This window comes from Streptomyces sp. NPDC088785, assembly GCF_044750685.1.
GTDB lineage: Bacteria > Actinomycetota > Actinomycetes > Streptomycetales > Streptomycetaceae > Streptomyces.
In genome coordinates, this window is record NZ_JBIVKH010000002.1 from 1 (window position 1) to 115,343 (window position 115,343).

General features: G+C 72.3%; 90 protein-coding genes and 4 tRNA genes (1 of these 94 running past the window's edge). 65 read left to right on the forward strand and 29 right to left on the reverse strand.

The genetic code is table 11. The features are described from left to right. Positions 1–144 precede the first annotated feature (144 nt). A complete protein-coding gene (locus ACIP5K_RS05695) occupies positions 145–3,474 on the reverse strand; it encodes a S8 family serine peptidase (RefSeq protein WP_401405316.1) in 3,330 nt (1,109 codons plus the stop codon). 281 nt (positions 3,475–3,755) lie between these two features. On the opposite strand from ACIP5K_RS05695, the gene ACIP5K_RS05700 reads away from it, so the two are divergent. Both ACIP5K_RS05700 and ACIP5K_RS05705 read left to right on the forward strand, forming a co-directional pair. Continuing rightward, entirely contained in the window at positions 3,756–4,250 is a 495-nt protein-coding gene (locus ACIP5K_RS05700; protein ID WP_401405318.1) for an NUDIX hydrolase, read from the forward strand. A gap of 221 nt (positions 4,251–4,471) precedes the next feature. Beyond that, the gene (locus ACIP5K_RS05705) at positions 4,472–6,241 is read left to right on the forward strand and encodes a TIGR03767 family metallophosphoesterase (RefSeq protein ID WP_401405320.1); all 1,770 of its coding nucleotides are present in this window, start codon (positions 4,472–4,474) and stop codon (positions 6,239–6,241) included. 87 nt (positions 6,242–6,328) lie between these two features. Here the strand turns inward: ACIP5K_RS05705 and ACIP5K_RS05710 are convergent, their stop codons facing one another. Continuing rightward, positions 6,329–7,414 carry a hypothetical protein gene (locus ACIP5K_RS05710; RefSeq protein WP_401405322.1) on the reverse strand — a complete coding sequence of 362 codons (1,086 nt, stop codon included), beginning with the start codon at positions 7,412–7,414 and terminating at the stop codon, positions 6,329–6,331. A gap of 239 nt (positions 7,415–7,653) precedes the next feature. Then, positions 7,654–10,233, reverse strand: a complete 2,580-nt coding sequence (pepN, locus tag ACIP5K_RS05715) for an aminopeptidase N (RefSeq protein WP_401405324.1) — start codon at positions 10,231–10,233, stop codon at positions 7,654–7,656. A 141-nt stretch (positions 10,234–10,374) separates the two neighbouring features. On the opposite strand from pepN, the gene ACIP5K_RS05720 reads away from it, so the two are divergent. Beyond that, positions 10,375–11,016: a DsbA family protein gene (locus ACIP5K_RS05720; RefSeq protein ID WP_401405326.1), complete on the forward strand. Its 642-nt coding sequence runs from the start codon at positions 10,375–10,377 to the stop codon at positions 11,014–11,016. A 2-nt stretch (positions 11,017–11,018) separates the two neighbouring features. Here the strand turns inward: ACIP5K_RS05720 and ACIP5K_RS05725 are convergent, their stop codons facing one another. From ACIP5K_RS05725 to ACIP5K_RS05740, 4 genes are all read right to left on the reverse strand, one after another. Further along, the gene (locus ACIP5K_RS05725) at positions 11,019–11,240 is read right to left on the reverse strand and encodes a hypothetical protein (protein WP_401405328.1); all 222 of its coding nucleotides are present in this window, start codon (positions 11,238–11,240) and stop codon (positions 11,019–11,021) included. Between the two features lie 133 nt (positions 11,241–11,373). Beyond that, the gene (locus ACIP5K_RS05730) at positions 11,374–12,015 is read right to left on the reverse strand and encodes a superoxide dismutase (RefSeq protein WP_401405330.1); all 642 of its coding nucleotides are present in this window, start codon (positions 12,013–12,015) and stop codon (positions 11,374–11,376) included. A 134-nt stretch (positions 12,016–12,149) separates the two neighbouring features. Further along, positions 12,150–13,592 carry an amino acid permease gene (locus ACIP5K_RS05735; protein WP_401405332.1) on the reverse strand — a complete coding sequence of 481 codons (1,443 nt, stop codon included), beginning with the start codon at positions 13,590–13,592 and terminating at the stop codon, positions 12,150–12,152. 165 nt (positions 13,593–13,757) lie between these two features. Beyond that, entirely contained in the window at positions 13,758–15,125 is a 1,368-nt protein-coding gene (locus tag ACIP5K_RS05740; RefSeq protein WP_401405334.1) for an amino acid permease, read from the reverse strand. 247 nt (positions 15,126–15,372) lie between these two features. Between ACIP5K_RS05740 and ACIP5K_RS05745 the strand changes: the two genes are divergently transcribed. Further along, positions 15,373–15,951 (forward strand): biotin transporter BioY, encoded by a 579-nt coding sequence (locus tag ACIP5K_RS05745; RefSeq protein ID WP_401405336.1) that lies wholly within the window; start codon positions 15,373–15,375, stop codon positions 15,949–15,951. A gap of 22 nt (positions 15,952–15,973) precedes the next feature. On the opposite strand, the gene ACIP5K_RS05750 is transcribed toward ACIP5K_RS05745, so the two are convergent. Both ACIP5K_RS05750 and ACIP5K_RS05755 read right to left on the reverse strand, forming a co-directional pair. Next, entirely contained in the window at positions 15,974–17,302 is a 1,329-nt protein-coding gene (locus ACIP5K_RS05750; protein WP_401405338.1) for an FAD-binding oxidoreductase, read from the reverse strand. 44 nt (positions 17,303–17,346) lie between these two features. Further along, entirely contained in the window at positions 17,347–18,126 is a 780-nt protein-coding gene (locus tag ACIP5K_RS05755; protein ID WP_401405340.1) for an LPXTG cell wall anchor domain-containing protein, read from the reverse strand. 169 nt (positions 18,127–18,295) lie between these two features. On the opposite strand from ACIP5K_RS05755, the gene ACIP5K_RS05760 reads away from it, so the two are divergent. Beyond that, positions 18,296–19,942, forward strand: coding sequence for a protein kinase (locus tag ACIP5K_RS05760; protein WP_401405342.1), 1,647 nt, complete (start codon positions 18,296–18,298; stop codon positions 19,940–19,942). 40 nt (positions 19,943–19,982) lie between these two features. On the opposite strand, the gene ACIP5K_RS05765 is transcribed toward ACIP5K_RS05760, so the two are convergent. Beyond that, on the reverse strand, positions 19,983–21,401 hold the full coding sequence (locus ACIP5K_RS05765) for an amino acid permease (protein WP_401405344.1): 1,419 nt from the start codon (positions 21,399–21,401) through the stop codon (positions 19,983–19,985). 166 nt (positions 21,402–21,567) lie between these two features. On the opposite strand from ACIP5K_RS05765, the gene ACIP5K_RS05770 reads away from it, so the two are divergent. Next, complete coding sequence (locus ACIP5K_RS05770) at positions 21,568–22,062, forward strand: ribose-5-phosphate isomerase (protein ID WP_401405345.1); 495 nt, start codon at positions 21,568–21,570, stop codon at positions 22,060–22,062. A gap of 108 nt (positions 22,063–22,170) precedes the next feature. Then, on the forward strand, positions 22,171–22,983 hold the full coding sequence (locus ACIP5K_RS05775; RefSeq protein ID WP_401405347.1) for an Fpg/Nei family DNA glycosylase: 813 nt from the start codon (positions 22,171–22,173) through the stop codon (positions 22,981–22,983). 10 nt (positions 22,984–22,993) lie between these two features. On the opposite strand, the gene ACIP5K_RS05780 is transcribed toward ACIP5K_RS05775, so the two are convergent. Continuing rightward, on the reverse strand, positions 22,994–24,223 hold the full coding sequence (locus tag ACIP5K_RS05780; RefSeq protein WP_401405348.1) for a GNAT family N-acetyltransferase: 1,230 nt from the start codon (positions 24,221–24,223) through the stop codon (positions 22,994–22,996). A gap of 138 nt (positions 24,224–24,361) precedes the next feature. On the opposite strand from ACIP5K_RS05780, the gene ACIP5K_RS05785 reads away from it, so the two are divergent. After that, complete coding sequence (locus ACIP5K_RS05785) at positions 24,362–25,534, forward strand: PP2C family protein-serine/threonine phosphatase (protein ID WP_401405350.1); 1,173 nt, start codon at positions 24,362–24,364, stop codon at positions 25,532–25,534. Positions 25,535–25,987: 453 nt separating this feature from the next. Here the strand turns inward: ACIP5K_RS05785 and ACIP5K_RS05790 are convergent, their stop codons facing one another. Beyond that, positions 25,988–27,178 carry a cation:proton antiporter gene (locus ACIP5K_RS05790; protein WP_401405351.1) on the reverse strand — a complete coding sequence of 397 codons (1,191 nt, stop codon included), beginning with the start codon at positions 27,176–27,178 and terminating at the stop codon, positions 25,988–25,990. 257 nt (positions 27,179–27,435) lie between these two features. Here ACIP5K_RS05790 and ACIP5K_RS05795 point away from each other — a divergent pair, with 257 nt between their 5' ends. Then, a complete protein-coding gene (locus ACIP5K_RS05795) occupies positions 27,436–28,212 on the forward strand; it encodes an ABC transporter ATP-binding protein (RefSeq protein WP_401405353.1) in 777 nt (258 codons plus the stop codon). A 39-nt stretch (positions 28,213–28,251) separates the two neighbouring features. After that, positions 28,252–28,701 (forward strand): HD domain-containing protein, encoded by a 450-nt coding sequence (locus ACIP5K_RS05800; protein WP_401405355.1) that lies wholly within the window; start codon positions 28,252–28,254, stop codon positions 28,699–28,701. 52 nt (positions 28,702–28,753) lie between these two features. Here ACIP5K_RS05800 and ACIP5K_RS05805 read toward each other — a convergent pair whose 3' ends face one another. Then, positions 28,754–29,926, reverse strand: coding sequence for an acyltransferase family protein (locus tag ACIP5K_RS05805; RefSeq protein ID WP_401405357.1), 1,173 nt, complete (start codon positions 29,924–29,926; stop codon positions 28,754–28,756). 669 nt (positions 29,927–30,595) lie between these two features. Between ACIP5K_RS05805 and ACIP5K_RS05810 the strand changes: the two genes are divergently transcribed. After that, positions 30,596–30,790 (forward strand): hypothetical protein, encoded by a 195-nt coding sequence (locus ACIP5K_RS05810; RefSeq protein WP_255971564.1) that lies wholly within the window; start codon positions 30,596–30,598, stop codon positions 30,788–30,790. A 106-nt stretch (positions 30,791–30,896) separates the two neighbouring features. Here ACIP5K_RS05810 and ACIP5K_RS05815 read toward each other — a convergent pair. Beyond that, a tRNA-Gly gene (locus ACIP5K_RS05815) sits at positions 30,897–30,967 on the reverse strand. Between the two features lie 205 nt (positions 30,968–31,172). On the opposite strand from ACIP5K_RS05815, the gene ACIP5K_RS05820 reads away from it, so the two are divergent. The 5 genes from ACIP5K_RS05820 (at position 31,173) to clpX (ending at position 35,803) form a co-directional block, all read left to right on the forward strand. Beyond that, positions 31,173–31,249: transfer RNA gene (locus tag ACIP5K_RS05820), tRNA-Pro, on the forward strand. 149 nt (positions 31,250–31,398) lie between these two features. Beyond that, positions 31,399–32,763 carry a trigger factor gene (gene tig, locus ACIP5K_RS05825; RefSeq protein ID WP_401405359.1) on the forward strand — a complete coding sequence of 455 codons (1,365 nt, stop codon included), beginning with the start codon at positions 31,399–31,401 and terminating at the stop codon, positions 32,761–32,763. Between the two features lie 273 nt (positions 32,764–33,036). Continuing rightward, entirely contained in the window at positions 33,037–33,642 is a 606-nt protein-coding gene (locus ACIP5K_RS05830; RefSeq protein ID WP_111668324.1) for an ATP-dependent Clp protease proteolytic subunit, read from the forward strand. Positions 33,643–33,701: 59 nt separating this feature from the next. Further along, the gene (locus tag ACIP5K_RS05835) at positions 33,702–34,361 is read left to right on the forward strand and encodes an ATP-dependent Clp protease proteolytic subunit (RefSeq protein ID WP_401405360.1); all 660 of its coding nucleotides are present in this window, start codon (positions 33,702–33,704) and stop codon (positions 34,359–34,361) included. Positions 34,362–34,516: 155 nt separating this feature from the next. Continuing rightward, a complete protein-coding gene (clpX, locus tag ACIP5K_RS05840; RefSeq protein WP_401405362.1) occupies positions 34,517–35,803 on the forward strand; it encodes an ATP-dependent Clp protease ATP-binding subunit ClpX in 1,287 nt (428 codons plus the stop codon). A gap of 76 nt (positions 35,804–35,879) precedes the next feature. Here clpX and ACIP5K_RS05845 read toward each other — a convergent pair whose 3' ends face one another. Then, positions 35,880–36,839, reverse strand: a complete 960-nt coding sequence (locus ACIP5K_RS05845) for a hypothetical protein (RefSeq protein WP_401405364.1) — start codon at positions 36,837–36,839, stop codon at positions 35,880–35,882. A gap of 115 nt (positions 36,840–36,954) precedes the next feature. Here ACIP5K_RS05845 and ACIP5K_RS05850 point away from each other — a divergent pair, with 115 nt between their 5' ends. Beyond that, positions 36,955–39,585, forward strand: a complete 2,631-nt coding sequence (locus ACIP5K_RS05850; RefSeq protein ID WP_401405365.1) for a valine--tRNA ligase — start codon at positions 36,955–36,957, stop codon at positions 39,583–39,585. Between the two features lie 63 nt (positions 39,586–39,648). Here the strand turns inward: ACIP5K_RS05850 and ACIP5K_RS05855 are convergent, their stop codons facing one another. After that, on the reverse strand, positions 39,649–40,200 hold the full coding sequence (locus ACIP5K_RS05855; protein WP_401405367.1) for a hypothetical protein: 552 nt from the start codon (positions 40,198–40,200) through the stop codon (positions 39,649–39,651). 133 nt (positions 40,201–40,333) lie between these two features. Then, entirely contained in the window at positions 40,334–41,347 is a 1,014-nt protein-coding gene (locus ACIP5K_RS05860) for a rod shape-determining protein (protein WP_401405369.1), read from the reverse strand. A 142-nt stretch (positions 41,348–41,489) separates the two neighbouring features. Between ACIP5K_RS05860 and ACIP5K_RS05865 the strand changes: the two genes are divergently transcribed. The 10 genes from ACIP5K_RS05865 (at position 41,490) to ACIP5K_RS05910 (ending at position 54,666) form a co-directional block, all read left to right on the forward strand. After that, complete coding sequence (locus ACIP5K_RS05865) at positions 41,490–43,025, forward strand: bifunctional folylpolyglutamate synthase/dihydrofolate synthase (RefSeq protein ID WP_401405371.1); 1,536 nt, start codon at positions 41,490–41,492, stop codon at positions 43,023–43,025. A 5-nt stretch (positions 43,026–43,030) separates the two neighbouring features. After that, entirely contained in the window at positions 43,031–43,375 is a 345-nt protein-coding gene (locus ACIP5K_RS05870; RefSeq protein WP_401405373.1) for a DUF4233 domain-containing protein, read from the forward strand. A 599-nt stretch (positions 43,376–43,974) separates the two neighbouring features. After that, positions 43,975–44,388: a nucleoside-diphosphate kinase gene (ndk, locus tag ACIP5K_RS05875; RefSeq protein ID WP_401405375.1), complete on the forward strand. Its 414-nt coding sequence runs from the start codon at positions 43,975–43,977 to the stop codon at positions 44,386–44,388. A 346-nt stretch (positions 44,389–44,734) separates the two neighbouring features. Then, positions 44,735–45,754, forward strand: a complete 1,020-nt coding sequence (locus ACIP5K_RS05880) for a rod shape-determining protein (protein WP_018531437.1) — start codon at positions 44,735–44,737, stop codon at positions 45,752–45,754. Between the two features lie 210 nt (positions 45,755–45,964). Continuing rightward, positions 45,965–46,900, forward strand: coding sequence for a rod shape-determining protein MreC (gene mreC, locus ACIP5K_RS05885; protein WP_401405377.1), 936 nt, complete (start codon positions 45,965–45,967; stop codon positions 46,898–46,900). Positions 46,901–46,918: 18 nt separating this feature from the next. Further along, positions 46,919–47,593 (forward strand): rod shape-determining protein MreD, encoded by a 675-nt coding sequence (mreD, locus tag ACIP5K_RS05890; protein ID WP_401405379.1) that lies wholly within the window; start codon positions 46,919–46,921, stop codon positions 47,591–47,593. Between the two features lie 99 nt (positions 47,594–47,692). Further along, the gene (gene mrdA, locus ACIP5K_RS05895) at positions 47,693–49,873 is read left to right on the forward strand and encodes a penicillin-binding protein 2 (RefSeq protein ID WP_401405381.1); all 2,181 of its coding nucleotides are present in this window, start codon (positions 47,693–47,695) and stop codon (positions 49,871–49,873) included. A gap of 6 nt (positions 49,874–49,879) precedes the next feature. Further along, positions 49,880–51,085 carry a rod shape-determining protein RodA gene (gene rodA / locus ACIP5K_RS05900; protein ID WP_401405383.1) on the forward strand — a complete coding sequence of 402 codons (1,206 nt, stop codon included), beginning with the start codon at positions 49,880–49,882 and terminating at the stop codon, positions 51,083–51,085. Positions 51,086–51,154: 69 nt separating this feature from the next. Beyond that, the gene (locus ACIP5K_RS05905; protein ID WP_401405385.1) at positions 51,155–52,669 is read left to right on the forward strand and encodes a CHAD domain-containing protein; all 1,515 of its coding nucleotides are present in this window, start codon (positions 51,155–51,157) and stop codon (positions 52,667–52,669) included. Positions 52,670–52,710: 41 nt separating this feature from the next. Then, positions 52,711–54,666 carry a TIGR03960 family B12-binding radical SAM protein gene (locus tag ACIP5K_RS05910; protein ID WP_401405387.1) on the forward strand — a complete coding sequence of 652 codons (1,956 nt, stop codon included), beginning with the start codon at positions 52,711–52,713 and terminating at the stop codon, positions 54,664–54,666. A gap of 62 nt (positions 54,667–54,728) precedes the next feature. Here the strand turns inward: ACIP5K_RS05910 and ACIP5K_RS05915 are convergent, their stop codons facing one another. Further along, positions 54,729–55,316, reverse strand: a complete 588-nt coding sequence (locus tag ACIP5K_RS05915; protein ID WP_401405389.1) for a TerD family protein — start codon at positions 55,314–55,316, stop codon at positions 54,729–54,731. A gap of 109 nt (positions 55,317–55,425) precedes the next feature. On the opposite strand from ACIP5K_RS05915, the gene ACIP5K_RS05920 reads away from it, so the two are divergent. From ACIP5K_RS05920 to obgE, 7 genes are all read left to right on the forward strand, one after another. After that, entirely contained in the window at positions 55,426–56,478 is a 1,053-nt protein-coding gene (locus tag ACIP5K_RS05920; RefSeq protein ID WP_401405391.1) for a hypothetical protein, read from the forward strand. A 46-nt stretch (positions 56,479–56,524) separates the two neighbouring features. After that, the gene (locus tag ACIP5K_RS05925) at positions 56,525–57,328 is read left to right on the forward strand and encodes a TIGR03936 family radical SAM-associated protein (protein WP_401405392.1); all 804 of its coding nucleotides are present in this window, start codon (positions 56,525–56,527) and stop codon (positions 57,326–57,328) included. A gap of 252 nt (positions 57,329–57,580) precedes the next feature. Next, positions 57,581–61,801, forward strand: coding sequence for a ribonuclease E/G (locus ACIP5K_RS05930; RefSeq protein WP_401405394.1), 4,221 nt, complete (start codon positions 57,581–57,583; stop codon positions 61,799–61,801). Between the two features lie 240 nt (positions 61,802–62,041). Next, positions 62,042–63,370: a phospholipase D-like domain-containing protein gene (locus ACIP5K_RS05935; protein ID WP_401405396.1), complete on the forward strand. Its 1,329-nt coding sequence runs from the start codon at positions 62,042–62,044 to the stop codon at positions 63,368–63,370. Between the two features lie 197 nt (positions 63,371–63,567). Continuing rightward, complete coding sequence (gene rplU / locus ACIP5K_RS05940; protein ID WP_401405398.1) at positions 63,568–63,888, forward strand: 50S ribosomal protein L21; 321 nt, start codon at positions 63,568–63,570, stop codon at positions 63,886–63,888. Positions 63,889–63,904: 16 nt separating this feature from the next. After that, entirely contained in the window at positions 63,905–64,162 is a 258-nt protein-coding gene (gene rpmA, locus ACIP5K_RS05945; protein WP_026245994.1) for a 50S ribosomal protein L27, read from the forward strand. Between the two features lie 132 nt (positions 64,163–64,294). Beyond that, on the forward strand, positions 64,295–65,743 hold the full coding sequence (gene obgE / locus ACIP5K_RS05950; protein ID WP_401405400.1) for a GTPase ObgE: 1,449 nt from the start codon (positions 64,295–64,297) through the stop codon (positions 65,741–65,743). 22 nt (positions 65,744–65,765) lie between these two features. On the opposite strand, the gene ACIP5K_RS05955 is transcribed toward obgE, so the two are convergent. Beyond that, positions 65,766–67,874 carry a hypothetical protein gene (locus ACIP5K_RS05955; protein WP_401405402.1) on the reverse strand — a complete coding sequence of 703 codons (2,109 nt, stop codon included), beginning with the start codon at positions 67,872–67,874 and terminating at the stop codon, positions 65,766–65,768. A gap of 259 nt (positions 67,875–68,133) precedes the next feature. On the opposite strand from ACIP5K_RS05955, the gene proB reads away from it, so the two are divergent. The 5 genes from proB to ACIP5K_RS05980 all read left to right on the forward strand — a co-directional run bounded on the left by proB (position 68,134) and on the right by ACIP5K_RS05980 (position 73,180). After that, a complete protein-coding gene (proB, locus tag ACIP5K_RS05960) occupies positions 68,134–69,285 on the forward strand; it encodes a glutamate 5-kinase (protein ID WP_401405404.1) in 1,152 nt (383 codons plus the stop codon). A gap of 177 nt (positions 69,286–69,462) precedes the next feature. Then, complete coding sequence (locus tag ACIP5K_RS05965) at positions 69,463–69,954, forward strand: hypothetical protein (protein ID WP_401405405.1); 492 nt, start codon at positions 69,463–69,465, stop codon at positions 69,952–69,954. 111 nt (positions 69,955–70,065) lie between these two features. Next, positions 70,066–71,352, forward strand: coding sequence for a glutamate-5-semialdehyde dehydrogenase (locus ACIP5K_RS05970; protein ID WP_401405407.1), 1,287 nt, complete (start codon positions 70,066–70,068; stop codon positions 71,350–71,352). A gap of 82 nt (positions 71,353–71,434) precedes the next feature. Beyond that, entirely contained in the window at positions 71,435–72,022 is a 588-nt protein-coding gene (locus ACIP5K_RS05975) for a hypothetical protein (protein ID WP_401405409.1), read from the forward strand. Between the two features lie 66 nt (positions 72,023–72,088). Continuing rightward, complete coding sequence (locus ACIP5K_RS05980; RefSeq protein WP_401405411.1) at positions 72,089–73,180, forward strand: hypothetical protein; 1,092 nt, start codon at positions 72,089–72,091, stop codon at positions 73,178–73,180. 49 nt (positions 73,181–73,229) lie between these two features. Here ACIP5K_RS05980 and ACIP5K_RS05985 read toward each other — a convergent pair whose 3' ends face one another. Beyond that, a complete protein-coding gene (locus tag ACIP5K_RS05985; protein ID WP_401405413.1) occupies positions 73,230–74,321 on the reverse strand; it encodes a M48 family metallopeptidase in 1,092 nt (363 codons plus the stop codon). A gap of 99 nt (positions 74,322–74,420) precedes the next feature. Between ACIP5K_RS05985 and ACIP5K_RS05990 the strand changes: the two genes are divergently transcribed. The 7 genes from ACIP5K_RS05990 to ACIP5K_RS06020 all read left to right on the forward strand — a co-directional run bounded on the left by ACIP5K_RS05990 (position 74,421) and on the right by ACIP5K_RS06020 (position 78,797). Beyond that, positions 74,421–74,549 carry a hypothetical protein gene (locus tag ACIP5K_RS05990; RefSeq protein WP_351444222.1) on the forward strand — a complete coding sequence of 43 codons (129 nt, stop codon included), beginning with the start codon at positions 74,421–74,423 and terminating at the stop codon, positions 74,547–74,549. Between the two features lie 127 nt (positions 74,550–74,676). Beyond that, positions 74,677–74,838, forward strand: coding sequence for a hypothetical protein (locus tag ACIP5K_RS05995; protein WP_401405415.1), 162 nt, complete (start codon positions 74,677–74,679; stop codon positions 74,836–74,838). Between the two features lie 55 nt (positions 74,839–74,893). Further along, positions 74,894–75,556, forward strand: coding sequence for a nicotinate-nucleotide adenylyltransferase (nadD, locus tag ACIP5K_RS06000; RefSeq protein ID WP_401405417.1), 663 nt, complete (start codon positions 74,894–74,896; stop codon positions 75,554–75,556). A gap of 25 nt (positions 75,557–75,581) precedes the next feature. Continuing rightward, complete coding sequence (locus tag ACIP5K_RS06005; protein WP_401405419.1) at positions 75,582–77,330, forward strand: LCP family protein; 1,749 nt, start codon at positions 75,582–75,584, stop codon at positions 77,328–77,330. A gap of 161 nt (positions 77,331–77,491) precedes the next feature. Continuing rightward, positions 77,492–77,950 (forward strand): ribosome silencing factor, encoded by a 459-nt coding sequence (rsfS, locus tag ACIP5K_RS06010; protein WP_111668354.1) that lies wholly within the window; start codon positions 77,492–77,494, stop codon positions 77,948–77,950. Next, the gene (locus tag ACIP5K_RS06015) at positions 77,947–78,594 is read left to right on the forward strand and encodes a histidine phosphatase family protein (RefSeq protein ID WP_401405422.1); all 648 of its coding nucleotides are present in this window, start codon (positions 77,947–77,949) and stop codon (positions 78,592–78,594) included. Before rsfS ends, ACIP5K_RS06015 begins: the two co-directional genes overlap by 4 nt. Positions 78,595–78,724: 130 nt before the next feature. After that, positions 78,725–78,797, forward strand: a tRNA-Ala gene (locus ACIP5K_RS06020). A 20-nt stretch (positions 78,798–78,817) separates the two neighbouring features. On the opposite strand, the gene ACIP5K_RS06025 is transcribed toward ACIP5K_RS06020, so the two are convergent. Then, positions 78,818–79,696: a helix-turn-helix transcriptional regulator gene (locus tag ACIP5K_RS06025; RefSeq protein WP_401405424.1), complete on the reverse strand. Its 879-nt coding sequence runs from the start codon at positions 79,694–79,696 to the stop codon at positions 78,818–78,820. Positions 79,697–79,801: 105 nt separating this feature from the next. On the opposite strand from ACIP5K_RS06025, the gene ACIP5K_RS06030 reads away from it, so the two are divergent. The 3 genes from ACIP5K_RS06030 to ACIP5K_RS06040 all read left to right on the forward strand — a co-directional run bounded on the left by ACIP5K_RS06030 (position 79,802) and on the right by ACIP5K_RS06040 (position 81,873). Further along, complete coding sequence (locus tag ACIP5K_RS06030) at positions 79,802–81,310, forward strand: MFS transporter (protein WP_401405426.1); 1,509 nt, start codon at positions 79,802–79,804, stop codon at positions 81,308–81,310. Between the two features lie 88 nt (positions 81,311–81,398). Next, on the forward strand, positions 81,399–81,629 hold the full coding sequence (locus tag ACIP5K_RS06035; protein WP_401405427.1) for a hypothetical protein: 231 nt from the start codon (positions 81,399–81,401) through the stop codon (positions 81,627–81,629). Positions 81,630–81,639: 10 nt separating this feature from the next. Further along, positions 81,640–81,873, forward strand: coding sequence for a hypothetical protein (locus tag ACIP5K_RS06040; RefSeq protein ID WP_401405428.1), 234 nt, complete (start codon positions 81,640–81,642; stop codon positions 81,871–81,873). On the opposite strand, the gene ACIP5K_RS06045 is transcribed toward ACIP5K_RS06040, so the two are convergent. Beyond that, positions 81,842–83,032, reverse strand: a complete 1,191-nt coding sequence (locus tag ACIP5K_RS06045) for a glycosyltransferase 87 family protein (RefSeq protein WP_401405430.1) — start codon at positions 83,030–83,032, stop codon at positions 81,842–81,844. The genes ACIP5K_RS06040 and ACIP5K_RS06045 overlap by 32 nt on opposite strands. A gap of 155 nt (positions 83,033–83,187) precedes the next feature. On the opposite strand from ACIP5K_RS06045, the gene ACIP5K_RS06050 reads away from it, so the two are divergent. After that, positions 83,188–83,260, forward strand: a tRNA-Ala gene (locus tag ACIP5K_RS06050). Positions 83,261–83,313: 53 nt separating this feature from the next. Here ACIP5K_RS06050 and ACIP5K_RS06055 read toward each other — a convergent pair. Together ACIP5K_RS06055 and ACIP5K_RS06060 are read right to left on the reverse strand one after the other, a co-directional pair. Further along, the gene (locus ACIP5K_RS06055; RefSeq protein WP_401405432.1) at positions 83,314–84,888 is read right to left on the reverse strand and encodes an NADH-ubiquinone oxidoreductase-F iron-sulfur binding region domain-containing protein; all 1,575 of its coding nucleotides are present in this window, start codon (positions 84,886–84,888) and stop codon (positions 83,314–83,316) included. Next, positions 84,885–86,297 carry a cytochrome b/b6 domain-containing protein gene (locus ACIP5K_RS06060; protein ID WP_401405434.1) on the reverse strand — a complete coding sequence of 471 codons (1,413 nt, stop codon included), beginning with the start codon at positions 86,295–86,297 and terminating at the stop codon, positions 84,885–84,887. The genes ACIP5K_RS06055 and ACIP5K_RS06060 overlap by 4 nt, the downstream gene beginning before the upstream one ends. 429 nt (positions 86,298–86,726) lie before the next feature. Here ACIP5K_RS06060 and leuS point away from each other — a divergent pair, with 429 nt between their 5' ends. The 8 genes from leuS (at position 86,727) to holA (ending at position 97,679) form a co-directional block, all read left to right on the forward strand. Further along, entirely contained in the window at positions 86,727–89,639 is a 2,913-nt protein-coding gene (gene leuS / locus ACIP5K_RS06065; RefSeq protein ID WP_401405435.1) for a leucine--tRNA ligase, read from the forward strand. Positions 89,640–89,786: 147 nt separating this feature from the next. Then, positions 89,787–90,467, forward strand: a complete 681-nt coding sequence (locus ACIP5K_RS06070) for a hypothetical protein (RefSeq protein WP_401405437.1) — start codon at positions 89,787–89,789, stop codon at positions 90,465–90,467. A gap of 63 nt (positions 90,468–90,530) precedes the next feature. Beyond that, on the forward strand, positions 90,531–91,379 hold the full coding sequence (locus ACIP5K_RS06075; protein WP_401405439.1) for a DegV family protein: 849 nt from the start codon (positions 90,531–90,533) through the stop codon (positions 91,377–91,379). 575 nt (positions 91,380–91,954) lie between these two features. Further along, positions 91,955–92,653 carry a helix-hairpin-helix domain-containing protein gene (locus tag ACIP5K_RS06080; RefSeq protein WP_401405441.1) on the forward strand — a complete coding sequence of 233 codons (699 nt, stop codon included), beginning with the start codon at positions 91,955–91,957 and terminating at the stop codon, positions 92,651–92,653. Further along, positions 92,650–95,298, forward strand: a complete 2,649-nt coding sequence (locus tag ACIP5K_RS06085) for a ComEC/Rec2 family competence protein (RefSeq protein ID WP_401405443.1) — start codon at positions 92,650–92,652, stop codon at positions 95,296–95,298. The genes ACIP5K_RS06080 and ACIP5K_RS06085 overlap by 4 nt, the downstream gene beginning before the upstream one ends. A gap of 186 nt (positions 95,299–95,484) precedes the next feature. After that, entirely contained in the window at positions 95,485–96,366 is an 882-nt protein-coding gene (locus ACIP5K_RS06090; protein WP_401405444.1) for a YceI family protein, read from the forward strand. Positions 96,367–96,397: 31 nt separating this feature from the next. Further along, on the forward strand, positions 96,398–96,643 hold the full coding sequence (locus ACIP5K_RS06095; RefSeq protein WP_401405446.1) for a hypothetical protein: 246 nt from the start codon (positions 96,398–96,400) through the stop codon (positions 96,641–96,643). Positions 96,644–96,695: 52 nt separating this feature from the next. Beyond that, positions 96,696–97,679, forward strand: coding sequence for a DNA polymerase III subunit delta (gene holA, locus ACIP5K_RS06100; protein WP_401405448.1), 984 nt, complete (start codon positions 96,696–96,698; stop codon positions 97,677–97,679). A 583-nt stretch (positions 97,680–98,262) separates the two neighbouring features. Here holA and rpsT read toward each other — a convergent pair. Further along, a complete protein-coding gene (gene rpsT, locus ACIP5K_RS06105; protein WP_401405450.1) occupies positions 98,263–98,529 on the reverse strand; it encodes a 30S ribosomal protein S20 in 267 nt (88 codons plus the stop codon). 236 nt (positions 98,530–98,765) lie between these two features. Here rpsT and lepA point away from each other — a divergent pair, with 236 nt between their 5' ends. Both lepA and ACIP5K_RS06115 read left to right on the forward strand, forming a co-directional pair. Next, the gene (lepA, locus tag ACIP5K_RS06110) at positions 98,766–100,637 is read left to right on the forward strand and encodes a translation elongation factor 4 (RefSeq protein ID WP_401405452.1); all 1,872 of its coding nucleotides are present in this window, start codon (positions 98,766–98,768) and stop codon (positions 100,635–100,637) included. Between the two features lie 224 nt (positions 100,638–100,861). Beyond that, positions 100,862–102,751, forward strand: a complete 1,890-nt coding sequence (locus tag ACIP5K_RS06115; RefSeq protein ID WP_401405454.1) for an AMP-dependent synthetase/ligase — start codon at positions 100,862–100,864, stop codon at positions 102,749–102,751. 27 nt (positions 102,752–102,778) lie between these two features. Here the strand turns inward: ACIP5K_RS06115 and ACIP5K_RS06120 are convergent, their stop codons facing one another. Continuing rightward, complete coding sequence (locus ACIP5K_RS06120) at positions 102,779–103,357, reverse strand: two-component system response regulator (RefSeq protein ID WP_401405456.1); 579 nt, start codon at positions 103,355–103,357, stop codon at positions 102,779–102,781. A gap of 12 nt (positions 103,358–103,369) precedes the next feature. Then, a complete protein-coding gene (locus ACIP5K_RS06125; RefSeq protein ID WP_401405458.1) occupies positions 103,370–107,512 on the reverse strand; it encodes a HAMP domain-containing protein in 4,143 nt (1,380 codons plus the stop codon). A 102-nt stretch (positions 107,513–107,614) separates the two neighbouring features. Here ACIP5K_RS06125 and ACIP5K_RS06130 point away from each other — a divergent pair, with 102 nt between their 5' ends. Continuing rightward, a complete protein-coding gene (locus ACIP5K_RS06130) occupies positions 107,615–109,633 on the forward strand; it encodes a SpoIIE family protein phosphatase (RefSeq protein ID WP_401405460.1) in 2,019 nt (672 codons plus the stop codon). Between the two features lie 28 nt (positions 109,634–109,661). Continuing rightward, a complete protein-coding gene (gene hemW / locus ACIP5K_RS06135; protein WP_401405462.1) occupies positions 109,662–110,894 on the forward strand; it encodes a radical SAM family heme chaperone HemW in 1,233 nt (410 codons plus the stop codon). 37 nt (positions 110,895–110,931) lie between these two features. Here the strand turns inward: hemW and ACIP5K_RS06140 are convergent, their stop codons facing one another. Both ACIP5K_RS06140 and ACIP5K_RS06145 read right to left on the reverse strand, forming a co-directional pair. Further along, positions 110,932–111,750 carry a DUF3097 domain-containing protein gene (locus ACIP5K_RS06140; RefSeq protein ID WP_401405464.1) on the reverse strand — a complete coding sequence of 273 codons (819 nt, stop codon included), beginning with the start codon at positions 111,748–111,750 and terminating at the stop codon, positions 110,932–110,934. Positions 111,751–111,784: 34 nt separating this feature from the next. Beyond that, positions 111,785–112,537, reverse strand: a complete 753-nt coding sequence (locus tag ACIP5K_RS06145; protein WP_401405466.1) for an MBL fold metallo-hydrolase — start codon at positions 112,535–112,537, stop codon at positions 111,785–111,787. Positions 112,538–112,667: 130 nt separating this feature from the next. On the opposite strand from ACIP5K_RS06145, the gene hrcA reads away from it, so the two are divergent. The 3 genes from hrcA to ACIP5K_RS06160 form a co-directional block, all read left to right on the forward strand. Beyond that, positions 112,668–113,684, forward strand: a complete 1,017-nt coding sequence (hrcA, locus tag ACIP5K_RS06150) for a heat-inducible transcriptional repressor HrcA (protein WP_401405468.1) — start codon at positions 112,668–112,670, stop codon at positions 113,682–113,684. Then, on the forward strand, positions 113,685–114,821 hold the full coding sequence (gene dnaJ, locus ACIP5K_RS06155; RefSeq protein WP_401405470.1) for a molecular chaperone DnaJ: 1,137 nt from the start codon (positions 113,685–113,687) through the stop codon (positions 114,819–114,821). It abuts the gene before it with no gap. A gap of 136 nt (positions 114,822–114,957) precedes the next feature. After that, positions 114,958–115,343, forward strand: partial view of a nitronate monooxygenase gene (locus ACIP5K_RS06160; RefSeq protein ID WP_401405472.1) — the start only. It continues 691 nt past the right edge of the window; only the first 386 of its 1,077 coding nucleotides appear in the window; the start codon lies at positions 114,958–114,960; its stop codon lies off the right edge, out of view.

The window sequence follows — 115,343 nt, forward strand, 5'->3', positions numbered from 1 at the left end:
TGGGGGAGGCGCGGGGTTTTACCCCCGCCGCGCGGCCGGGGCCCGGGGCCCTGCCGGGCGCGGCCCCCGCCCGCTCACCGCGGAGTGGGGGGGGGGGCGGGGGGCCCCCCCCCCCCGATCACCGCGACCGCGGTGCGACCCTGCTTACCGGGTGACCTTCTCGATCTTCACGCTGCCGGTGCCGGTGACGACACCGCGCTCGTTCAGCAGCTGCACCTGCCCGAAGAACTCGCGCCCCTCGGGAGCCGCGTCGGCCGCCGTGACCTGCGCGGACACCGTGGTGGACGCGCCGTTGGCCAGGGTGACCGGCTTCTGGTCGCCGACCGTGACCGTGCCGAGCGCCGAGGAGAAGAAGACGTCCGAGTAGTCGTACTCGGTCGTCCCCGCGGGCACCGAGTACCCGGCGACGACCACCGTGTAGGTGCCGGCGGCCGGCTTGCTGATGCTCACCGCCTCCTCGGAGTCGCCGTCCGCGGACTGCGCGACCTGGGTGCCGTTCGCGTCGTAGACCGTCAGGTCCAGGTCGGCGGACTTGTCGGACACGTTGCCGATGGCGACCGTCAGCTTCTCCGCGCCGGCGGGCACGACGACCTCGGAGGTCTGCGACGCGCCGTCGGCGATGGTGGGCCGGGCCGTCTTCGACGAGCCGAGCGAACCGCCCTGCAACGTACCGCCGTTGATCGCGGCGAAGTTGTTCGTGACCTTCCACGACACGTCGGCGGGCGTGCCCACCTTCGCCTCGGCCACCGTCTGCACGGCCGGGTCGAACGCGGTGCCGAGCACGGCGACGTCGAGCTGGTACGGGTTGTCGAGCAGCGGCGACGTGCGGCGCGCCTCGACCTCGATCTCCCAGACGCCGGCCTGCGGGTCCGCGTACGAACGCAGGTCGGGGCGGCAGCCGTTGCCCGATCCGTCGCCGTAGTTCGGGTAGCAGCTCGGTGTCGAGGTGTCGTCGACCGGGACGCCGTACGGGTGGATGGAGATGAACCGGGTCTGGCTCTTGTCCTTCAGCCCGCTCATCCGCACCTGGAGCGCCTTCGCGCCCTCGGGGACCGTCAGGAAGTACGACCGGGTGCTGTTGCGCTGCACCGAGCCCTTGCCGGTGAAGGTGTACGACGGCTTGGCCACCGGCGTCGAGACGACGACCGTCGCCATGATCTGCTGGTCCACGCCCTCGGTGCGCGGGTCGTCGACCTGGAGGATGGCGCTGCGCAGCCCGGCCGAGTCCGGCCTGGCCCGCACCTGCACGGTGACCGGCTGGTTCAGCGGCAGCCACACCGTGCGGGAGCCGACGATGTCGAAGGTGTCACCGGAGTTGTTCTTCAGCGACAGCTCGTGGCGCACCGGCTTGGCCGACCCGGACGTGCGGGTGACCGTCACGTCGTAGGTCTTGCGCTGCTTGGCCTTCAGACCGCCCTCGCGGTCGTAGATGCCGGTGCCGAAGCCCGGCGTCGCCAGCGCGTAGTCGATCGCGGTGTCGACGGGCGCCTTCACGGTGTACGTGTGCGCGCTCGCCCCGTGCCGGATGGACTTCCAGGCGCCCTCGATGTCGATGAGGCCGGAGCCCTCGGCGTACGCCTGCTCGCCCTTGATGTGGTCCGCGGTGGAGGTCAGCGCGGTGCGCAGGTCCGCCGGGGCCAGGTCGATCCGCTTCTGCTTGGCGGCGCTGAGCAGCAGCGCGCTCGCGCCCGCGGCCTGCGGCGAGGCCATCGAGGTGCCCTGGAGCATCGAGTAGCCGGCCGGCAGTGGGTAGCCCGCCTCGGCGACCGGCGAACCGGGCAGCCAGGTCTGGGTGGTGTTGATCGACGCGCCGGGCGCGGTGATGGTCGGCGTGAAGCCGCCGTCCTCACGCGGGCCGCGCGAGGAGAACGGCATCATCGCGTACGACTTCCGCACCTGGGAGCCGTAGTTGGAGGCCCAGGTCTCCTTGGAGATCGAGGCGCCGACCGAGACGACCTTGTCGGCCAGGCCCGGGTCGCCGATGGTGTTCGCGCCGGGGCCGGAGTTGCCCGCCGAGATCACCAGCTGCACGCCGTAGTCGTCGATGAGACGCGTGTAGAGCAGCGAGCGCGCGTTGTTGCCGTCGTTGAGTGCCGGCAGGCCGCCGATCGACATGTTGACGATGTCGACGCCGCGCTTCGTCACGAGGTCGATCATGCCCTCGGTGAGCGCGATGTTGGTGCAGCCGCCGGTCCACGTGCAGGCACGGGAGGAGACGATCTTTGCGCCGGGCGCGGCACCGTTCATGCGCTTGTTGCCGAACAGCGCGTTGGCCGAGGTGATGCCGGCGACGTGCGTGCCGTGCTCCGACTCGATCACGCCGATGTTGACGAAGTCGCGCTTCTGGCCGACCCAGTCGCCGCCGTAGGGGTCCATCGGGACGTCCTTGCGGATCTCCACGACGAACGGCTGGCGCTCGACGACGTCGGTGGACGGGTCGTCCTTGCCGAAGTAGCCGATCTGGTAGCCGTCCTTGTACGGCTTCATGGGGGTGTCGTCGGTGAAGTCGCCGTTGTCGTTGAGGTCGACGGTGACGGTGCCCGCGGCCGCGTCGTACAGCACGCCCCACTTGTCGGTGGTGTCGCCGTCCCGGTTCGCGTCGCCCTTGGCGTCGCCGCCGGTGGTGGCGGCCTCCGCGAAGGTGCTGACCCCGTACGAGCCCGCCTTCGCCTTCCAGGTGCGGCCGGCGTAGGTGAACGTCGGGCCGGACACCTGGGTGACCATCGGCCGCCAGGTGGCGTCGCTGTCCAGGATCGGGTCGGTCGCCGTGACCCAGTCGACGATCTTGCGCTCGCCGGTGGTGGTCTTCTGCAACGCCGGGTGGCCGAGGTCGACACCGGAGTCGAGGATGCCGATGGTGACGCCGCGCCCGTCGGCCTTCGGGTTGTCCTTCACGAAGTCGACGGCGCCCGTCTCGAACGACGGGTTGTACGGGTTCTTGGCGGGCGTGTCGCGGCCCGGACCGCTGTACGAGCCCGAGGAGTGCCGGCCCGCGCCCTTGGCGGTGTCGGCCGGCGGCGTCGGGTCGTCGAGCTTGATCTCCTGGCGCAGGTCGATGCCGAGCACGGAGTCGAGCTTCTCGGCGGCCTTGATGGCGGCCTCGGCCCGGCCGGTGGGCAGCGTCGCCCGGACATAGCCGAGCTTGTCGTAGGTGCGGCCCACGGAGCCGCCCTTGACGGCGTCGAGCTGCGCGGCGACGCCCTCGGTCCTGCCGGGGGCGGTGGCGACCATGACGGTCACGTTCTTGTCGTGGTCCGCCTGGGCGGCGGCCAGCAGTTCGGCGTCGTGCGAGCCGAGCTTGTCGCTGGCGGACTTCACGGCGGGGTCGGTGGCCGGCGCGGAGTCCGCGCCCGCCGCGAGGGCCATGGGCATCGGCCCGGCCGCGGTGAGCGCGGCCACCAGGCCCGCGGCGGCCGCGAGCCGGGCCGCGCGTCTCGCACCGGATATGGGTGCGCGCTGGGGATCGGGGGTCATCAGCATCCCTGCTACGTAAGGTGACGACGGACGATCGGAATGATCGGAACGACTCCGGAATTCGGTGCCGGATGACCGCTCAGCTTTATGCAAGTGACCACGGTTTGGGGAGAGTTGCCCGAGACGGGGCATGTCCATGGCGGCATTCCGCCATACGCCATCGCGCCCAAACCCCCACCACCCGGACGGAATCGGCCGGGCCCGCCCCGCGCACCGTCCGGCACCGGGCGAAACCCGCCCATCCCCCTGCGCATCGGCCCGGATGCCTCTAGCGTTCGGGAATGCACAAAGAGCTGAGGGTGGCCGCGTACGCCGTGTGCGTGCGGGACGGACAGGTGCTTCTCGCCCGCTGGGTCGCGGGCGACGGCAGCCGGCGCTGGACGCTGCCCGGCGGTGGCATGGACCACGGCGAGGACCCGTACGACACGGTGATCCGCGAGGTCGACGAGGAGACCGGCTACACCCTCACCCCCGGCGCCCTGCTGGGCGTGGACTCGGTGCTGCGCCGCTACCCGCGCAAGCTCGGCACGGTCGCCGACTTCCACGGCCTGCGCCTGGTCTACGAGGGCGCGATCACCGGCGGCACCCTGCGGCACGAGGAGAACGGCTCCACCGACCTGGCCGCCTGGCACGAGCTGGCCGCCGTCGCCGCCCTGCCCCGGGTCGAACTCGTCGACGTGGGGCTGGCCCTGTGGCGCGAGCGCCCGCGCGACGGGCACCTCACCGAGAAACCCGAACCGGGGCCCCCGCTTCCCCGCGAGATGAACACAGAGTGACCCTCAGCGAGCGCGTCCCCCTCCCGCGCATGACAACACGGACCTGACGCGCGCCCCGGCGCGGACCGGCGAGATCCACGTACGGTGATCGGCGCTGCGCGTTGCGTCGCCGTTCACGCGCAGGTCATCCCCGATGCCAACCATCCAGTACGGAAGGGCGACGCACCACGGCGCCGCCCGGCCGCCACTGTCGACGCGTTCGCACTCGGGGAGACCGCGCCATGCCGCGCACACGCTCTGTCACCAAGGCCGCCGCAGACATCGACCGCCGCACCGTGCTGGCCGCGACCGGCGCGCTCACCGGGATGGCGGCGATGGCCGGCATCGGCTACGTCGTCGGACCCGGCGGGCACGAGGCCGCCGCCCGCCCGCTGCCCGCCCGGGCACTGACCCGCACGCTGCCCGCGGCGCCCGCGGCGCCCGGCGCCCCGTACACCCGCGGCACCACCCTCGCCTCGGTCGCCACCCCGCAGGGCTCCGGCTACCGGCGCCTGGGCGACGGCCCGGCCTGGCCGCGCGTCGTCCGCTCCGACCTGCGGGCCGCCCGCACCGGCCGCGCGACCCGCCGCACCGCGCTCGCCGCCTTCGTCCAGTTCACCGACCTGCACCTGGTCGACGTGCAGCACCCGCTGCGCTACGAGTACCTGCGCGCCCGGACATCGAGCGCCTGGCGCCCGCAGGAGGCCCTGTCGGTCGCGGGCGCGGTGGCGCTCGTCGAGCGGGTCAACGCCCTGCGCGGCGCGCCCGTCACCGCGGCGCCGCTGCGCTTCGTGATGACGACCGGCGACAACACCGACAACAACGCCCGCTGCGAACTCGACTGGTTCCTCACCACGATGAGCGGCGGCCGCATCACCCCCAACACCGGCGACCCGCGCCACTACGAAGGCGTCCAGAACAGCGGCATCCCGCTCTACTGGCACCCCGAATCGGCGCTGCGCGACACCGACAAGCGCGACCACCACTTCCCGCGCCTCGACGGCTTCCTCGCCGCCGCGATCTCCGAGGTGCGCAGCCCCGGACTGAAGCTGCCCTGGTACTCCACGGTCGGCAACCACGACGCCCTGCCCGGCGGCTGCTACGCCCCCGGCGACTCCTACTTCGCCGAACTCGCCGTCGGCGGCCGCAAGCTGATGGACCTGCCGGCCGCCGCGGGCAAGGCGATCTGGGACAACGTCAAGAAGGGCGGCGACCCGCGCGGCAGGGAGTTCGAGAAGCTGCTCCGCGCGCAGGCCCGCCACATGCGCCCGGTCACCCCGGACGCCTCCCGCGCGCCCTTCACCCCCGCCGAGTACGTCGCGGCCCACCTGGACCCGGCGCACACCGGCCCGGGCCCGGCCGGCCACGGCTACACGCGGGCCAACCTCGCGGCGGGCACGCAGTACTACGCGTTCCGCGTCTCGGACGACGTCCTCGGCATCAGCCTCGACACGACCGACCCCGGCGGCCACTACGAGGGCTCGGTGGGCACCGCGCAGCTCAGGTGGCTCACCGCCCGGCTGACGGCGGCGGCCCGTGCGGGCGACCGGGTCGTCGTCTTCTCCCACCACACCAGCAGGACGATGCGCAACCTCCACGCCGACCCCGGCCACCCGGCCGAGCGCCGCCACGACGGCACCGAACTCGCCGCGCTGCTGGCCGCCCACCGCCCGGTCCTGGCCTGGATCAACGGCCACAGCCACAAGAACGCCATCACCCCGCACCGGGGCACCGGCGGCGCGGCCGGCTTCTGGGAGATCTCCACCGCCTCCCACGTCGACTTCCCGCAACTGGCCCGCGTCATCGAGATCACCGACAACCACGACGGCACGCTCTCGCTGTTCACCACGCTCATCGAGTCCTCGGCGCCGCACCGCACCGACTTCGCCGACCTCGGCCAGACCGGCCGCGCCGCCCTCTACCGCGAACTCGCCGCCAACGCACCGGGATCGCGGGCGACCCTGTCCGGCACGCCGGGCGACCGCAACACCGAACTGGTGCTGCGCAAGTGACCGCGCCCGGCAGGTGAGCGCGTGCGAAGGGACGGCGCCGCACCCGGCCCCGCCCCTTCGCTCCCCTCCTGGCGCCGCCCCGGCCCGTCACGACCGGGGCAGCACCACGACATACGCGGCCGGATCCCGGTCGCCGGACGCCATCAGCGCGGTCCGGACGACGGCGGCCTGCTGCTCGATCGACTCGCGCAGCTTCCTCGGCGTGATGTGCACGACCGTGATCCCCAGCCGCTCCAGGTGCTCGCGCTTGCGGACGTACGCCCCCCACAGCGCGTCGTCGTCCTGCCGCAGACCCGGCCGCGGCGCGCGCGTGTCCAGCTCCACGGCGACCGCGTGGTCGGGCCAGTAGGCGTCCACCCCGCCCAGGTGCGGACCGGCGGGCAGCCGCAGGTCCACGTTCCACAACGGGTCCTCCAGGCCGCACTCGCGCACCATCGCGTACAGCCGGTCCTCGGCGATCGCCCGCCCCTCCGCGAGCAGCGAGTCCACGGCCGCCACCACGTGCGGCCGGGTCAGCAGCCGGGCCGCCGTCAACTCCCGTACGAGGGACGCCGGGTCGCAGTGGCCCCCGCGCACCGCCTCGGTGAGCAGCCGGCGCACCGCCTCCGCGTCCGCGAGCTGCGCCACGGCGTCCGCGACCGCGCGCGGCACCGGCGCCACCGGGACGCCGTCGAGCGTCACGGGGTCGGGCAGCCCCGGCGCGCGCACCAGCCGCGCGTACTCCGTCGACCGCAGCCGCCGGGTGCGCGGGACCAGGACGTCCACGTGGTCGAGGGAGAGCAGCGCGGGAGCGGCCGAGAAACCGTGCAGGGCCAGCGCCGCGAGCCCGGTGACCAGCACATCGCTGTACGGGGTGGCCGGCCCGCCGGGCGTGGCGTGCGGGTCGCCCGCCGCCGGCTGCACGGGCACGGCGCCGGCCGGGACGCGCCGCTGCGGGGTCCGCCCGGCGTACAGCAGCACCGCGTGCAGCCGCTCCTCGCCCGTCGGCGGACCGGGGTGCAGCAGGAACACCCCCGGCAGCACCTGCTGCCAGGGCCCGCCCGCCCGGCACTGCTCCTGCGCGGCGGCGGCCGAGACGCCGTGCGCCTTCAACTGGGCGCCGCTCATGACGCGCCGCTGGGTCGTGACCAGGTGGCGCAGGGGGCGGGGGGAAAGGGGGGTGTTGTGGTTCATGAGGTGGATGTGCCCATCGGCACACCCCGCGCTAACCCCTGTTACAGCCCTGTCGGCGAAACCGGACAAGCCCGCCCTAAAGTCGGCGCCCCGACCTGCCGAAAAGCCCAGGCCGCACCGGGGGTTACGGCATGCGATGCCCGCGTTCGGTAACACCTCGCCGCCCACGGCCCCCCGGGCCGCGCACGAGGGGGCGGGCGCCTGCGCGGCGCCCGCCCCCTCCCCGTCGCCGGTCGGACTCAGCCCGCCGCGGCCACGTCGCACGCCTGCGCCCGCAGCGCCCTGGCCAGGTCGTCGCGGGATTCGAGCACCAGGCGGCGCAGCGCCGGCGCCGCGTCCTCGTGGGCGGCCAGCCAGGCGTCCGTCGCCGCCAGCGTCTCCGGGGAGTCCTGGAGGTCGGGGAAGAGCCCACGCACCACGTCCATGCCGATCTGGATCGACCGCTCGGCCCACACGCGCTCGATCGCCGCGAAGTACTTCTGCGCGTACGGCGCGGTGAGGTCACGCCGCGACGGCTGCTGGAATCCGGCGATGGTCGCCTCCACCAGCGCGTTGCTCAGCGTGTCCGACTCCACGACCTGCGCCCAGGACTGCGCCTTGACCGCGGCCGACGGGCGCGAGGCCAGGCAGCGCACCTGGTGCCGCTTGCCGGACGCGGTGTCGTCCCGGGCCAGCTCGGCGGCGAGCGCCGCCTCGTCGGCGACGCCGTGCGCCGTGAGGGTCTCCAGGAACGCCCAGCGCAGCTCCTGGTCGACCTCCAGGCCGTCGATCCTGGCGGTGCCCGCGAGCAGCCCGGCCAGCAGCTGGAGATCGGCGTCGCGCGCGGCGACCGACGCGAAGAAGCGGGCCCACGTCAGCTGGTGCTGGCTGCCGGGGCCGGCGAGCCGCAGCTCCTTCAGGGCGCCCTCGGCGAGCAGCCGCCCGCCCTCCTCGCGCCACTGCGGGGCCACGTAGTGCGCCAGCGCGCCGCGCGCCCAGGCGTGCAGCATCTGAAGGACGCCGATGTCGGACTCGCGCCCGGCGAACCGCAGCACCAGGCCGATGAAGTCCCGGGCCGGCATGAGCGCGTCCCGCGTCAGGTTCCACAGCGCGGACCAGCACAGCGCGCGGGCCAGCGGGTCGCTGATGTCGCCGAGCCGCTCGCGCAGCGTGTCCAGCGACCCGGTGTCGAAGCGGATCTTGCAGTAGGTGAGGTCGTCGTCGTTGACCAGCACCAGCTCGGGCGCCTCGGCCCCGGCCAGCTCGCCGACCACGGTGCGCGGCCCGTCGACGTCGGCCTCGGCGCGCGCGTACCGCTCCAGCGCGCCCTCGGCGGTGCGCCGGTACAGGCCGACCGCGACCCGGTGCGGGCGCAGCTCGGGGTGGGACTCGGCGGCCTCCTGCACCACGGCCAGCTCGACGATCCGGCCTTCGCCGTTCAGCGTCACCTGCGGGGTCAGCGCGTTGACGCCCGCGGTCTGGAGCCAGGACCGGGACCAGGACGCCATGTCGCGCCCGCTGGTCTCCTCCAGGACGGACAGCAGGTCGCCGAGGCGGGTGTTCCCGTACGCGTGCCGCTTGAAGTAGCGGCGGGCGCCCTCCAGGAACGCGTCCCGGCCGACGTACGCCACGAGCTGCTTGAGGACCGAGGCGCCCTTGGCGTAGGTGATGCCGTCGAAGTTGAGCTTCGCGTCCTCCAGGTCCCGGATGTCGGCGGTGACGGGGTGGGTGCTCGGCAGCTGGTCGGCGCGGTACGCCCAGGCCTTGCGGTTGTTGGCGAAGGTGATCCAGCCGTTGGTGAAGCGGGTCGCCTCCACCATCGAGAAGGAGCCCATGAAGTCCGCGAAGGACTCCTTCAGCCACAGGTCGTCCCACCACTGCATGGTGACGAGGTCGCCGAACCACATGTGGGCCATCTCGTGCAGGATCACGTTCGCCCGGCGCTCGTACGACGCCGTGGTCACCCTGCCGCGGAAGATGTACTCCTCGCGGAAGGTGACGATCCCCGGGTTCTCCATCGCGCCGAGGTTGTACTCGGGCACGAACGCCTGGTCGTACTTGCCGAAGGGGTAGGGGTAGTCGAAGTGGTCGTGGAAGAAGTCGAGGCCCTGCTTGGTGATCTCGAAGATGTCGTCGGCGTCGAAGTACGGCGCGAGGCCCTTGCGGCACATGGCGCCCAGCGGGACGACGAGCTTCGAGCCGTCGTCCAGCACCCGCTCGTAGGAGTCGGTGACGTAGTGGTACGGACCGGCCACGACCGTCGTGATGTAGGTGGAGATCGGCTTGGTCTCCGCGAACCGCCAGACGCCGTCGACGAGTTCGCCCGCGCCGTTGGACCAGGCCGTCCAGCCCTGCGGCGCCCGCACGGCGAAGCGGAAGGGCGCCTTGAGGTCGGGCTGCTCGAAGGTGGCGAAGACGCGGCGCGCGTCGGCGGGCTCGTACTGCGTGTAGAGGTAGACCTCGCCGTCCTCGGGGTCGACGAAGCGGTGCATGCCCTCGCCGGTGCGCGAGTAGGCGCACTGGGCGTCGACGACCAGCTCGTTCTCCTCCGCCAGGCCCTCCAGGTGGATGCGGCTGCCGTCGAACACCGCGCCCGGGTCCAGGTCCTCGCCGTTCAGCGTCACGGCCGTCACCGACGGCGCGATCAGGTCGACGAAGGTGCTCGTGCCCGCCTCGTTCGCCCGGAACCTGACGGTGGTCACGGACCGGAAGGTGCGCGGCCCGTCACCGACGGCCCCGCCGACCGCCGAGCGCAGGTCGAGCGTGACCTCGTACCCCTCGACGGACAGCAGGCCCGCCCGCTCGCGGGCCTCGTCGCGGGACAGATTCTCTCCGGGCACGGGCGGCACTCCTTCTGACGGCGCTGCGTCCTTGTGGGACTGTGCGGAACTGATCGGCTCCCACGATCCTCGCACGGGAATGAGGACGGGTGCCGTCGCGTTGCCGCAGGCGAGACCACCCGGTGACTTCCGAGGAGAGCCATGTCCACCACGGCTGAGAAGACCCCCGTCGACTTCTGGTTCGACCCCCTGTGCCCCTGGGCCTGGATGACGTCGCGCTGGGTGCTGGAGGTCGAGAAGGTCCGCGACATCACGGTCCGCTGGCACCTGATGAGCCTCGCGGTCCTGAACGAGAACCGGCTCGACGAGCTGCCCGAGGAGTACCGCGAGATGCTCGCGACCAAGGCCTGGGGCCCGGTCCGCGTCGTCATCGCGGCGCAGGAGGAGCACGGCGCGGAGGTCCTCGGCGACCTGTACACGGCGCTGGGCACCCGCATCCACAACCGCGGCGAGGGCCCCACGAAGGAGGCCGTCGCCGGCGCCCTGGAGGAGGTCGGCCTGCCCGCGTCCCTCCTCGACCACTGGGACGGCACGAAGTACGAGGACGAGCTGCGCGCCTCCCACAAGGAGGGCATCGACAAGGTCGGCCAGGACGTCGGCACCCCGGTCATCGCGGTGCCGGGCGCCGACGGCGAGCAGATCGCGTTCTTCGGCCCGGTCGTCACCCCGGCCCCCAAGGGCGAGGAGGCCGCCAGGCTGTGGGACGGCACCCTGCTGGTGGCGTCCGTGCCCGGCTTCTACGAGATCAAGCGGTCCCGCACCCAGGGCCCGGTCTTCGACTGAGGTCACTCCGGGTCGGGCGGCGGCAGCTGCTCCCACTTGCTCTTGTCCCAGTAGTGCCGCATCGTGCGGCAGCCCTCCCGGGCGCACTTCCACCAGACATGGACGTCGTCGGTGTCCCTGAGGCCGCGCCGGTCGCGCAGCCACTTGGTCTCCTCGGCGTCCAGATGTCGGTGCGGTTCGTCGGACTTGCACGTCGGGCAGGCCCGCACGCGGATGGTCGGCATGCACCGACGATGCCCCGGAACCCCGCCCGACGACAGGCCCCCGTGAGTCACGTCCTCACGGGGGCCCGTCCTTTGTGCCGCCCGCCCGCGTGAAGGTTGAGAAGACGATCACGAGGCGGGACGCTTCAGAGCGTCACGGAACCAGCAGCAGGTTGTAGGCCCGCTCCTTGGCGGCCGCGTACCGCTTGGCCACGTCCTGCCAGTTCACGACGGCCCACATGGCGTCGATGAAGTCGACCTTCTGGTTCTTGTACTGGAGATAGAAGGCGTGCTCCCAGGCGTCGAAGACGAGGACCGGGGTCGAGCCCTGGCCCACGTTGCCCTGGTGGTCGTAGATCTGTTCGACGATCAGCCGTCCGCTCACCGGTTCGTACGCGAGGACGCCCCAGCCGGAGCCCTGCGTCGTCGCGGCGGCCTTCGTCAGCTGCGCCTTGAACCCGGCGAACGAGCCGAACGACTCGGTGATCGCGTCGGCGAGGTCGCCCACCCCGTCCGCGGCCAGCGGCTCGCCGCCGCCGTCCCCGGTCATGTTGTGCCAGTAGATGCTGTGCAGGATGTGGCCCGAGAGGTGGAAGGCGAGGTTCTTCTCCAGCCCGTTGATGGAGCCCCACTGCTCCTTGTCGCGGGCCTCCGCCAGCTGCTCCAGGGTGTCGTTCGCGCCCTTCACGTACGCCGCGTGGTGCTTGTCGTGGTGCAGCTCGACGATCTGCGGGTTGATGACCGGCTCAAGTGCCGCGTAGTCGTACGGAAGTTCAGGAAGCGTGTACGTGGCCATGTCTAACCGTGCCCTCCGACTGCTTATTGCAAGTAGTTCGCAAGTGCAGGCTAACAGCAACAGTGCCGTGCGCAACGAGAAGGACCCCCGGGCCACGCGGCCCGGGGGTCCTTCTCGTTGCAACACCTGTGCGGCTAGAGCCTGTCCGGGGACCGCTTCCGTCCGGCCAGCCTCTGGCGCGCGTACCCGACGGCCGCGAGGATCACGGTGAGGCCGCCCGCGTAGCAGAGCTGCTCGCGGGTGCCCTCCTCACGGGCCATCAGGACGAAGACGACGGCCATGCCCGCGAGGGCCACCCAGGTGAGGTACGGGTAGGCCCACATCCGCACCACGAGCCGCTCCGGCGCCTCGCGCTCCAGCCGCCGCCGCAGGATCAGCTGGGAGACCGCGATGAAGAACCAGACGACCAGGATGAGTGCGCCGATGGTCTTCAGCAGCCACTGGAAGATGTCGTCCGGGCGCCAGTAGCTGAGCAGCACGCAGACGAAGCCGAACACCGCCGACAGCAGCACGGCGATCCGCGGCACCCCGCCGTCGATCCGGCCGATGACCCGCGGGCCCTGACCGCGCGCCACCAGCGAACCGGCCATGCGCGACGCGCCGTAGATGTTGGCGTTCATCGCCGACAGCAGCGCGACGAACACCACGACCTGCATGACGGCGCCGGCCGCCGGCAGGTCGAGGCGTTCGAGGGTCGCGACGTAGGAGCCCTTGTCCGGGTCGACCAGCGCCTCGTCCGACCAGGGGATCAGCGTGACGACCACCGCCATCGAGCCCACGTAGAACACCGCGATGCGCCACATCGCGGTGCGCACGGCCTTCGCCACGCCCTGGACCGGGTGCTCGGACTCGGCCGCCGCGATGGTGACGGTCTCCAGGCCGCCGTACGCGAAGACCGACGCGAGCAGCCCGGCGATCAGGCCCTCGGTGCCGTGCGGCAGGAAGCCGCCGTGCCCGGTGAGGTTCTCGGTGCCCGGCGCGTCGTCGCCGAGCAGCCCCGCGATCGCCAGCACGCCGATGACGAGAAACGCCACGATCGCCGCGACCTTGAGGGCGGCGAACCAGAACTCGAACTCGCCGAAGTTCTTCACCGCCGAGACGTTGGTCGCGGTGAACACGAGCATGAACAGCGCCACCCAGGCCCACTCCGGCACCCCGGGCACCCAGCCGTGCGCGATCTGCGCCGCGCCGATGCCCTCCAGGCCGACCGCCACGCACAGCAGGAACCAGAAGGCCCAGCCCGCCGTGAACCCCGCCCAGGGGCCGAGGGCCCGCTCGGAGTGCACGGAGAACGAGCCGGACGCCGGGTGGGCCGCCGCCATCTCGCCCAGCATGCGCATCACGAGCATCACGAGGGCGCCGGAGACCGTGTAGGCGAGGACGATCGACGGACCGGCCGCGGCGATCGCGGTGCCGGAGCCCACGAAGAGCCCCGCGCCGATCACGCCGCCGAGCGCGATCATCGAGAGGTGACGCTGCTTCAGGCCGGGCGAGAGCGACGAGGTGTCCGCCGGCCGGTCGGGCCGGTCGGCCGGCGGGTGCGCGTCGGCCGGCGACTGCGCGGACGTCCGAGACATGGAAGTGCCCTGTTCACTAGCTGGGACGGGGTGCGACGTGCAGATGTAATGCGCACGTAAAGTCGGCCCAGTCTGGGCACGCGTTCCGCTCACAGGGAAGACGTTTCCGCGATACGGACACGACGCTCACACTCGGCGACGCCCTCGTCGACGGTCGGTGAACGCTCAGGCGCGCCGCGCGCGCAGCTCCCGCACCCCCGCCACGGCCAGCACCGCGAGCGTCGCCCCCGTCGACCACAGCAGCTGCGGGCGGGCCGTGTCGTCGGTCAGCATCAGCACGAACACCACCGCCATCGCCGCGAGCGCCGCCCAGGTCAGCCAGGGGAACGCCCACATCCGCAGCACCAGCCGCTCCGGCGCCTCCCGCTCGATCCGGCGCCGCAGCCGCAGCTGGGCCAGCGCGATCAGCGCCCACACGAACAGCAGCACCGCGCCGACCGAGTTGAGCATGTAGAGGAAGACGGTGTCCGGCCACCGCAGATTCAGCAGGACGGAGACGAAGCCGAACACCACCGACGCGAGGACCGCCCGCCGGGGCACCCCGCCCGCGCCCACCGCCAGCAGCGCCCTCGGCGCCTCGGCGCGCTCGGCCAGCGAGAAGATCATGCGGGACGAGCCGTACAGGTTGGCGTTGAGCGCGGACAGCAGCGCCACGAAGACGACGATGTTCATGACCTGCCCCGCCGCCGGGACGCCGATCGAGTCCAGCACGGTGACGTACGGGCTGACGCCCGCCCGCTGCGCCGTCCACGGCAGCACCGTGACGATGACCAGCATCGAACCGACGTAGAAGAACAGGATCCGGAACACCGCGCTGCGCACCGCCCGCGCCACCGAGCGCACCGGGTCCTCGGACTCGGCGGCGGCGATGGTGACGACCTCGAGACCGCCGAACGCGAAGACCACCGCCAGCACCCCGGACACCACCCCCTGCCAGCCGTGCGGCAGGAAGCCGCCGTCGCCGGTGAGATGGCTCAGGCCGACGGGGTCGGTGTCGGGGAGCAGGCCGAAGACCGCCAGGGTGCCGAGCACCAGGAACGCGACGATCGCCACGACCTTGAGGGTGGCGAACCAGAACTCGAACTCGCCGAAGTTCTTCACCGCCGTCAGGTTCGCCGCGGTGAACACCAGCATGAACACCAGGACCCAGGCCCACTGCGGGACGCCCGGCGCCCAGCCGTGGGCGATCTGCGCCGCGCCCGTCGCCTCGACGGCCAGCACCACGACGAGCAGGAACCAGTACAGCCAGCCGGCGCTGAACCCGGCCCACCGGCCGAGCGCCCGCTCCGCGTGCACGGAGAAGGAGCCGGACGCGGGCATCGCCGCCGACATCTCGCCGAGCATCCGCATCACGCACATCGCGAGGGCGCCCGCGATCAGATAGGACAGCACGATGCCGGGGCCCGCGACCTGGATCCCGGCGCCCGAACCGACGAAGAGCCCCGCCCCGATGACACCGCCCAGGCCGAGCATGGTCAGGTGGCGCTGCTTGAGGCCCCCGGCGAGCGGTTCGGGCGGGACGTCGTCGTGCATGGGGGGTCAGCCGATCTGAGCATTGGCGGGAACCTACAGTCTCGCTTTCGGGCGCCCTCCCGCGCAAAACGGACTCCGCCCAGTGACGAGCGTCACCCTCTGCGCGGTGTACAGGCGCGTCTTTGTCCGGAGCCCACCAACACCGAGCTCCAGCCTTTGTCGACCGGTGACCGTGATCGCCTCGACCCCCCTGGGATAGCGTCACGACGTCCCACCCTGCCCACCCACGAACCCTCGCGGAGTCCCCATGAGTACCGCCGCCGCCGTCGCCCGCCCGGGCAAGGTCCTCGCCGACCTCCTCCCCGCCTCCCGCACCAAGGACATCGCGCTGGTCCTCGGCGGCGCCGTCCTCACCGGCATCGCCGCGCAGATCGCGATCCCCGTCCCGGGCTCGCCGGTGCCGGTCACCGGGCAGACCTTCGCCGCGCTGTTCGTCGGCACCGCGCTGGGCGCCCGCCGCGGCTTCCTCTCGCTCGCGCTGTACGCGCTCGCGGGCATGGCGGGCATGCCGTGGTTCGCCGGGGGCGGCTCCGGCTGGGCGACGGCCTCGTTCGGCTACGTCATCGGCCTGATGCTCGCCGCCACCGCCGTCGGCGCGCTCGCCCGCCGCGGCGACGACCGCTCGGTGTGGCGCACCGCCCGCGCCTTCCTGATCGGCGAGGCCATCGTCTACGCGATCGGCGTCCCCTACCTGGCGATGAACACCGGCATGGGCCTCGGCGCCGCGATCGCCGCGGGCCTCACCCCGTTCCTCATCGGCGACGCCCTCAAGGCCGTCCTGGCCATGGGCGCCCTGCCCGCCGCCTGGAAGCTCGCCGACAAGTAGCGGCGGCGGGTTCCGCAGCTCCTCAGCTCCTCCGGAAGAGGTTCGCCGGGTCGTACGCGGCCTTCACAGCGGCGAGCCTCTTCCGCGTGTCCGGGCCGTGCAGCCCGTCCACCCGGTCGCCGCCGCCGAACGAGAAGTTCAGCGCGCGCCCGGCGACCGCGCCGCCGAGGGCCGCGAACGCCCGCGCGTGGTGCGCCCGCGCCGCGTCCCTGCCGCCCTCGCCCAGCGGCGACAGGATCCGCACCAGCCAGCCGGCCGACCGGTACGGCACCGCGTTCGGCGCGGGCCGCGACAGCGCCCCGCCCAGGTGGTTGAGCTGCACGACGTGCATGCCGTCGGCGGCCGGCCCCGAGCGCGCGAACAGCTCGCCGAGCCCCGCGGTCCCCGTCGCGGGAAGGAACGCGCTGTCCCCGTAGTAGGGGTGCGGGAAGTCCGGGTCGGCGTGGATGGTGTGGCTGTCGCCGTACGGCATCTCGCGCACCGAGTCCGTGACCGGCCCGCCGAGCGCGGCCCGCAGCGGCGCGACCAGCCGCCGGCCCTCGGCCGCCGTCCCGGTGGACGCGATCCGTACGGAGATCACGTACCGCCCGCGCAGGTGCGGCGGCATCGCGGGGGAGTCCGGGTGGGCCACCGCGGCGAGCGAGGAGGTCAGGGTGTCGGGGACGGTCGCGGCCCAGTCGGTGTAGGCCCGCACGGCGCCCGCCACGTCCGTGCGCCGCCCGTCGACGGCGAGCGAACCCCCGTACAGCCGGGCCACCGGCACCAGGCCGACCTCCAGGGACGTCACCACGCCCGGACCGGCGCCGCCGCCGAGCAGCGCCCAGTACAGCTCCGGGTCGCTGTCGGCCGTGACCCGGCGCCGCACCGCGTCGGCGGTCACCACGTCCAGGGTGCGCACATGGTCGGCGGTGTAGCCGAACTCCCGGGCCAGGATGCCGAGTCCGCCGCCCAGCGTGGAGCCGACCGCGCCGACGGACGGCGCCGAGCCGTTGAGCGGGGCGAGGCCGTGCGGGGCCGCGGCGCGCACCACGGCGCCCCAGGTGGCGCCCGCCTGGACGCGGGCGGTGCGGGCCGCCGCGTCGACGCGGACCCCGGTCATCCGCCGTGTGCTGATGAGCACCCCGCCCGTGGAGTCGCCCGGCCGCCCGTGCCCGGTGGCCTGCACGCCCACCGGCAGGCCGGCCCGCGCGGCGGCCGCCACGGCGCCCACCACGTCGTCCGGCCCCGCCACCGCGTGGATCTCGTCGGGGCGCAGGGTGAAACCGGTCTGGAATCCGGCGCGTTCGGCGTCGTAGCCGGCGTCCGAGGGGCGCAGGACGGGCGGGGAGTGCGGGTCACGGGTCGTCGTCATGCCCCGCACTCTGCGCCCTCAACCTGACAGGTTCCGTCAGCTTTTCAGCGCCTCGGCGCGGCCGCCTCCGCCGGCCGGCGCCGCGTCCACCACAGGCCGGCGCCCCCGGCCGCCAGCAGCGCCGCGCCCGCCGCGCCGAGCGGCAGCACCTCGTCGGCCGGGCCCGTCGAGGGCAGCTCGCCCCGGTCGCCGCCCCCGTCCCCGCCGCCGTCGCGATCACCGGCGGGGGCGGCCGGCCTGTTCTCCGTGTTCAGCAGCAGCGGCGTCACCGGCGCGTTCGGCGAGGGGCTCGTGGTGCCGAACGGCACCGGGCCCTGCTGCCAGAACGTCGTCCTGCCGTCCGCGCTCTGCACCGGCAGGCAGATCTTTCCGGTCTTCGCCAGATCGAAGGTCGCCGCCACCTTGAACGCTTTCGATTTCCCGGGCGCGATATTCGACACCGGACAGGAGAATCCGCTGTTGGAACCCTTCGGCAGCTTGTTCTCCGGAATAGGTGTGCAGCCCGGTACATCTTTCACGACGAGCCCGCCGAATCCGACGACGACCAGAGAGATCTTCCCGCTGTCCTTGGTGCCCTTGTTGCCGACGGTGGCGACGAGATCCCTGGTCTTCCCTGTTCCGCGTTCGACCGAGATCTTCTCGGGCAGGGTGGTGGTCGGCTCGACGCCGTCGGGCGCCTTGCTCATGGCCTTGCCCCCCGCACTGCTGCCCGGTCCGTCGTCCGCCACCGCGCCGGCGGGCAGGACCAGCGCCGCCGCGACGGCCGCGGCCAGCAGCGACCCGGCCGTGCCGGCCCGGCGCCGGGTGCGCGCAAGTGAACTCATGTTCGTCCCCCTTTGATGTTTCTGTTTCCCCCGTGACTGCTGCAACTGCGTTCCAATTCGCAGTACTTGAAGAGGTACCACAAGATTTCCCGCCACTATGCTGGGGCGGCGTGTTGTAGCGATTTTGTGTTTCTCTGTGTTCCGGGGGTGCAGTCGATTGCCAGGGAATATGAGCGGAGGCGTCCGGGGATTGGTGGTGGCGGGACGCTACCGCCTGGACGCATCCATAGGCCAGGGGGGAATGGGGCGGGTGTGGCGCGCGGCGGACGCGATGCTGGACCGCTTCGTCGCCGTGAAGGAGATGCGCATCGACGGCCTCGATCCGGAGGACGCCCGCACCCGCCGCGAGCGCACCCTGCGCGAGGCCCGCGCCACCGCCCGGATCGACCACCCGGGCGTGGTGCGCGTCTACGACGTCGTGGACGAGGGCGAGCGGCTGTGGATCGTCATGGAGCTGATCGACAGCCGCTCCCTGGAACAGGCGCTCGCCGAGGACGGGCCGCTCGGCGAGGAGGCGGTCGCGGGCATCGGCCACAGCCTGGCCGACGCGCTGCGCGAGGTGCACGCGGGCGGTGTCCTGCACCGCGACATCAAGCCGGGCAACGTGCTGCTGGAGCGGGCCGGCCGACGCCGCGTCATGCTCACCGACTTCGGGATCGCCAACATCCAGGACGCCGAGGCGCTCACCATGGTCGGCATGCTCGTCGGCTCGCCGGACTACATGGCGCCGGAGCGGATCTCGGGCAGGCCGCAGGGGCCGCCCTCCGACCTGTGGTCGCTCGGCGCGACGCTGTGCGCGGCGCTCGGCGGCCGCTCCCCGTTCAGCCGCGACACCACCCTCGCGACCCTGCACGCCGTCCTGTACGAGGAGCCCCGGCTGCCGCCCGGCGCGGGCCGGCTGGCTCCGCTGCTGGCCGGCCTGCTGGCGAAGGAGCCGCAGGAGCGCCCCGGCCTGGACGAGGTGGTGAAGGCGCTCGCACCACCCCCCGTCGCGCCGGGCGGCCCCACCCTGGACGTCGGCCCGCGCCGCCCGCTCCCGCCGCCCGGCCGGCCCACGGTCCCCGTACGGGAGGCGCCGACCGAGTGCGCGAAACCGGCCCACGCCACCCCGCCGCCCTACACCGCACCGCCCGACACCGCACCGTCCGGCCCGCCACCGCCCGGCACCGCACCGCCCGGCACCGCACCGTCCGGCCCGCGCCGCGGCCTGCGGCGGCGCGGCACGCCGATCGCCCTCGCGGTGACGCTGGCCGCGGGCGTCGCGACGGCCCTCGTGCTCACGCTGCCCGGCGACGACGACGGCGGTGCCGCGGCGGGCGGCGCGAGCTCCGGCGCCGCCTCCCGCGCGCCGACGGTCGAGGGCACCGCGCGCCCGCCCGCGGCCCAGACCCTGCCGCCCGGCTCGATCCGCGAGGTCGGCTACGCGTGGGTGCCGCCCCCGGGCTGGAAGCGGGCGGTGAAGACGGCGTCCGAGGTGCACTACACCGCGCCCGACGGCACCCAGGAGCTGGTCACCCAGTCCGCGCTCGCCAAGGACGACCTGCTGGCGACCTGGCGGGCGTCGGAGCGCGACGCCCACCAGGGCCGGGACTACGTGAAGATCCGGCTGGCCCGCACCACGTTCCGGGGCCGCCCCGCGGTCGTCTGGGAGTACCTGTTCACCCTCGACGGCCGCCGCTGGCACGCCGAACTCCTCGGCTTCGACCAGGAATCACGCTCGTACCAGATCGGCACCTGGTACCAGCCGCAGGTGGCGGGGGAGGCGACGGCCCGGTACGAGCGGACGAAAAAGACGTTCACGGTGCTGCGGCCGTAGCCGCGGCACCGTGAACGCCGGCCGGACCGGGCGGGACCCGTCAGCCCTCGCGCGGCACCGGCTTGCGCTGCACCCGTTCCCGTACGAGCGCGAACGCCACCACGAACACCGCCACGAGCAGCGACAGCAGCACCTGCTCGCGGCCCGCGTCGTCGGTCAGCATGTAGACCAGCACGAACGAGATCATCGCGATCGTCGCCCACGTCAGGTACGGGAACAGCCACATCTTCACCACGAGCTTCTCCGGCTGCTCGCGCAGGATCATGCCGCGCATCCGCAGCTGCGTGAAGCAGATGACGAGCCAGACGAAGAGGGCGACCGCGCCGGAGGAGTTGAGCAGGAAGTCGAAGACGGTGTCCGGCCACTGGTAGTTGAACCAGACCGCGAGGAAGCCGAAGACGACCGAGCCGAGGATCGCGGTGCGCGGCACGCCCCGCGAGGTGGTCCGCGCGAACGCCCTCGGCGCGTCCCCGCGCCGCCCGAGCGAGAAGGCCATGCGGGAGGCGGTGTAGAGGCCGGAGTTGAGGCAGGACAGCACGGCGGTCAGCACGATGACGTCCATGACCTGGCCGGCGTGCGGGATGCCGATGGAGTTCAGGGCGGCGACGTAGCTGCCGTCCTTGGTGATCGACGGGTCGTTCCACGGCAGCAGCGTCAGGACCACGAAGATCGAGCCGAGGTAGAAGATGCCGATGCGCCAGATCACCGAGTTCGTGGCCCGGGTGACGGCCTTCTGCGGGTCCTCGGACTCACCGGCGGCCAGCGTGACGATCTCGCTGCCCATGAAGGAGAAGACGACCATCAGCACACCGGTGAGGATCGCCCCCGGCCCCTTCGGGAAGAAGCCCCCGGCGTCGGTCAGGTGCCCGAGGCCGGCGCCCGGGTTGTCGGAGCCCGGCAGCACCCCGAACACGGCGAGGAGGCCGACGATCACGAACGCGCCGATCGCGACGACCTTGATCCCGGCGAACCAGAACTCGAACTCGCCGTACGAGCCCACGGCCGCCAGGTTCACGACGGTCAGGACGACCATCACGATCAGGGCCCAGGCCCACTGCGGCACCGCCGGTATCCACCCGTTCAGGATGGTCGCCCCCGCCGTCGCCTCCACGGCGAGCACCACGACCCAGAAGAACCAGTACAGCCAGCCGATGGAGAATCCGGCCCAGCGCCCGAGCGCCTGGTCGGCGTAGGCGGAGAAGGAGCCGGACGAGGGCCGGGCCGCGGCCATCTCGCCGAGCATCCGCATGACCAGCACGACCATCGCGCCGACCAGGGCGTACGACACGAGGATGGCGGGTCCGGCCGCCGCGATCCCCGAACCCGATCCGACGAAGAGTCCGGCGCCGATGACGCCGCCGATGGCGATCATCGACAGGTGACGGTTCTTGAGTCCGGCCTTGAGGCCGTCCCCCTCGGGCGGTGTCTCGTTCGGCGCCAGGGCTGACTGCGATGACATGCAGACTTCCTTAGGGTCTCGGTGGGGCGAGCCCTGGCATTCAAAGCTCAGGATCGGCCCCTGCGGAAGGGCTGACTCCGGATTGTTGTCTTTGTTACGCGGGGGAATCAGGAGGTCAGGGCCCCGCCAGCGACTACCCGGCCCGTGCCGTGCCACACTCGGATCCATGCGCGTCTACCTCGGCTCCGATCACGCCGGCTACGAACTCAAGAACCACCTGGTCGAATGGCTGAAGGCCCACGGCCACGAGCCCGTCGACTGCGGGCCCCACATCTACGACGCCGTCGACGACTACCCCCCGTTCTGCCTCCGCGCCGCGGAGCGCACGGCGGCGGACCCCGACGCCCTGGGCGTCGTGATCGGCGGTTCGGGCAACGGTGAGCAGATCGCCGCGAACAAGGTCAAGGGCGTCCGCGCCGTCCTCGCCTGGAGCGAGCAGACCGCCGCCCTGGGCCGCGAGCACAACAACGCCAACGTGATCTCGGTCGGCGGCCGGATGCACACCCAGGAGGAGGCGACGAAGTTCGTCGAGACCTTCCTCGCCACGCCGTGGTCCGGCGAGGAGCGCCACCAGCGCCGCATCGACATGCTGACCCGCTACGAGCGGACCGGCGAACTCCCCGAGATCCCGGCCCACCACCCGCAGGACCCGCAGGCCTGACCGCCGCCCGGTCGAGCCCCTTTGGCGATCGAGGAGCGGGGCCCGGGGCGGCGCCCCGTGTCCCGGCCCTCGATCGCCGTCGCCCTGCCCGCCCCGAGAGGAAGAGCCGTGCCCGAGGGCCACACGATCCACCGGCTCGCACGCGACCACGCGGAGCGCTTCGCGGGCCGCACGACCACGGTGACCAGCCCCCAGGGCAAGTTCTCCGCCGCGGCGCAGCTCCTGACCGGCCGGGAGCTCACCACCACCGACGCCCACGGCAAACACCTGTTCCTCGGCTTCGGCGAGAGCTGGGTCCACATCCATCTGGGCCTGTTCGGCAAGTACACGCTCGGCGACACCCCGCCCCCGCCGCCCACGGACACGGTCCGCCTGCGGCTGCGCAACGACGCCCACTACGCGGACCTGCGCGGCCCCACCACCTGCGCCCTGATCACCGACGCCGAGAAGCAGGCGATCCACGACCGCCTCGGCCCGGACCCGCTGCGCCCCGCCGACACCCCGGCGAAGGCGTATGCCCGGATCTCCCGCAGCCGCACCACGATCGCCGCGCTGCTCATGGACCAGAAGGTCATCGCGGGCGTCGGCAACGTCTACCGCGCCGAGGTCCTCTTCCGGCACGGCATCGACCCGTACACCCCGGGCCGGGACCTCACCGAGGCCCGGTTCACCGGGATCTGGGACGACCTGGTGGCGCTCATGCGCGAGGGCGTCCGCCTGAACCGCATCGACACCGTCCGCCCCGAGCACACCCCGGAGGCGATGGGCCGCCCGCCGCGCGTCGACGACCACGGCGGCGAGGTCTACGTCTACCGGCGCGCCCCGCACCCCTGCCACCTGTGCGGCACCGGGATCCGCACCGCCGAACTGGCGGCGCGCAACCTCTTCTGGTGCCCGGCCTGCCAGCCGGGCACCCCGTGACCCGCCCGGCTCAGAACCCGTGCTGGAGCCACGGCGCGACGGCCGAGCCGAACGCCACCGACACCTCCCCGAGCGCCCCGCGCCGCAGCTCCCGCACCCGCCCGGCCGCCCCCAGCGCTGCCAGGGACGTGTCCCCGAGATAGGCGGCGCCCAACTCCCGCACGGACAGCGACAGATCGGGGGCGTCCTCGGTCCGCGCGCAGGAGGCGCCCTTCGCGTCGCCGGTCAGCCGCCAGCGCCCCGCGTTCCACGGGCAGAAGGCGTCCTCGACGTCGAACACGACGTCCACCGGAGTGAGGTACGTACGCGCTTCGAGCGCCGCGCCCACCTCCACCAGACGTAGGTGCAGCGAGTCGCGCATCCGGACGGCGCACCGGCGGATGTCCGACACCATCGACAGCAGCGGATCGTCGACCGGCAGGTTCCGCGCCTCCACCGTCTCCGTCAGGTCGACGGAGAGCAGGAACCGCCACAGCGCCGCGTACGCCGCCGGGTCCAGCGCGCTGATGTGCCGCACCTGGATCGCGCTGGTCGGCACCGACCACGCGGAGTCGGGCTTGATGTGGAAGCGGACGAAGCCGACCGGCTCACCCGCCCGCTCGGCGAGCACGCACTGCATCGGCGAGGCGCCGTGCCGCTCCTCCGGCGGGTCGAGCAGCGGCAGCCGCTCCCAGCCGGGGGAGCGGGCCAGGTTCCCCGGCCGGGTGCCGATCGTCCGCGCGTACACGGCCTCGCACCGCTCGGCGGCCTCCGTCACGTCCACGGACCGCAGCACGACCGCGTCCGTCCCCTCCGGGGCCTCGATCCGCACCCGCGCCGACTCGACGGTGAGGGCGAGCTGCCGGGTCGCGACGCCGTAGCCGAAGCGGCCGTAGATCGCCGGCTCGGACGCGGTCAGCACGGCGAGCGCCTCGCCCCGCGCCCGCACGTCGTCGAGCTGGCGGCGCATCATCGACGTGAGGATGCCGCGCCTGCGATGGGTGGCGGCGACACTGACCATGCTCACGCCCGCCGCGGGCAGGAACGCGCCGCCCGGCACGGCGACCCGGTACGAGAACGCGCCCGCGGTGCCCACGCAGTCCGCGCCGTCCCACGCCCCGATCGACCGGTCGAGCTCCGTCAGGTCGTCCATCAACTGCCGCTCCTGCGGCGGCTCCGGCACCCCGCCGAACGCCAGGATCACCTTCTGGTACCAGCGGTCGTACTCGTCGCGGCGCACCGTCCGCAGGTCGATGGTCATCCGCCATGCCTACCAGGGCACGACGGACGGGAGCGAGCCAATTACCGGGCGCGCCCCGGCGCCGGGCGTGCCCGGAAAGGGGGACAAGTGGGACCTCCCGTGCACAGATCCGGGCCCGGTGGATAAGGTCCACGAGCAATGGCCGTACGACGAGACAGGCGGGCGCGCGAGCAGCGCGCGGCAGCCGAGACGCTCCCGGCCCGGTGGAGGATGCGCATGCACCGGGTCCGCACCGCCGTGCGCAAGTCCGGGGTGGACTACTTCCGCGGCGACGGTTCGGACTGGATCGCGCTGGCCGGGCTGCTGCTGATGGTCCCCCTGATCGCGTGCGCCACGATCCTCAACCCGGTCTGGTGCTCCCCGGCCGTTCTGGTCCTGCCGATCGTCGCGGGCGGGCTGCTGCTGCGTCCGGCCAGCCTGCTCGGCCTGTACGCGGCGGCCGCCACGGCGCTGATCGTCGAGTCCTACCGGCTCGGCCCCTACGAACAGCATCCGGCGGCCGTCACGCCCGGCACCGTGCTCACGGTCGCCGCGTGCGGGTTCTTCGGGCTGCTGATAGCGCAGTTCCGCAGCCGGGTCGGGGTGCCCTGGCGGCGCGGCGGCACGATGCTGTTCGACCTGCGCGAGCGCATCCGCACCCAGTCCCGGCTGCCGAAGCTGCCGGCGGGCTGGCACCGCGAGATGGCGCTGCGGCCGGCCGGGGGACAGTCCTTCTCGGGCGACTTCGTGGTGGCGGCCCGCACCAACAACGGCCGCACCCTGGAGGTCGTCCTCACCGACGTCTCCGGCAAGGGTATGGACGCGGCGTCCCGCGCGCTGCTCCTGGCCGGGGCGTTCAGCGGCCTGCTGGGTTCGCTCCCGCCGCACGCCTTCCTGCCGGCGGCCAACGGGTATCTGCTCCGCCAGGACTGGGACGAGGGCTTCGCGACCTCCATCCACCTCGTGCTCGACCTGGAGTCGGGCGACTACGAGCTCTACTCCGCGGGCCATCCGCCGGGCCTCCAGCTCAGCGCCGGCACGGGCCGCTGGAAGGAGAAGGCGGCCGAGGGGCCGCTCCTCGGGGTGTACGACGGCGCCGAGTTCGACGCGACCAAGGGTTCCCTGCGGCCCGGCGACGTCCTGATGCTGTTCACCGACGGCCTGGTGGAAACCTCCGAACGCGACATCTCCGAGGGCATCGACCGCCTCACGGGCGAGGCCGACCGCTATGTCCAGGGTGGTTTCCACGGTGCGGCCTGGCACTTGATCGAGGCGGTGGCCAAGGACGTCAACGACGACCGTGCCCTCCTCCTGATCTGCCGAGACGCTTAGCCCAACAGCCCAGCAGCCCGACCGCAGCCCTGTCCGTCCGTCTGCGGCCCGGCGGGCCTTCACGTCCCTGGGTCCTCGTCCGCCTGCGGCCCGGTGGGGCTTCTCGCGCAGTTCCCCGCGCCCCTGAGGCATGCGCTGCGCGCAGCCTCCCTGGGGCCTGCCGATGAGATGCCGCACGAAGTGCGCATCTCAGGGGCGCGGGGAACTGCGCGGGAAGCGGCCACCGGCGCGCGCTCGGGGAACGGGCTCCAGGGGCGCGGGGAACTGCGCGGGAAGCGGCCACCGGCGCGCGCTCGGGGGACGGGCTCCAGGGGCGCGGGGAACTGCGCGGGAGGCGGCCACCGGCGCGCGCTCGGGGGACGGGCTCCAGGGGCGCGGGGAACTGCGCGGGAGGCGGCCACCGGCGCGCGGTCGGGGAACGGGCCTAGGGGCGCGGGGAGCGGTCACCAGGGGTCAGGCGTCGGCCCCGACCCGCTCCTCGGCCGGCACCGGCACCGGCACCGGCACCCGCCCCCCGGGCAGAACCCGGGCCAACCAGGCGGAGCGCCCGGCGGCCAGCGGCCCGAGAACGGCCAGCACGAGCACGTACCCGGCGATGAACGGCGACAGCCGTTCGTCCAGCCCCGCGCCGGCGGCCATCGTGGCGAGGATCAACGCGAACTCCCCCCGCGCCAGCAACGTCGTGGCGATGTTGGCGGCGGGCCCGGCCCCGAACCCGTACACCCGCGCGGCCCCCAGCCCGGCCAGCACATTCATCACCAGGGTCACCGCGACAGCGGCCAGCACCGGCCACACCACACTCGGCAGGTCCCCGGGATCGATCGACAGCCCGAACCCGAAGAAGAAGATCGCGCCGAAGGCGTCCCGCAACGGATGCACCAGCTTCAGGATGCGCCCCCCGGACGAGGTCGACCCGAGCATGAGCCCGACCATGAACGCCCCGATCGCGTCGGCCACCCCGAACCACTCGGAGACCCCGGCCACGAACACGGCGGCGCCGAGGAACGAGATGACGAGCAGCTCGTCGTCCCTGGTGTCGAAGAGCTTGCCGACGACCCGGGTGCCGAAGCGCGCGGCGAGCGCGAGCAGCAGCAGGAACCCGAACGCCTTTCCGCCGTCCAGGACGGCGGCGGCCAGCGAGTCGGCCCCGGACAGGATCGGCTGCAACGCGGCCAGGTACAGGGCCAGGAAGATGTCCTCGACCACGATGATGCCGAGGATCGGCCTGGTCTCCGGATTGCCCAGCCGCCCGGTGTCGACCAGCACCTTGGTGACGATCGCGGACGACGAGATGCCGAGTACCCCGGCGAGGACCAGAGCCTCGGAGGTGCCCCAGCCGAGGGCGAATCCGAAGCCGAGGCCGGCGCCGACGTTCAGCGCGAGGTACGTCCCGCCGGCGACGGCCATCTTGCGGCCGCCCGCCTTGAGGTCGTCGATGTGGAATTCGAGCCCGAGGTAGAAGAGCAGCAGGACCAGGCCGAGCGCGGAGAGCATCTCCAGGTCGTGCGGGTCCGACAGGAGCACGACGCCGGGCGTGTGGGGGCCGAGCAGGATCCCGGCCAGGATGAACAGCGGGATGGTGGGGAGTCCGATGCGCGCGCCGAGGCGGGCGAGGACGGCGGCGGCGAGAAAGGCCCCGCCCATGGCTATCAAGGTGTCTGCGTGTCCGATGGGCCCGTTCCTCCTGGTACTTGCGGCTGGATGGGGGGCGATCAACCTCGGTAAAGGGATCGTCAAGAAAGCGTCAATAGTTAGCTTACCAAAGGACTCGGGGGGCGGGCCGAAGGTCCCCCGGTGGGGTTCTCCCCACCCCCGGTCCACCGGAGGCCCTCATGGCTGACGGCGCCCTGGGATCCGTACGTTCGAGGCATCGGAGAACCGGCACGGAAGAGAGGGCGACCATGGGCCTGCGCACGGAGCGCCAGCGTCATGACGAGGCGGCGCGCGGGGGCCGATGGGCCGTCGAACTGCGCGGCGTACACCGGCGGTACGGGCGTGGAGCGTCCGCCGTGCACGCCCTGCGCGGCATCGAACTCGCCCTGCCCGCGGGCACGTTCACCGCCGTGATGGGCCCCTCGGGCTCCGGCAAGTCGACGTTCCTGCAATGCGCCGCGGGCCTGGACCGGCCCACCGAGGGCACCGTCGCCCTCGGCGGCACGCCCCTCACCGGCCTGGACGAGAACCGGCTCACCGAACTGCGCCGCACCCGCCTCGGCTTCGTCTTCCAGGCGTTCAACCTGCTGCCCTCGCTGACCGTCGAGCAGAACGTGCTGCTCCCGATGCGCCTGGCAGGCCGGCGCCCGCAACGGCACCACGCCGCCGACGTCCTCGCCCGGGTCGGCCTCGACGGCCTGGGCCGGCGCCGCCCCGGCGAACTCTCCGGCGGCCAGCAGCAGCGCGTCGCCGTCGCCCGCGCCCTCGTCACCCGCCCCGACGTGGTCTTCGCCGACGAACCGACCGGCGCCCTCGACACCACGACGGCCCGCGAGATCCTGGCGCTCCTGCGCGACGCGGTCGGCCGGACGGGCTCGACCGTCGTGATGGTCACCCACGACCCGGTGGCCGCCGCCCACGCGGACCGCGTCCTGTTCCTGGCCGACGGCTCGCTCGTGGACCACCTCGACGGCGCCCCCGCGGCCGCCATCGCCGCCCGCATGACCACCCTGACGCCCGCCTGAGCCACGACGGGAGCCGCACCCGCCCCCTACCCTCGCCCCATGCTCACCCTGACCGAAGTGGAAGCCCTGGCCCGCGAGGCCCACGCCGCCCAGACCGACAAGGCCGGCCGCCCCTACACCGAGCACCTGCGGGCGGTGGCCGACGGGGTCGCCGCGCGGGGCGGCACGGAGGAACAGATCGCGGTGGCCTGGCTGCACGACGCCATCGAGGACGCGGCCCTCTCCGCGCGATGGCTGACGGCGGCCCCGCTCACGGACCACACCAAGGCCCTGATCCGCGCCCTGACCAAACAGCAGGGCGAGGACCCGGAGGCCTACGCGCTCCGCATCCTCGCCACTCCGGGCGCCCGCCTGATCAAGGAGGCGGACCTGGCCCACAACGCGGACCCGGCCCGGCTCGCTGCCCTGGACGGACCGACCCGCACCCGCCTGACCCGGAAGTACGCGACGATGCGCGCCCTCCTGGGCCTGACACCCGACCCGACGTGACCGACGGGTCCGACCGACGGGCCGACCGACGGGCCGACCGGCGGCGCCGGCGTTAGGCCCGGTGCCGCCGCCGGGCCACCTCGGCGGCGTCCCGCCGGAACGCCCACTCCATCTTCGGCTCCATCGCGAACCGGAACAGCCGCTGCACCGGCGGCGTGCAGAGCACGGTGATGACGGACGCGGCGGCGACGGTGACGACGACCTCGCCCCACGGGGTGTGCACCCAGGAGGCGTCGAACCAGCCCCAGAACCGCGACCCCTTGGCCAGGAACCCGTGCAGCAGGTACCCGTACAAGGTCCCGGCCCCGAGCACCGTGAACCACATCCGGCGCCCCGGCACCCAGGCGTAGAAGCACGCGGTGAGCACGACCGACGCGCCGAACAGCACGAGCGTCATCACGATGCCGGCCCACCACGGCGCCCCCAACTCCTGCGCGCTGTCGCGGTGGTAGAACCAGGCGGACGTCATCCGCGGCCCGGCCCAGTACGCCAGCGCCAGCGCGCACAGCGCCACCGGCACGGCGAGGATCCGCACCTCGCGCCGCCGCACCAGCTGGAAGTGCTCGGGCTTCAGGCACAGCCCGAGGACGAAGAACGGCAGGAACTGGAGCACCCGCTGGAGATCGAGGTCGTCGCCGACCTCCGGGGAGATGGACGCCAGCGCGGCGATGACGACGGCCAGCGGCAGCGGCCACCGCACGATCTTCCAGATCGGCGTGGTCAGCCGCCACACGAACAGCGCGACCAGGAACCACGTCAGGTACCAGGGGTCGAGCAGGCTGATCGGATAGTCGGGGTCGCCCCCGGCGGTCCGCTTGAAGAAGGTGTACGCGACCTCGAAGAGCACGTACGGGACCGCGACCCCGGTGATGAGCCGCTTGAGCCGGTGCGGGCTCGCGTCGAAGGACCGCGAGAAGTAACCGGAGATGACGATGAACGCCGGCATGTGGAAGGTGTAGACGACCATGTAGAGCGCCTCGGCGGCGCGGCTGCGGTCGGTCAGGGGCTCCCAGGCGTGCCCCATCGCCACGAACACGATGGCGAGATACTTGGCGTTGTCGAAGAACGCGTCCCGCTGCTTCGGCCGGGGGGCGCCGGCCGGCGCGGGTGAGGACGTCGCGGCGGGGGGACGCCGGGTCTGTGGGGACGGCACGCCGTCCGCGGGCACCGCGGCCGGGGGGAGGGGCGTGCGATGCGAGCCGTGCGGATACAGCGAGCTGGTCACAGGCCCTCCCACAGAAGACATGGGGAGACCGTCCGGGACCGCACTGCGCCGGGTGGGGTCATGGCAGTGTGGAACATCTGAGGCACCTTAGTAGCGCCCGTGGGATTTCGTGAAACCCGCAAGGTGATTCCTCCTTATCGCCTCCTGGTACCCCCGGATTCGCGGAAGTCGACATGGGTCCGTACGTCGCCGAACTCGTGCCGATCTGTCCGTCATCACCCTTTTAATCCGACTTAAACAGCGCATATCGCCCTCGGTGGACTATGCCGTAATGCCCGCTGGTGCCCCCTTCCGCATTCCGTCGCGGCGGGCGGGAATGAGCCGCCGAATTCCCTGGATTCACCTGTGCGTACGGCAAGGGGAAACTGCGGGAGAACCGGGAACGACATGCGGGGGGCATGTGTGGGCGGCACGTGCCCGGAGGGAAACGATCAAGCCGAATTCCGCCCCCCGCCGGCGCCCCCGGCGACCCCCGTCGCCCCCGCCGCGACGTGCGCCGCACCCGCGCCGGGGGTCCGCGCGGCGTGCGCGCCCCCACACGCGCGTGGCCGACGTTGCGTCACGGACCGCATGCGCGGGCCTGGTTGGTGGCACGATGGTTCTGGCGGGGGGTGTGCGGGGCTGTGCCCCCCGGGCCGGGAGAGCGGACCGACCTAGGGTGTGATCAGTGTGGCCATTTCGCTGTCAGTGGTGCTGTTGTTGGCGATCGTCCTCGTGGTGCTCATGCGCGGTGGATCGATCAAGGCGGGACCCGCCATAGTCGCGGTGCTCTTCGGCTTCTTCCTGGCGTCGACCGGAATGGCTCCCGCGATCAACAACTTCCTCAACTCGGTCGCGGACAGCATCAGCGCGATCAATTTCTGAGGCCGGGGCCGGGGACCGAGCGCCCCGGCCCGGAAGCGCCGTCGAACGCGAACAGGGCCAGAACAGAGAAAGAAAGAATCCTCTGACCTGGCCCTGCGTCGTACAGAGCGGGCGACGGGAATCGAACCCGCGTAGCTAGTTTGGAAGACTAGGGCTCTACCATTGAGCTACGCCCGCACAGTGCACCCCCCGGATCGACCGGCGGCGGCACGAAAGGCATCGTAGCGGGTCACGGGCCCCGCTCGCACACCCCCTGCGCGGTGACCGCGCCCCCCGACGCCGCACCCCCGACGCCGCACCCCCGACGCCGCACCCCGAAGTCGCGCCCCCGCGCACGGGCGCCGCACGGCCTGCGGGCATGTACCCTACGTGTCGCACCGAACGGGGTGTGGCGCAGCTTGGTAGCGCGTCCGCTTTGGGAGCGGAAGGCCGTGGGTTCAAATCCCGCCACCCCGACCAGCTACTTCACCCAGCCTCCGGCCCGCCGCGCGGGCTCCTTCAAGATCGCATTGTGGCTGGACTCCGGCGTGCCGTTACTATGCAAGCTGCATGCCCGTGTGTCTCTAAGCCGGGCAGATCCCTAAAGTCAGCCCCAAGGAGACCCAACCGTGAAGAGCGCCGTCGAGACCCTGAACCCGACCCGGGTTCGGCTCAGCATTGAGGTGCCCTTCGAGGAGCTCAAGGACAGCCTCGACGCGGCGTACAAGAAGATCAATCAGCAGGTCACGGTGAAGGGCTTCCGCAAGGGCAAGATCCCGGCCCGCGTCATCGACCAGCGCTTCGGCCGCGGTGCGGTGCTGGAGGAGGCCGTCAACGACGCCCTCCCGAAGTTCTACACCGAGGCGGTCAACGAGGCCGAGCTGAACGTCCTCGGGCAGCCCGAGGTCGACATCACGGAGCTGAAGGACGGCGAGACGCTGAACTTCACCGCCGAGGTCGACGTCCGCCCGGCCATCGAGATCCCGGACTACTCCGGCATCGAGGTCGAGGTCGACGTGGTCGAGGTCACCGACGAGGACGTCGACAAGTCGGTCGAGCAGCTGCGCGACCGCTTCGCCTCGACCTCCCCGGTGGAGCGCGCCGCCGCGGACGGCGACGTCGTGACCATCGACCTGGAGGCCAAGGTCGAGGGCGAGGTCCTGGAGGACGGCGTCGCGTCCGGCGTCTCCTACACCATCGGCTCGGGCGAGCTCCTCGACGGCATCGACGACGCCGTGACGGGCCTGGAGGCCGGTGGCGAGGCCACCTTCACCTCCGAGCTCAAGGGCGGCTCCGCCGAGGGCAAGGAGGCCGAGGTCACCGTCAAGGTCACCCAGGTCGCCGCCCGTGAACTCCCGGCCCTGGACGACGACTTCGCCCAGCTCGCCTCCGAGTTCGACACCCTCGACGAGCTGAAGGCCGACAGCCGCAAGCGCCTCGAGAACATGAAGCAGTACGACCAGGCGACGCAGGCCCAGGAGCGCGTCCTGGAGAAGCTGCTGGAGCTGGTCGAGGTCCCCGTCCCCGAGAAGCTGCTCGAGGACGAGGTCAACACCCGCAAGCACAACCTGGAGCACCACCAGCTCGGCCAGATGGGCCTGGACATCGAGAAGTACCTCGAGATCCAGGGCAAGACGGTCGAGGAGTTCGACGCCGAGACGCGCGAGCAGGCCGTCAAGGGCATCAAGACGCAGTTCGTCCTCGACGAGCTCGTCAACAAGGAGAAGCTGAACGTCAGCCAGGAGGAGCTCACCGAGCACCTCATGCGCCGCGCCGCCTCCTCCGGCATGTCCCCCGACCAGTTCGCCCAGGCGGTCGTCGAGGGCGGCCAGGTCCCGATGCTGGTCGGCGAGGTCGCCCGCGGCAAGGCCCTTGCCGTGGTCGTCGAGGCCGCCACCGTCAAGGACACCAACGGCGAGATCGTCGACCTCGAGGACGACGAGGACGAGGCCGCCGCCACCGAGGAGCAGGCCGAGGAGTCCACGGAGGCCTGATCTCCGTAGCGCCACTCCGACAGGCCCCCGGGACACCGCGTCCCGGGGGCCTGTCGCGCCTCTCCGGGGGCGCGTCCGGCCCGGCCCCGGGCCGGGGGCAACCTGCGCTCACAGCGAACAGTTCCCTTCGCGGGATTCCCCGGAGGGACCCGCGCGTTAGGGTCCATGAAGAGGAGGGCAGGGGAGTCCCTGAGCAAGGGCCCCGCCCCCAGCTAGAGACGCGAGACGGCGCGTGGCCGTCAGAGACGAGCAGGTGGATACGTGACGATTCAGATGCCTTCCGCCGCAGGCGAGCCGTCCATCGGTGGTGGCCTCGGCGACCATGTCTACAACCGGCTGCTCGGCGAGCGGATCGTCTTCCTCGGCCAGCAGGTCGACGACGAAATCGCCAACAAGATCACCGCGCAGATGCTGCTCCTTGCCGCCGACCCGGACAAGGACATCTACCTCTACATCAACAGCCCCGGCGGCTCGGTGACGGCCGGCATGGCGATCTACGACACCATGCAGTACATCCCGAACGACGTGGTCACGATCGGTATGGGCATGGCGGCCTCGATGGGCCAGTTCCTGCTCACGGGCGGCACGGCGGGCAAGCGCTTCGCCCTGCCGAACACCGACATCCTGATGCACCAGGGTTCCGCGGGCATCGGCGGTACCGCCTCGGACGTCAAGATCCAGGCCGAGTACCTGCTGCGGACGAAGCAGCGCATGGCGCGCATCACCGCCGAGCACTCCGGCCAGACCATCGAGACGATCATCCGCGACGGTGACCGCGACCGCTGGTACACCGCGGAGGAGGCCAAGGACTACGGCCTCATCGACGAGATCATCACTGCCGCTACGGGTGTTCCGGGCGGCGGCGGCACGGGCGCCTGAGCCCGGGCCCCGATCCCAGCCCCACTGCCTCCCTCCCACCAGGACGGAACACCGCCATCATGAACAACACCCCCGGCAGCGGCCTCTACACGGGCCCGCAGGTCGACAACCGCTACGTGATCCCGCGCTTCGTCGAGCGCACCTCGCAGGGCGTGCGTGAGTACGACCCGTACGCGAAGCTGTTCGAGGAGCGCGTGATCTTCCTCGGCGTCCAGATCGACGACGCCTCGGCCAACGACGTGATGGCGCAGCTGCTGTGCCTGGAGTCGATGGACCCGGACCGCGACATCTCCATCTACATCAACAGCCCCGGCGGCTCGTTCACGGCCCTCACGGCCATCTACGACACGATGCAGTTCGTGAAGCCGGACATCCAGACGGTCTGCATGGGCCAGGCGTCCTCCGCGGCCGCCGTCCTGCTCGCCGCCGGCACCCCGGGCAAGCGCATGGCCCTGCCGAACGCGCGCGTCCTGATCCACCAGCCCTCCGGCGGCACCGGCCGCGAGCAGCTCTCCGACCTGGAGATCGCGGCCAACGAGATCCTCCGGATGCGTACGCAGCTGGAAGACATGCTGGCCAAGCACTCGACGACGCCGATCGAGAAGATCCGCGACGACATCGAGCGCGACAAGATCCTCACGGCCGAGGACGCCCTCGCGTACGGCCTGGTGGACCAGATCATCTCCACCCGCAAGATGAACAACGAGGCGATCGCGTAACCGCGCGCTGTATCGTCTGCCATTCCCCGGCACGGTTCACGTCAAAGTGAACCGTGCCAAGGGGGGCCCGAACGGGGGGCCCGGCAAGGTACCGTCGGATACAGGCACCAGGAGTCGCTGAACGTGGCGTCTCCCAGGCGAAGGGGAAGCACCTCGTGGCACGCATCGGTGACGGCGGCGATCTGCTCAAGTGCTCGTTCTGCGGAAAGAGCCAGAAGCAGGTCAAAAAGCTCATCGCAGGCCCCGGTGTATACATCTGCGACGAGTGCATCGACCTCTGCAACGAGATCATCGAGGAAGAGCTCGCGGAGACGAGTGAAGTGCGCTGGGAGGAACTTCCCAAGCCGCGCGAGATCTACGAGTTCCTCGAGGGTTACGTCGTGGGCCAGGAGGCCGCCAAGAAGGCGCTCTCCGTGGCGGTGTACAACCACTACAAGCGCGTCCAGGCCGGGGAGAACGGCGGGGGCAGCAGCCGGGACGACGCCATCGAACTGGCGAAGTCCAACATCCTGCTGCTCGGCCCGACCGGCTCCGGCAAGACGCTCCTCGCACAGACGCTGGCCCGGATGCTCAACGTGCCGTTCGCGATCGCGGACGCCACGGCGCTCACCGAGGCGGGCTATGTCGGCGAGGACGTGGAGAACATCCTGCTGAAGCTCATCCAGGCCGCCGACTACGACGTCAAGAAGGCCGAGACGGGCATCATCTACATCGACGAGATCGACAAGGTGGCTCGCAAGTCCGAGAACCCGTCGATCACCCGCGATGTGTCCGGCGAGGGCGTCCAGCAGGCGCTGCTGAAGATCCTCGAAGGCACCACGGCCTCGGTCCCGCCGCAGGGCGGTCGCAAGCACCCGCACCAGGAGTTCATCCAGATCGACACGACGAACGTGCTGTTCATCGTGGGCGGCGCGTTCGCCGGCCTGGAGAAGATCATCGAGTCGCGGGCCGGCGCCAAGGGCATCGGCTTCGGCGCGACGATCCACTCCAAGCGCGAGCTGGAGGAGAAGGACCAGTTCCAGGAGGTCATGCCGGAGGACCTGGTGAAGTTCGGGATGATTCCCGAGTTCATCGGCCGGCTGCCCGTCATCACCTCGGTCCACAACCTGGACCGGGAAGCCCTCCTCCAGATCCTCGTCGAGCCGCGCAACGCACTGGTGAAGCAGTACCAGCGCCTGTTCGAACTCGACGGCGTGGAGCTGGACTTCGAGCGCGAGGCGCTGGAGGCCATCGCCGACCAGGCGATCCTGCGGCGCACCGGCGCCCGGGGTCTGCGGGCCATCATGGAGGAGGTCCTCCAGTCGGTGATGTACGAGGTCCCGTCCCGCAAGGACGTCGCCCGGGTCGTCATCACCGCGGAGGCCGTCCACTCGAACGTGAACCCGACGCTGATCCCGCGGGACGCCCGCGGCAACGACAGCGGTGAGCAGAAGTCGGCCTAGCCGCACGGCGTCCGACACGGTGAAGGGCCCCGACCGGATCTCCGGTCGGGGCCCTTCTCGCGTACCGCGGCGCGGGTCACGCGGGGACGCGGACCTCCTTGCGGAGCTTCACCGCGAGATCCGCCGCGGACTTCAGGTCCGCGGCCTTGCCGGACATCATGTCCGAGATCGTCATCGGGAGGACCATGGCGACGGTGCTGTTGTCGGCCCAGATGCAGACCGGCATGTGCACGGCCTTGCCGCTCGTGGAGCCGGCCGCCGAGCCGTCCATCTTCAGCTCCTGGCACTTCATGACGTAGCCGTCGGTGCTGTAGTCGCTGGGATCGCCGACCAGCGTCGCCTTGTCGTCGCCGGCGCTGCCGAGCGAGGCCTTGTCGAACATGCCGGTGACGAGCTTGCCCGGGTCCTCGACCTCGCCGTAGGCGCCCTGGAACTGGAGCATCTTGCCGGCCAGCGGGTCGGAGGTGCCGCCGGCCTTGTACGAGCCGCCGACGGGCTTGCCGTTCTTCAGGCCGTCCTTCTCGGCGTCCCGCATGTCCGACGCGCTGAAGCCGTCGCCGGAGGCCGCGTCCTTCTGGTACTCGGAGAGGACCGTCGCGGGCGCCGTCAGCTTGTGGGCGCCGTCGTCGGAGACGCTCGCGCTGCCGCCGTCGCTCCCGCCGAGCACGAAGTAGGCACCCACGCCGATCGCCGCGACCACGGCGACCGCGCCGATGATGAGGCCGACCTTCTTGCCGCCACCGCCCGCCGGGGGAGGCGGCGGGTACGGGCCCTGGCCGTACTGGTCCTGGCCGTACGGGGCCTGCTGCTGCGGGTAGCCGTACCCGGCCTGCGGCTGCTGCGGCTGCTGCGGCTGGCCGTACGGGCCCGGCTGCTGCGGCGGGACACCGGGGGGCGCCTGCTGGGGGTACCCGTAGCCGGGCTGGGGGGCCTGCGGCTGCTGGCCGTACGGGCCGGGCTGCTGGGGCTGCTGGCCGTACGGCCCCGGCTGCTGCGGCTGCTGGCCTCCGTAGGGGCCCGGCTGGTTGTAGCTCATTGGATGGGTTCCCTCCCGATGCTTATGTGCTCCTCACATCCTGGCGTACGGCTGTGCGGATCGGGCCGCCGGATATGGTTTCAGTACGGGACTGTGACCCCCCTAAACTGGCTGCGTGACCGAGAACTCTCAGCAGCAGCACTCAGCGCCCACCACCGAACTGCCGACCCAGTACGCGCCGGCCGAGGTAGAGGAGACGCTGTACGAGCGCTGGGTAGACCGGGGCTATTTCACGGCGGACGCCAAGAGTGAGAAGCCGCCGTACACGATCGTCATCCCGCCGCCGAACGTCACGGGCTCGCTGCACCTGGGCCACGCCTTCCAGCACACGCTCATGGACGCCCTGACCCGCCGCAAGCGCATGCAGGGCTTCGAGGCGCTCTGGCTGCCGGGCATGGACCACGCCGGTATCGCGACGCAGAACAAGGTGGAGCAGCAGCTCGCCGAGGAGGGCAAGTCGCGGCACGACATCGGCCGCGAGGCCTTCGTCGCGAAGACGTGGGAGTGGAAGGAGCAGTACGGCGGCCGGATCCTCGGCCAGATGCGCCGCCTGGGCGACGGGGTCGACTGGTCGCGCGAGCGCTTCACGATGGACGAGGGCCTGTCCAGCGCCGTCCAGACCATCTTCAAGCGGCTCTACGACGACGAGCTGATCTACCGCGCCGAGCGCATCATCAACTGGTGCCCGCGCTGCCTGACCGCCATCTCGGACATCGAGGTGGACTACCAGGACGACGACGGCGAGCTGGTCTCGCTGAAGTACGGCGAGGGCGACGAGACCCTCGTGGTCGCGACCACCCGGGTCGAGACGATGCTGGGCGACACCGCGGTCGCCGTCCACCCGGACGACGAGCGGTACGCGCACCTCATCGGCAAGCGCATCAAGCTGCCGCTGACGAACCGCACGATCCCGGTCGTCGCCGACACCCACGTCGACCCGGAGTTCGGCACCGGCGCCGTGAAGGTGACGCCCGCCCACGACCCGAACGACTTCGCGATCGGCCAGCGGCACCGGCTCGACACCATGACGATCATGGACGAGCGCGGGGTCATCACGGTCCCCGGCCCGTTCCAGGGCCTGGACCGGTTCGAGGCGCGCTCCGCGATCGTCGACGCGCTGCGCCAGCAGGGCCGCGTGGTCGCCGAGAAGCGCCCGTACGTCCACTCCGTCGGCCACTGCTCGCGCTGCCGCACCACCATCGAGCCGCGCCTGTCGTTGCAGTGGTGGGTCAAGGTCGAGACGCTGGCCGCGGCCGCCGGTGACGCGGTCCGCGACGGCCGGGTCACGCTCCACCCCAAGGAGATGGAGAAGCGGTACTTCGACTGGGTCGACAACCTCAACGACTGGTGCATCTCGCGCCAGCTGTGGTGGGGCCACCGCATCCCGGTCTGGTACGGGCCGAACGGCGAGGTCGTCTGCGTCGGCCCCGACGAGCAGCCGCCCGGCACCGAGGCCGAGGGCTGGAAGCAGGACGAGGACGTCCTCGACACCTGGTTCTCGTCCGGCCTGTGGCCGTTCTCCACGCTGGGCTGGCCCGAGCGGACGCCGGACCTGGAGAAGTTCTACTCCACCGACGTGCTGCTCACCGGCCACGACATCATCTTCTTCTGGGTCGTCCGGATGATGATGTTCGGTCTCTACGCGATGGACGGCGAGGTCCCGTTCAAGACGGTCGCCCTGACCGGTCTCGTCCGCGACGAGAACGGCAAGAAGATGTCGAAGTCCTTCGGCAACGTGGTGGACCCGCTGGACTGGATGGACAAATACGGCTCGGACGCGCTCCGCTTCACGCTGGCGCGCGGTGCGAACCCGGGCACGGACGTCCCGATCGGCGAGGACTGGGTCCAGGCGTCCCGCAACTTCGCCAACAAGATCTGGAACGCGACGCGCTTCGCGCTGATGAACGGCGCGACGATCGAGGGCCCGCTGCCGGAGCCGTCCGCGATGACGGCCACCGACCGCTGGATCCTGTCCCGGCTGAACAAGACGGTGGCCGAGGTCGACGCGTTCTACGACGACTACCAGTTCGCCAAGCTCTCCGACGCGCTCTACCACTACGCGTGGGACGAGGTCTTCGACTGGTACGTCGAGCTGTCGAAGACGACGTTCATGGCGGGCGGCGCGCCGGCCGAGGTGTCGGGCCGGGTCCTCGGCGAGGTCCTGGACGTCACGCTGCGCCTGCTGCACCCGATCGTCCCGTTCGTCACCGAGACGCTGTGGACGACGCTGACCGGCCGCGAGTCCGTCGTCATCGCCGACTGGCCGAAGGACAGCGGCTTCCGCGACGAGGCGGCCGAGAAGGAGATCGAGACGGTCCAGCGGGTCGTCACGGAGGTCCGCCGCTTCAAGGGCGACCAGGGCCTGAAGGCCGGCCAGCGCGTCCCGGCCCGCCTCGCCCTGGACGGCACGGCGCTCGCCCCGCACGAGGCGGCCATCCGCCAGCTGCTCAAGCTCCAGCCGGCGGGCGAGGAGTTCCAGGCGACGGCGACCCTGCCGGTCGCCGGGGCCGAGGTCGCGCTCGACCTGTCCGGCGCGATCGACGTGGCGGCGGAGCGCAAGCGCCTCGCCAAGGACCTCGCGGCGGCCGAGAAGGACAAGGCGCAGGCCGAGGGCAAGCTCGGGAACGAGAAGTTCCTCGGCAAGGCCCCGGAGAAGGTCGTCGACGGCATCCGGGCCCGGCTGGCCAAGGCGGACGAGGACATCGCCCGCATCCAGGCCCAGCTGGAGCGGCTGCCGCAGGCGTGACACGTATCCGTACGTGACCGAGGCCCCGGAACCGATCGGTTCCGGGGCCTCGGCCGTGCGGTGTCACGCGGTGCGCAGTCCGAGCCGGATCAGTTCCGCCTCCGCCAGGGCGTCCAGGGTGGCCGGGTCGCCCTCGCGCCAGCCCTCGGCGAGACTGCCCGGCGTGGTCCCGGGCAGCGCGTCGGCGGTGCGGCCCACCTCGTCGAGCGGCCGCAGCAGCGCCCGCAGGGCCAGCAGCTCCCGTCCGTCCTCGCTGTCGGCGAGGTCCCGGGCGGCGGCGGCCCGCCGCACCCAGCGGATCCGGCGCGGCAGCCACAGCGCGCAGAGCAGCCCGACCGGCACCACGAACACCGCGACGGCGGCCAGCAGCACCAGCACCCGCAGCGGCCCCGCGCCGTCGGGCGCCGCGCTCACGATCCGGTCCCCGGCCCGCGCGACGCCGTGCAGCGGTCCGGGCAGCCCGAGCCGGGCCCCGGCGGGGGCCGGCCGGGTCGCGTGCCCGAGGAACCGATGCGCCAGCACCGCCGCCGCGGACCACCCCGCGACCCACAGCAGGGCCGCCCCGTCACCGATGATCTGCCGAGCGCGCCGACTCGGCTGATGTGCGTACCACATGGTCCGATTGGACCCCTTGTCGCCCGTACGGGGCGCTCACCGCGCCGAACAGGGGTGCGCATTACGACAGATGGCGGTGCCTCCCACCCGGACGGCCGCGGGCCGGTACGCCGTCCGCGGCCCGGCGGCGCCGTCAGGCGGCCCCCAGCATCCGCTCCAGCCCGTCGAAGTCCTCCACGCACTTCCCGCACCCCAGGACGACACTGTCCAACGGCTCCTCGGCGACGAACACCGGAATGCCCGTGCCGGACGCGATGCGCAGGTCGAGCCCGGGCAGCAGCGCACCCCCGCCGGTCAGCACGATCCCGTGTTCCATGACGTCCCCGGACAGCTCCGGCGGGCACTCCTCCAGGGTGGCCTTCACGGCGGAGATCACCGCTTCCACGGGCTCGTCCAGCGCCGCCCGCACCTCCCGCACCGTCAGCTCCACGGTCTTGGGCAGCCCGGCCACCTTCTCCCGCCCGCGCACGGTGAACGCCCGCATCTCGAACGCCTCCTCCCCGGGCACGGGCCACGCCGAGCCGATCGCGACCTTGACGTCCTCGGCGGTGCGCTCCCCGATCAGCAGCCCGTGCTCCTTGCGGACGTGCGCGGTGATGGCCTCGTCGAGCCGGTCACCGCCCACCCGCAGCGACCGCGCCGTGACGACACCGCCGAGCGAGATGACGGCGACCTCGGTGGTCCCGCCGCCGATGTCGACCACCATCGACCCGCGCGGCTCGGCCACCGGCAGCCCGGCCCCGATCGCGGCCGCCATCGGCTCCTCGATCAGGTGCACGGCCCGCGCCCCCGAGCTCTGTGCGGCGTGCACGATGGCCCGCCGCTCGACCGGCGTGACCCCGCTGGGCACGCACACGACCATCCGGGTGCGGGGCCGGCGGCCCGGAGCGACCTTGCGCACGAAGTGCCGGATCATCTGCTCGGCCGCCTCGTAGTCGCTGATCACGCCGTCGCGCAGCGGCCGGATGGCGGTGATGGTGCCCGGGGTGCGCCCGATGGTCTCCTTCGCCTCGGTCCCCACGGCGAGCACGGAACCGTGCTTGCCGCCCTGCTTGACGGCGACCACCGACGGTTCGTTCAGCACGATCCCCTGACCGCGTACGTAGAGAAGGGTGTTGGCGGTGCCGAGATCGATACCTATGTCCATGATCGCCAAGTCTGCCGGGTGGCACGCGCGCGCGGCGGGACCAACGTCCCGATTCGGACAGGCCGAAGGTCCCGACCCGTCCCGGCGGGCGGCTTGTGCACCGCTGTCCGCACTTGTCGGCGACCTCCGTAGACTGGCGTACGTGAGTGACCTCCCCCCGCGCGACAGCGGCGACGACCCCGTCCCCAGCGACAGCCCGGACGCCTTCGAGGAGATCGTGGGCGCCGAGACCGACCGTGACCCCGACCTCGCGGTGATCGAGGCGGGCAGCCGCACCCTGCGCACGCAGGGCGGCCCCCCGCAGGGCGACGGCATCCCGGCCCGGCCGCAGGACCCGGAGGTGGAGAAGGCGCTGCGGGCGGTCGAGGCGGACCTGGCCACCCGGTGGGGCGAGACCAAGCTGGAGCCGTCGGTGGCCCGCATCGCGGCGCTGATGGACGTGCTGGGCGAGCCGCAGAAGGCGTATCCGTCGATCCACATCACGGGGACCAACGGCAAGACGTCGACGGCCCGCATGGTCGAGGCCCTGCTGGCCGCCTTCGACCTGCGCACCGGCCGCTACACCTCGCCGCACGTGCAGTCGATCACCGAGCGGATCAGCCTGGACGGCGCGCCGATCGGGCACGAGCGCTTCATCGAGACGTATGAGGACATCAAGCCGTACGTCGAGATGGTCGACTCCCAGCAGGAGTACCGGCTGTCCTTCTTCGAGGTGCTGACCGCAATGGCCTACGCGGCCTTCGCGGACGCGCCCGTCGACGTGGCGGTCGTCGAGGTCGGCATGGGCGGCAGCTGGGACGCGACGAATGTCATCGACGGCTCCGTCGCGGTGATCACCCCCATCGACCTCGACCACACCGACCGTCTGGGCTCCACGCCGGGCGAGATCGCGGGGGAGAAGTCCGGGATCATCAAGCAGGACGCCACCGTGATCATGGCGCAGCAGCCGGTGGACGCGGCGCAGGTGATCCTGAAGAAGGCCGTGGAGAGGGACGCCACGGTCGCCCGCGAGGGCCTGGAGTTCGGCGTGGTGGACCGGCAGATCGCCGTCGGCGGCCAGCTGGTGACCCTGCGCGGCCTCGGCGGCGAGTACGAGGAGGTCTTCCTCCCGCTGCACGGCGCCCACCAGGCGCACAACGCGGCGGTGGCGCTCGCCGCCGTCGAGGCGTTCTTCGGGATCGGTTCGGAGCACGCGCGCCCGCTCGACATCGACACCATCCGCACGGCGTTCGCGTCCGTCACCTCGCCGGGCCGGCTGGAAGTGGTGCGCCGCTCGCCGACCGTCGTGCTGGACGCCGCGCACAATCCGGCGGGCGCGCGGGTCACCGCCGAGGCCGTCAGCGAGGTCTTCGACTTCAGCCGGCTGATCGGTGTCGTGGGCGCCAGCGCCGACAAGAACGTACGGGGGCTGCTCGAAGCCTTCGAGCCGATCTTCGCGGAGATCGTCGTCACGCAGAACTCCAGTCACCGGGCCATGGACGCCGATGAGCTGGCGGCCGTCGCGGTCGAGGTCTTCGGCGACGAGCGGGTGCAGGTCGAGCCGCGGCTCGACGACGCGCTGGAGGCCGCGATCACGCTGGCCGAGGAAGAGGGCGAGTACGCGGGTGGCGGGGTGCTCGTCACCGGGTCCGTGATCACGGTCGGGGAAGCCCGGCTGCTGCTGCTTGGGAAGGACTGAGCGCTGTGCGTACGTTGTGTGCGTCGACGCTGATCGGCGAGTTCTTCGTCATCGGCTTCGCGGGGCTGGTGGCGATGAAGGACCAGGACCTGTCGAACGCGGTGGTGTGGACCGTCTGTGGCGTCGCCATGCTGTTCTCGGTGCTGCTGTGCGGCATGGTCACTCGTCCCGGTGGCGTCCAGCTGGGCTGGGCCCTTCAGATCGCGCTGATCGTCAGCGGGTTCTGGGTGCCGGTGATGTTCTTCCTGGGGGCCTGTTTCGCGGCGCTGTGGTGGGCCTCGGTGCACTTCGGGCGCAAGATCGACGAAGCGAAGGCCCGCTGGTCCCAGCAGGAATCCCCCACGGCCTGACATCCCGGGGTGGTCTTCGACGCGCGCCACCGTGGTGGCTGGTCGCGCAGTTCCCCGCGCCCCTGGGTGGTTCTTCGTCCGCGGCCCGGTGGCCGCGTCTCGCGCAGTTCCCCGCGCCCCTGAGGCATGCGCTGCGCGCATCTCCTCAGGGAGGACTCCCAGGCAGGGCGGGCCGGTGGCGCGCCTCCCTGCTGGGATGGCGCACGCAGTGCGCATCCCGGGGGCGCGGGGAACTGCGCGCTCAGCCGCCACGGTGGCGCGCGTAGGAGATCACCTCAGGGGCGCGGGGAACTGCGCGCCAAGCCACGACGGTGGCGCGCCTGGCAAGGCCGCCTAGGGGCGCGGGGAACTGCGCGCTCAGCCGCCACGGTGGCGCGCGTAGGAGATCACCTCAGGGGCGCGGGGAACTGCGCGACCAGCCACCACGGCGGCGCACCCGAAGAATCACCCAGGGGCGCGGGGAACTGCGCGCCCGGCCGTGACGGTGGCGGGTCCGGTGAGGTCGTTCTGGGGCGTGGGACCCCGGTGCCCGAGGGGTGTCGAGCCCCTGTAATCTCGGGCCCACCGCACATCCAGGCCGCACAAGGAGCCCACCCGAAATGACCCAGCGCACGCTCGTCCTGCTCAAGCCCGACGCGGTCCGCCGTGGCCTGATCGGCGAGATCATCGGCCGTATCGAGCGCAAGGCCGGCTGGACGATCGGCGCGCTCGAACTGCGCGAACTCGGCCAGGAGACGCTGGAGCAGCACTACGGCGAGCACCGGGGCAAGCCCTTCTACGAGCCGCTGGTGGCATTCATGTCGTCGGGCCCGGTCGTCGCGCTGGTCGTGGAGGGCGAGCGCGTCATCGAGGGCGTCCGCCAGCTGGCCGGCCCGACCGACCCGATCGCGGCGGCCCCGGGCTCCATCCGCGGCGACTTCGGCGTCATCGTCCGCGAGAACCTGATCCACGCGTCGGACTCCGAGGAGTCGGCCGAGCGCGAGCTGAAGATCTTCTTCCCGAACCTGGTCTGACGCCGCGTCTCGCCCACTGGGACGAGCCGTATTCCTCTTTCTGACGATTCCGCTGATTCTGACGATTCGTCAGTCACGGAGCGCCACCGACCTGGAACGGCCTGAGAATTCGGGCCGTTCTTTGGCATATGCGCCCCGATTGGGGGAACGCAACCCTCCGTCGGCACGTCTCCATTAGCGGGGCGGGGATTCATCTGCTGACAATTGGCGAAGACCCTCGCGCCGTGATCGTGCAGGCGAGACTACGATGGAGCCTCCACGCCACACCGCGTCCACCTCTCGCCTACCTGACAAGCAATCAAACGCTCCACTTGGGAAGGCCAGACGAATCCTGATGGGGAACTCAATGTCGTTCATCGGCCGTGACATGGCTGTCGACCTCGGGACCGCCAACACGCTGGTGTACGTCAGGGGTCGCGGGATCGTGCTCAACGAACCTTCCGTGGTCGCGATCAACACCAACACCGGTGGCATCCTCGCGGTCGGCGCCGAAGCCAAGAAGATGATCGGGCGCACCCCTGGCAACATCGTCGCCGTGCGCCCGCTGAAGGACGGCGTGATCGCCGACTTCGAGATCACCGAGCGCATGCTCCGCTACTTCATCCTGAAGATCCACAAGCGTCGCTACCTCGCCCGCCCCCGCGTCGTCGTCTGCGTGCCGTCCGGCATCACCGGCGTCGAGCGCCGCGCGGTCATCGAGGCCTCCTCGCAGGCCGGTGCCCGCCAGGTGCACATCATCGAGGAGCCCATGGCGGCGGCCATCGGCTCCGGCCTCCCGGTCCACGAGGCCACGGGGAACATGGTGGTGGACATCGGCGGCGGCACCACCGAGGTCGCGGTCATCTCGCTCGGCGGAATCGTCACGGCACAGTCGATCCGCGTCGCGGGCGACGAGCTGGACAACGCGATCATCCAGCACATCAAGAAGGAGTACTCGCTGCTCCTCGGTGAGCGGACCGCCGAACAGATCAAGATCACGATCGGCTCCGCGTACGACCTGGACTCCGACGAGCACACCGAGATCCGCGGCCGCGACCTGGTGTCCGGCCTGCCCAAGACCGTCGTCATCTCGGCGGCGGAGGTCCGTAAGGCCATCGAGGAGCCGGTCAACGCGATCGTCGACGCGGTCAAGACCACCCTCGACAAGTGCCCGCCCGAGCTGTCGGGTGACGTCATGGACCGCGGCATCGTTCTCACCGGGGGCGGCGCCCTGCTGCGCGGCCTCGACGAGCGGCTGCGCCGCGAGACGGGCATGCCCATCCACATCGCCGAGGACCCGCTGGACAGCGTGGCGCTCGGCTCCGGAAAGTGCGTCGAGGAGTTCGAGGCGCTCCAGCAGGTGCTCGACGCCTCCCCGCGCAGATGAGCGGATGCTGACACCTGAAAGGGTGGGTCCGCCGTACGAGTGCCTGCCACTTCGTACGGCGGATCGTTGATATAGAGACAAGGCGCACGAATTCCCGGACATCGGTTACATCCGTCCGGCTTCCCCCCATCCATCCGACAAACCCATATCCCCGGACATCGTGACACCGCCCCACCCGATTTCTGATTGAGGAAGGCACGGCCGCCGTACGTGAGGGACACACGAGAGAGCCGGCTGCTCCTGGTACTGCTGATCGCCGTCGCGTTCGCACTGATCACGGTGGACATCCGCGGCGGAGAGGACTCGCCGGTCGACGGCGCCCGGCAGGGGGCCGCCAAGGTCTTCGGGCCCGTGGAGAGCGGTGTCGCCGGCGCGGTCGATCCGATCGGCAACGCCATAAGCGCGGTCCGCGACTCCGACCGACGGCACGACCGGATCAGCCGACTGGAGCGCGAGAACGCGGCGCTGAAGTCGAAGCTCGGCAGCGACGACCGCAACCGCAGCAAGATCCGCCAGCTCGACACCATGCTAAAGACGGCCGGCGCGGGCCAGTACGGCATCAAGGGCGCCCAGATCATCGCCATAGGGTCCGCGCAGGGCTTCTCCTGGACGGTGACCATCGACGCCGGCGCCCAGGACGGCATCAAGCGCGACATGACCGTGCTGAACGGCGACGGACTCGTCGGCCGCGTCACCACCGTCGGACCCGGCACCTCCACGATCCTGCTGGCCAACGACCCGGACTTCACCGTCGGCACCCGCATGGAGAAGACCGACGAGCTCGGCTTCGCCACCGGCCAGGGCGACCGGCCGCTGCGCGTCCAGCTCCTCAACGGCAAGGCCAAGGTGAAGAAGGGCGACCGGCTCGTCACCTTCGGCTCGGAGGCCGACAAGCCGTTCGTGCCCGGCGTGCCCGTCGGCAGGGTCGTCCGCGTCGACCCGTCCGGCGGCGACCTGACCCGCACCATCTACGTCGAGCCGTACGTCGGCTTCACCAAGCTCGACATCGTGGGCGTCGTCGTCCAGCCGCCGCGCAGCGACCCGCGCGACGAGGTCCTGCCGTCCAAGCCCGCGAAGCCCAGGCCCGCGCCGACCGTGACCGTCACCGTCACACCGTCCGCGCCCGCCGCCGGCGCCCAGCAGTAACAGGAGGAGCTGACCACCATGCGCTTCAACCGGATCCTCCTCTCCACGACCCTCGTCGTCGTCGCCCTCGTCGTCCAGGTCTGCGTCCTGGCCCGGCTCCAGCTCCCGGGCGCCGTGCCCGACCTGCTGCTGCTCACCGTCCTCGGACTCGCGCTGGTCTACGGGCACGTCGGCGGCGCCTTCATCGGCTTCGGCGCCGGCCTGCTCGCCGACCTGGCCCCGCCCGCCGACCACGCCGCCGGGCGCTACGCCCTGGTCCTGTGCGTCATCGGCTACCTCGCGGGCCTCGCCAAGCCGGAGACCGGCCAGCTGCGCTCGGCCTTCGGCCCGATGGTCGTGGTGGTCGGCGGCGCCGTCGGCACCACCCTCCTGTACGCGGGCGTGGGCGCCCTCGTCGGCGACACCGCCGCCCGCCACGTCGGCCTGGGCAGCCTGCTGTTCACCGCCGCGCTCTACGACCTGCTGCTCGCGCCGTTCGTCGTCCCCGGCGTGATGGCGCTCGCCAGACGGTCCGAGCACGATCCGCTGGCCGACAGCGGCGGCGGCTCCGGCAAGGTCTCCGACGTCTCCTCCGGCTGGCTCTCGTCCGGCACCGGCCTGCGCATCGGCAACCAGCGCGGCGGCCTGCGCATGAAGTCCGTGAAGGCGCGCGCCGCCCGCGCCGGCCGCATCAAGGGGGTCAAGCGCCTGTGAGCGCACAGTCGGCCGCGGCGGCCGGCCCGGCCGCGCACAGGTCGGGCGTGTACACGTACTACTCGTACTCGCAGACGTACTAGGGGGAGCACGGCCACCATGACCAACATCCCGGAGACCGGCCGGACCCCGCGCGTCCAGATCCGTCTCGTCGTCCTCCAGATCCTCGTCCTGTCCCTCCTGTTCACGCTCGGCGGCCGGCTCTGGTACCTCCAGGTGCGCAACGGCGACGAGTACGCCAAGGAGGCGTCCGGCAACCACGTCCAGCAGGTCGTCACGCCCGCCGTGCGCGGCTCCATCCTGGACTCGCGGGGCGTGGCCCTCGCCGACAACGAGACCCGCCTCGTCGTCTCCGCCTCCCGCACCGACCTGATGCGGATGAAGGACGACGGCAGATCCGTCCTCGCCAAGCTCGCCGACGTCCTCGGCATGGCGCCCAAGGACGTCGAGGAGAAGGTCCGGCTGTGCGACGCCAAGACGCCCCAGCCCTGCTGGAACGGCTCGCCCTACCAGCCCATCCCGATCACCGACGAGGCCACGCCGAAGCAGGCGCTCCAGATCCGCGAGCGCAGCGAGGACTTCCCCGGCATCACCGCCGAGCCCACCGCCGTGCGCCGCTACGCCGCACCCGGCAAGGCCAACACCGCGCAGGTGCTCGGCTACCTCTCGCCGGTCACCGACGCCGAGATCGAGCAGGCGAAGGACAGCGACTCGCCGTACCTCCGCTCCGACCAGGTCGGCCGCTCCGGACTTGAACGCACGTACGACAAGGACCTGCGCGGCAAGGCCGGCGTCACCCGCTACGAGGTCGACAACCTCGGCCGCGTCATCGGCCGCGCCGACAGCGACAAGGCCGAGCCCGGGGCGAACGTCGTCACCTCGATAGACGCCCGGGTCCAGCGCGTCGCCGAGTACGAGTTGAACGAGGCCATGAAGGCCGCCCGCAAGGAGTTCGACAAGAACACCGGCACCAACTACAAGGCCGACTCCGGCGCCGTCGTCGTGATGGAGGCCAAGACCGGCCGCGTCGTCGCCATGGCGTCCAACCCGAGCTACGACCCGAACGCCTGGGTCGGCGGCATCTCCGGCAAGGACTACGCCCACCTCACCGGCAAGACCTCCAACTACCCGCTGCTGAACCGGGCCATCCAGGGCCAGGCGGCCCCCGGCTCCATCTTCAAGGTCATCTCGACCACGGCGGCGGTCAACGCGGGCTACCCGTTCAACGGGCACTACCCGTGCACCAGCTCGTACTCGATCGGCAACCAGGTCTTCAAGAACTTCGAGTCGGAGAACTACGGGCCCATCTCCCTGGGCCGCGCCCTGGAGGTCTCCTGCGACACCGTCTTCTACGGCATCGCCCACAACGAGTGGAAGAAGGACGGCGGCCTCAAGGGCGACAAGGACACCCAGGACTGGTTCTACAAGACCGCCCACCAGTTCGGCCTCGGCAAGGAGACCGGCATCGACCTGCCCAACGAGGTCACCGGCCGGGTCCCCGACCGCCAGTGGAAGCAGCGGTTCTGGAAGGCCAACAAGGACTCCTGGTGCAAGTCCGGCAAGAAGAGCGGCGACTACGTCCAGCGCCTCAACTACGAGAACTGCCTCGAAGGCAACCTCATGCGCGCCGGTGACTCCGTCAACTACTCCATCGGCCAGGGCGACACCCTCGTCACCCCGATCCAGATGGCGTCGATCTACGCCGCGATCTCCAACGGCGGCACCCTGCACGAGCCCGAGGTCGGCAAGGCCATCGTCAGCGCCGACGGCAAGCAGGTCCACGCGATCCAGCCCAAGGTCAACGCCAAACTGCCGTTCAAGGGCAGGACCCGCGACGAGATAGACGAAGCACTGGCGGGAGTGGCGACCCGCGGCACGGCGGCCTGGCGCTTCGGCGGCTGGCCCCAGAACAAGATCCCGATGCACGCCAAGACCGGCACGGCCGAGGTCTACGGCAAGCAGACGACGTCCTGGTTCGCGTCCTACACCAAGGACTACTCGATCGTGATGACGATCTCCCAGGGCGGTACGGGCTCGGGCGCCTCGGGCCCGGCCGTACGCAAGATCTACGACGCGATGTACGGCCTCGACGACAAGGGTCAGCAGAACCTGAAGAAGGCCCTGCTGCCCGCGCCGGAGAAGGCCCTGCCGAAGATCCAGAAGGACGGCTCGATCGACGCCCCGACGATCGACACGTACGACCCGGGCAAGCAGCAGGCACCGGCGCAGCAGGAGCTGGCGGCCGGACTGCCCGCCCCGACGTACAGCAGGAGGGACTGACCGACCATGGCAGGTCACACCAACGGTTTCTCCGTCTCCGGGTACGGCCCGCAGCAGCGCTCCACCCTGTCCCGGCTCATGGCCCGCGACTCGGTGGTGCGGCGGCTCGACTGGCCGATACTGCTGTCCGCGATCACGCTCTCGCTGATCGGCTCCGCGCTCGTCTACTCGGCGACCCGCAACAGGACCGAGCTGAACCAGGGCGACCCGTACTACTTCCTCTTCCGCCACCTGCTCAACATGGGCATCGGCATCGGGCTGATGATCGGCACGATCTGGCTCGGCCACCGCACGCTGCGCACCGCCGTGCCGATCCTCTACGGCATCTCGGTCTTCCTGGTGCTGCTCGTCCTCACCCCGCTCGGCGCGACCGTCAACGGCGCGCACGCGTGGATCATCGTCGGCGGCGGCTTCTCCCTCCAGCCCTCGGAGTTCGTGAAGATCACGATCATCCTGGGGATGGCGATGCTGCTCGCCGCGCGGGTGGACGCGGGCGACCGCGAGCACCCGGACCACCGCACGGTGCTCCAGGCCCTCGGCCTCGCCGCCGTCCCGATGATGGTCGTCATGCTGATGCCGGACCTCGGGTCCGTCATGGTCATGGTGATGATCGTGCTCGGTGTGCTGCTGTCCTCCGGCGCCTCCAACCGCTGGGTGCTCGGCCTGATCGGCGTCGGCGCGGCGGGCGCCGTCGCCGTGTGGCAGCTCGGGGTCCTCGACGACTACCAGATCGCCCGCTTCGCCGCCTTCGCCAACCCGGCGCTCGACCCGGCCGGCGTCGGCTACAACACCAACCAGGCGCGCATCGCGATCGGCTCGGGCGGGCTGACCGGCTCCGGGCTCTTCCACGGCTCCCAGACCACCGGGCAGTTCGTCCCCGAGCAGCAGACCGACTTCGTGTTCACGGTGGCGGGGGAGGAGCTGGGCTTCGTCGGGGCCGGGCTGATCCTGCTGCTCCTCGGCGTGGTGCTGTGGCGGGCCTGCCGCATCGCCCGGGAGACGACCGAGCTGTACGGGACGGTCGTCGCCGCCGGGATCATCGCCTGGTTCGCCTTCCAGGCGTTCGAGAACATCGGCATGACGCTCGGCATCATGCCGGTGGCCGGCCTGCCGCTGCCGTTCGTGTCGTACGGGGGATCCTCGATGTTCGCGGTGTGGGTGGCGATCGGGCTGTTGCAGTCGATCAGGGTGCAGCGCCCGATGTCGGCCTAGGGCCTGTCCGGCGGATCTTCGGCGGGCCGGGCTCTTTCGGGGGGTCTGCGGGGCGTCTAGATTCGGGGGATGGCGGAGACGAAGCGTGAGATCGAGCGGAAGTACGACGCCCCCGGCCCCGAGTTCCGGCTGCCCGACCTGCGGAAGGTGCCCGGCGTCGCGGACACCGACGCCCGGGGCGTCGTGGAACTCGACGCCCTGTACTACGACACCCCCGATCAACGCCTCGCCGCACACGGCATCACCTTGCGCCGCAGGACCGGCGGCGCCGACGCCGGCTGGCACCTCAAACTGCCCGTGGCGAAGACGGACGGCGCCCGCGACGAGATCCGCGCTCCCCTCCAGGACACCGTCCCGCCCGAACTCACCCGCCTCGTCCGCGCCCACCTGCGCGACACCGCCCTCGTCCCCGTCGTCCGCCTGCGCTCCGCCCGCGACGTCACCCTCCTGGCCGCCCCGGACGGAACCACCCTCGCCGAGGTGAGCGTCGACGCCGTCCGCGCCGAACGGGCCGACGGCGCCGCCGCCACCGCCTGGACCGAGATCGAGGTCGAACTGGCCGACGACGCCGACCCCGCCGTCCTGGACCGGGTCGAGAAGCGGCTGCGCAAGGCCGGCGTCGACCGCTCCGCCGCCTCCTCGAAGCTGGCCCGCGCCCTGGCGGAGACCGGCGCCGGCGGCCCGGCCACCGCCCCCGCGGCCGGCCCGGTCACCGCGGGCGACCACGTCCTGGCCCGGCTGCGCGCCCAGCGCGACGCCCTCCTCGCCCACGACCCCGCCGTCCGCCGCGACCTGCCGGACGCCGTGCACCAGATGCGGGTCGCCGCCCGCCGGACGCGCAGCGCCTTCAAGACGTACAAGAAGGTCCTCGACCCCGCCGTGACCGCCCCGGTCGCCGAGGAGCTGAAGTGGCTCGGCGCAGAGCTGGGCACCGACCGCGACCACGAGGTGCTGACCGGGCGGATCACCGGCCGCGTCGACGCCGTCCCCGCCACCCTGCTGCTCGGCCCGGTCCGCGCCCGCACGAAGATCTGGGCGCTGCACGGCGTCCGGGACTCGCGCGAGCGCACCCTCGGCGTCCTCGACAGCGCCCGGTACCTGGCCCTGCTCGACGCCCTGGACGCCCTGCTCGCCGACCCGCCGCTGCTGCCCCGTGCCTCCCGCGCCGCCCCCGACGTCCTCGCCCGGGCCGCGCTGAAGGACCGCGACCGCCTGGGCGCCCGCATCGCGCACGCCCTGTCCCTGGAGCCGGGCACCGAGCGCGACCTGGCCCTGCACGACGCCCGCAAGGCCGCCAAGCGCGCCCGCTACGCCGGTGAGACCGCCCGCCCCGCGCTCGGCAAGAAGGCCGGCAGGTTCGCCAAGAGGATGAAGGCGGTGCAGTCGCTGCTCGGCGACCACCAGGATTCCGTCGTCGCCCGGGACACCCTCCGGCAGCTCGCGGTGCAGGCTCACGCGGCCGGCGAGTCCGCCTTCACCTGGGGACTCCTGTACGGCGAGGAGCACGCGGCGGCCACCGCGGGAGAGCGCGCGCTGCCCGGGGTGTGGGGGCGGGCGGCGGGAGCGGACCTCCCGGCGGGTTAGCCTTGAGGGTCACCCCTGCCAGCTCACAAAGGTCCACGGTTATGTCTGCCGATGCCGTCGCCGCGGCGCCCCAAGCGGTCGAGTCTGTGTTTCCGCAGCTCGAAGCGCTGCTCCCGCATGTGCAGAAGCCGATCCAGTATGTCGGCGGAGAGCTCAACTCCACGGTCAAGCCGTGGGAGTCCTGCGATGTCCGCTGGGCACTGATGTACCCGGACGCGTACGAGGTCGGACTGCCCAACCAGGGCGTCATGATCCTTTACGAGGTGCTGAACGAGCGCGAGGGCGTCCTCGCCGAGCGCACCTACAGCGTCTGGCCCGACCTGGAGGCCCTGATGCGCGAGCACCGGGTGCCCCAGTTCACGGTCGACTCGCACCGCCCGGTGAAGGCCTTCGACGTCTTCGGACTGTCGTTCTCCACCGAGCTGGGCTACACCAACATGCTCGCCGCGCTCGACCTGGCGGGCATCCCGCTGGAGTCGGCGGACCGCACCCTGGACGACCCGATCGTCCTCGCGGGCGGCCACGCGGCCTTCAACCCCGAGCCGATCGCGGCCTTCATCGACGCCGTCGTCATCGGCGACGGCGAGCAGGCCGTGCTCGACATGACCGAGATCATCCGCGCCTGGAAGGCCGAGGGCCGCCCGGGCGGGCGCGAGGAGGTCCTGCTCCGCCTCGCCAAGACCGGGAACATCTACATCCCGGCCTTCTACGACGTCGAGTACCTCCCCGACGGCCGCATCGGCCGCGTCGTGCCGAACCGCTCGGGCGTGCCGTGGCGCGTCTCCAAGCACACCGTCATGGACCTCGACGAGTGGCCGTACCCGAAGCAGCCCCTCGTGCCGCTCGCGGAGACCGTCCACGAGCGGATGTCCGTCGAGATCTTCCGCGGCTGCACCCGCGGCTGCCGCTTCTGCCAGGCCGGCATGATCACGCGCCCCGTGCGGGAGCGAAGCATCACCGGCATCGGCGACATGGTGGAGAAGGGCCTGAAGGCGACCGGCTTCGAGGAGGTCGGCCTGCTCTCGCTGTCCTCCGCGGACCACTCCGAGATCGGCGACATCGCCAAGGGCCTCGCGGACCGCTACGAGGAGGACAAGATCGGCCTCTCGCTGCCCTCGACCCGCGTCGACGCGTTCAACGTGGACCTGGCCAACGAGCTGACCCGCAACGGCCGCCGCTCCGGTCTCACCTTCGCCCCCGAGGGCGGCAGCGAGCGCATGCGCAAGGTCATCAACAAGATGGTCTCGGAGGAGGACCTGATCCGCACGGTCGCCACCGCCTACGGCAACGGCTGGCGCCAGGTCAAGCTGTACTTCATGTGCGGCCTGCCGACGGAGACCGATGACGACGTCCTCCAGATCGCCGACATGGCGATGAACGTGATCCAGAAGGGCCGCGAGGTCTCCGGCTCGAACGACATCCGCTGCACGGTCTCCATCGGCGGTTTCGTGCCCAAGCCGCACACCCCGTTCCAGTGGGCGCCGCAGCTCAGCGCCGAGGACACCGACGCGCGGCTGACCAAGCTGCGCGACAAGATCCGCGGCGACAAGAAGTACGGCCGCTCCATCGGCTTCCGCTACCACGACGGCAAGCCCGGCATCGTCGAGGGCCTGCTCTCCCGCGGCGACCGCCGCATCGGCGACGTCATCCGCGCGGTCTACGAGGACGGCGGCCGCTTCGACGGCTGGCGCGAGCACTTCAGCTACGACCGCTGGATGGAGTGCGCCGCCCGGACGCTGCCCGCCCACGGCGTCGACGTCGACTGGTACACGACCCGCGAGCGCACGTACGAGGAGGTCCTGCCCTGGGACCACCTGGACTCCGGTCTCGACAAGGACTGGCTCTGGGAGGACTGGCAGGACTCGCTCGACGAGACCGAGGTCGAGGACTGCCGCTGGACGCCCTGCTTCGACTGCGGCGTCTGCCCCGCGATGGACACCAGCATCCAGATCGGCCCGACCGGCAAGAAGCTGCTGCCGCTGACGGTCGTCAAGTAGCGACCCCGGTGACATGACACGGCGGGGGGCGGGGCCGGTGCCCCGCCCCCCGCCGCCGTCTCCTACTGGCTGACGGCGAAGCGCATCAGGGCGCGCTCGTCACCCTGCTTGATCTTCCCGGTCTCATTGATGACCTGGAGCTTCCAGACGTCGCCCGTGCTGCGGATGGCCTTCGCCACCAGGCAGCCGTTGTCGGCGCTGAGCAGGCTCGGCCAGATGTCCGCCACCTGCTGGCTGCTGCCGCCCGTCGCGTCGTACACCTTGAAACTGATGTTGCGGGCCTTCTGGAACGAGCTGCCCTTCTTGTAGGCCGCCGCGATGAACACGATCGACGTGATGACCGGCGGCACCTTCGCGAACTCGACGGTGACCGTCTCGTCGTCGCCGTCGCCCTTGCCGGTCTGGTTGTCACCGCTGTGCCGCAGCGCGCCGTTGCCCAGCGGGTCCAGCGAGTCCAGGCCCGCGAGCCGGACCGGGTCACCGCCCTGCATCGCGACCGCTATCAGATCCAGGTCCGTGCCCTGCTTGCGGCGCAGCGCGCCGAGCACGCCCCCACTGCTGCCGGCGGTCGGGTCCCAGGAGACCCCGATGGAGAGATGGGTGACACCGTCGAGATCCGCGGGGCCGTCTTCCTTCGTAAGCGTAATCATGCGCAGATTGTGCCTGGCACAGCCGCTATGTGAAGCACCGGCGCCCGATTCGGCGCCCGAGGAGGGCCGCCCGCGCATCCGGGGAGCCCGCTGCGGCGTCTGACACGGCATGGACACGGAGAAGCGCCCCGACCCCGCGGAAGGCTGCCTGGTGGCGGCGGTCCGCATGCCCGTACGGATCGTGGCCCTCGTCGTCGTGGTGCCGGTCCGGCTCGTGTGGGACGCGCTCGCCGCCGCCGGCCGCCTCCTGCACGCGAAGGCGCTGGCGCCGCTCGGCCGCGGGCTCGCACGGCTGTGGGGCGTGCTCGTGGTCCTGCCGCTGACCCGGCTCGGCCGCGGACTCGCCTTCCTGGGGCGGGTGGCGGTGGCCGTCCCGGCCGTCTGGCTCTGCGCGCGCGTGCTCGCCCCGGCCGGACGGGCGGCCGCCGTGGTGCTCGGCTGGACCGGCCGGGCGCTGTTCGTGTGGCCGTGGGCCGCCCTGTGGCGGTACGTCCTCGTCCCGGTGGGGCACGGCATCGGCCTGCTGGCACAGGTCCTCCTGGTCGTCCCCGCCGGGTGGCTGTACGCGCGCGTGCTGACCCCGCTGGGACACGCGGCCGTCCTGCTCGGCACCTGGACCGGACACGGCCTGGCCCGGCTCGCCGCGGGGCTGTACCGGTACCTCCTCACCCCGCTCGGCCGCGCCGCCCGGGCCCTCGTCCGGTGGACGCTCGTGCTGCCCGCGCTCGCCCTGTGGCGCTGGGTGCTGGTGCCCGTCGGCCGCGCCCTCGGCGTGCTGCTGCGGGAGACCGGCGCGGCGCTCGCGGTCGCCTGGCGCGTCGCCGGGTACGTGTCGCTCGCCGTCGGCCGGTTCCTCGCCGGCCTGCTGCGCCTGGTCCTCGTGGAACCCGCGCGCCGGGCGTACCGCCACGTGCTCACCCCGCTCGGCCACGCCCTGCGCGACCGGCTGTGGCGGCCCGCCGCCCGGGTGGCCCGCCGGACCCTCGGCGCCGTCCGCGCCACGGCCCGGCAGGCGCGGGCCGACGTGCGGCGCGCCCTGTTCGGCCCGGGCCGCCCGCCCGAGCCGCCGGCCGCGGAGGTGCGGGAACCACGGGACGCGCAGGGACGTACTCTTGAGAGGAGTACGACCCCTCTCACGAAGACCGCGTTCATTAAGGATTAGGACACTGGGCAAGCGACAGCCCGAAGGCCCGCCGCCCGCACCCGCGGTGCAGCGCATCCGACTGCGCTACACCAAGCGCGGCCGCCTCCGGTTCACCAGCCACCGAGACTTCCAGCGCGCCTTCGAGCGTGCGCTGCGCCGCGCCGAGGTACCCATGGCGTACTCGGCGGGATTCACGCCGCACCCGAAGGTGTCCTACGCCAATGCCGCACCCACCGGCACGGGCAGTGAGGCCGAATACCTGGAGATCGCGCTCACCGCGCCCCGCGACCCCGCCACCCTGCGGACGCTGCTCGACGAGTCGATGCCCCAAGGCCTCGACATCGTCGACGCCGTCGAGGCCCGCACCTCCGGCCTCGCCGACCGGCTCGCCGCCTCCGTGTGGGAGCTGCGGCTCGACGGGGTCACGGCCGCGGAGGCCGCCCGCGCCGCGGACGTCTTCCGCGCCGCCGAGACGGTCGAGGTGCAGCGCCGCACCAAGAACGGCGTGCGGACGTTCGACGCCCGCGGCGCCGTCGTCTCACTGGAGGCGCACGAGGCGGCACGGACCCCGGATGTCCCGGCTGATAGGCCGGGCGACACGGCCTGTGCGATACTGCGCCTGGTTGTTCGGCACGTGACGCCTGCCGTTCGACCCGACGACGTCCTGTCCGGTCTCCGCGCCGTGGCCGACCTGGCGCCGCCGGTCCCCGCAGCGGTGACCAGGCTGGCGCAGGGGCCTTTCGATGCAGAGTCCGGCACGGTGACCGACCCGCTCGCGCCCGACCGCGAGGCAGCCCCGGCCGCCCCCCCAGTGGAGGCCGCAGGAACTGCCACCGCGACGGTGCCCGCCGTGGAAGGTTCCGCGTAAGGACGGTCGCCGTCGCGCCGCCCTCGTACTCGGGAGCCACCTGGGTCGGGCAGCGCACCCACCCAAGGACTTTCGCCAGGCCGTACGTACAAGGCGTACCGGAACCGGCGAGAACAGACAGAAGAGCCCCCGTGCGGCGCCCGCGCCCCGGACCGGCGGCCCTCGCGCCCGACAACGGCACGAGCGAGCCGCGGACGTCACCGGTCATGGATCAGGCGCGGCGCCCGGGGGCCCGACGGGAGATCCACCCGCATGCCCGAGCCGACCGAACCCACCACCTCCGAGCTGGACAGCCCCAGCGACACCCTGCCCCCGCGCCGCCGGCGCCGGGCCGCGTCGCGCCCCGCGGGCCCGCCCGTGAGCCCCACCGCCGAGGCCGCCGCGCCGGCCATACCGGCCGCTGCCGCGGACGCCGAGGACGAGCAGGCGCCCGCCACCGAAACCCCCGCCCCGGCGCAGGAGACGCAGGACGGCGCACCCGCCGCCCGCCCGCGCCGCCGTGCCACGCGCCGCGCCTCCGCGCCCACCGGTGCGCCCGCCCAGGCCGAGACGGTCGAGCCCGTCGCCGAAGCGGCCCCCGAGCCGCCCGCCGCGCCCGCCGCCGACGAGGCCCCGGCCGAGGCCGCCCCGCGCCGCCGTCGCCGCGCCACCCGCACCACGGCCGCCCCCGCTGCCGACGCCCCTGAAAGCGCCGACAGCGCCGACAGCGCCGAGGCGCCCGCCGCCGGGCCGAAGGCCGTCGCAGAGGAGGCCCCGGCCGCCGAGGAGGCGCCCGCCGAGGCCGCCGCCCCGCGCCGTCGCCGCCGCGCGACCCGGACCGTCGCCACGCCGACCGTCGAGGAGACCCCGGCCGTCGAGGAGGCCCCGGCCGAGGAGCCGCAGGCCGCCGCGCCCGCCGCCGAGCCGGTTGCCGAGACCCCGGCGGAGGACGCCGCCCCGCGCCGCGCCCGTCGCCGCGCCACCCGCGCCGTGTCCGCCCCCGAGGCGCCGCAGGCCGCCGCGCCGGCCGCCGAACCGGCGGTCCAAGAGCAGGCCGCGCAGGCCGCGCAGGCCGCGCAGGCCGCGCAGGCCGCGCAGACCGTTCAGGCCGCGCAGGCCGCGCCCGCCGGGACGCCCGCGTCCGCCGAGGGCGACTCGGCCGAGGAGGGCGGCGCGCGCCGCCCCCGTCGCCGCGCCACCCGCAAGGCCGCCGGTGGCTTCTCCGAGCCCAAGCAGGCCAGGGGCCGGGCGGCCAGGCAGCAGAGCGACGCCGCCGAGACCGAGGGCGGGGGCCGTCCGAAGCGGCCGTCCGTCGCCGTCTTCCAGGCTCCGGTCTTCACCGAGCCGATGTTCCAGACGCCCGAGCGCGCCGCTGCCGCCGCCGCGGCCGAGGCCGCCGGTGAGCAGGTCGCCGAGCCCGAACCCGAGAGCGGGACCGAGCCCGAGGCGCAGCCCCGGCCGGCCGCGGTCGTCGAGGAGGACCAGACGCCGCGCAGGCGTCGCCGTCGCCGCGCGACCGACGAGCGCCCGGCCGCCGAGCCCGAGCCCGAGGCGGCGACCGCCGCGCCGGAGCCCGTCGCCGCGCCGGAGCCCGACGACCGGGCCGCCGATGTCGACGCCGACGCCGCCGACGAGCAGGCCGCCGACGAGCAGGCCGCCGACGACCAGGCCGCCGATGACCACGACGACCACGACGAGCAGGGCGACCGCCCGGCCCGTCGCCGCCGTCGCGGTGGCCGTCGCCGCCGTCGCGGGGACGCCTCCGACACGGACGCCGACGCCGACGCCGATGGCGGTTCCGACGAGGACGCCGACGCCGAGGCCGAGGCCGACGACGATCCGGCCGACGACCACGACCACGACGACGAGCAGGACGCGCACGGCTCCGCCGGCGGGTCGAGCAGCAGCCGTCGCCGTCGCCGCCGCCGCCGTCGCGCGGGGGACGGGTCCACCGAGGCCGAGCAGTCCTCGGACGACCCGGAGCGCACCGTCGTCAAGGTCCGCGAGCCGCGCAAGAAGGACGAGCGGCCCGAGCGCTCGACGTCCTCGGACGAAGTGCAGTCCATCAAGGGCTCCACGCGTCTCGAGGCCAAGAAGCAGCGCCGCCGCGAGGGTCGCGAGCAGGGCCGCCGCCGCGTGCCGATCATCACCGAGGCCGAGTTCCTGGCCCGCCGCGAGGCCGTCGAGCGCGTGATGGTCGTCCGGCAGAACGGCGACCGCACCCAGATCGGTGTGCTCGAGGACGACATCCTCGTCGAGCACTACGTCAACAAGGAGCAGTCGACCTCGTACGTCGGCAACGTGTACCTGGGCAAGGTGCAGAACGTGCTGCCGTCGATGGAGGCCGCCTTCATCGACATCGGCAAGGGCCGCAACGCGGTGCTGTACGCCGGTGAGGTCAACTTCGAGGCGCTCGGCATGGCCAACGGGCCGCGCCGCATCGAGACCGCCCTCAAGTCCGGCCAGTCCGTGCTCGTGCAGGTCACCAAGGACCCCATCGGCCACAAGGGCGCCCGCCTGACCAGCCAGGTCTCGCTGCCCGGCCGCTACCTGGTCTACGTGCCCGAGGGCTCGATGACCGGCATCAGCCGCAAGCTGCCCGACACCGAGCGGGCGCGCCTGAAGACCATCCTCAAGAAGGTCGTCCCCGAGGACGCGGGCGTCATCGTGCGCACCGCCGCCGAGGGCGCCAGCGAGGACGAGCTGCGCCGCGACGTCGAGCGTCTCCAGGCCCAGTGGGAGGACATCCAGAAGAAGTCCAAGCAGATCTCGACGTCGTCGCCGAGCCTGCTGTACGGCGAGCCGGACATGACCGTCCGCGTCGTGCGCGACATCTTCAACGAGGACTTCTCCAAGGTCATCGTCAGCGGTGACGAGGCGTGGGACACCATCCACGGCTACGTCAACCACGTCGCCCCCGACCTGTCCGACCGGCTGTCGCGGTGGACGTCCGAGGTCGACGTCTTCGCGACGTACCGGATCGACGAGCAGCTCGCCAAGGCGCTCGACCGCAAGGTGTGGCTGCCGTCCGGCGGCTCCCTGGTGATCGACAAGACCGAGGCGATGATCGTCGTCGACGTCAACACCGGGAAGTTCACCGGCCAGGGCGGCAACCTCGAAGAGACCGTGACGAGGAACAACCTCGAAGCGGCCGAGGAGATCGTCCGCCAGCTGCGGCTGCGCGACCTCGGCGGCATCGTCGTCATCGACTTCATCGACATGGTCCTGGAGTCCAACCGGGACCTGGTCCTGCGCCGCCTCCTGGAGTGCCTGGGCCGCGACCGGACCAAGCACCAGGTCGCCGAGGTCACCTCGCTCGGCCTGGTCCAGATGACCCGCAAGCGCGTCGGCCAGGGCCTCCTGGAGTCCTTCTCCGAGACCTGCGTGCACTGCAACGGCCGCGGCGTCATCGTCCACATGGAGCAGGCGTCCTCCGCCGGCAGCGGCAGCGGCGGTGGTGGCGGCAAGCGCAAGAAGCGCGGTCGCGGCGGCAACGGCGCGGACCACCAGCACGAGACCCACGAGCACGACACGCACGAGACCCACGAGCACGACACGCACGAGCACGAGTCGGCGTCGGCGCAGGAGCCGGTCGAGACCGAGGCCGAGGTCGCCGCCGAGGCGGCCGCCCCGGTGGCGCTGCCCGCGCCGGAGTACACGGTCGACGAGGAGCTGTACTCCAGCGCCGCCGAGGCGGAGGCCGCGGCGGGCCGTGGTCGCTCGCGCCGCCGTGCCACGCGCCGCGCGTCGGCCCCGGCCGGTGCCCCGAAGGGCGAGCAGACCGACAAGCGGTCCGCGCGTGCCGACCGGGCGCGCCGGGCGGAGCAGGCCGAGGAGCAGCGTGAGGCCGCCCCGGTGGCCGAGGCCGAGCCGGTCGTCGAGGCGCCCGCGCCGCAGGCGGCGCCCGAGCCCGTGGTGGAGCAGCCGGCCGCCGAGGCTCCGGCCCCGCGCACGCGCCGTCGTGCCACCCGCAAGGCCAGCGCCCCCGCGGGTGCCCCGAAGGCGTCGTCCGACGAGGCCGCCGCGGTGACCGTCGTCGAGTCGGAGCCGAAGGCCGCCGAGGCGCCGCGGGCCGAGGAGCCCAGGGCCGCCGAGCCGGCGCCGGAGGCCGAGGCGGCTCCGGCCCGCCCGCGCCGCCGTGCCGTCCGCAAGGCGACCGCGCCGACCGCGACCGAGGAGGCGGCCGTCGTGGTCGTCCCGTCGGCCACGGAGGAGGCCCCCGCGGCTTCCGGGGCCGCCGAGGCCGCCGAGGCCCCTGAGGCCGCTGAGGCGCCCGCCGCCAAGAAGACGGCCCGCAAGACGGCCAAGAAGGCGACGGCGAAGAAGGCGGCCACCGCCACCAAGAAGACCGCGGCCAAGAAGACGGCCGCGAAGAAGACGACGGCCAAGAAGGCGGCGACCAAGACCGCCGCCAAGAAGACGACCGCGAAGAAGACCGCGGCGGCCGAGCAGCAGTCGCTGCCGTCCGTCACGGCCGCGGCCGACGAGGCCTGAGCCACGCACGACGGCGCCCCCGCCCGCAGCTCCGGCTGTGGCGGGGGCGCCGTCGTACGTGGTGCGGGCAAGGCGGAGGGGCGTGCCCCAGATGTACGGACATCACACGTAAATCGCTCTCCGCGCTTGGGCCATGGTCATCGACCTGTAAAAATCATGTAGTAGTCATTCATGCGCGGAGTCGGCAGGGGTGGTGCCCGTTGGGGAGACGGCGGCGCCCGTGCCAGGGGAGGGAAACACATGGCGCACGTACGTCTCAGGGCCACGGGCCGGCACCGGGCGGTGAAGCCGGTCAAGGGCGCCCGGCAGGCGGTGGCCCTCGCCACCGTCCTCTCGGCCGCCGGGGTGCAGGCGGGAGTGGCCGCGGACACGGCGTCGGCGGACACCCGGACCTGGACCGAGGGCCCCATCTTCAACGACCCGCTGGGGACGACGGACGCGCAGTACGCGATCCGCACCCGGCTCGTCGAGCTGACGGACGCCGCGCTGCCGGGCTCCACCATCAAGGTCGCCGTCTACCACGTGTGGGAGCAGACGATCGCGGACGCGCTGATCCGGGCCAAGGCCCGCGGCGTGCACGTCAAGATCGTGCTCGACTCCTCCAGCGTCGGCGACCGCCCCACGAACACGGTCTACAGCCAGCTGAAGGCGGCGTTCGGCACGAACATCGCCGGCACGTCCTTCGTGACGCTGTGCCCGAAGGACAAGTCGTGCCTGGGCGACCCCAAGTTCGGCAAGTCGATCATGCACAACAAGTTCTGGCTGTTCTCGGCCGTCGACGGCGCCACGAACGTGGTCGTGCAGACCACGGCGAACTCCACGCCGTCGGCCAGCACGCGCTTCTTCAACGACGCGCTCCAGCTGCCGAACAACCCGGTCCTCTACGGCGCCTACTCGGACTACTTCGACGACATCGCCGTCAAGGACTGGGCGAACTGGGACTACCGCACGGTCAGCAACGGCCGCTACAAGGCGTACTTCTATCCGCGGGCCGGCACCACGAACTCCACGGACACCCTGTACTCGGTGCTCGACAACGTCTCGTGCACCTACAAGAACCCCACGACGGGCGCGACGCAGCACACGGTCGTGCGGGCCGCGATCTTCCAGATCACCCGGCAGGCCATCGCGGACAAGCTGGTCGCGCTCCAGAAGTCGGGCTGCACCGTCGCCGTCGAGTACGCCACGTCCGACAGCGGCACCTGGAAGACGCTGCACGCCACCGGCGCCCCGCCGCGCCGCTGCTACAACGACGACCGCGACCCGCTGAGCCCCGGCACCAAGCTCGGCACGCCGTTCATCATCCACACGAAATACGTGGCGATCGACGGCATGTACGACGGTGCCCGCAACAAGGTCACCTTCACCGGCTCGCAGAACGCCTCGAACCCGGCGCTGCGCGAGAACGACGAGGCCTACGTCAAGATCGACGACGACTCCGTGCACGACACGTACCGCACGCACTTCCTGAAGGTGTGGAACGTGGCGTACCCGGGGACGGGCGACAACACCAACCTCTGCAAGGGCGTCAAGACGCTGCCGCAGGACGGTGAGGGCACGACGGCCTGACGGGCCGGGGGAGGGGCCGGTTTGACCCTTCTGAGGGGTGCCCCGTAACCTGGACCGTCGGCGTGTCCATCGACGTGCCTCACTCCCGTAAACCTCTTCCTCCGGATTTTCACGGCCGCACGGCCGGGACCTTCCGGAGAGGCCGTCCCGTGCGGCTGGACTGCGGGGGTTCCGTTCCGAGCGAAAGAGAGATCCGCGTGTACGCCATCGTGCGCAGCGGTGGTCGCCAGCACAAGGTTGCTGTCGGCGACATCGTTGAGGTTGACAAGCTTTCCACCGCCAAGGTTGGCGACGCCGTAGAGCTCTCTACGCTGCTCGTTGTCGACGGCGAGTCCGTGACCAGCGACCCGTGGGTCCTGGCCGGCATCAAGGTCCAGGCCGAGGTCGTGGACCACCACAAGGGTGCGAAGATCGACATCCTTCGCTACAAGAACAAGACCGGCTACCGCCGTCGTCAGGGCCACCGCCAGCAGTACACGGCGATCAAGGTCACTGAGATCCCCGCGGCTGCGAAGTAAGGGTAGGGACTGAGACATGGCACACAAGAAGGGCGCATCGTCCACTCGGAACGGGCGCGATTCCAATGCTCAGCGGCTCGGCGTGAAGCGCTTCGGCGGTCAGACCGTCAACGCCGGTGAGATCCTGGTCCGCCAGCGCGGCACCCACTTCCACCCGGGCAACGGTGTGGGTCGTGGCAAGGACGACACGCTGTTCGCGCTCGACGCCGGTGCGGTGGAGTTCGGTACCCACCGTGGCCGCAAGGTCGTGAACATCGTCCCGGTCGCCGCCTGAAAGGCAGCCTGACCGGAACACAGCGCGAGGCGGACCTCACTTCCCGTACGGGAAGCGGGTCCGCCTTTCGCATTGTTTGAATTGCAGTAGTACGCAGTAGACATTTCCGTTCGTTTCTGGAGGCACTGACCCATGACCACCTTCGTGGACCGCGTCGAACTGCATGTCGCCGCGGGTAGCGGAGGCCACGGCTGTGCCTCCGTCCACCGTGAGAAGTTCAAGCCGCTCGGCGGCCCGGACGGCGGCAACGGCGGCCGTGGCGGCGATGTGATCCTGGTCGTCGACCAGGACGTCACGACGCTCCTCGACTACCACCACTCCCCGCACCGCAAGGCCACCAACGGCGCCCCCGGCGCGGGTGACAACCGCTCCGGCAAGGACGGGCAGGACCTGGTCCTGCCCGTGCCCGACGGCACCGTCGTCCTCGACAAGCAGGGCAACGTGCTGGCCGACATGGTCGGCCAGGGCACCACCTTCGTCGCCTCCCAGGGCGGCCGCGGCGGCCTCGGCAACGCGGCGCTGGCCTCGGCCCGCCGCAAGGCCCCCGGCTTCGCCCTGCTCGGCGTGCCGGGCGACGAGAGCGATGTCGTCCTGGAGCTCAAGACCGTCGCCGACGTCGCCCTGGTGGGCTACCCGAGCGCCGGCAAGTCCTCGCTGATCTCGGTGCTCTCGGCCGCCAAGCCGAAGATCGCCGACTATCCGTTCACCACGCTCGTCCCGAACCTGGGCGTGGTCACCGCGGGCTCGACCGTCTACACGATCGCCGACGTCCCGGGCCTGATCCCGGGCGCCAGCCAGGGCAAGGGCCTCGGCCTCGAGTTCCTGCGGCACGTGGAGCGGTGCAGCGTGCTGGTGCACGTCCTCGACACGGCGACGCTGGAGTCCGACCGCGACCCCGTCTCCGACCTCGACATCATCGAGGCGGAGCTGCGCGAGTACGGCGCGGGTCTGGAGAACCGGCCGCGCCTGGTCGTCCTGAACAAGATCGACGTGCCCGACGGCAAGGACCTCGCCGAAATGGTGCGGCCCGACCTGGAGGCGCGCGGCTACCAGGTGTTCGAGGTCTCCGCCGTCGCCCACAAGGGCCTCAAGGAGCTCTCCTTCGCCCTGGCCGAGCTGGTGTCCGCGCACCGCGCCGCGCAGCCCAAGGAGGAGTCGACCCGCGTCGTCATCCGCCCGAAGGCCGTGGACGACGCCGGCTTCACCGTCACCCGCGAGGACGTCGACGGCGAGCCGCTGTTCCGGGTGCGCGGCGAGAAGCCGGAGCGCTGGGTGCGCCAGACCGACTTCAACAACGACGAGGCCGTGGGCTACCTGGCCGACCGCCTCAGCCGCCTCGGCGTCGAGGGCGAGCTGATGAAGGCCGGTGCCCGCAACGGCGACGGCGTCGCCATCGGCCCCGAGGAGAACGCCGTGGTCTTCGACTGGGAGCCCACCATGATGGCGGGCGCCGAGATGCTCGGCCGCCGTGGCGAGGACCACCGCCTGGAGGCCCCGCGCCCGGCCGCGCAGCGCCGCCGCGACCGCCAGGCGGAGCGGGACGAGGCCCAGCAGGAGTTCGAGGACTTCAACCCGTTCTAGTCCCGCACGGGCCGGTCCTCCGTCACGCCGTGACGGAGTCCTCGGACTCGGGGGAGTCCTGCGCGTCGCCGGGCTCCCCTTCCAGGACCTCGGCCACCTGGTCCTCGATCGTGTCCTCGCGCTGCGCCGGGATCTCGCTCTCGCCGCGCGCGATCATCCGCACCCGGCGCTCGTCGGCCCGTGCGCACAGGTCGCGCACGGCGCCGTTGAAGCGGTCCATGGACGGCGGGTCCGAGGGGCCCAGGAGGTGCTCCTTGAGCTCCAGACGGGCCTCGGCGTACTTGTCCTCGGTCTCGCCGCGGACGGCCGCGAGAAGCGCGGGCACGCCCTTCGCCTTCGGCGTCAGGATCGTCGCCGCGCTCACGGTCGGGAAACCGGTGCGGAACTCGGTCTCGGACAGCCCCGAGGTGTTGGCGACCGCGTACGGCTTCTCGCTGCTCAGCCAGTCGGAGACGACCGAGGAGACGTCGGAGATCAGCACGTCGGCCTGGTTGAAGCAGGTGAAGATCGCCGGGCGGGCCTCGGTGACGATGAGGTGCTCCCACTCCGGGAAGGACGCCCAGTAGGCCGCCTCCCAGGCGGCCGTCGCCCCGGCCACGGCCGCGGCACGGTCACCCTCGGGCCGGCCCTGGAGCAGCATCTTCTCCATCTCGTCCGCACTGGTGCGGAAGGCGGTGGAGGTCAGCCGGTCGAGGGCGGTGGCGGCGCGGTGCAGCTCGGCGGCGGCGTCCGGGCCGGGGCGGGCGCCCGAGCGGCGGGTGTTGGCCTCGCGGATCATCGCCATGATGCGCTGGTTGGCCTCGCCCGCGGCGGGGACCTGCGAGCCGGTCATCGGGTGCGGCTTGTAGATCAGCCGGACCCGGTCGTCGGCGAGCAGGTGCCGCACGATGTTCTCGCCGGCCAGGATCACCGAGGTGTTGCCCGGGTTGCCGTCCCAGCCCTCCCAGGTGGGGGCGTACAGGACGGTGGTGTACGCGGCCGTCGCCGGGCCGCTGCCGACCTCGATCGGGGACAGCTGCGGGCGGCCCACCTCCACGACGTCCTTGTCGTCGACGCCGACGTCGGCCAGCTGGTAGCGGTCGCGGGCCGCGGAGCCGGCCACCCACACCTCGTCGTACGCCTTCGCGTACGGGTTGCAGGACGACAGCTTGTCGGACTCGCCGTGGTTGATGAAGGCGTGCTTGATGGTCGGGATGCGCAGGACCTGCGAGGTCTTCGCCGCGTTCGCCGGGTGCAGCATCATCTTGAGCGTCGAGTTCTCCAGGGAGAACATCGTGGCGACCTTCGGGAAGCAGATGATCGGCACGTCGGTGGCGTCGATCTTGTTCACCATGAAGCGCTCGCGCAGCACGATCAGCGGCTTGCCGTCGACGTCGGCGAGGGTGGAGAGCCACATGTTCGCCTGGTACGCGGACGTGGTGCCGCCGGAGAAGTACATCGCCACGGTCGGCCGGTAGTCGGCCAGCCACCCGTCCAGCCACTCGATGGTCTGCTGGTCGTTCAGCGGGCGCTTCTTCGGCAGCAGCCAGGTCGCCAGGTAGCCGGCGCCGCCGCCGAGCAGCACGATCGAGACGCCGATGCCGAGGCCGCCCCACAGGGCGTCCGTCGTCGCGGCCGTCAGCAGCAGGCCGGCCGTGGCCGGCGCCGAGAACGCCAGCAGGCGGTGGCTGGAGCGGCGGGCCAGCAGGCGCGGCGGGGCCGCGGACAGCCGCAGCGGCGTCGAGTCGATGTTGCGCGTGACGATCGGTAGCGTCCGGGTGCGGCGCACGAGGACGGCGGCGGCCTGGCAGGCGAAGTGCAGCGCGTACACCGCGAGCACCATGATCAGCAGGGGGGCCTGCTCGCCCAGCGGGTCGATGCCGTCGATGCGCAGCAGGCCGACGAAGATCAGCATGTCCCGCAGCAGCTGGCGCACGGTGACGTCGAAGCGGATCTTGCCCAGGAGCGACAGCAGTCCCGGCTGGCGGAACTGAAGATACGTGTCGAGGGCGAGACCGGCGGCGCTCGCGGCCACGAACACGGGTACATAAGGAACGAGCGCGCTCACGAGCTGGGCCACATAGAGCGCAAACATCGCGGACAGCACGGAGAGCTGCACGACGCGGCGGGGGGCAAGTCCGGCGGAGGGCACGGGCTGGGCTCCTGGCAGGGATCGGAGGACGGAGGGGACCGTGGGGGGCTGGTCCGCCCCGGTGAAGAGGCTGACCACTGACCGTATGACTTCGAGGGGTCCCGTGCCAATCCTCCGTGAGATCAATCACGGCATATAGGGGCAAAAGCCACATAGTCCTGAGGCGCAGGTCCCTCCGGCCGCCCCGCCCCGCGCCGCGGGTGTCCGCTCCGCGAAACCCCGGGGCGTCCGCCCGGCCGCGTCCCGTAGATTGCGCGGCATGTCAGGGGCAGCAAAAGGGACAGCGCGCACGGCACGGCAGGGCGTCGCGGACGCGCGCCGGATCGTCGTCAAGGTCGGATCGTCGTCGCTCACCACGGCCGCGGGAGGACTGGACGCGGACCGGGTCGACGCCCTGGTCGACGTCCTCGCCAAGCACCGCGGCGGGGGAGCGAAGGAGATCGTCCTCGTCTCCTCCGGCGCCATCGCCGCCGGGCTCGCCCCGCTCGGCCTCACCCGCCGCCCCAAGGACCTCGCCCGCCAGCAGGCCGCCGCCAGCGTCGGCCAGGGCCTCCTCGTGGCCCGCTACACGGCCTCCTTCGCCCGCTACGGCGTCCGCGTCGGCCAGATCCTGCTCACCAGCGACGACATGGCCCGCAGGGCGCACCACCGCAACGCCTCGCGCACCCTCGACCAGCTCCTGGCCATGGGCGCCTTCCCGGTCGTCAACGAGAACGACACCGTCGCCACCGACGAGATCCGCTTCGGCGACAACGACCGGCTGGCCGCCCTCGTCGCCCACCTCGTCCACGCCGACCTGCTGGTGCTCCTCTCCGACGTCGACGGCCTCTACGACGGGAACCCGGCGCAGCCCGGCACCTCCCGCGTCGCCGAGGTGCGCGGCCCCGCCGACATCGCGCACGTCCGGATCGGCTCGGCGGGCAAGGCCGGGGTGGGCACCGGCGGCATGGTCACCAAGGTGGAGGCCGCCTCCATCGCCGCGGCCGCCGGCATCCCCGTCGTGCTGACCTCCGCCTCGCACGCCGCCGACGCCCTCGCCGCCCGCGACACCGGCACGTACTTCCACCCCACGGGACGGCGCAGCGCGGACCGGCTGCTGTGGCTCCAGCACGCCTCCACCCCGCAGGGCTCGATCACCCTCGACGACGGCGCGGTGCGGGCCGTCGTCGAGCGGCACAGCTCGCTGCTGCCCGCCGGGATCGCCTCCGTCGAGGGCGAGTTCAGCGCCGGTGACCCCGTCGAGCTGCGCGACGGGAGCGGCCGCGCGATCGCCCGCGGCCTGGTCAACTTCGACGCCAAGGAGATCCCGCAGCTGATCGGCCGGTCCACCCGCGAGCTCGCCCGCGAGCTCGGTCCGGGCTACGAGCGCGAAGTCGTACACAGGGACGACCTGGTCCTCCTCCAGGCTTGAAACACCGCCTGTCACCTTCGAAACCGCCTGTGTAATCGGCCGAAAGCCTGCCACCCGTGGGGGACCTTCCCCAAAAGCACCCCACGAGGGCTCGTGTCCTGCTCAACTCTTGTGGCAGGGAGTTCAGCCGGAGTGGTTCCGCACGACCATCACGACCATTGCGCAAAGGAGGCCGTCGTGAGACGAGCGCGCCCGGGGGCCGGATCCACGGGGTCCCGAGGGTCGGCGGAGCGAGCCCTGACGAGCGTGGCCGCGGGAGACGCCTACGAGGGGCGGGCCGGCGAGAGCGCCGAGGCCACCGCCGAGCCCACGGGCGACCCCGAGCAGGGCCCCCGCCTCTGGCACATCACGCTCAGCGTCTCCGGCGCCGAGGCACCGCTGACCGAGGTCCGCCGCGGCCTCGAACAGCTCGCCCACGACCACCCCTTCCTGCTGACCAGCCGCTACGCCGTCGACCACGCCGAGATCCGCTACTGGGAGGAGGCCCGCGACCTGCACGACGCCGCGGCCGTCGCCCTGCGCCTGTGGGGCGAGCACCGCCAGACCTCGCAGCTGCCGCCCTGGGAGATCGTCGGCCTGGAGGTCATCGACCGCCAGACCTACCACCACCGGATCGCGGAGGGCTTCGGTCCGCTCCCGGCGACCCCGGTGGGCGTCCACCCGTTCTAGGAGCACCGGCCGCGGTGAAACCGGCGCCCCCGCCCACCAGCCGTTTTCAGCCATGTCTCACCCCCCGGAACACCTGATGGGCGCCCCCGTACCCCCGTTACGCTGCGCTGCATGACGCCTTCGCTGAACCCGTACGACTCGATGACTCCGGTCACCCGGGCCGCCTATCGCGCCCGCGCCGCCGCGAACACCCTCGCCCCGCTGCCGCGCGCGGAGAAGGACGACGTCCTGGCCGCGATCGCCGACGCCCTCGAAGTCCGTACGGCCGAGATCATCGAGGCCAACGCCAAGGACGTCGCCAGGGCCCGCGAGGCCGGCACCGGCGAAGCGATCGTCGACCGGCTCACGCTCACCGCGGAGCGCGTGCGCGCCATCGCCTCCGACGTGCGCGACGTCATCGCGCTGCCCGACCCGGTCGGCGAGGTGGTGCGCGGCAGCACCCTGCCCAACGGCATCGACCTGCGCCAGGTCCGCGTCCCGCTCGGCGTCGTCGGCATCATCTACGAGGCCCGGCCCAACGTCACGGTCGACGCCGCCGCCCTCTGCCTCAAGTCCGGCAACGCCGTCCTGCTGCGCGGCAGCTCCTCCGCGTACGAATCGAACACCGCGCTCGTGCGCGTCCTGCGCGACGCCGTCGGCGGCGCGGGGCTGCCCGCCGACGCGATCCAGCTCGTGCCCGGCGAGTCCCGCGAGTCGGTGACCGAACTGATGCGCGCCCGCGGCCTCGTCGACGTCCTCATCCCGCGCGGCGGCGCCTCCCTCATCAAGAACGTCGTCGAGAACTCGATCGTGCCCGTCATCGAGACCGGCACCGGCAACTGCCACGTCTACGTCGACAAGGACACCGACATCGACATGGCGGTCGACATCCTCGTCAACTCCAAGGCCCAGCGGCCCTCCGTCTGCAACTCCGCGGAGACGCTCCTCGTCCACGCCGACGTCGCCGACGCGTTCGTGCCGCGGGCCCTCGACGCCCTCGCCGACGCCGGCGTCACCGTGCACGCCGACACCCGGATCCTCGGCTACGCGGACGCCACCAAGGCCACCGTCGTCGAGGCCACGCCCGAGGACTGGGAGACCGAGTACCTGAGCTACGACATCGCGGCCGCCGTCGTCGACGACCTCGACAGCGCCGTCGAGCACATCCGGCTGTGGTCCTCGGGCCACACCGAGGCCATCGTCACCACCTCGCAGCAGGCGGCCCGCCGCTTCACCCAGCTCGTCGACTCCACGACCGTCGCCGTGAACGCCTCGACGCGGTTCACCGACGGCGGCCAGTTCGGCTTCGGCGCCGAGATCGGCATCTCCACGCAGAAGCTGCACGCCCGCGGCCCCATGGGCCTGCCGGAGCTGACGAGCACCAAGTACATCGTCACCGGCGACGGGCACACCCGCTGAGCACCGGGCGTCCCGCACCGGTTCACACGGCGAATTTCCTTACCGTCTGCCCAAATTGACCCCTCAGGTCTACTCTGGACGGGTGCCGGAGGACGTGGGGGGTACGCCGTTTCCGGACGGCCGGGAGCCCGACGACGACCAGGACCGCGGGGGTGCGGACGACGCGTTCGCCTCCGTGGTCTTCGACGAGGACTTCGTGCGGGCGGCGAAGGTCCATGAGCCCACCGCGGTCGAGCGCCTGCTCGCCGCGGCGCAGGCCCGTGCCGAGGCCCAGGAGGCCGAGGCCCGCAGGGCGCGCATACGCCGCGGCCCCGACGACGACTTCTACGACGAGTCCGACCCCGAGGGGTTCGGCCCCGACGACGCGACGGACTTCGGGCGCGAACTCGACGACCTGTACGACGACGGGCCGGACGGGACCGGCCGCGGCGCCGCCCACCCCGTCCGGATGCGCTGGCGCAGACCCGTCGCCTGGGCCCTCGCCCTGCTGATGGGCATCGGCATGGTCGCCCTCGCCTTCACGGCCGTCTACCGCGGCGCCGCCTCGGGCCGCCAGGACGACCGGGTGCCGCCGCCCGCGACGACCGAGCTGGACAAGGGCGCGCCGGACCCCTCCGCCTCCGCGGGCTCCCCGCGGCCCGCGGTGTCGGCGGTTCCCCGCACGCCCTGAGCCGCCGTCGGAAGTTGACGCGTACCAGGGCGTTCGCCCGCGGCCCCGGGGACCTACTCTGAAGGCATGGGCGGGCCAGCAGACCCACCGGAGGGGACCCCGGAAGGCGGCCCCGCGAGCGGTGGCGGGAGCGAGGACGAATACCGATCCGTCGTGTTCGACGAGTCGTTCGTCCGGGCTGCCCGGCTCCAGGAGTTCTCCGCGCGCGAGCGGATGGCCGACCACACCCCGGCCGTGCGCCGCAGCCCCGCGCTGCGCCGCGGACCGACCCGGCAGGCCGCCCTCCTCGTCGTGATGATCGTGCTCGCCTTCGGCGCCGCGATCTACATGGGCGTGCGCAGCCCCTACCGCGCGGCCCAGCCCGTCCGGCCCACCGACCCGCTGCGGATGACCGTCATACCGCTCGCCCCGGCCGGCCGGGTGCCCGGCGCCGCCTCGGCCGCCGAGCTGTACGCGCACAGTCCCGCCGCCCGGTTCCACACCGCCGCCGACGGCATCGCGCTGCCGGCCACCCGGCGCACCGCCCACTTCTCCGACAGCCAGGTCGTCACCGCGCTGACCACGTCCAAGGACTACCTCGTCGACTCCTCGCTCGACCCGGACGTGCTCACCGGCGCCACCCTGCGGCCGGTGCGCCAGCTCCTCGACCCGCAGCAGCTCGGCCAGTTCGACCGGAGCTTCGAGCACCCGGCCGCCGACGGCCGGCACGCCGCCACCGGCTGGCTGGTCCGCTTCGACCCGACCGAGGCCGCGCTCGCCGACCCCCGGATCCGGGTGACCGGCGCCCTGCACGTCGCCGAGACCGACGCGGCCACCCTGGAAGTGACCTCGGACCACACCTTCGTGTACGCCCTGCGGCCCGTCGACCGGCCGGACGCCAGGGCGTCCCTGTTCACCGTCCGCCGCGAGCTGCGCTTCCGCTACGACCGCGACGACCTGCGCAACCACCAGGCCGAGGTGCTCGTCTCCACCGTCCAGGCCGGGCCGCTGGCCTGCGCCACCGACTCGGCCGCGCACCTGCACCCGCTGCTCGCGGGGCAGCGGGCCGCGAAGGACGGCCCCGCGGGCACCGACCCGTACGCCAGGGGCGGCGCGACCGCGCTGTGCGGCGCGCTCGCGCCCGGCGCCCAGCCGTCCCCGCGGCCCGCGCGTCCCTAGCGCCCGCCGTCAGTTCCCGTCGGAGCCCGTCAGTTCTCGTCGGAGCCTGTCAGTTCTCGTCGTCGCGGGTGCCGTGGTTGCCGGTGGCGCCCCCGCCGTTCGCGCCGCCGCCGAAGTTCCCGAAGCCGCGCCGCACCCGGCCGCCCAGGTCGCCCGCGCCGCCCGCGATGTCGTTGACCAGCTTCATCAGCGGGTCTTTCGAGTTCTTCACGTGGTCCGTGTAGTGCGCGGCCGACTCGCGGAAGGAGTCGCCCACCGAGGTGTCCTTGTCCTCGGTGCGGCGCGGGTAGTGGCCGTCCATCAGGCGCTGGTGGTCGCGGGACTCCGCCCACTTCTTCAGCTCGGCGGCGCGCACCGTGGTGAACGGGTGCGAGCGCGGCAGCACGTTCAGGATCTTCAGCACGGAGTCGCGCAGGTCGCCCCCGGCCTCGTACTCCTCGGCCTGCTTGAGGAACGCGTCCACGTTCATCTCGTGCAGGTGGTTGCCGCCCGCGATCTTCATGAGGCCGCGCATCGAGGCCCGCAGGTCCTGGCCGACCAGCAACCCGGCGCGGTCCGCGGACAGTTCGGACTTGCGGAACCACTCGCGCAGCGCCGTCACGATCGCCATGATCGCGAGGTTGCCGAGCGGGATCCACGCGACGCGCAGCGCCAGCGACGTCAGGAACAGCAGTATCGTCCGATAGACCGCGTGGCCGGACAGCGCGTGCCCCACCTCGTGGCCCACCACCGCCCGCATCTCCTCCTCGTCGAGCAGCTCGACGAGCCCGGTCGTGACCACGATGATCGGCTCGTCGAGGCCGATGCACATCGCGTTCGGCTGCGGGTCCTGGTTCACGTACATCGGCGGGACCTTCTCCAGGTCCAGGATGTAACAGGCGTCCCGCAGCATCGAGTTCAGGTGCGCGAACTGGTCGTCGGAGACCCGCACCGAGTCCGACAGGAAGAGCAGCCGCAGGCTGCGCTCGGGCAGCAGCCCGCTCAGTGCCTTGAAGACCGCGTCGAACCCGGTGAGCCGGCGCAGCGCCACCAGCGCCGAGCGGTCGGCGGGGTGCTCGTACGCCCGCGAGGAGATCCCGGGAAAGCGTCTGCGCTGCCTGCTGGGTACGTGTTCGTGCCGGTCGTTCGGTGCGTCGGGCATGCGGTCCCCCATGTCTGTCGTCCGGTCGTGCCCCCGGGATGGGGTCCACAGTAGGCGGAGATACCGTGACGGGTCAGCAGACAGAAGGAGCGAACCGCCATGGATCACATCATCGCCGCGTCCGACCAGGGCGCCGGGAACCTCTTGCGCATCGTGCTGGTCGTGGGCGTGCTCGGGGCCGTCTTCCTGGCGTGGTTCCTGCTGCGCGGCTACAAGCGCGACGACTGACGGCGACCCGGGCGGGCGTACGCGCCAGACCCGTACGGCAGAGTCGGCGTGAGCGGCGGGAGGGCCCCCGCTTACGATGGGCGGGAAGTCTTTGTCCCGATCCCACACCGGATAGGTCCTGCTGACGATGAGCCTCCACAGCACCGCTGCCCAGCTGGCCACCCTCGCCGCCGAGGGCGAGCACGGCGGCAACCACGAAAGCCTCAGTCCGCTCGTGACGGGCGGTGGCGCGTTCATCATCCTGCTTCTGCTGCTCTGGATCACGACCCGCTTCAACCGCGACCGCTGATCCTGCGGGCCCTACCGGCGGGACCACGGGGACCGGGCCAGTAGGCTCTGCACGCATGGGAGCGCAGGACATGCCTACCGGCCCGGTCAACAGCCCGGCCGGCGGCCCGGATCATCAGTGGGCCTCACCGGCCAAGAGACGCCTCGGCGTCATGGGCGGAACGTTCGACCCGATCCACCACGGACACCTGGTGGCGGCCAGTGAGGTCGCCTCGCAGTTCCACCTCGACGAGGTGGTGTTCGTGCCGACCGGGCAGCCCTGGCAGAAGAGCGACAAGAAGGTCTCGCCCGCCGAGGACCGTTATCTGATGACGGTCATCGCGACCGCCGAGAATCCGCAGTTCTCGGTCAGCCGCATCGACATCGACCGCGGCGGACCCACGTACACCACGGACACGCTGCGTGATCTGAGCGCGCTCAATCCGGACACGGACCTCTTTTTCATCACCGGCGCCGACGCCCTCGGTCAGATCCTCACCTGGCGTTACACCGAAGAGCTCTTCTCCCTGGCACACTTCATCGGCGTGACCAGGCCGGGTCACCCGCTCGCGGACCCCGGCCTGCCGGAGGGCGGCGTCTCGCTGGTCGAGGTGCCCGCCCTCGCGATCTCGTCCACGGACTGCCGTGACCGAGTCGCCAAGGGCGACCCCGTCTGGTACCTGGTGCCGGACGGTGTGGTGCGCTACATCGACAAACGCCAGCTGTACCGAGGCGAATGACCCTGCACCGCCGAGAGGGGCATCGGTGAACGACCGATACGACGGTTACGACCAGCAGAATTACGAGCTGGTCGGCTATGACGAATTCGGCCGGCCGGTCTACCGGCCGGCGGGGCAGGCGCCGTCGTACGACCAGCATCCCGACGCCACTGCGGGCGCCTACGGCACGGGCGCCCCCGGTGACGCCTCGTACGGCTACGGATACGACCCGTACGCGACCGGGCAGCAGCAGCCGGTCCCGCCGCAGGCGTACGACCCCTACGGCGGGGCGCAGCAGGGGAGTTCGGGCGGCTACGACCCGTACGGCGCCGCCGCCACGACCGGTCAGCAGCACCAGCAGCAGCACCAGCAACATCAGCAGGCGCAGGCCACCGCGTACATTCCGCAGCAGGCGCAGCAGGCGCAGCAGGCGCAGCAGGCGCAGCAGGCGCAGCAGGCGCAGCAGGCGCAGCCGGCGCCGCCGGAGCCCCAGCAGGTCCCGTCGCAGGCCGAGCCGGAGCAGGGCGGCCACCGGGGCGGGCCGGGCGAGCAGTTCGACTTCGTCGAGGAACCGGACGAGAACTCCGAAGACGTCATCGACTGGCTGAAGTTCACCGAGTCGCGCACCGAGCGGCGCGAGGAGGCCCGGCGCCGCGGCCGCAACCGGATCGTCGCCCTCGTCGTCGTCCTCGCCCTGTGCCTGGTGGGCGGCATCGGCTACCTCTGGTCCGCGGGCCGGCTGCCGTTCCTGTCCGACGACGCCGCGACGTCCGACGCCGCGGCCGCCACCGGACCGCAGAACCGCGACGTCATCGTGGTCCACCTGCACAACACCAAGGGCGGCGGCACCTCCACCGCGCTGCTGGTGAACAACACCACCACCAAGCAGGGCACCACCGTGCTGCTGCCCAACACGCTCGGCCTGACCGACGAGGACGGCAGCGCGACCACCCTCGCCAAGTCCGTCGGGGCCGACGGCTCGTCGGGCACCAGCGACGCCGTCGACACCCTCCTCGGCACCGACATCGAGGGCACCTGGCGGCTCGACACCCCCTTCCTCAGCAACCTCGTCGAGCTCGTCGGCAACATCGACATCGACACCGACACCGACGTCCCGGACCCGGCCAAGAAGGGCACCACCCTCGTCCACAAGGGCCAGGACCAGACGCTGAGCGGCGCGCCCGCCGTGGCCTACGCCACCTACCGGGCCAAGGGCGAGTCGGAGACCGCGCAGCTCATGCGGTTCGGCCAGGTCATGCAGGGCGTCCTGCGCAAGATCTCCTCGGACCCGCAGGCCGCGACGACCACCGTGCAGACGCTCACCCAGATCATCGAGCCGCCGCTCACCGAGAAGGACCTCGGTGCCTTCCTCGCCAAGCTGGCCGACCACGCCAAGGAGGGCGACTACAAGACCGCCCTGCTCCCGGTCCAGCAGGACGGCAGTCTCTCCAAGGCCGCCGCGGACTCCGTGGTCAAGGACGTCCTCGGCGGCACGGTGAAGGCGCCGTCCGCGGGCGACTCGCCGCGCGTCTCCATCGAGAACGCCACCGGCGTCAAGGCCCGCACCGAGCTGGCCCGGGTGGCGCTGGTCAACGGCGGCTACACCTTCGTCTCCGGCGGCACCGGCACGGCGGTGCCCGCCTCCCGGGTCACGTACGCGGACGCGGGCGGCAAGCAGGACGCCGTGGAGGTCGCCAAGACCCTGAACCTGCCGGTCTCGGCGGTGAAGAAGGGCGAGACCACGGCGAACGCGGACGTCTCGGTGGTCATCGGCCAGGACTACACCGGTAAGTGACACCGCCGCCGGCGCCCCGCTGCGGGGGCGCCGGCGACGCCGTGAGGCGGCCCGGCGGTCCGTGAGACCCTTGGGGTGACCCCGTGAGGCCCGGTGAGGGACAGTCCGGGGGACTCCCCGGGGAATCCGCCCCGATGCGACCGCCGACCGAAAGCCTTGTAGTGACCGCCACTGACCGTTCCATCGAGCTCATCAACGCCGCCGCGCAGGCGGCCGCCGACAAGCTCGCGCACGACATCATCGCCTACGACGTCAGCGACGTGCTGTCCATCACGGACGCCTTCCTGCTGGCCTCGGCGCCCAACGACCGCCAGGTCAAGTCCATCGTGGACGAGATCGAGGAGCGCCTGAGCAAGGACCTCGGGGTCAAGCCGGTGCGCCGCGAGGGCGACCGCGACGCCCGCTGGATCCTCCTCGACTACGTCGACATCGTCGTCCACGTCCAGCACAGCGAGGAGCGCGTCTTCTACGCCCTGGAGCGGCTGTGGAAGGACTGCCCCGAGCTGGACCTGCCCGAGGAGGCCAAGGCCACCCGCGGCAAGGGCGCCGAGCACGCCCAGCGCGAGGAGGCGGCGGCCGAGGCCGAGGACATCCGGGACCTCGGTGGTGAGGTCCTTTGACCGCAGCCCCGCGCGGCCGCCGGGTCATCCTGTGGCGGCACGGCCAGACCTCCTGGAACCTGGAGCGCCGCTTCCAGGGCACCACGGACATCGAGCTGACCGAGACCGGCGTCGGGCAGGCCAGGCGCGCCGCCCGGCTGCTCGCCTCCCTGAAGCCGGACGCGATCGTCGCCTCCGACCTCGAGCGGGCGGCGGCCACCGCCGGTGCGCTGGCCCGGCTGACCGGCCTCGACGTCACGTACGACGAGGGTCTGCGCGAGACGTACGCCGGTGCCTGGCAGGGCCTCACGCACGACGAGATCCAGGCGCAGTACGGCGAGCAGTACGCCGCGTGGAAGCGCGGCGAGTCCGTGCGGCGCGGCGGCGGCGAGCTGGAGACCGAGGTCGCCGACCGGGCCGCGCCCGTGGTGCTGCGGCACGCGGACAAGCTGCCCGACGGCGGTCTGCTCGTCGTGGTCAGCCACGGCGGCACCATCCGCACCACCATCGGTCGCCTCCTGGGCCTGGAGTCCCAGCACTGGGAGGGGCTCGGCGGTCTGTCGAACTGCTGCTGGTCCGTGCTCGGCGAGGGCGCGCGCGGCTGGCGCCTGCTGGAGCACAACGCGGGCACCCTGCCGGAGCCGGTCCTCGGCGACGACGACTGAGCCCGCACGGGACACGTTCGTGGCCGGTCCCCGGAACGCGGGGGCCGGATTTCACTTTCTGGCAGGTCGCAGGCTAAAGTTCTTCTTGTTCGGGCCGCCGGGAAAACCGGTGGGAGACCGAATGAGACACGGGGCTATAGCTCAGTTGGTAGAGCGCCTGCATGGCATGCAGGAGGTCAGGAGTTCGATTCTCCTTAGCTCCACAGAAAGAAATCCCGTCCCGTCAGGGGCGGGATTTTTCGTGGTCGAGATACGCGCGCGTGATGTCGTCCGCGGGCGAGTACACGACGATGCGGCACTCCGGCATTCCGTCGATCGACAGGGACGTCGACGTCATCCGCAGCCGGGTCGCGGTCCGGCCGCACCGGAACGTCTTCACGCGGGGGCCGGGCGGCGCGACGTCACCGCTCTCCCACAGCTCGGCGAAGAAGGGACTGGCCGCCGCCAGCTCGTGGACGAAGCCCTCCCAGGCGGGCTCGCCCACGTGGCGTCCGTAGCCCGACCGCAGGGTCGCCACCATCACGGGCAGCTCCACCTCCCGGTTCACCAGCGGACACGCCCCCTCGGGCGCCAGGAACAGCGTCCGCAGCGCGTTCGGGATCCGGGGCGGCGGGGTGGGCACCACGATGAACAGCGACCGGTAGGCCGCATTGGTCGCCAGCAGGTCGAACCGGGCGTTGTAGACCACCGCGGGCAGCGGGGCCATGGCGTCGAGGATGCCCTGCACCTGCGGGCTCACCGGCTGCCCGGTGTCCTCGTGCGCGGGCGCGAACGGCACGCCCGCCAGGTGGTACAGGTGCTCGCGCTCGGGCCGGTCGAGCCGCAGGGTGCGCGCGACCGCGTCCAGGACCTGCGGCGACGCGTTGATCGGGCGGCCCTGCTCCAACCACGTGTACCAGGTGACGCCGACCCCGGAGAGCTGCGCGACCTCCTCGCGGCGCAGCCCCGGGGTGCGCCGGCGCGGGCCCGCGGGCATGCCCATGTCCTGCGGGGTGACCCGGGCCCGGCGGTTGCGCAGGAAGGCGGCCAGCTCCGGCCTGCGCCGGTCCGCCGGCCTGCCGGTGGTCCGCTCCGTCGTGGTCATCGTCGTCACATCCCCCATGGTGTGCGCCGGCGCCGGGGCCCCGGAAGACACGAACCGGGTGGTGCCGGTACCCGCATCGGCGGGCTCTCGGTACCGGTGCCCGATCGCCGTCACGCTCCAGGCATGACGACAACGGCCCCCGAGAGTCCCCGGCCCCCCACTCCTGGATCCAGTAAAGCCCCTGGCACCGACAACGGCATCGACAACGGCAACGGCAACGGCAACGGCACCGGCGACGGCCCCGCGCCCGGTTCGCGGCGGCTGCTCGCGGTGGTGCTCACCGCGCAGTTCATGGCCGTCCTCGACGTGTTCATCGTGAACGTCGCCGCCCCCACCGTCCGCGCCGAACTGCACGCCTCCGGCTCCGCGTTGCAGCTGATCGTGGCCGGCTACACCATCACGTACGCCGTCCTGCTGATCACCGGCGCCCGGCTCGGCGAGCTGTTCGGGCACCGGCGGGCCGTGCTCGGCGGACTCGCCCTGTTCACCGCGGCGTCGCTCGCCTGCGGCCTGGCCGCGAGCGGCGGCCAGCTGATCGCCTTCCGCATGGTGCAGGGAGCGGGCGCGGCCCTGCTGGTGCCGCAGGTCCTCAGCCTCATCCAGCGGCACTTCGCCGGGGAGGCCCGCACCCGGGCGCTCGGCCTGTACGCGGCGGCCCTCGCGGTCGGCGCCGCCGCCGGGCAGGTGCTCGGCGGACTGCTGGTCTCCGCCGACCTGTTCGGCACCGGCTGGCGCGCCGCGTTCCTGGTGAACGTGCCGGTCGGCGCCGCCCTGCTCGTCCTCGGCCGGGGCGCCCTGCCCGCCGACCCCGGGCGCGGCGCGGGCCGCTCCCTTGACCTCGTGGGGCTGGTGCTGCTCGGCGGCACGGTGTCGCTGCTCACCGTGCCGCTGGTGCTCGGCCAGGAGCAGGACTGGCCGCTGTGGTCCTGGCTCTGCCTGGCGTCCTGCGCCGTCCTCTTCGCCCTGTTCTGCGGCTACGAGTCCGCGCTCGCCCGGCGTGGCGGGGCGCCGCTCATCGCACCGCGGGTGCTGCGGCTGCCCGGCATCGGCCCGGCCGTCCTCCGCGTGCTCGCGGTGATGGCCGTCAACGCCGGATACCTCTTCGCGCTCACCCTGCACCTCCAGGGCGGCCTCGGTCTCGGCCCGCTGCGCGCCGGGCTGACGGTGGCCCCCACCGCCGTCGCGTTCGGCGCCGTGGGGCTGACCTGGCGGCGCTGGCCGCGGTCGTGGCAACGGGCCCTAGTCCCGGCCGGGTTCGGGCTCGCGGCGGCCGGGGCGCTCGGCACCGGGCTCGCCCTGCGCGGCGGCGGTGACGGTGGCGCCGGGCTGTACCTGGCGTTCGTGGCGATCGGCGCGGGCCTCTCGCTCGCCTTCGGCCCGACGCTCACCGGGGCGCTGGCGACGGTGCGGCCCGAGGACGCGGCCGACGCCAGCGGACTGCTCACCACGGTGACCCAGCTCGGCATGCTGATCGGCGTCGCCGGCTTCGGCACACTTTTTCTCGGCCGCGTTGAGACGGCGCGGCCCCTCGGAGCGTATGGCTCTGCGGACGCGCTCCTGATCTGCGCCTACGCGCTGGCCGCGGTGGCCGCCGCGGGCGCCGTGTCCGGACTGGTACGCAGGCGTCGCTGACCGTGTCGCTCCGGCCGTGGCAGAATCGGACGACCGGGAGGGGGCTGCGTCCGACCGACGACGACGGCCCGACGGGAGGGAGTGCGCGATGCCCGCGAGCATCCATGAGGAGGCCGACCGCCTCGTCGGTGTGACAGCGTCGCCCGCCGGGCTCCCGTCCCCGTCCGTCCCCGATGTCCGCACCCGGGAAGTCGCCTCGCGCGGCACCCGGGTGCTTCTCAACTGTCCGTCCTGCGGGTCCTCCCATGTCGCCCAGATGCTGGGTGACAACGGCGGGGTCTCGTACGTGTGCACGGCCTGCGGCCACAGCTGGAGCTGAGCGGAACGACATGGGGTCACACAGGAGGAAGTGCGACTGGTGCGGCAGCGGCACGCCCATTGTGCGTGACATGGAGCCCCTGAACCCCGAGTACCAGTACTGGTGCGAGGAGTGCGCGCGGGCGCTGATCATAAAGGGCGACCCGATCGAGACATACCGGGAGCTGGAGGGTGAGCCGATCTACGGCCGCCTCCTGGACGAGCACTGCACGCTCAAGCGGTTCTACTCGTTCGCCACAGCCTGACCCCGGCGTACGCCAGGAAGGCGCAGCCCACTGCCGCGTAGAGCGCGGACAGCGCCAACTGGACACCGCTCTGGTCCAGTTCGGGCCGCCCCCCGCCGTGCGGCACCCACCACAGGGCGTACGAGCAGAACAGCGCACCCAGGACGGCCGCCGCGCGGCGCCGGCCCGCCTCCCACACCAGCAGCACCAGCGGCACGCACCACACCCAGTGGTGCGACCAGGAGACCGGGCTGACCAGGAGTGCCGTCGTCGCGCACGCCACGACCGCGAGCGCCCGCCGTCCGCGCAGCACCGCCGCGACCGCCACCGCGAGCCCCGCGGCCCCCACCGCGGCGGCCAGCAGCAGCCACCACGGGCCGGGGTCGTCGGTGTGCAGCAGCCGGGCCAGGACGCCGCGCAGCGACTGGTTCGCCGTCTCCTCGGCGTGCCCGACGCGGCTCGCCTCGAAGACCGTGCGGGTCCAGAAGCGCAGCGAGTCGGCGGGCAGCACCACGGCCGCCGCCGCCGTGACGCCGGTGAAGGTGCCGGCCGCGACGCCCGCCGCGCGCACCCACGGCCGCCACGCGCCCCGGACCGCCGCGAGCGCGAGGCCCGCGCACAGCAGGAACACCGCGAACAGCGCCGGGGTCAGCTTGATCGCGGCGGCCACCCCGATGCCCACCCCGGCCCAGCGGTGTCCGGGCCGCCGGGTGAGATCCCACAGGACGAACACGGCGAGCAGCAGGTTGACCTGGCCGTAGCGCAGGGTCGTCCACACCGGTTCGCACCACACGGCGCCCGCCGCCAGCCACAGCGAGTGCTCCACGCGCGCGTGCCGTCGCACGAGCAGCAGACAGAGATGGACGAACGCGACGAGCAGGGCCAGGTTCAGCGCCGTCGCGGCGGCCCGCAGGGACGCGAGGTCGAGCAGCGTCAGCGGCGTGAACAGCAGCGCGGCGAACGGCGGGTACGTCATGGGCAGTCCGGCGCGGGTCGCCCGGAGCGCGTACAGGTCGCCGCCCGACCGTACGGCCGCCCCCTCCGCGCGGTAGACGAGCAGATCGATCATCGAGACGTGAGCCGCGTGCTGGGCGATCCAGAAGCTCACGAAGGAGAGCAGGCAGACTCCCAGGGACACGGAGGCACGGCGATGGGTACGGGGCAGGACGAGCGCGGTCACGGGACGCACCGTAGTGGCCCTATAAGGATCTTTTCCCCGCAAGGCGGGGCACATCGGAAACGAGTTGGTGGTGCACCCAGGGGACCGTGTAATGTTGGCGTCGCCGCCGGGGAAACCGACAGGGACGACCTGAAGGACACGGCAGCACTTCGCAAGGGGCTATAGCTCAGTTGGTAGAGCGCCTGCATGGCATGCAGGAGGTCAGGAGTTCAATTCTCCTTAGCTCCACAGTAATTGAGAGCGGGCCATCCGATTCGGATGGCCCGCTCTCGTGCGTCCGGCTACTTGCGGGCGCGATTGCGGCCCGGCGGGAGCGCGCGCGGCAGGGCGGGGCGCGGCGGGAGCGCGGCGGGGTCGCCCTCGATGCGCAGGGCGAGCGCCGGGCAGCGGCGCACGGCCCGTACCGCGTTCGCCTCCGAGTAGCGCGGCACCGCCGCCTCCGCGACCGAGGGGAAGCCGTCGGGGCCCAGCTGGATCAGCTCCGGCACGATGTCCGCGCACAGTCCGTGGCCCTGGCACAGCGTCCAGTCGACGGCGAGCCGCTTGCCGCTGGGCGCGGCGCCCACGGGGGCCTCGGCGTGCAGCGGCAGCACTCCGCGCACCGGCCGCCCGCACCCGGCGCCCAGCACGTGCGCGGCCAGGTCGTCGGTGAACGCGGAGATCGTCGACTCGATGAACGCCGCCGATCCGTCGGGGTGCTTGCAGGCCCCCCGGCGCTTCACCGCCCGCGTCACCTCGCGCAGCGCCTCCAGGGCGGTCGGGCCGCCGCCGTTCAGGACGTCCTCCAGGCCGCGGGCCGCCGCCGGGAGGCCGAGGTAGCAGGGGCCGCACTGGCCCGCGCTCTCCGCCGCCAGCCACTGCGCCACCCGCAGCGCCTCGCCGAGCGGGCAGGTGTCCGGGCCGATCGGCAGGATCGCGCCCGCGCCCAGTGCGCCGCCGCGGGCCTCCAGGGAGGCCCGCGACACGATCGCGTCCTGCGCGCCGACCCCGTCCAGCCACTTGCCGTGATAGCCGCCCGTGAGCACGCCCTGGGGGAGCGGGGGAGCGCCGGCGAGCTGGAGGACGTAGCGCAGCGGGACGCCGGAGGGGGCCTCCAGGACCATGGGGCGGGCGACCGCGCCGGAGAGGGTGAGCAGCACCGTGCCGGGCTCGTCGTGCAGGCCCGTGCGGCAGTAGCGCTCCGGGCCGGTGCGGGCGGCGACGGCGAGCTGTGCGAAGGTCTCCGCGTTCGACAGGAGGGTGGGGGCGCCGCCCACCCCGGTGTCGGAGGCGCGGACCTTGCGGCCCGGCGGCATCGGCGGGCCGCCGTCCGCCGAGCGGATCAGCGCCGAGGACTCGCCGGTGACCATGCGCACCGGATTGCGCTGCACGCGCGCGCGGAGCGGGGCGCCGCGCCGGTTGGTGAGGCCGCGCTCGGCGAACGCCGCCTGGACGGAGGCCTCGGTGGAGTCGCGGGTGACGCCCACGACGAGGGTGCGCGCGCCGAGCGCCTCGGCGACCAGGAGGGCGCCGTCGAGGATCAGGTGCGGGGCCCGGTTGAGGAGCACCGTGTCCTTGCGGCAGGCCGGTTCGTCCTCGCTGCCGTTGACGACGACCACGGGACGCACCCCGCGCCGGATCGCCGACTCGGCGACCGCGCGCAGCTTCTTGGCGAACGGGAAGCCCGCGCCGCCCCGGCCGCGCAGCGACACCGCCTGGGCCAGCCGGGCCAGCTGCTCGCCCGCCATGGGCTCCAGCGGGCCGTGCACCTTCAGATGCATGGCGAGGTCGAGCCGCTCCACCAGGTCGAACCCGGCGGTGAGCTGCGGAAGGCCGACGACGCGCACTTCGGGGACGTCCGGCAGTGCCGTGTTCACTGCGGTCCTCCGTAGGGAGTGGACCAGGGCTCACCGGAGGACGGCGGCTGGAAGGGGTCGGCCGGCGGGGCGCCGGGGCCGACGGGCTCCGTGCTGTCGGCGGGGTCCGTGAGGTTGGTGACGCGGGTGAGATCCGCGGGGTCCGCGGGGTCCGCGGGGTCTGCGGGGTTCGTGGTGTCCGTGGGGTTCGTGGTGTCTCGCGCGGGGTGTGCGTACGTCCTATAAGGGGCGTCGTTCCCGTACGGGCCTCCATAGGTGGCCTCGTACTGGGGCACGCCTCCGTAGGGCGTGTCGTACGCGGGGTCGTACGCGGACGGCGGCGCCTCGGCCAACGGCGGCGGCGAGGGGGCGGGCCAGCGCCCGCCGGTGGCCGGCTCGACGACGCTCATGGGCGCCGTCAGGGGATCCATGGCGTCCTCGGGCACGCCGCCGGGGAGCGGTTCCGCGGGCTCCGCCGGGATGTACGGCACCGCCTGCACGTAGGGGACCGACTCGGTGACCGCCTCCGCGCGCGGGACGGCGGAGACGGCCCGGTAGGCGGCCGCGAACCCGGCGTCGGACGGTGCGGGACGCGCGGCGCCCGCGAAGTGCTCCGGGACGCCGGGCGCCGGGCGGCGGTGCCCGGCGGGGCTCTCGCGGCCCGGCAGGTCCTCGGACCCGGCCGGGCCGCCGCGCACGGCGCGCATCCCGCGCGGGCTGCGCAGGGCGCGGGCGTCGCGGTCGAGGAGCGTCAGAAGGCGCGCCGCCACCTTGGCCTTCACGGGCCGCGGCGCCGCGCGCAGGGCCACGGCGCCGGCCACCGCGAGCAGGCACAGGCAGTACAGGACGGTCACGTACGTCTTGGGCTGCCTGCCCGCGTACAGGCCGTGCACCAGGGCGAAGCACCAGGCCGGATAGGCGAGCATGTGGGTCGCGCGCCAGCGCGCGGCGAGCCGCGCCGGGGAGGCCATGGAGCTGCGCAGCGCGCCGGTGACGCCGGTGGTCACCATCAGGAGCCCGGCGAGCACACCGAACCCGATCAGGCCGCTGCTGCCGGTGACGCCCGTACCGAAGGGGACCAGTGCCCCGACGAGCGTCACATGGGCGAGCGCCAGCTTCACGCTGACGTGCAGCAGCAGGAAGCCCAGCGAGGCGACCGCGGTGGCCCGGTGCACGGCCTGGGAGAGCAGCCGCTGCCGCGAGGTGAGGAACAGCCGGTCGGAGGCGACCAGGCCCCACACGACGGACGCGGAGAGCGACACCAGCGACAGCACGCCCGTGGTGAAGTCGAGCGCCGCTCTGAAGGCGTCGCTCCCCGTGACCACGATCAGGGGGAGGAGCAGCAGCACCGCCGCGCCGAACACCCCCGTGGTCGCGCGGCGGCTCTTCGCGGTGGTGCGTGAACTCCGCCTGGTGCGGGGCGAGTTCACTATGTGAGGGGTTCGAGGGTGCATGGGGGCGACTCCGAGAAGGTTCGGCACAGTGGACCCACAGCCCGCACTCTAGGTCGCTGAATACCGGGCAGTACGAGGTTTGAGTTATCTCGCCGTTATCTAGAGAAGCCTGGTATTTGTGATGCCCCGATAGCGGCGGGTACGCGGGGTAACCCCGGTGCGGCACGGGTGTGGCACCGGTGGGGCTCGGGGTGCCGCACCAGGCCGTCGCGGCTCGAACGGGGCCTGCGGTACCCTGACGCCATGCGTGCCGTACGCCTTCTGCTTAGTGAGCCGCGCTGATCAGTCCCGACCCGCCCCAGGCGTGAGGTCGGCATCGGCGCGGCGTCCCCTCCTGTGCGAGGGGCTTTTTCATTTCCTGAGCACTGGCCGCCGGCAGAGACGATCGATGGAGCTTTGAGGATCATGAGCGAGACGAACACCGCCGCCGCTTCCGAGGCGGCGGTCGCGCCGCACCGCTACACGGCGGCCATGGCCGCCGACATCGAGGCACGCTGGCAGGACTTCTGGGACGAGCACGGTGTCTACGAGGCGCCGAACCCGACCGGCGACCTGGCCGGGGACACGGACGAGGCCCGCGCGCTCGCCGCCCGCCCGAAGAAGTTCATCATGGACATGTTCCCGTACCCCTCCGGTGCGGGCCTGCACGTCGGCCACCCGCTGGGCTACATCGCCACGGACGTCTTCGCGCGCTTCCAGCGCATGAACGGCCACAACGTGCTGCACACCCTCGGCTTCGACGCGTTCGGCCTGCCGGCCGAGCAGTACGCCGTGCAGACGGGCACCCACCCGCGCACGTCGACCGAGGCCAACATGGAGAACATGAAGGCGCAGCTGCGCGCCCTGGGCCTGGGGCACGACAAGCGCCGGTCGTTCGCCACGATCGACCCGGAGTACTACAAGTGGACGCAGTGGATCTTCCTGCAGATCTTCAACTCCTGGTACGACGACGAGCGGGACAAGGCCCGGCCGATCGCCGAGCTGGTCGCGCAGTTCGCCTCCGGTGAGCGCGCCGTCCCCGGCGGCCGGGCCTGGGACGCGCTGACCGAGGCCGAGCGGGCCGACATCCTGGGCGAGTACCGCCTGGCGTACGCCTCCGACGCGCCCGTGAACTGGGCGCCGGGCCTGGGCACCGTCCTGGCCAACGAGGAGGTCACCGCCGACGGCCGCTCCGAGCGCGGCAACTTCCCCGTCTTCAAGGCCAAGCTGCGCCAGTGGAACATGCGCATCACCGCCTACGCGGACCGCCTGCTGGACGACCTGGACGGCCTGGACTGGCCCGAGGCGATCAAGTTGCAGCAGCGCAACTGGATCGGCCGCTCCGAGGGCGCCCGGATCGACTTCGGCTTCGACGCCTCCGACGACGTCATCACCGTCTTCTCCACCCGCCAGGACACCCTGTTCGGCGCCACCTACATGGTGCTGGCGCCCGAGCACGACCTGGTCGAGAGGATCACCCCGGCCGCCTGGCCCGAGGGCACCCACGACGTGTGGACCGGCGGTCACGCGACGCCCGCCGAGGCCGTCGCCGCCTACCGCAAGCAGGCCGCCTCCAAGTCGGACGTCGAGCGCCAGGCCGAGGCCAAGGACAAGACCGGCGTCTTCACCGGCGCGTACGCGATCAACCCGGTCAGCGGCGAGCAGGTCCCGGTCTTCATCGCCGACTACGTCCTGATGGGCTACGGCACCGGCGCGATCATGGCGGTCCCGGCGCACGACGCCCGCGACTTCGCGTTCGCGCGCGCCTTCGAACTGCCGATGCGCTGCGTGGTCCAGCCGTCGGACGGGCGCGGCACCGACCCGTCGACCTGGGACGACGCCTTCGTCGCGTACGAGGCGAAGCTGGTCAACTCCTCGAACGACGAGGTCGCGCTTGACGGCCTGGGCGTCGCCGACGCCAAGGCCCGGATGACCGAGTGGCTGGCCGGCCGGGGCATCGGCCACGGCACGGTCAACTTCCGGCTGCGCGACTGGCTGTTCAGCCGCCAGCGCTACTGGGGCGAGCCCTTCCCGATCGTCTACGACGAGGACGGCATCGCCCACCCGCTGCCCGAGTCGATGCTGCCGCTGGAGCTGCCCGAGGTCGAGGACTACAGCCCGCGCACCTTCGACCCGGACGACGCCGACACCCAGCCCGAGACGCCGCTGTCCCGCAACGAGGACTGGGTCGACGTCACCCTGGACCTGGGCGACGGCCGCGGCCCGCGCCGGTTCCGCCGCGAGACCAACACCATGCCCAACTGGGCGGGTTCGTGCTGGTACGAGCTGCGCTACCTGGACCCGCACAACAGCGAGAAGCTGGTCGACCCGGCCGTCGAGCAGTACTGGATGGGCCCGCGCGAGGGACAGCCCACCGGCGGTGTCGACCTGTACGTGGGCGGCGCCGAGCACGCGGTGCTGCACCTGCTGTACGCCCGTTTCTGGTCGAAGGTGCTGTTCGACCTGGGGCACGTCTCCTCCGCCGAGCCGTTCCACAAGCTGTTCAACCAGGGCATGATCCAGGCCTACGTGTACCGGGACGCGCGCGGTATCGCCGTACCGGCCGCCGAGGTGGAGGAGCGCGACGGCGCGTACTACTACCAGGGCGAGAAGGTCAGCCGCCTGCTGGGCAAGATGGGCAAGTCCCTGAAGAACGCGGTCACGCCGGACGAGATCTGCGAGGAGTACGGCGCGGACACGCTGCGCCTGTACGAGATGGCGATGGGCCCGCTGGACGTCTCGCGGCCGTGGGACACGCGCGCGGTGGTCGGCCAGTTCCGGCTGCTCCAGCGCCTGTGGCGCAACATCGTCGACGAGGCGACCGGTGAGGTCACCGTCGTCGACGCCGCCGATGCGGACATCGACGAGGCGACGCTGCGCGCCCTGCACAAGGCGATCGACGGGGTGCGCGGCGACCTGGAGGGGATGCGGTTCAACACCGCCATCGCCAAGGTCACCGAGCTGAACAACCACCTGGTCAAGTCGTACGCGGGCGGTGCGCTGCCGCGCTCGGTCGCCGAGCGGCTCGTGCTGCTGGTCGCGCCGCTGGCCCCGCACGTCGCCGAGGAGCTGTGGCGCAAGCTGGGCCACACCGAGTCGGTCGTCCACCAGGACTTCCCGGTCGCCGACCCGGCCTACGTGGTCGACGAGACGGTGACCTGCGTCGTCCAGATCAAGGGCAAGGTCAAGGCGCGTCTGGAGGTCTCCCCGGCGATCTCCGACGAGGAGCTGGAGAAGATCGCGCTGGCCGACGAGAAGGTCGTCGCGGCGCTTGACGGCGCCGGGATCCGCAAGGTGATCGTGCGGGCGCCGAAGCTGGTGAACATCGTGCCCGCGTAGGGCACCCGGTCCAACACTCGGGGTTGTTCCCTACGGGCAGGTTGGGGGTTCCGCTGGAACCCCTGGCCTGCCCGGTCCGTTTACGGTGGAAGGACGGGTCCGCGGGACCCGGACGGACGGGTCGGGCGGACGAATCGGAGGAGCGCCGTGGAAGCTGTGCTGGTGGTCATGGCGCTGATCTTCATCGCGTTCGTGGTGCTCGGCGCGTACGCGACGGTGAAGGCGGTCGGCGCGGCCAAGCGCGGGGTGGACCGCACGGTGGCGCAGGCGCGCAGGACCGTGGAGGACACCACGCTGCGGGCCAGGAGCTTCCAGCCCGGCACGGCCAGCGAGCTGGCCCAGCTGCGGCTGAGACTGCGCGGTTCCATGCGGGCCACGCAGGACGCGCTGCACGCGCGCGTCGCCGAGGACGCCAGCCTCCAGGAGTCCCTCGACCTCTTCGGGCGGCTCAGCGCGCACGGCCACGAGCTGGACGGCGAACTGAAGCGCCTGGAGAGCGAGCCCGACAAGCGGCAGGTCGCACGGCTGGTGCCGGAGCTGCGGGAGCGCACGTCGCAGATCACGCAGTCCGCCGACGCCCTGCGGCACGCGGCCCGGGACCGGGCCACCCGGTTCGCGAGCGACGATCTGGACTCCCTGCGGTCGCAGATCGACCTGGAGGCGGGGGCGCTGCGGCACTGGACGAGCGCCGACACCGCGTCCGGCTCCTCGGCACCGTCCGCCCCGCCGCCCGGGCGGGAGAAGCCGGACCGGTCCGCGATCACTCCGCCAGGTGTGCGCCCGGTGTATCCGTGGCAGAAGAAACCCCGTCCGGAGAATACGACTTGATCCCCGGCCGCTCGGCGGGGGCCGGGCTGCCTACGGCGGGCTCCGCCGGGTAATCTCCGGAGCATGTCCCGCCATGTCGCGATCGTCACCGATTCAACGGCCTACCTGCCGCAGCGGACGATGGAGCGCCACGGCATCACGGCGGTGCCGCTGACCGTGGTCCTGGGCGACCGGGCGCTCGAAGAGGGCACGGAGATCTCGGCCCGTTCGCTCGCCGAGGCGTTGCAGAAGCGCCGGCCGGTGACGACGTCGAGGCCCAGCCCCGAGCTGTTCGCCGAGACGTACCGCAGGGTCGCCGAGTCCGGCGCCACCGACATCATCTCGCTGCACCTGTCGGCCGAGTTCTCCGGAACCTACGACGCGGCGGTCCTCGCCGCGCGGGAGGCCCCCGTGCCGGTGCGGGTGGTGGACACCGGCATGGTCGCCATGGCGCTCGGTTTCTGCGCGCTCGCCGCGGCGGAGACCGCGGACACCGGCGGCTCCGTCGACGAGGCGGTGGCCGCGGCGGAGAAGCGGGCCGCCGGCACCGCCGCGTACTTCTACGTCGACACCCTGGACTATCTGCGTCGGGGCGGCCGGATCGGGGCCGCGCAGGCGTGGTTCGGCTCGGCGCTCGCGGTCAAGCCGCTCCTCCAGCTCGACGGCGGCCGCATCGAGTTCCTGGAGAAGGTCCGCACCGCGTCGAAGGCGATCGCCCGGCTCCAGGAGATCGTCGCCGAGCGGGCGGGCAGCGGGCAGGTCGACATCGCCGTGCACCACCTGGCGGCGCCGGAGCGGGCGGAGGCCCTCGCGGGCTGGCTGGGTGAGCGGGTGCCGGGGCTGGGGGAGCTGCATGTCAGCGAGGTGGGCGCGGTGATCGGGGCGCATACGGGGCCGGGGTTGCTGGGGGCTGTGGTGTCGCCGCGGATGTAGGTCGCGGGTGCGGGGTGCGGGGTGCGGGGTGCGGGGTGCGGGGTGTGGGGTGTAGAGGTGCAGGGTGTGGGTGTGGGTGCGGGGGCTCGTAGTCGTGGCGGGTGTCGCTGGATCGGGTGGCGGGGTTTTCCACAACTGGTCTGTTGTCCCCGGGAATTGAGCAAGATCCACTAGTTCGGGGCGCGGTGCCTACCGTCTCGGACATGGCACTTCGATCACTGTCTCGGACAGCACAGGCATCCAGCGGGCCGGGGCGTGGCCCCGCGTCCGACGGCCGTGCCCTGAAGCGGCGGCGGGCCCGGCGGCGCCTGGTGCGCGGGGGGCACGGGCGGGCTCGCGGCGCGGGCGAGGAGGAGACGCGGCTGCGGGCGGAGGCCCTGTTCGCGCCGCCGCGCTCGGACGGGCCTTCGGTGCGGGATCCCGTGCCGGGGGAGGCTGGAGCGGGAGCGCCCTCGCCGGGAGTGCCTTCGCCGGGAGCGTCTTCGCCGGGAGCTTTCCCGGGGGAGTCGGTGGGCGGGTCGCCCGCAGGTGCGGGGCGCGGGGCCTCGACGTGGCGGGGGCGTGCCGCGTCGGCCGTGCGGGATCGGCTGCCGCTGTGGGTGCAGGCCCGCTGCGGTGTCGAGCGGCGCGGCGCGCTCGCCCTGGCCGTGGTCCTCTGCGTCGCGGCACTCTTCGCCGCCCAGCACTTCTGGGCCGGGCGTACGCAGCCGGTGCGGGCGCCGGAGACGGTGCGCGCGGCTCCGACGGAGCCGGAGGCGGGCGCCGACCCCGTGCCCTCACCGGTACCCGGGCCGGAGCCCGGGCCCGGGCCGACGAGCGGCGCCCGGGTCATCGTGGACGTCGCGGGGAAGGTGCGCCGCCCCGGCGTCCTGCGACTGCCCGCCGGGGCCCGGGTCGCGGACGCGCTGCGGGCGGCCGGCGGGGTCCGCCCCGGCGCGGACACGGCCGGGCTCAACCGGGCGCGGCTGCTGACCGACGGCGAGCAGATCCTGGTCGGCCAGCCGCTGCCCGCCGACGCGGCGGCCCCGCCGGGCACGGGTGCGGGTGCGGGTGCGGGTTCCGGTGCGCCGGGGGTGCCTGCCGGGCCGGTCGGCCTGAACACCGCGAGTGCGGAACAGCTCGACACGCTGCCCGGCGTCGGCCCGGTGCTGGCCCAGCACATCATCGACTACCGCACCGAGCACGGGGGTTTCCGCTCGGTGGACGAACTGCGCGAGGTCAACGGGATCGGGGACCGCCGCTTCGAAGACCTTCAGAATCTCGTCCGGCCATGACCGGCACCGACACCGGTTCCGACACCGGCACCGGCACCGGCACCGGCACGGGCCTGGGAGCCGGTTCGGCCGATCCGCCCCGCGAGGGCCCGCTCGACCTGAGGCTGGTCCCGCCCGCGCTGGCGGCCTGGGCGACGGCGGCGCTGCTCCTCACGGCGCCCGGCCGTTGGGCGGCGACGGTCGCGGCGGTGTGCGCGCTCGTCGGCGTGGGGCTGCTGATCGCGGGCCGCCGCGACGCGGCGCCGGGCACCCGTGCGGCCAGCGCCCGCGCCTCCGGTGCCCTTGCATCCGGCGCCTGGCGGAGCCCGTCCGCCGCGCTGCTCCTGCTCTGCACCGCAGCGGCGGCGGCCTCGGCGGGCCTGCACGGAGCCGATCTGCGCCGTGGCCCGGTGCCGGAGCTCGCGGCCCGGTACGCCCGGGTCCACGCCGAGGTCGAGATCACCTCGGACCCCCGGCTCACCCGGCCACGGGTCAGTGGGGACCACGCCGCGCCGCCCGCCGTGCTCGTCGAGGCGGAGCTGGTGCGGGTCAGGGCACCCGACGGCGCGGAGTACCGGACCCGGACACCGGTCCTGATCCTTGCGGACACGCCCCGGCCCGTGGCCCGGCCCTCCGCCCAGTCCTCCGCCCAGCCCTCCGACCGGGACGCCGACCCCAGTGCAGCCCCGCGCGCCGCCCCGCGCGGGAGCCCGTGGCTGGCTCGGCTGCCGTCCACCCGGCTGTGGGTCACGGGTGCGCTGGCGCCGCCCCTGAGCGGCGGTGACCGGGTCGCGGCGGTGCTGCGCGTCGGGCCGGACGTGCGGCCCCGCGTGGTGGGCGGGCCGAGTGCGCCGCAGCGGCTGGCCGGTGAGCTGCGCGCGGGGCTGCGGCGGGCGACGGCGGGGCTGCCCCCGGACGCACGCGCCCTGCTCCCCGGTCTGGTGGTCGGCGACACGGCACGGGTCACGCCGGAGCTGCACGCGGCGTTCGAGGCGACCGACCTGCTGCATCTGACCTCCGTCAGCGGGGCGAATTTCACGATCCTGCTGGCGCTGCTGATCGGACCGCCGGGCACCGCGCAGCTGGCGGAGAGGCGGGGGCTCGCGCCCCGCGTCGGTCTGTCGCTGCGGACGACCGCGCTGGCCGGCGGCGGGCTGACGCTCGGGTTCGTCGTGGTGTGCCGACCGGGGCCGAGCGTGCTGCGGGCGGCGGCGTGCGGGCTGATCGCCCTGCTCGCCGTCGCCACCGGACGCCGCAGATCCCTGCTCCCGGCGCTGGCCACGGCCGTACTGCTGCTCGTCCTCCTCGACCCGTGGCTGGCGCGGAGTCACGGGTTCCTGCTGTCGGTGCTCGCCACCGGCGCGCTGCTCACCCTCGCCCCGCGCTGGAGTGCGGCGCTGCGCGGGCGCGGGGTGCCGGGGCGGCTCGCCGAGGCGCTCGGGGCGGCGGGCGCGGCCCAGGCGGTGTGCGCTCCCGTCGTCGCCGTCCTCGCGGCGCGGGTGAGTCTGGTGGCGGTGCCGTGCAATCTGCTGGTGGAGTTCGCGGTCGCGCCCGCGACGGTGCTGGGGTTCGCGGCGCTCGCGGCGGCGCCGGTCGCGATGCCGGTGGCGACGTTCTGCGCGTGGTGCGCGAGTTGGCCCGCGGGCTGGATCGCCCGGATCGCGCGGACCGGGGCCGCGATGCCGGGCGGCGGTGTGGACTGGCCGGGCGGCTGGCGCGGGGGAGCACTGCTCGCGGTGGGCACGGTGGTGCTGGTCGCGGTGGGGCGCCGCGTGCTCGGGTCGGCGTGGCTCTGCGGGGCCTGCGCGCTGCTGCTGCTCGTGGTCGTGGTGCGGCCGGCGCCCCTGACCCGGGTGATCACGGGCTGGCCGCCGCCGGGCTGGCGGCTGGTGATGTGCGACGTGGGGCAGGGCGACGCGCTGGTGCTCGCGGCCGGGGCGGGCGCCGGGGTCGTGGTGGACGCGGGACCGGATCCGGTGCGCGTCGACCGGTGTCTGCGGTCGCTGGGTGTCACCCGGATCCCGTTGCTGCTGCTCACGCATTTCCACGCGGACCATGTGGCGGGCCTGCCGGGGGTGTTGCGGGGGCGGTCGGTCGGGGCGGTCGAGACGACGGGGTTCGCGGAGCCGGCGGACCAGGCGGCGTTCGTCCGGCGGCTGGTGGCGGCGCGCGGCATCACGATGGTCCGGGCGGCGGCGGGGGAGCGGCGCAGGAGCGGCCCCCTCGACTGGCAGGTGCTGTGGCCGCCGGCGGGCCCCGCGCCCGGCCCCGACGGGCCGAACGACGCGAGCGTCACCCTGCTGGTGCGCACCGGCGGCCTGACGCTGCTGCTGCTCGGCGACCTCGAACCGGCCGCGCAGCGCGCCCTGTCGAGGAGCGGCGCGGGGGCCGCGCTGCCCCGGGTGGACGTGCTGAAGGTCGCCCACCACGGATCGGCCTTCCAGGACCCCGGGTTGCTGCGGCGGGCGGCGCCCCGGCTCGCGTTGATCAGCGCGGGGGCCGACAACCCGTACGGTCATCCCGCTCCCCGGACCCTGGCGGCGCTGCGGGCCCAGGGCGTCGCGGTACTGCGCACGGACCGGGACGGGGCGGTCGCCGTCCGCGAGGGCGGGCCGGGCACGCGGGGCGGCGCGGCCGGACTGGAGGTGGCGCGGAGCGGACCCTGACCGGAGGGGCGGGGCACGGCCCCGGACGGCCCGAGGAGGGCGGCGCGGCGGGCGGTGCGGGATCGCAGATTTGCTACCGGTGAGTAGAAATGATCCCGTGTTGCCTCGAATGCCCCAGCGGTGATCGAATACTCCTTCGTTGAAGAAGTGACGACAGTTGTCAAGGGTTGCTGGGGTGGATAGCTCATGTTCGGCCGCAGGCTGGGAAACCGTACGAACCGGGTTCAACGGGCACATCCCCTGGCGGCGGTGACGGTGCCGCCCAGCGCGGGCGTCCTGAGCTGCCGGGTCCTGGACCCGGTCAACGAGCCGGTGCGCGGCGCCGAGTTCGCCGTCAGCGACGCGATGGGGCGCAAGGTGGTGAGCGGCGGGACCGACCCGTTCGGCTCGTTCATGGCGGCCGTGCCCGCCGGGGAGTACCGCCTCGCCGTCTCGGCCGAGGGGTTCGCGCCGTACCGGGGCAGCGCCACCGTCGCCGAGAGCGCGCACGCCTCGCTCGGTGACGTCATGCTCCAGGTCGCGCCGCCGCCCCCGCTGCCGCGGCCCGGCGAGTGGGAGATCGAGCCGACGCACTCGTCGATCGCGTTCACGGCGCGGCACATCGGGCTCGCCCGGGTCCACGGCCGGTTCAACACCTTCGCCGGTGCGCTGCGGGTCGCCGAACGCGTCGAGCAGTCCGCGATGCACGTGGTCATCGACGCGTCCTCCATCGACACCAATGTGAAGATGCGCGACGACCACCTCAGGTCCGCCGACTTCCTCGACGTCGACCACTTCCCGACGCTGGAGTTCTACAGCGAGCGTTTCGTGCACAGGGGCGGCAGCCGCTGGGCGATCACCGGCGCGCTCTCGCTGCACGGCGTGACCCGCACGGTCACCCTCGACGCCGAGTACCTGGGCCTGGGCAACGGGATGGAGGGCGAGACCCGCGCCGCCTGCCGGGCCACCACCGAACTGCACCGCGACGACTTCACCGTCAGCTGGCAGACCATGCTGGCGCGCGGCATCGCCGTCGTCGGCTCCAGCGTGCGCATCGAGATCGACGTGCAGATCGTGCCCCAGGGCTGATCCCGTGCCGTCGGTGTCCGAAGATGGTGTCGTGAGCGATGTGAGACACGTGCTGGTGCTGCCCGACCGCGACGCGGCGCAGGAGGCCGCCGAAGCGCTCGCCGAGCGTTTCGGCGTGGCCGAGGAACCGCAGCTCGTACGGGACGCGCTGGCCGGCGAGGACGACGCCGAGGACGCCCAGTGGCTGGTGGTCGTCGAGGACGCGGACGGCCGGCTCGACCCCGGGGAGCTGGACGGGTTCGCGGGCGAGTGGGACGGGTGGCGCGAGGAGCCCTGAGCCCGCCGCGGCCGGGGCGGGTTGTCGGTGGTGCGTGGGATGCTTGTCCGCGATGGCCAGGAAGACTGCACACGACGATCCCCTCGCTCCGCTCACCGTCGCGGTGGGCCAGGAGGACCTGCTGCTCGACCGCGCGGTGCAGGAGGTGGTCGCCGCCGCCCGGGCGTCCGACGCCGACACCGATGTCCGCGACCTCACCTCCGACCAGGTGCAGCCCGGGACGCTCGCGGAGCTGACGAGCCCGTCGCTGTTCGCCGAGCGCAAGGTCGTCGTGGTCCGCAACGCGCAGGACCTGTCGGCGGACACGGTGAAGGACGTGAAGGCGTATCTCGGCTCGCCCGCCGAGGAGATCACGCTGGTCCTGCTGCACGCCGGCGGCGCCAAGGGCAAGGGCCTGCTCGACGCGGCGCGCAAGGTGGGGGCGCGGGAGGTCGCCTGCCCGAAGATGACCAAGCCGGCGGACCGGCTGTCGTTCGTGCGCTCGGAGTTCCGCACGCTCGGCCGGTCGGCGACGCCCGAGGCGTGCCAGGCGCTCGTCGACGCCCTCGGCAGCGACCTGCGGGAGCTGGCGTCCGCCGTCTCGCAGCTCGTCGCCGACATCGAGGGCACCATCGACGAGGCCGTCGTCGCGCGGTACTACACCGGGCGGGCCGAGGCGTCGAGCTTCACGGTGGCGGACCGGGCCGTGGAGGGCCGGGCCGCCGAAGCGCTGGAGGCGCTGCGGTGGTCGCTGGCCACCGGCGTCGCGCCGGTGCTGATCACCAGCGCGTTGGCGCAGGGGGTGCGGGCCATCGGCAAGCTGTCCTCCGCGCGCGGCGGGCGCCCCGCCGACCTGGCCCGCGAGCTGGGGATGCCGCCGTGGAAGATCGACCGGGTGCGTCAGCAGATGCGGGGCTGGACCCCTGACGGGGTGGCCGCCGCGCTGACGGCCGTCGCCGAGGCGGACGCGGGGGTCAAGGGCGGCGGGGACGACCCCGAGTACGCGCTGGAGAAGGCCGTCGTCAGCGTGGCACGGGCCGCCCGCGCGCGAGGCTGAAAGCGCCCCGCGACCCGTGCCCCGGCGCCCCGTGCCCCGGCGCCCCGGCGCCCCGCGCCCCGTGGCCCGAGCCCGCGCCCCGCGCCCCGAGCCCGCGACCCGTGGCCCGAGCCCGTGGCCCGCGACCCGCGACCCGAGCCCGCGACCCGAGCCCCGCTCCGAGCCCGAGCCCCGAGCCCCCGCTCCGAGCCCGCGACCCAGGGCCTCGCCCCGGCCCCGTGCCCCAGACCCCGCCCCAGGACCTCGCCCCGAGCCCGCGCCCCGGCCACCCCGCCCCAGGCCCCCGCCCCGAGCCCGCGCACTCCCGAGCCCGCGCACTCCCGAGCCCGCGCACTCCCGAGCCCGCGCACTCCCGGAACCCCGCCACCGACACCCCCGCACGCCGCAGGCCCCGCACGTCGAAGGCCCCCCGCACGCCGAAGGCCCCGCCGTCCCGGTCGGGACGGCGGGGCCTCGGTTCACGCTAGGGGTGAGCCGCACCCGCGTGGCGAACGCAGTCGCGTGCGGCTCGGGGTGCCGGTCGGGGGCGGATGAGAGAGGGCCCGCCCGGGTCCTACCGGCGATACATCGGATCAGGTCGGGTTCAGCCCTGGAGAGAGGCGACCTTCGAAGCAAGCGCCGACTTCTTGTTGGCGGCCTGGTTCTTGTGGATGACGCCCTTGGCGACGGCCTTGTCGAGCTGACGCGCGGCAGCGCGCTGGTACTCGGTGGCCTTCGCGGTGTCACCCGCGGCAGCGGCCTCGCGGGCCTTGCGGACCGCGGTCTTCAGCGAAGACTTGACGGCCTTGTTGCGCAGCCGGGCCTTCTCGTTGGTCTTGTTCCGCTTGATCTGGGACTTGATGTTCGCCACGAAATGAGCCTTTGCAGGTTCAGGCACGGGGCCGGTGAGGGTCCCGTACCGGTGATTTTCTCTGAGTGCGTGTCTCGTGCTGAGAGGGCATGAGACACAGCTGACCACGGTACCAGCCGTACTCCCACCGGCCCAAACCGTGCCCAGTGCCCGGGCCGTGGGACCATGGAAGCTACGTATCGATCCCAACCGAGGCCGACCTGAGGCAAACGGCGCCTCAAGAGACAGGACCCTGCGTGCCCGCGACCCCTAAGAATGTGCCCGAGCCGAGCCGTACCGACCCGGCTCTGATCCGCAATTTCTGCATCATCGCGCACATCGACCACGGCAAGTCCACGCTCGCCGACCGCATGCTCCAGCTGACCGGCGTGGTCGAGCAGCGGCAGATGCGTGCTCAGTACCTCGACCGGATGGACATCGAGCGCGAGCGCGGCATCACGATCAAGTCCCAGGCGGTGCGGCTGCCCTGGGCCCCCTCGGAGGGGCCCGACCAGGGCAACACCCACATCCTCAACATGATCGACACGCCGGGCCACGTGGACTTCACGTACGAGGTCTCGCGGTCGCTCGCCGCCTGCGAGGGCACCGTCCTCCTGGTCGACGCGGCCCAGGGCATCGAGGCGCAGACCCTCGCCAACCTGTACCTGGCGATGGAGAACGACCTCAAGATCATCCCGGTGCTCAACAAGATCGACCTGCCGGCCGCCCAGCCCGAGAAGTTCTCCGAGGAGCTGGCCAACCTCATCGGCTGCCAGCCCGAGGACGTGCTCAAGGTCTCCGCGAAGACTGGCATGGGCGTCGAGGCGCTGCTCGACAAGGTCGTCGCCGAGATCCCGCAGCCGGTCGGCGTCAAGGACGCCCCGGCCCGCGCGATGATCTTCGACTCGGTCTACGACTCGTACCGCGGTGTCGTCACCTACGTCCGTGTCATCGACGGCCAGCTCAACAAGCGCGAGCGGATCCGGATGATGTCCACCGGCGCCACGCACGAGCTGCTGGAGATCGGCACGAACTCGCCGGAGATGCTGCCCGCCGACGGGCTCGGCGTCGGCGAGGTCGGCTACCTGATCACCGGCGTGAAGGACGTCCGCCAGTCCAAGGTCGGTGACACGATCACCTCCCTGCACAACGGCGCGACGGAGGCCCTCGGCGGCTACAAGGACCCGAAGCCGATGGTCTTCTCGGGGCTGTACCCGCTCGACGGCTCGGACTACCCCGAGCTGCGCGACGCCCTCGACAAGCTCCAGCTCAACGACGCGGCGCTGGTCTACGAGCCGGAGACCTCGGCGGCCCTCGGCTTCGGCTTCCGCGTCGGCTTCCTCGGCCTGCTGCACCTCGACGTGATCCGCGAGCGCCTGGAGCGCGAGTTCGGCCTCGACCTGATCGCCACGGCGCCGAACGTGGTGTACCGCGTCGACATGGAGGACGGTGCCGAGCACATCGTCACCAACCCCAGCGAGTTCCCCGAGGGGAAGATCGACAAGGTCTACGAGCCGGTCGTGCGCGCCACCATCCTCGCGCCGTCCGAGTTCATCGGCTCGATCATGGAGCTGTGCCAGACCCGGCGCGGCACCCTGCTCGGCATGGACTACCTCTCCGAGGACCGCGTCGAGATCCGCTACACCCTGCCGCTCGCCGAGATCGTCTTCGACTTCTTCGACCAGCTGAAGTCCAAGACCCGCGGCTACGCCTCGCTCGACTACGAGCCCACCGGCGAGCAGACCGCGCACCTGGTGAAGGTCGACATCCTGCTGCACGGCGACAAGGTCGACGCCTTCTCCGCCATCACCCACCGCGACCAGGCCTACGCCTACGGGGTGCGGCTCGTCGCCAAGCTGCGCGAGCTGATCCCGCGCCAGGCCTTCGAGGTGCCGATCCAGGCGGCCATCGGCTCCCGGGTCATCGCCCGCGAGACCATCCGCGCCATCCGCAAGGACGTCCTCGCCAAGTGCTACGGCGGTGACATCTCCCGTAAGCGCAAGCTGCTCGAGAAGCAGAAGGAGGGCAAGAAGCGCATGAAGATGGTGGGATCCGTGGAGGTTCCGCAGGAGGCCTTCATCGCGGTGCTCTCCAGTGACGACGGCGGCGGCGCCAAGAGCAAGAAGTAGCCCCGGCGGTCACGGACGGTGGGCCCGTCGCGCGGACGCGCGACGGGCCCACCGCTTTTGTGTGGGGGCTGTGTGGGCAGGGGCGGATGGGGTGCTCGCCCGTGAAGTCGGAGGCCGGAGCCTCTTACGCGGCGGCGCGGTGGCCCTTACCCTGATCACTGCTCAATGGTTACTCGCCAGTTAAACAAGCCGCGTTTCAACAGTCGCGGGCCCCGGAGGACGTCGTGAGCGACACACAGACCCTGATCGAGAACCGGCCGCCCTCCGTGGCGTCTCTCTTCCTGGAGCGCGTGGCCGCCACACCTGATGCCGAGGCCTACCGCTACCCGGTTCCCGCGGCCGGCGGCTCGGGTCCGGACGAGTGGAAGTCGTTGAGCTGGGCGCAGGCCGCCCAGCGGGTCTACGCGATCGCCGCCGGCCTCGTCGAGCTGGGGGTGCGGGCCGAGGAGCGGGTGGCGCTCGCCTCCTCGACCCGGGTCGAGTGGATCCTCGCGGACCTCGGCATCATGTGCGCGGGCGCGGCGACCACCACCGTCTATCCGCAGACCAAGGCCGACGAGTCGGCGTTCATCCTCTCCGACTCCGAGTCGAAGGTGCTCGTCGCCGAGGACGCCGCGCAGCTCGCCAAGGCCCGCGAGCGCCGCGCCGAGCTGCCCGAGCTGCGCCATGTGATCGTGATCGACGCGACCGGCGTGGAGCCGGACGCCGCCGACCCCGACGGCTGGCTGCTCACCCTGGAGGACCTGGAGGCGCGCGGCGCCGCCCACCTGGAGAAGAACCCGGAGGTGATCACGGAGCGGGTCGGCGCGATCCAGAAGGACCAGCTCGCCACCCTCATCTACACCTCCGGCACCACCGGCCGCCCCAAGGGCGTCCGCCTCCCGCACGACAACTGGTCGTACATGGCCAGGGCCATCGCCTCCACCGGGCTCGTCGGCCAGGACGACGTGCAGTACCTGTGGCTGCCGCTCGCCCACGTCTTCGGCAAGGTGCTCACCAGCGGCCAGATCGAGGTCGGGCACGTCACCGCCGTCGACGGCCGGGTCGACAAGATCATCGAGAATCTCCCGGTCGTGCAGCCCACGTACATGGCCGCCGTGCCGCGCATCTTCGAGAAGGTCTACAACGGGGTCGCCGCCAAGGCGCGGGCCGGCGGCGCCGCCAAGTACAAGATCTTCCAGTGGGCGGCCGGGGTCGCGCGCGAGTACGCGAAGGTCACCCAGGACAACTTCCGCAGGACCGGCGTGGCGTCCGCGCCGTTCGGCCTGGCCTCCAAGCACAAGGTCGCCGACGCCCTCGTCTACAGCAAGCTCCGGGAGGCCTTCGGCGGCCGGCTGCGGGCCTGCATCTCCGGCTCCGCCGCGCTGGCCCCCGAGATCGGCTACTTCTTCGCGGGCGCGGGCGTGCACATCCTGGAGGGCTACGGGCTCACCGAGTCGTCGGCCGCCTCCTTCGTGAACCCCGGCGAGGCCTACCGCACCGGCACCGTCGGCAAGCCGCTGCCCGGCACCGAGGTGCGCATCGCCGACGACGGCGAGATCCTGCTGCGCGGCCCCGGCATCATGGAGGGCTACCACGGGCTGCCCGAGAAGACCGCCGAGGTGCTGGAGAGCGACGGCTGGTTCCACACCGGCGACATCGGCGAGCTGTCCGTCGACGGCTATCTGCGGATCACCGACCGCAAGAAGGACCTGATCAAGACCTCCGGCGGCAAGTACATCGCGCCCGCCGAGGTCGAGGGCCAGTTCAAGGCCGTCTGCCCCTACGTCTCCAACATCCTGGTGCACGGCGCCGACCGGAACTTCTGCACCGCGCTCATCGCGCTCGACGAACCGTCGATCCTGGAGTGGGCCAAGGAGAACGGCCTGGAGGGCAGGACGTACGCGGACGTCGTCGCCGCCCCCGCGACCGTGCGGCTCGTCGAGGGCTACGTCACGGAGCTCAACGAGGGGCTCCAGCGCTGGCAGACCATCAAGAAGTTCAAGCTGCTGCCGCGCGACCTCGACATCGAGCACGGCGAGCTGACGCCCAGCCTCAAGCTCAAGCGGCCGGTCGTCGAGCGGGAGTACAAGGGCCTGCTCGACGAGATGTACGCCGGTACGCGCGAGGGCTGATCCGCGTCCGGCCCGCGGCGCCCCGGGTCAGGGGCGCCGCAGCGTACGCAGCGTCTCCTCCATCTGGGAGACGCGGGTGCGCAGCGCGCGCACGTCGGGCTCCGGGTGCTCGGCCAGCTGGTGCTCGATCGACGCCATCCGCGTCGCCAGCGTGTCGAGCTGCGCCTGCTCGCGCGCCAGCAGCCGCTGCAACTGCTGGTTCTTGCGGTGCAGGTCGAGGAAGACGGTGACCTTGGCGCGCAGCACCCACGGGTCGAAGGGCTTGGTCAGGTAGTCGGCCGCCCCGGTCGCGTAGCCGCGGAAGGCGTAGCCCGCGTCGGCGTCCGTGCCGGTGAGGAAGATGATCGGGACGTCCTTGGTCTGGTCGAGGCGCTTGATGTTCGACGCCGTCTCGAAGCCGTCCATCCCCGGCATCCGGATGTCCAGCAGGACGACCGCGAACCGGTGCCGCAGCAGCGCCTTCATGGCCTCCTCGCCCGACCGGGCCCGCACCAGCGGCTCGTTCAGCGATCCGAGGACCGCTTCGAGCGCGATCAGGTTGTCCTCCATGTCGTCGACCAGGAGGATGCTGGCCCGGTCGGGCGAGCCGCTGTCGGTGATGGTCATGGTGACGGTGCCTCACTCGGTCGTCGGCGGGGTCACGGACTCTCCCTCGGGCGGTGCCGCCTCGTCCGGGGCCAGCAGATCGCAGACGACGGTCAGCAGCTGATCGACGTCCACCGGTTTGGGTACGTAGTCGTTGGCGCCCTGGGCGATGGACTTCTCGCGGTCGCCGGGCATCGCCTTCGCGGTCAGCGCCACGATGGGCAGCCCGGCCCACCGCGGCGTCCCGCGGATCACCGAGATGGTCTCGTAGCCGTCCATCTCCGGCATCATGATGTCCATCAGGACCAGCTCGACGTCCGGGTTGACCTCCAGGGTGTCGATGCCCTCCCGCCCGTTCTCCGCGTACAGCACGGGCATGCCGACCCGGCCGAGGACATGGGTCAGCGCGAAGACGTTGCGGATGTCGTCGTCGACGATCAGCACGCGGCGCCCGGCCAGCACCTGCCCCGCGCGGCCCGCCCGCCACTGCTCCAGCTTCGTGGGCGTGGGCCAGTTGTCGTCCTGGTCGTGCGGCGGATACGCGTCCGGGGCCGGGAGCTGCTGCGGCACCAGCGGCGGCCGGTGGCCCGCGTACGGCAGCGGCGCCGGCTCCGCGACGGGCTCGTGCGGCACGTGGCTGGGATGGCGCACGGGCACGTACAGCGTGAAGGTGGAGCCGTGGCCCGGCTCGCTCTCGGCGATGATCCGGCCGCCGAGCAGCCCGGAGATCTCCCGGCTGATCGACAGGCCGAGGCCGGTGCCGCCGTACTTGCGGTTCGTGGTGCCGTCGGCCTGCTGGAACGCCTCGAAGATGACCGGCAGCTTGTCGCGGGCGATACCGATGCCGGTGTCGGAGACGGCGAACGCGATCAGGTCGTCGCTGTCGCGCAGGTACTGGTGCTCGGGGTCCCTGACCCGGGAGACCCGCAGCTCCACCTTGCCGTTCGCGGTGAACTTGATCGCGTTCGACAGCAGGTTGCGCAGGATCTGCTGGAGCCGCTGCTCGTCCGAGAGCATCTCGCGCGGCACGTCCTCGCCGACCGTCACCTCGAAGGCGAGACCGCGGTCGAGGGTGATCGGGCGGAACGTGGCGTGGACGTAGTCGAGGAGCTTGATGAGCGGCAGCCTCTTGGGGCGGACGTCCATCCGGCCCGCCTCGATCTTCGACAGGTCGAGGATGTCGTTGATCAGCTGGAGCAGGTCGGACCCGGACCGGTGGATCGTCGTCGCGAACTGCACCTCCTGGTCGTTGAGGTGGCCGTCCGGGTTGTCGGAGAGCAGCCGGGCCAGGATGAGCAGCGAGTTCAGCGGCGTGCGCAGCTCGTGCGACATGTTCGCCAGGAACTCCGACTTGTACTGGGAGGAGGTCGCCAGCAGGGCCGCCTTCTCCTCCAGCTCCGCGTTCGAGCGCTGCAACTCGGCCTGCTGGCGCTGGAGCTCGTCCGACCGCTCCTGCAACTGCGTCGCCAGGCGCTGCGACTCGCCGAGCAGCGACTCGGTGCGGGAGTTGGCGATGATCGTGTTGATCGCGACGCCGATGGTGTTCACGAACTGGTCGAAGAACGCCAGGTGGACGTCGGAGAAGCGGGAGAACGACGCCAGTTCGATCACGCCGAGGAGCTTGTCCTCGAAGAGGATCGGGATGATGACGACCGAGGCCGGCGCCGCCTCCCCGAGCCCGCTGTTGATCTTGATGTAGTCCGGCGGGGCGTCCTCGACGAGGATCCGCTTCTTCTCCAGGGCCGCCTGCCGGACCAGCCCGTGCACGGGCATGGCGTCGGTGTCGACGACCGAGGCCGCCGCCGACGCGTACCCCGCGATGTAGGCCAGCCCCTTGGTGGGGATGGAGGTGCGGATCGGGGTGTCCCCCTCGTCGGGCTCGGCGAGGAAGAACGCGCCGTACTGGGCGTTCACCAGCGGGGTCAGCTCCCGCAGGATCAGGTCGGCGACCTCCATCAGGTCCCGGTGCCCCTGCATCAGGGCCGCGAGCCGGGCCAGGTTCGACTCCAGCCAGTCCTTCGCGCGGGTCGTCTCGCGCAGATTGGCGACCATCAGGTTGATGTTGTTCTTCAGCTCGGCGACCTCGCCCTGCGTCTCCACGGTGATGGAGCGCGACATGTCGCCGGAGGTCACCGCGGACGCCACCTCGGCGATGGCGCGGACCTGCGTCGTCAGGTTCGACGCCAGCTCGTTCACGTTCGTCGTCAGGCGCTTCCAGGTGCCGTACACGCCCTCCACCCGCGCCTGGCCGCCGAGCCGGCCCTCGGAGCCCACCTCGCGCGCCACGCGGGTGACCTCGGAGGAGAAGGACGAGAGCGTGTCGACCATCGTGTTGATGGTCGTCTTCAGTTCGAGGATCTCGCCGCGCGCGTCGACGTCGATCTTCTTCGACAGGTCGCCCTGCGCCACCGCGGTGGCGACCTGCGCGATGTTGCGCACCTGCGAGGTCAGGTTGTCCGCCATGTAGTTGACGTTGTCGGTGAGGTCCTTCCAGACGCCCGACACGCCGTGCACGGTCGCCCGCCCGCCGAGGCGGCCGTCCGTGCCCACCTCGCGGGCCACCCGCGTGACCTCGTCGGCGAACCCGCGCAGCTGCTCCACCATCGTGTTGACGGTGTCCTTCAGCGCCAGGATCTCGCCGCGCGCGTCGACCGAGATCTTCTTCGACAGGTCGCCCTGCGCCACGGCCGTGGTGACCTGCGCGATGTTGCGGACCTGCGAGGTCAGGTTCGACGCCATGAAGTTGACGTTGTCGGTGAGGTCCTTCCAGACGCCGGAGACGCCGCGGACCTGCGCCTGGCCGCCCAGGTTCCCCTCGGTGCCGACCTCGCGGGCGACGCGGGTGACCTCGTCGGCGAAGGCGGACAGCTGGTCGACCATCGTGTTGATCGTCGACTTCAGTTCGAGGATCTCGCCCTTCGCCTCGACGGTGATCTTCTTGCCGAGGTCGCCCTGCGCCACGGCCGTCGACACCAGGGCGATGTTGCGGACCTGCGAGGTCAGGTTGTCCGCCATGAAGTTGACGTTGTCGGTGAGGTCCTTCCAGACGCCGGAGACGCCCCGGACCTGCGCCCGGCCGCCGAGCTGGCCCTCGGTGCCGACCTCGCGGGCGACGCGGGTGACCTCGTCGGCGAAGGCGGACAGCTGGTCGACCATCGTGTTGATCGTCGACTTCAGTTCGAGGATCTCGCCCTTCGCGTCCACGGTGATCTTCTGGCTCAGGTCGCCGTTGGCCACGGCCGTGGTGACCTGCGCGATGTTGCGGACCTGCGAGGTCAGGTTCGACGCCATGAAGTTGACGTTGTCGGTGAGGTCCTTCCAGACGCCCGAGACGCCCCGCACCTGCGCCCGGCCGCCGAGCTGGCCCTCGGTGCCGACCTCGCGGGCGACGCGGGTCACCTCGTCGGCGAAGGCGGACAGCTGGTCGACCATCGTGTTCACGGTCAGCTTCAGTTCGAGCAGCTCGCCCGTCGCCTCGATCGTGACCGTACGGGTCAGGTCGCCCCGGGCCACCGCCGTCGTCACCAGCGCGATGTCGCGCACCTGCGCCGTCAGCCGGGACGCCATCGTGTTCACGGCCTCGGTCACGTCCCGCCAACTGCCCGACAGGCCCTGTGCCTTGGCCCGGCCGCCCAGCCGGCCCTCGGTGCCGACCTCGCGGGCGACGCGGGTCACCTCGCCGGTGAACAGGGAGAGCTGGTCCACCATCTTGTTGACCGCGCGGCCCAGGCTGCGCAGGTCGCCGCGGAGCTGGCGGGTGCCGTCGTGCAGATCGACGCGCTGCGTCAGGTCGCCGCCCGCGACCGCGTCCAGCACCCGGGTCGCGTTGGCCGTCGGGGCCACCAGGGCCCCGATGACGGTGTTCACGTCGTGGACGCGGGTCGCCCACGCGCCGTAGCCGGGGCTCGCCTCCATCCGCTCGTCGAGCCGTCCGTGCCGGACGATCTCCCGGCGCACCCGGGTCAGCTCGGAGCTGAAGTGGGTGCTGCGGTCGACCAACTGGTTGAACGCCGCCCCCAGTTCGCCGATCAGTCCCTCGCCGGGATCCTGCACGGGCACGAAGTTCCCGTCCCGGGCGGCGGTGATGGCGGCCAGCAGCGGGCGCAGATCGGAGGCGCGCAACGTGGCGGTCCCGTCCGTGCCCGGGTGCACGCCCTTAGCACTGTTCTCACTCATAGCGGCCCACTTCGGTGACTCGGTGCTTATGGGCCTGGTCAGTCTGTCACTCTGGTGCTGTCGCCTGAGGCGTAAACGCCCGAACTGCTCAGGAGCCGAACCGTGGGGCCCATTCCACTTCAGCGGGACACCACCGGCAGCGGCCCCGACCTGGCGGACGTCGGGTCGGGGCCGGTCGTGGTCCGCACGTCGCTGCCCGGGAATCCGCTGGCGCCCGCGGCCGCCCGGCGCTTCGTCCGCGCGGCCTTCGCCGACTGGACCGACCGCGCCCTGCCCGTCGCCGCCACCCTCAGTGACCGCCTGGTCGACGACGCCGTCGTCATCCTCAGCGAACTCGTCACGAACGCCGTGGTGCACGCCGGCACCAGCGTCGAGCTGCTGTGCCGGATGGAGCCCGCCGGCCCGGACGGGACCCCGGCGGGGCTCGTCGTCGAGGTCACCGACCACCATCCGTCCCGCGCCGTGCGCACCGACCGCGGCCTGCGCTCGCCCGACACCCCCGAGTACGGCCGCGGCGTCCAGCTGGTCGCCGGACTCGCCGAGGCGTGGGGGATCACCTACCGCGCGGGCACCAAGACCGTGTGGGCCCGGCTGCCCGCCGACGGCACCGGGACCGCCGCCGCCGTCCCGCCGGAGCAGCAGGCCGCCGCCCAGCAGGCCGCCGCCCAGCAGGGCCGCGGGCCGCGGGTCCCGGGGCCGCAGGGCGGGGAGGTCTCCGCGCGCGTCCTCCAGCGCGGCCTGCGCGCGGCGGAGACCCCGGAGCCCGCGCCCCGGCGCGACCCCCGGGACCGGGACTGGATCAACCGCGGCGCGCTCTCCTTCCTCGCCGAGGCGTCCGACCTGCTCGCCGGCCAGCTCGACGAGGACATGGTCGCCGCGCTCGTCGGCCAGCTCCTCGTGCCGCGGCTCGCCGACTGGTGCGCGATCTGGCTCTACGACGAGGAGGGGCGCGGCCTGCCCGGCATCGCCGACCACGACGCGCGCGGCGCCGACCCCCTGCACGCGCCCCGGCTCGCCCGGGTCTGGCACACCCACGAGAGCCGCATCGAGGACCTGCGCCGGATCCTGGAGAAGGAACCGCCCCGACTGCCCGACGCCGTGCGCACGGCCGCCGTGCCCGTGCCCTGCCCGGCCGAGGCCGCCCCCGACGACCGCGGCGCCGCGCTCGCCTACCGGCTGTCGGCGGGCGGCCGCACGCTCGGCATCCTGCTCATCGGCCGCGCCGGGCTCCAGGCCTTCCCCGACGAGATCACGGGTCTCGTCGAGGACTTCAGCCGCCGCGTCGCGCTCGCCGTCAGCGCGGCCCGCCGCTTCACCCGGCAGGCCACCATCAGCCGGATCCTCCAGCGCGGGCTGCTGCCCGCCGCGCTCGCCGAGATCCCCGGCCTGCGCAGCGCCCTCGTGTACGAGCCGAAGGAGGCGGGCGGCCCCGGCGGCGACTTCTACGACGTCTTCCCCGGCGGCGACGGACGCTGGTGCTTCGCGCTCGGCGACGTGCAGGGCAAGGGGCCGGAGGCGGCCGTGCTGATCGGTCTGGCCCGGCCCTGGCTGCGGCTGCTCGCCCGCGAGGGGTATCCGGTCGACCAGGTCCTCGACCGGCTCAACCGGCTGCTCCTCGACGACGCCACCGAGGCCGCCGACGGCGCCGCGCGGGCGCTCGCCGCGGTGGCCTCCGCCGGCGGGCCCGGAGCACCGCCCGAGGGCTCCTCCTCCCGCTTCCTCTCCCTCCTCTACGGCGAGCTGACGCCCACCGCGGCCGGGCTGAGCTGCACCATCGCCTCCGCCGGGCATCCGCTGCCGCTGCTGATGCGGCCCGGCGGCGAGGTCGTGCCCGCGGCCGGGCCGCAGGTGCTGCTCGGGGTGGTCGACGACCCCGACTACACGAGTGAGACCTTCGAGCTGTCCGCCGGGGACACCCTGCTGTGCGTCACCGACGGGGTGACCGAGCGGCGTCGCGGGGCCCTCCAGTTCGACGACGGGGACGGGCTGGCGCAGGCGCTCGCCGGGTGCGCCGGGCTGTCGGCCCCGCTCCTCGCCGAGCGCATCCGGCGCCTCGTCCACGCCTTCGCCGACACCCCGCCCGACGACGACCTGGCCCTTCTGGTCCTCCAGGCCGAGTAGCGCTCCGGCGGTGGCGGACAATGGACGCATGCCTTCCGCCCTCCCCGACGGCGAGCCCGTCCCCGCCGACGGTTCCCTGCCCGCCTCCGCCCTCGCCGGGGCCGCCTCGCGGCCGCTCGGCTTCTACCTGCACGTCCCGTACTGCGCCACGCGCTGCGGCTACTGCGACTTCAACACGTACACCGCGACCGAGCTGCGCGGCACCGGCGGGGTCCTGGCGTCCCGGGACAACTACGCGGACCTGGTGGTGGAGGAGGTCCGGCTCGCCCGGAAGGTCCTCGGCGACGATCCCCGCCCGGTGCGCACCGTGTTCGTCGGGGGCGGTACGCCGACCCTGCTCGCCGCCTCCGACCTGGTGCGGATGCTGGGCGCGGTCCGCGCCGAGTTCGGGCTCGCCGACGACGCGGAGATCACCACCGAGGCGAACCCCGAGTCCGTCGACCCGGCGTACCTGGCCGAGCTGCGGGCCGGCGGGTTCAACCGGATCTCGTTCGGGATGCAGAGCGCGCGGCAGCACGTGCTGAAGGTCCTCGACCGCACGCACACGCCCGGGCGGCCCGAGGCGTGCGTCGCGGAGGCGCGGGCGGCCGGGTTCGAGCACGTCAACCTGGACCTGATCTACGGCACGCCGGGGGAGACCGACGAGGACTGGCGGGCCTCGCTGGACGCGGCCATCGGGGCGGGCCCCGACCACGTGTCGGCGTATGCGCTGATCGTCGAGGAGGGCACCCAGCTCGCGCGGCGGATCCGGCGCGGGGAGGTGCCGATGACCGACGACGACGTGCACGCGGACCGCTACCTGATCGCCGACGAGGTGCTGTCGGCGGCCGGGTTCGACTGGTACGAGGTGTCGAACTGGGCGACGTCCGGGGCGGGGCGCTGCCTGCACAACGAGCTGTACTGGCGCGGGGCCGACTGGTGGGGCGCCGGACCCGGGGCGCACTCGCACGTGGGCGGGGTGCGCTGGTGGAACGTCAAGCACCCCGGGGCGTACGCCGCCGCGCTCACCGGTGGCGGGTCGCCGGGGGCCGGCCGGGAGGTGCTGGCCGACGAGGACCGGCGGGTCGAGCGGATCCTGCTGGAGCTGCGGCTGCTCGAAGGGTGCCCGGTGTCGCTGCTGAAGCCCGCCGGGCTGGCCGCCGCGCGCAGGGCCGTCGCGGACGGGCTGCTGGAGAGCGGGCCGTTCCGGGAGGGGCGGGCCGTGCTGACGCTGCGGGGCCGGTTGCTGGCCGATGCCGTGGTGCGGGACCTGGTCGACTGACGGTCCGGGCGCTTGCCGGTCCGGGGCGCGCGGGGCGCTACTCGGTGACGAAGTCGATCAGTTCCTCCACGCGGCCCAGGAGCGCGGGTTCCAGGTCCTTGTAGGTGCGGACCCTGGACAGGATGTGCTGCCAGGCCTCGCCCGTGTTCGCCACGCGCCAGCCGAGCGCGCGGCACACGCCCGTCTTCCAGTCCTGGCCGCGCGGGACGCGGGGCCAGGCCTCGATGCCGACCGAGGACGGCTTCACGGCCTCCCAGATGTCGATGTAGGGGTGCCCGACCACCAGCGCGTGCTCGCTCGGCACGGACTGGGCGATGCGCCACTCCTTGCTGCCGGGCACCAGATGGTCGACGAGCACGCCCAGGCGCGCGTCGGGGCCGGGCGCGAACTCCGCGACGATCGCCGGGAGGTCGTCCACGCCCTCCAGGAACTCCACGGCGACGCCCTCGATGCGCAGGTCGTCGCCCCACACGCGCTCGATCAGCTCGGCGTCGTGCTTGCCCTCGACATAGATCCGGCCGGCCCGCGCCACGCGCGCGCGGGCGCCCGGGACCGCCATCGAGCCGGACGCCGTCCGGGCCGGACGCGCGGGCCCGGCCGCCGCCGAGGGGCGGACCAGCGTGACGGGCCGGCCCTCCAGCAGGAAGCCGCGCGGCTCCATCGGGAAGACGCGGTGCTTGCCGAAGCGGTCCTCCAGCGTCACCGTCGGCCCCTGCGCCGTCTTCTCGACGCGGACCACGGCGCCGCAGAAGCCGGTGCCGACCTCCTCGACGACCAGATCCGGTTCGGCGGGGACCTCCGGGGCGGGCGTGTTCCGCTTCCAGGGAGGGGTCAGGTCAGGTGAGTACGGGCGCATTCGCACGACGATATGAGGAGTGCGTCCCGTGGGGTCACGACACGCCGGAGCGGGCCTCCAGAGCGGTGCGCTGGGCGCGGACGAACGCCGCATTCACCACCGAACCGTGCCCGGGGACGTACAGCGCGTCCTCCCCGCCGAGGGCGAGCAGCCGGTCCAGCGCCGCCGGCCAGCGGCCGGGGGCCGCGTCCGGGCCCGCCTGCGGCTCGCCGGACTCCTCGACCAGGTCGCCGCAGAAGACGAGTCCCGGGCTGCCCGGGACGAGGACGGCCAGGTCGTGGCCGCTGTGGGCCGGGCCGAGGTTCGCGAGCAGCACCCGGAGGCCGCCGCCCAGGTCCAGGGTCCGCTCGCCGGTGACCCGATGGCGCGGGGTGACCAGGACGTCGGTCGCCTCGGCCGCCCGGTCCGCGGGCAGCCCGTGCCGCACGGCGTCCTCGTACAGGCCGTCGCGGCGCCACGCGGACACGGTGTCCGGGCCCCCGGCGCCGTACGTCTCGGCGCCCGCGAAGACCGCGGTGCCGAGTACGTGGTCGAAGTGCGGGTGGGTGAGCACGACGTGCGTCACGCGGGTGTGCGCGCCGAGCAGCCGCCGGACGTCGGCGTGCAGCCCGGCCCCTTCACGGAGTGAGGATCCCGTGTCGATCAGCAGGGCCGCGCCGGAGCCCGCGACCAGCCCGGCCGTGGCGTCCCAGCCGGGCAGCCGGATCCGGCCCGCGCGGGGCGCGAGTTCCTCCCAGCCCGCGGCCTTCCAGTCGATGTGCGTGCCGCCTTCGGCATGACCTTCCATACGGCGACGCTAGCGGCCTTGCCGGGCCCGTACCCGTCGGCCGTACACTGAGCCGGGGACTCCTGGCACTCACCCGCAGCGAGTGCCAGACCAGAAAGATCGCTCAGGCCGAAGCTGGAGGTGTGCGCCGATGCTCAGTGAACGCAGGCTCGAAGTGCTGCGCGCCATCGTCCAGGACTACGTGGGCACCGAGGAGCCGGTCGGCTCCAAGGCGCTCACCGAGCGGCACCGGCTCGGCGTCTCCCCGGCGACCGTGCGCAACGACATGGCCGCCCTGGAGGACGAGGGGTACATCGCCCAGCCGCACACCAGTGCCGGGCGGATCCCCACCGACAAGGGGTACCGCCTCTTCGTCGACAAGCTCACCGCGGTGAAGCCGATGACCGGACCCGAGCGGCGCGCCGTCCAGAACTTCCTGGAGGGCGCCGTCGACCTCGACGACGTCGTCGGCCGCACCGTGCGGCTGCTCGCGCAGCTGACCCGGCAGGTCGCGGTCGTCCAGTACCCGTCCCTGACCCGGTCCACGGTGCGCCACGTCGAGCTGTTGTCGCTGGCGCCCGCCCGTCTGATGCTCGTACTGATCACGGACACCGGGCGGGTCGAGCAGCGGATGATCGACTGTCCCGCGCCCTTCGGGGAGTCGGCGCTGGCGGATCTGCGGGCCCGGCTCAACAGCCGGGTCGCGAGCCGCCGTTTCGCGGATGTGCCGCAGTTGGTGCAGGATCTGCCGGAAGCCTTCGACGCCGAGGACCGCGGTACGGTCGCGACGGTGCTCTCCACCCTGCTGGAGACGCTGGTCGAGGAGTCCGAGGAGCGTCTGATGATCGGCGGCACCGCCAATCTCACCCGCTTCGGACATGACTTTCCCCTCACCATCAGGCCCGTCCTGGAGGCACTGGAGGAGCAGGTCGTGCTCCTCAAGCTGCTGGGTGAGGTGGGCGATTCGGGCATGGCCGTACGCATCGGTCACGAGAACGCCCACGAGGGACTCAACTCCACGTCCGTCGTGTCGGTCGGCTACGGTTCGGGCGGCGAGGCAGTAGCCAAGCTCGGCGTGGTCGGACCGACCCGCATGGATTACCCGGGAACGATGGGAGCAGTACGCGCAGTGGCACGTTACGTCGGACAGATCCTGGCGGAGTCGTAAGTGGCCACGGACTACTACGCCGTACTCGGCGTGCGCCGCGACGCTTCCCAGGACGAGATCAAGAAGGCTTTTCGGAGGCTCGCCCGCGAGCTGCACCCGGACGTGAATCCGGATCCGAAGACCCAGGAGCGGTTCAAGGAGATCAACGCCGCCTACGAGGTGCTCTCCGACCCGCAGAAGAAGCAGGTCTACGACCTGGGGGGAGACCCCCTGTCGCAGTCCGGCGGAGGCGGCGCGGGAGGCTTCGGCGCCGGCGGGTTCGGGAACTTCTCGGACATCATGGACGCGTTCTTCGGGACGGCGTCGCAGCGCGGCCCGCGCTCGCGCACCCGTCGCGGCCAGGACGCCATGATCCGGCTGGAGGTCGAGCTGGACGAGGCCGCCTTCGGCACCACCAAGGACATCCAGGTCGACACGGCGGTCGTCTGTACGACCTGTAGCGGCGAGGGTGCCGCGCCGGGGACCTCCGCGCAGACCTGTGACATGTGCCGCGGCCGCGGCGAGGTGTCGCAGGTGACGCGGTCCTTCCTCGGCCAGGTCATGACCTCGCGGCCGTGCCCGCAGTGCCAGGGCTTCGGCACCGTCGTGCCCACCCCGTGCCCGGAGTGCGCCGGTGACGGCCGCATCCGTTCGCGGCGGACGCTGACGGTGAAGATCCCGGCCGGTGTGGACAACGGCACGCGGATCCAGCTCGCGGGCGAGGGCGAGGTCGGCCCCGGCGGCGGCCCCGCCGGCGACCTGTATGTCGAGATCCACGAGCTGCCGCACCCGATGTTCCAGCGGCGCGGCGACGACCTGCACTGCACGGTCACCATCCCGATGACCGCGGCGGCCCTCGGCACCAAGGTGCCGCTGGAGACGCTCGACGGGATGGAGGAGGTCGACATCCGGCCGGGCACCCAGTCCGGGCAGTCGATCCCGCTGCACGGGCGCGGTGTGACGCACCTGCGCGGCGGCGGGCGCGGTGACCTCATCGTGCACGTCGAGGTGATGACCCCGCAGAAGCTCGACGCCGAGCAGGAGCGGGTGCTGCGCGAGCTCGCCAAGCTGCGCGGCGAGGAGCGGCCGACCGGCCAGTTCCAGCCCGGTCAGCAGGGCCTCTTCTCGCGGCTGAAGGACGCCTTCAACGGACGGTGAGCCGGTGGTCGGGGGCTCGGGGTGATCTTCCCCGGGCCCCTTTCCGCCGCGCCGCCCGCACCGTCCCCCGCGCCGCCGCCCGGGCCCCCGCGGGCCGCGATTCGGCCGGTCGGGAAGCACGTGGCACGATGCCGGTATGTCCTCCTCCGCACTGGCTGATCTCTGTCACTGCCCGATCGTTTCGGCCCCCATGGCGGGCGGCGCGTCGCGGCCCGAGCTGGTGGCCGCCGTGTCCGAAGCGGGCGGGCTCGCCTTCCTCGCCGCCGGGTACAAAACCGCCGACGGGATGTATGAGGAGATCCAGCGGGTCCGGGGACTCACCGGCCGGCCCTTCGGCGTCAACCTCTTCCTGCCGCAGCCCGAGTACGCCGACCCGGCCGCGGTCGAGGTGTACCGCAACCAGCTCGCCGGCGAGGCCACCTGGTACCAGACGCCGCTCGGCGACCCCGACAGCGGACGCGACGACGGCTACGACGCCAAGCTGGCCATCCTCGTCGACGACCCGGTGCCGCTGGTCTCCTT

What these genes read in the sequence shown, in the direction of transcription:
- ACIP5K_RS05695 (WP_401405316.1), bottom strand. Translation starts at nt 3,474, where the DNA reads ATGACCCCCGATCCCCAGCGCGCACCCATATCCGGTGCGAGACGCGCG.
- ACIP5K_RS05700 (WP_401405318.1), top strand. Translation starts at nt 3,756, where the DNA reads ATGCACAAAGAGCTGAGGGTGGCCGCGTACGCCGTGTGCGTGCGGGAC.
- ACIP5K_RS05705 (WP_401405320.1), top strand. Translation starts at nt 4,472, where the DNA reads ATGCCGCGCACACGCTCTGTCACCAAGGCCGCCGCAGACATCGACCGC.
- ACIP5K_RS05710 (WP_401405322.1), bottom strand. Translation starts at nt 7,414, where the DNA reads ATGAACCACAACACCCCCCTTTCCCCCCGCCCCCTGCGCCACCTGGTC.
- ACIP5K_RS05720 (WP_401405326.1), top strand. Translation starts at nt 10,375, where the DNA reads ATGTCCACCACGGCTGAGAAGACCCCCGTCGACTTCTGGTTCGACCCC.
- ACIP5K_RS05725 (WP_401405328.1), bottom strand. Translation starts at nt 11,240, where the DNA reads ATGCCGACCATCCGCGTGCGGGCCTGCCCGACGTGCAAGTCCGACGAA.
- ACIP5K_RS05730 (WP_401405330.1), bottom strand. Translation starts at nt 12,015, where the DNA reads ATGGCCACGTACACGCTTCCTGAACTTCCGTACGACTACGCGGCACTT.
- ACIP5K_RS05735 (WP_401405332.1), bottom strand. Translation starts at nt 13,592, where the DNA reads ATGTCTCGGACGTCCGCGCAGTCGCCGGCCGACGCGCACCCGCCGGCC.
- ACIP5K_RS05740 (WP_401405334.1), bottom strand. Translation starts at nt 15,125, where the DNA reads ATGCACGACGACGTCCCGCCCGAACCGCTCGCCGGGGGCCTCAAGCAG.
- ACIP5K_RS05745 (WP_401405336.1), top strand. Translation starts at nt 15,373, where the DNA reads ATGAGTACCGCCGCCGCCGTCGCCCGCCCGGGCAAGGTCCTCGCCGAC.
- ACIP5K_RS05750 (WP_401405338.1), bottom strand. Translation starts at nt 17,302, where the DNA reads ATGACGACGACCCGTGACCCGCACTCCCCGCCCGTCCTGCGCCCCTCG.
- ACIP5K_RS05755 (WP_401405340.1), bottom strand. Translation starts at nt 18,126, where the DNA reads ATGAGTTCACTTGCGCGCACCCGGCGCCGGGCCGGCACGGCCGGGTCG.
- ACIP5K_RS05760 (WP_401405342.1), top strand. Translation starts at nt 18,296, where the DNA reads ATGAGCGGAGGCGTCCGGGGATTGGTGGTGGCGGGACGCTACCGCCTG.
- ACIP5K_RS05765 (WP_401405344.1), bottom strand. Translation starts at nt 21,401, where the DNA reads ATGTCATCGCAGTCAGCCCTGGCGCCGAACGAGACACCGCCCGAGGGG.
- ACIP5K_RS05770 (WP_401405345.1), top strand. Translation starts at nt 21,568, where the DNA reads ATGCGCGTCTACCTCGGCTCCGATCACGCCGGCTACGAACTCAAGAAC.
- ACIP5K_RS05780 (WP_401405348.1), bottom strand. Translation starts at nt 24,223, where the DNA reads ATGACCATCGACCTGCGGACGGTGCGCCGCGACGAGTACGACCGCTGG.
- ACIP5K_RS05785 (WP_401405350.1), top strand. Translation starts at nt 24,362, where the DNA reads ATGGCCGTACGACGAGACAGGCGGGCGCGCGAGCAGCGCGCGGCAGCC.
- ACIP5K_RS05790 (WP_401405351.1), bottom strand. Translation starts at nt 27,178, where the DNA reads ATGGGCGGGGCCTTTCTCGCCGCCGCCGTCCTCGCCCGCCTCGGCGCG.
- ACIP5K_RS05795 (WP_401405353.1), top strand. Translation starts at nt 27,436, where the DNA reads ATGGGCCTGCGCACGGAGCGCCAGCGTCATGACGAGGCGGCGCGCGGG.
- ACIP5K_RS05800 (WP_401405355.1), top strand. Translation starts at nt 28,252, where the DNA reads ATGCTCACCCTGACCGAAGTGGAAGCCCTGGCCCGCGAGGCCCACGCC.
- ACIP5K_RS05830 (WP_111668324.1), top strand. Translation starts at nt 33,037, where the DNA reads ATGCCTTCCGCCGCAGGCGAGCCGTCCATCGGTGGTGGCCTCGGCGAC.
- ACIP5K_RS05835 (WP_401405360.1), top strand. Translation starts at nt 33,702, where the DNA reads ATGAACAACACCCCCGGCAGCGGCCTCTACACGGGCCCGCAGGTCGAC.
- ACIP5K_RS05845 (WP_401405364.1), bottom strand. Translation starts at nt 36,839, where the DNA reads ATGAGCTACAACCAGCCGGGCCCCTACGGAGGCCAGCAGCCGCAGCAG.
- ACIP5K_RS05855 (WP_401405367.1), bottom strand. Translation starts at nt 40,200, where the DNA reads ATGTGGTACGCACATCAGCCGAGTCGGCGCGCTCGGCAGATCATCGGT.
- ACIP5K_RS05860 (WP_401405369.1), bottom strand. Translation starts at nt 41,347, where the DNA reads ATGGACATAGGTATCGATCTCGGCACCGCCAACACCCTTCTCTACGTA.
- ndk (WP_401405375.1), top strand. Translation starts at nt 43,975, where the DNA reads ATGACCCAGCGCACGCTCGTCCTGCTCAAGCCCGACGCGGTCCGCCGT.
- ACIP5K_RS05880 (WP_018531437.1), top strand. Translation starts at nt 44,735, where the DNA reads ATGTCGTTCATCGGCCGTGACATGGCTGTCGACCTCGGGACCGCCAAC.
- mreD (WP_401405379.1), top strand. Translation starts at nt 46,919, where the DNA reads ATGCGCTTCAACCGGATCCTCCTCTCCACGACCCTCGTCGTCGTCGCC.
- mrdA (WP_401405381.1), top strand. Translation starts at nt 47,693, where the DNA reads ATGACCAACATCCCGGAGACCGGCCGGACCCCGCGCGTCCAGATCCGT.
- rodA (WP_401405383.1), top strand. Translation starts at nt 49,880, where the DNA reads ATGGCAGGTCACACCAACGGTTTCTCCGTCTCCGGGTACGGCCCGCAG.
- ACIP5K_RS05905 (WP_401405385.1), top strand. Translation starts at nt 51,155, where the DNA reads ATGGCGGAGACGAAGCGTGAGATCGAGCGGAAGTACGACGCCCCCGGC.
- ACIP5K_RS05910 (WP_401405387.1), top strand. Translation starts at nt 52,711, where the DNA reads ATGTCTGCCGATGCCGTCGCCGCGGCGCCCCAAGCGGTCGAGTCTGTG.
- ACIP5K_RS05915 (WP_401405389.1), bottom strand. Translation starts at nt 55,316, where the DNA reads ATGATTACGCTTACGAAGGAAGACGGCCCCGCGGATCTCGACGGTGTC.
- ACIP5K_RS05920 (WP_401405391.1), top strand. Translation starts at nt 55,426, where the DNA reads ATGGACACGGAGAAGCGCCCCGACCCCGCGGAAGGCTGCCTGGTGGCG.
- ACIP5K_RS05930 (WP_401405394.1), top strand. Translation starts at nt 57,581, where the DNA reads ATGCCCGAGCCGACCGAACCCACCACCTCCGAGCTGGACAGCCCCAGC.
- ACIP5K_RS05935 (WP_401405396.1), top strand. Translation starts at nt 62,042, where the DNA reads ATGGCGCACGTACGTCTCAGGGCCACGGGCCGGCACCGGGCGGTGAAG.
- rpmA (WP_026245994.1), top strand. Translation starts at nt 63,905, where the DNA reads ATGGCACACAAGAAGGGCGCATCGTCCACTCGGAACGGGCGCGATTCC.
- obgE (WP_401405400.1), top strand. Translation starts at nt 64,295, where the DNA reads ATGACCACCTTCGTGGACCGCGTCGAACTGCATGTCGCCGCGGGTAGC.
- proB (WP_401405404.1), top strand. Translation starts at nt 68,134, where the DNA reads ATGTCAGGGGCAGCAAAAGGGACAGCGCGCACGGCACGGCAGGGCGTC.
- ACIP5K_RS05970 (WP_401405407.1), top strand. Translation starts at nt 70,066, where the DNA reads ATGACGCCTTCGCTGAACCCGTACGACTCGATGACTCCGGTCACCCGG.
- ACIP5K_RS05980 (WP_401405411.1), top strand. Translation starts at nt 72,089, where the DNA reads ATGGGCGGGCCAGCAGACCCACCGGAGGGGACCCCGGAAGGCGGCCCC.
- ACIP5K_RS05985 (WP_401405413.1), bottom strand. Translation starts at nt 74,321, where the DNA reads ATGCCCGACGCACCGAACGACCGGCACGAACACGTACCCAGCAGGCAG.
- ACIP5K_RS05990 (WP_351444222.1), top strand. Translation starts at nt 74,421, where the DNA reads ATGGATCACATCATCGCCGCGTCCGACCAGGGCGCCGGGAACCTCTTG.
- ACIP5K_RS05995 (WP_401405415.1), top strand. Translation starts at nt 74,677, where the DNA reads ATGAGCCTCCACAGCACCGCTGCCCAGCTGGCCACCCTCGCCGCCGAG.
- nadD (WP_401405417.1), top strand. Translation starts at nt 74,894, where the DNA reads ATGGGAGCGCAGGACATGCCTACCGGCCCGGTCAACAGCCCGGCCGGC.
- ACIP5K_RS06025 (WP_401405424.1), bottom strand. Translation starts at nt 79,696, where the DNA reads ATGGGGGATGTGACGACGATGACCACGACGGAGCGGACCACCGGCAGG.
- ACIP5K_RS06030 (WP_401405426.1), top strand. Translation starts at nt 79,802, where the DNA reads ATGACGACAACGGCCCCCGAGAGTCCCCGGCCCCCCACTCCTGGATCC.
- ACIP5K_RS06035 (WP_401405427.1), top strand. Translation starts at nt 81,399, where the DNA reads ATGCCCGCGAGCATCCATGAGGAGGCCGACCGCCTCGTCGGTGTGACA.
- ACIP5K_RS06040 (WP_401405428.1), top strand. Translation starts at nt 81,640, where the DNA reads ATGGGGTCACACAGGAGGAAGTGCGACTGGTGCGGCAGCGGCACGCCC.
- leuS (WP_401405435.1), top strand. Translation starts at nt 86,727, where the DNA reads ATGAGCGAGACGAACACCGCCGCCGCTTCCGAGGCGGCGGTCGCGCCG.
- ACIP5K_RS06075 (WP_401405439.1), top strand. Translation starts at nt 90,531, where the DNA reads ATGTCCCGCCATGTCGCGATCGTCACCGATTCAACGGCCTACCTGCCG.
- ACIP5K_RS06085 (WP_401405443.1), top strand. Translation starts at nt 92,650, where the DNA reads ATGACCGGCACCGACACCGGTTCCGACACCGGCACCGGCACCGGCACC.
- ACIP5K_RS06090 (WP_401405444.1), top strand. Translation starts at nt 95,485, where the DNA reads ATGTTCGGCCGCAGGCTGGGAAACCGTACGAACCGGGTTCAACGGGCA.
- holA (WP_401405448.1), top strand. Translation starts at nt 96,696, where the DNA reads ATGGCCAGGAAGACTGCACACGACGATCCCCTCGCTCCGCTCACCGTC.
- ACIP5K_RS06120 (WP_401405456.1), bottom strand. Translation starts at nt 103,357, where the DNA reads ATGACCATCACCGACAGCGGCTCGCCCGACCGGGCCAGCATCCTCCTG.
- ACIP5K_RS06125 (WP_401405458.1), bottom strand. Translation starts at nt 107,512, where the DNA reads ATGAGTGAGAACAGTGCTAAGGGCGTGCACCCGGGCACGGACGGGACC.
- hemW (WP_401405462.1), top strand. Translation starts at nt 109,662, where the DNA reads ATGCCTTCCGCCCTCCCCGACGGCGAGCCCGTCCCCGCCGACGGTTCC.
- ACIP5K_RS06140 (WP_401405464.1), bottom strand. Translation starts at nt 111,750, where the DNA reads ATGCGCCCGTACTCACCTGACCTGACCCCTCCCTGGAAGCGGAACACG.
- ACIP5K_RS06145 (WP_401405466.1), bottom strand. Translation starts at nt 112,537, where the DNA reads ATGGAAGGTCATGCCGAAGGCGGCACGCACATCGACTGGAAGGCCGCG.
- hrcA (WP_401405468.1), top strand. Translation starts at nt 112,668, where the DNA reads ATGCTCAGTGAACGCAGGCTCGAAGTGCTGCGCGCCATCGTCCAGGAC.